Raw genomic sequence first — 113,823 nt, 5'->3', positions numbered from 1 at the left:
CCCTGGTTGCGGCGACCGCCAAGACCGTATCCCAACTGACCAACCTCGGCTACGACGTGATCGTCGAGTCGGGCGCCGGCGACCTCGCCGACCAGCCCGACACCGCGTTCACCGAGGCCGGGGTGCGGGTCGGTACGACGCAGGAGGTGTGGGCCGCCGACGTCATCGTCAAGGTCAACGCCCCCACGGACGAGGAGATCGGCCGCCTCAAGCAGGGTGCGACGATCATCTCGATGATGGCACCCGGCCGCAGCCCCGAGCTCCTCGACAAGCTGCAGGCGCAGGGCGTCACCGGCCTCGCGATGGACGCCGTCCCGCGGATCAGCCGCGCGCAGTCGATGGACGTGCTGTCCTCGATGGCCAACGTCGCGGGCTACCGCGCCGTCGTCGAGTCGGCCCACGAGTTCGGCCGGATGTTCACCGGCCAGGTCACCGCCGCGGGCAAGATCCCGCCGGCCCGCGTCTTCGTCGTCGGCGCCGGTGTCGCCGGCCTCGCCGCGATCGGTGCCGCGTCCGCGATGGGCGCCATCGTCCGCGCGTTCGACGTGCGTCCCGAGGTCGCCGAGCAGGTCGAGTCGATGGGCGCGCAGTTCGTCCACGTCGACATGGAGCAGGAGGTCTCCTCCGACGGCTACGCCAAGGAGATGTCCGAGGCCCAGGTCGCCGCGACCGCCGCGATGTACGACGAGGAGGCGCGCGCCGCCGACATCGTCATCACCACCGCGCTGATCCCGGGCCGCCCCGCGCCGTCCCTGATCACGGCTGAGACCGTCGCCGGGATGAAGAACGGCTCGGTCATCGTCGACATGGCGGCCGCCAACGGCGGCAACGCCGCCGGCACCGTGACCGACCAGAAGGTCGTCACCGCCAACGGCGTCACGATCCTCGGCTACACCGACCTCGCCGGCCGCCTCGCCGCGCAGACGTCGCAGCTCTACGGCACCAACATCGTCAACCTCCTCAAGCTGCTGACCCCCGAGAAGGACGGCAACCTGACGCTGGACTTCGACGACGTCGTGCAGCGCGGCATCACCGTCGTCCGCGACGGGGAGTCGACGTGGCCGCCGCCGGCGGTGCAGGTCTCCGCCGCCCCTACGGCCGCGCCCGTCGCCGCCGCCCCGGCCAAGGAGCCGAAGCCGCCGATGTCGGCCGGCACCAAGACCGGGATCGCGCTCGGTGCGATCGCCCTGTTCTGGCTGGTCAACGCCGTCGCCCCGACCGACGAGCTGCGCCGGCACTTCACCGTGCTGATGCTCTCGATCGTGATCGGCTACTACGTGATCGGCAAGGTCGCGCACGCCCTGCACACGCCGCTGATGTCGGTCACCAACGCCATCTCCGGCGTCGTGGTCGTCGGCGCACTGGTCCAGGTGGCCAGTGACGACAAGCTCGTCGTCGGCCTCTCGGCCGTCGCGATCCTGCTCGCGTCGATCAACGTGTTCGGTGGCTTCGCCGTGACCCGGCGCATGCTCGCGATGTTCAGCAAGGGAGCCTGACCATGGACATGAACTCCATCACCGGCGCGGCGTACATCGTCGCCGCCCTGCTGTTCATCCTGTCGCTGGCGGGCCTGTCCAAGCACGAGTCGGCCAAGAACGGCCTGACCTTCGGCATCGTCGGCATGGCGGTCGCGCTGGTCGCGACCGTCGCCTCCACCATCGACGTCAGCGAGTACGTCGACGGCCGCGCCCTGGTCATCGTCCTGATGCTCGCCGCGATCGCCGTCGGCGCCGCGATCGGCATCTGGCGCGCCAAGATCGTCGAGATGACCGGCATGCCCGAGCTCATCGCGATGCTGCACTCGTTCGTCGGTCTCGCCGCCGTCGCGATCGGCTGGAACGGTCACATCCTGGGCTCGCACGACTCGATGCCCAGCCTGATCAACATCCACGAGGCCGAGGTCGCGATCGGCATCTTCATCGGTGCCGTCACGTTCACCGGCTCGATCGTCGCCAACCTCAAGCTGTCGGCGAAGATGAAGTCCGCCCCGCTCATGCTGCCGGGCAAGAACTTCATCAACATCGGCTCGCTCGTGCTGTTCGCGGTCCTCACCGCCGTCTACGTCGCGATGGACACCCACGACAGCACCGGCGCGACCCTCCTGCTCGCCGTCATCACGCTGCTGGCGCTGGCCCTCGGCTGGCACCTCGTCGCGTCCATCGGCGGCGGCGACATGCCGGTCGTGGTCTCGATGCTCAACTCGTACTCCGGTTGGGCCGCGGCCGCGTCGGGCTTCCTGCTCGGCAACGACCTGCTCATCGTCACCGGTGCGCTCGTCGGCTCCTCGGGTGCGTACCTGTCGTACATCATGTGCAAGGCGATGAACCGCTCGTTCATCTCCGTCATCGCCGGCGGCTTCGGCATCGAGGCCGGCCCCGCCGACGACAAGGACTACGGCGAGCACCGCGAGATCCAGGCCGAGGCCGCCGCCGAGCTGCTCGCCGGCGCGTCGTCCGTGGTCATCACGCCGGGCTACGGCATGGCCGTCGCCCAGGCGCAGTACCCCGTCGCGGACCTCACCGCCAAGCTCCGCGCCAAGGGCGTCGACGTCCGCTTCGGCATCCACCCCGTCGCAGGTCGCCTCCCCGGCCACATGAACGTGCTGCTGGCCGAGGCCAAGGTGCCCTACGACATCGTGCTCGAGATGGACGAGATCAACGACGACTTCCCCGAGACGGACGTCGTCCTGGTCATCGGCGCCAACGACACGGTCAACCCGGCCGCCTCCGAGGACCCGACGTCCCCCATCGCGGGCATGCCGGTGCTGGAGGTCTGGAACGCCAAGGACGTCATCGTCTTCAAGCGCTCCATGGCCGCCGGGTACGCCGGCGTCCAGAACCCGCTGTTCTTCCGCGACAACAGCCAGATGCTGTTCGGCGACGCGAAGGACCGGGTCGAGGACATCGTCCGCGCACTCGACTGAGCACCGCACCACCCGCACGACGTCAGGGGCCCGGATCCACCAGGATCCGGGCCCCTGCTCGTTCCACCCACCGAAGTGCGCCGGTTGCGGGCACGAAGTGCGCCGGTTGCGGGCACGAAGTGGGTGGGTTGCGGGTTCGAGATCCACAGCGACGGTGTAGATCTCGAACCCGCAACCGGCCTACTTCGCACCCGCAACCCACCTACTTCGGGCTAGAGCAGGATCTCCGCGAGCGTCTCGTAGCGAGGACTGCGCCGCGGCCCCTCCCCCAGGTGCGACGCCATGACGGCGACGGAGCCGACCGCCCACTCCGGCCCCTCGTACGTCTCGAGCAGCCGGACCCAGCTGGTCAGCTCGGTCGGGCGGCCGCCGGTGCGGGCGACCGTGACGTGCGGCCGGAAGCGCTGGCCGTCGACCTCGATGCCGCTGGCCACTGCGGCGTTGCGCGCGCGTACGGCGAGCGACGCGAGCGGCGCGGCACCGGTGACGCCGACCGCCAGCACTCGTCCCTCGGCGACGTTGGGGAACACCACGGCGCCCGCCAGCCGGGCCGGCGCGGGGGTGAGGTCGTCGAGGGACTCGGCGAGGCGCTCGACGTAGTCGTCGATCCGGGCCTCGCTCGCGGAGGCCATGAAGGCGAGGGTGAGGTGGAGCTGCTCGGGTCGGGTCCAGCGGAAGCCGGCGGCGGCGCGGCGGGGCTCGAGGAAGGCGTCGAGGTGGTCGATCGCCTCCGGGGAGGGCACCAGCGCGGTGAAGACCCGCATCACACCTGGGTCCCGACCAGCTGGCCGATGCCGTGGGTGACGAGCATGGCGAGAAGGCCGCCGAGCACGTTGCGGAGCACGGCCCGGCCGGGCGAGCCGTAGCCGAAGCGGGCGCTGGCCCAGCCGGTGAGGGCGAGGGCGACGACGACCGCGGCGACCGTCACCGGAACCCGGAGGTCGGCGCCGACGAAGAGGATCGTCAGCAGCGGCAGGAGGGCGCCGATGGTGAACGAGACCATCGACGCGAAGGCGGCCATCCAGGGGTTGGTGAGGTCGTCGGGGTCGATGCCGAGCTCGACCTCGGCGTGCGCGGCGAGGGCGTCCTTGGCGGTGAGCTGGGTGGCGACCTCGAGGGCGAGGTCGGGCTCGAGGCCCTTGTCGACGTAGAGGCCGGCGAGCTCGGCGAGCTCGTCCTCGGGGTCCTCGCGCAGCTCGCGCTTCTCCTTGGCGAGCAGCGCCTCCTCGGAGTCGCGCTGGGTGCTGACCGAGACGTACTCGCCCGCCGCCATGCTCATCGCGCCGGCGGCCAGTCCGGCGACGCCGGCGATCAGGATCGCCGATCGGTCGGCGGTCGCGCCGGCGACGCCGAGCACGATGCCGGCGGTCGAGACGATGCCGTCGTTCGCACCGAGCACACCGGCGCGCAGCCAGTTGAGCCGGTTGTTGAAGCCCTGCTCGTGGGGTTCGCCCTCATGGGGGCCGAGCTCCTCCCCCGTAGGCCCGGTCTCGGTCTTCGCGCCGCTCACCGGCCCATGATCTCCTGCCGGACCGGTTCTCCGCGACCGCCTTACGACGACGCGGCGCCGAGGTGGTCGCGCAGCGCGGCCATCGAGCGGTCGAGGAGGTCCTCGAGCTCGGCGTCCGCGTCGCTCAACCACGCCTCGTACGCCGTCATCGCGAGCGCCAGCGACACGTGCGCGACGAGCTGGGGACGCAGGTCGCCCGGCGCCGTGCCGGTGCGCTCGGCGACGTACTCGGCGATGACGGCGCGCCAGTCGGCGTAGCGCAGCACCGAGTGCGCCTCGAGCTCGGGCGTGGTGAGGATCAGCCGCATCCGGTCGCGGTGGCTGGGCCGCGCGTCGCCCGGGAACCTGTTGAACGCGACGACGGCGCGGTGCACCGCCTCATGCAGGGGGAGGTCGCGCGGCTGGCCGGCGAGCAGCTCGCGGAAGCCGGCCAGGGTGAGGTCGAAGCGCCCCCACGGGATGTCGTTCTTGGACTCGAAGTAGCGGAACAGGGTCCGCCGTCCGACACCGGTGGCGCGGGCGATGTCGTCGAGCGTGGTCGAGGCGAAGCCGCGCTCGGTGAAGAGCGTGAAGGCGGCCTGCTCGATGGCGGCATGGCTGGTCGCGACGGGACGGCCCCGCGCTGAGGTCCGCACTGGTTCGACCATGGCGCCGCAAGTTAGCACGGCGCACTCCTTCCTTTTTGACCACGAGTGCCATTAGTGTGGCCCGGACCACAGAACAGCAGCCAAGGAGGTGTGCATGAACCCCGAGAACGAGCACCAGGACGAGCTCGTCGCCGAGGACCTCATCGAGGAGGTCTCGATCGACGGCATGTGCGGCGTCTACTGATGGACGCCCTGCTGGGAGAGCCGTGGACGCTCTCGCCGTCGGTGGCGCTGCGCCCCGAGCCCTTCGGTGCGCTCGCCTACCACTTCGGCAACCGCAAGCTGACGTTCCTCAAGCGACCCGAGCTGGTCGCCGTGGTCCGCGGTCTCGCCGCCGCGCCCGACGTACGGACCGCCCTCGAGAACGCGGGCGTCCCGGCCTCCCAGCACCCCGCCTACGCGGCGGCCCTGCGCGGCCTGGCCGCCACCGACATGATCCGCCCGCGCCCCGACGGCGCGACCGCCGAGGAGAAGAGCGCATGACCCTCGCCCCCGAGCGCCCCCAGACCGGCAGCCTGGTCCAGCAGTTCGAGTACGGCCTCGACGCCCCCATCTGCCTGACCTGGGAGCTCACCTACGCCTGCAACCTCGAGTGCGCGCACTGCCTGTCGAGCAGCGGCCGCCGCGACCCGCGCGAGCTCAGCACCGAGCAGTGCAAGGCGGTCATCGACGAGCTGCAGCGGATGCAGGTCTTCTACGTCAACATCGGCGGCGGCGAGCCGACGATCCGCCCGGACTTCTGGGAGCTCCTCGAGTACGCCGTCCACCACCAGGTCGGCGTGAAGTTCTCGACCAACGGCGTGCGGATCACCCCCGAGCGTGCGGCCTTCCTGGCCTCGCCGGCCTGCAACGGCTACGTCGACGTCCAGATCTCGCTCGACGGCGCGACCGCCGAGGTCAACGACTACGTCCGCGGCCCCGGCTCCTACGACACCGCCCTGCGCGCGCTGCAGAACCTCCAGGACGCCGGCTTCGCCGACGCCAAGATCTCGGTGGTCTGCACGCGGGAGAACATCGGCCAGCTCGACGAGTTCAAGGCTCTCGCCGACCGGTTCGGCGCCACGCTGCGGCTGACCCGGCTGCGCCCGAGCGGCCGCGGAGCGGACGTCTGGGACGAGCTGCACCCCCTGCCGGAGCAGCAGCGCGAGCTCTACGACTGGCTGATGGCGCACACCGCCGACGGCGAGCAGGTGCTGACCGGCGACTCGTTCTTCCACCTCGCGGCGTTCGGCGAGTCCCTGCCGGGCCTCAACCTGTGCGGCGCCGGGCGCGTGGTCTGCCTGATCGACCCGATCGGCGACGTCTACGCCTGCCCGTTCGCCATCCACGACAACTTCCTGGCCGGCAACCTCCTCGACGGCGGCTTCCAGAAGGTGTGGCAGACCTCCCCGCTGTTCCAGGAGCTGCGCGCCCCCCAGACCGGCGGCGCGTGCGCGAAGTGCCAGTTCTACGACTCGTGCCGCGGCGGCTGCATGGCCGCGAAGTTCTTCACCGGGCTCCCGCTCGACGGCCCCGACCCCGAGTGCGTCCAGGGGTACGGCGAGCACGCGCTCGCCGGCGACCGGACCATCCCGGCCGCCAGCCAGGACCACTCCAAGACCAACCCCACCCGCAACCAGCCCGTGATGCTCCAGCTGCTCACCCGTCCGCCGGTCTCCGACTGCGCGGAGAGCCCGCTCGCCGGCTTCGTCCCCGACCAGACCTGAGGAATCCCGCACCATGAAGCTCGAGAACCCCTGGAAGCAGAACCCCTGGTTCGAGTCGGTCGCCGTCGCCCAGGAGCGCGCCCGCAAGCGCCTCCCCCAGCCCGTGTACGGCGCCCTGGTCGCCGGCTCCGAGCGCGGCCAGAGCGTGACCGACAACCAGGCCGCGTTCGCCGAGCTCGGCCTCGCCCCCCACGTCGTGGGCCAGCTCCCCGAGCGCAGCCAGGCCACCACGGTCTTCGGGCACACGATCGGCAGCCCGGTGATCATCAGCCCCACCGGCGTCCAGGCGGTGCACCCCGACGGCGAGGTCGCCGTCGCCCGCGCGGCCGCCGCCCGCGGCACGATCATGGGCCTGTCGAACTTCGCGTCCAAGAGCGTCGAGGAGGTCACCGCGACAGGCGCCACGACGTTCTTCCAGATGTACTGGACCGGCGAGCGCGACACGATGATCCAGCGGATGACCCGGGCCCACGAGGCCGGCGCGAAGGGCCTCATCGCCACGCTGGACTGGTCGTTCTCGATGGGACGCGACTGGGGCAGTCCCGAGATCCCCGAGAAGGTCGACCTCAAGGCGATGATCCGGCTGGCGCCCAAGGTCGCCACCAAGGGCCGGTGGATGTGGCAGTTCGGCCAGCAGTTCCGCCAGACCGGCAAGCTGCCCGACCTCACCGCGCCCAACCTGGCCCCTCCGGGTGGCGAGGCACCGACGTTCTTCGGCGCCTACTACGAGTGGATGACCACGCCGCCCCCCTCGTGGGACGACGTCGTGTGGATGCGCGAGACCTGGGCCCAGATCAGCGGGACGCCGTTCGTGCTCAAGGGCGTGTGCCGGGTCGACGACGCCCTGCGCGCGGTCGACGCCGGCGTCGCGGGCATCTCGGTCTCGAACCACGGCGGCAACAACCTCGACGGGACGCCGGCCGCGATCCGCATGGTCCGCCCGATCGCCGAGGCCGTCGGCGACCAGATCGACGTCGTCATGGACGGCGGCGTGCGGCGCGGCTCCGACGTCGTCAAGGCGCTCGCACTCGGCGCCAAGGCCGTGCTGATCGGCCGCGCGTACCTCTGGGGCCTCGCGGCCAACGGGCAGGCCGGCGTCGAGAACGTCCTCGACGTGCTGTCCGGTGGCGTCGACTCGGCGCTGCGCGGGCTCGCGCTGTCGTCCACGGCCGACCTGCGCCCCGAGCACCTGCTGATCCCCGACGGCTTCGACCGCGCGCTCGGCGTGCCGGCCGCGCGGTCGGTGGGCTTCGGGAGCTGACCGCGCCATGCCCACCGACCTCGCCTCGGCGACCTCGCCCGGCCTCCCCGCCGGGGCGACGGTGCTGGTCCCGGTCGGCTCGATCGAGCAGCACGGGCCGCACCTGCCGCTCGACACCGACACGGTCATCGCGACCGCGGTGGCGACCGAGGCGGCCCGGCTGCTGGCGCTGCGCGACCACGACGTCGTCGTCGCGCCGGCGCTGGCCTACGGCTCGAGCGGCGAGCACCAGGACTTCGCCGGCACCAGCTCGATCGGCACCGACGTGCTGCACCAGGTCGTCGTCGAGCTGACCCGCTCGATGCGGACCTGGGCCGCGCGCGTGGTGCTGGTCAACGCGCACGGCGGCAACCTGACCGCGCTGCGCGGCGCCGTCCGGCAGCTGACCGACGAGGGGCACGACGTCGCCTGGGTCGCCTGCGCGACCGAGGACGTCGACCTGCACGCCGGGCGGACCGAGACCTCGCTGATGCTGCACCTCGCGCCGTGGCACGTCCGTCTCGACCGGGCCGAGCCCGGCAACACCGGGACGCTCGCCGAGCTCCTGCCGGCGATGATCGCCGGCGGCGTCAAGGCGGTCTCCCCCAACGGCGTGCTCGGCGACCCCACCGGCGCGAGCGCCGAGGAGGGGGCCGTCGTCCTGGCCTCGATGGTGGGCGACGTCGTCGCCGCCGTGGACCGGTCGGCGTGAGCGAGCGGGTCGTCCTCGTCACCGGGGCCGCGCGCGGGATCGGCGCGGCGACCGTGCGGACGCTCGTCGCGCGCGGCGACCGGGTGATCGCGGTCGACGAGCTGCCGCTCGGCTCCGAGCACCGGGACCACGAGCAGGTCGCCGGCTGCGTGGCCGACGTCCGTGACCGGGCCGCGCTGGCCGGCGCGGTCGACCTCGCGCTCGACCGGTGGGGGCGGCTCGACGCCGCCGTCGCGGCGGCCGCGGTGATCGCCGGCGGCCGGCCCCTGTGGGAGACCCCCGAGGCCGACCTCGACCTGCTGTGGGACGTCGACGTGAAGGGCGTGTGGAACACCGCCGCCGTCGCGGTCCCGGCCCTCCTCGCCGGACCGGACCCGTCCGGCGCCCGCTTCGTCGCAGTCGCCTCCGCGGCCGCGCACCACGGACTGCACCACCTGGCGGCGTACAACGCGGCGAAGCATGCCGTCGTCGGCCTGGTGAAGGGGCTCGCCGCCGACCTCGTCGGGACCGGGGTCACCGCGTGCGCGGTCTCGCCCGGCTCGACCCGGACCCCGATGCTCGACGCCACCGCCGCCCTCTACGGCCTGCCGGACGTCGAGACGTTCGCCGAGAACCAGCTGCTGCGGCGCCTGCTCGACCCCGACGAGGTCGCCGCCACCATCGCGTTCTGCTGCAGCCGCGAGGCCGCGGCCGTCAACGGCTCGGTGGTCCACGCCGACGGCGGGTTCGCGCCGTGAGCACCACGCTGCCCACCGGCTTCGAGGTCCGGCTGCGGGCCGACGTCGAGCGCGCCGACGGCGGCGACCTGCTCGTCGGCGGCTCCCCCCTCCGCGCGCTGCGGCTGACGCCCCGGGCGCAGGCGCTGCTCGACGGCGACCTGCTGCGCGTGCGCGACCGCGCGGGCGGGCTCGTGGCGCGGCGCCTGCTCGACGGCAACCTGGCCGACCCGGTCCTGCACGGTCCCGGTCTCGACGCCGGGCTGCTCACGGTCGTCGTCCCGGTGCGGGACCGGCCCGAGCAGCTCGGGCGCGCGCTGGCGGCCCTCGCTCCCCTGACCACGATCGTCGTCGACGACGCCTCGCACGACCCCGCCGCCGTCGCCCGGGTGGCGGCGGCGCACGGCGCCACGCTGGTGGCGCTGCCCGCCAACGTCGGCCCGGCCGGGGCCCGGAACGCCGGACTGGCGCGGGTCCGCACCCCCTATGTCGCGTTCGTCGACTCCGACGTCACCGTCGACGCCGCGACCCTGCGCCGGCTGGCCCGGCACTTCGAGGACCCCGCCGTGGTGCTCGCCGGCCCCCGGATCACCGGCCGCGCCCGGAGCGCGCGGCCCCGCTGGTTCGAGCGGTACGACGAGCAGGCGTCGTCGCTGAGCCTCGGCACCCGGGCCTGCGCGGTGCGCCCCGGTGCGGCGGTCGGCTGGCTGCCGAGCGCCTGCCTGGTCGCGCGGACCGACGCGATCCGCCCCGGCTTCGACGCCGCGATGCGCGTCGGCGAGGACGTCGACCTGGTCTGGCGGACCGTCGCCGCGGGCGGGGTGGTGCGCTACGACCCGGACGAGGTCGCCGCGCACGACGTCCGGCCGGGGATGGGCGGGTGGCTGGGCCGCAAGTTCGTCTACGGCACCGGCGGCGCGCCCCTGGCCGCGCGCCACGGCGACCGGATCGCGCCCGCCGTCCTGTCGCTGCCGATGGCCGCCGCGGCGGCCGCCCTGCTCGCGCGCCGGCGTTGGTCGGCACCCGTCGTCGCGGCCGGGCTCGCGGCCGGCCTGGTGTCGGTCGAGCGCAGCCTCCCCGTGACGGGCGGGCGGCACCGGCTCGCCGCCGTCCTCGTGGCGCGCGGGTTCGGCTGGGCGGTGCGCCAGGAGTCCGCCCTCCTGCTGCGCCACTGGTGGCCGCTCACCGCCCTGACTCTGCCCGCCAGCCGCACGGCTCGGCGGATGGTCGCGACCGCGCTCGTTGTCGACGCCGTCGTCGCCCGCGTGGAGCACCCCGGGGCGCCGTACGCCCTGGTGGCGCGGCGCCTCGACGACCTCGCCTACGGCGCAGGCCTGTGGGCCGGCGCCGTCCGCGCCCGCTCCCCCCGAGCACTGCTGCCCCGGCGCCCGCGAAGTGCGCGGGTTGCGGGTCCGAAGTAGCGCAGTTTGCTAGCACTCCGTGCCCGCAAGAATGGCGCCATGACCGATCACCTCGCACGCCCCGCGGGACTGCCGCCCAGCAACGGCTACAGCCACGTCACCGTGGCCGGACCCGGCCGCCTCGTCCACGTCTCCGGCCAGGTGCCGGCCCGGGCCGACGGCACGGTCGTCGACCCCACCGACGTCGCGGCGCAGGCGGAGCAGGTGTTCGAGCACCTGCAGACCGCGCTGGCCGCGGCGGGCGCGGGCTGGGGGGACGTGGTGAAGATGGGCTACTTCCTCACCGACCTCGCCGACCTGCCCGTCGTACGGGGGGTGCGGGACCGGTACCTCGCCCCGGACCGCCTGCCCGCCAGCTCGCTCGTGCAGGTGGCGGGTCTGGTCCACCCGGACTTCCGGGTGGAGATCGACGCCGTCGCCGTCGTCGAGTCGTAACCCCCACGAAGTGCCCGCAACCGGCGCACTTCGTGCCCGCAACCCGCGCACTTCGCGGGGCTGGCGGACCGACCTCAGGTGAGGTCGAGCTCGAGCTGGGCGAGGAGGTCCGCGCGCGGGGGCACGAAGTAGTCGATGTTCACGCAGGGGCCCTCGGTGGGCTCGACGTAGTGCTCGGCACCGCGGGGCACCAGCAGGAACGAGCCGGGGCGCATGTCGTGGGCGACGCCGGCGACGTGGTAGTTGCAGCGACCCGAGGCGATGAAGACCAGCTGGTCGAAGTCCTCGTGCGAGTGGGGGTTGAGGGTCATCCCCACCTCGAGCTCGTGGCGCGCGATGAGCACCTCGTCGGTGGCGAAGATCCGGCGGCGGACGCCGGGGCGGATCTCGCGCTGGGGCAGGTCGTCCCAGTTGACGACCTTGCCGAACAGTGAGGGGTTGAGCGCGGTCACGCGTCCTCCTTGGAGATGACGGCCCGCAGGCCGTGGGCGAGCAGCTGCAGGTCCGAGCCGACGACGACGTACGACGCCGCGCCGAGCCCGAGCCGGTCGACCTCGGCCAGCCCGGGCACCCAGCCGCCGAACGCGACCCCGGCCTGCTCCGCGGCGACGCGCACCGAGGAGACCGCGGCCGCGAGGTCGTCGGGGGCAGGCAGCCCGAGGCTGACGGCGAGGTCGGTGGTGCCGACGAAGGCGACGTCGAGCCCGCGGACGACGTCCGCGAGGGGCTCGGCGACGGGAGTCTCGATCTGGCCGACGAGCAGCGGCGGGTCGGCGTCCTCGGTACGGAGGAAGTCGGCGAGCGGGATCGCGCCGAAGGACGCCGCCCGGTTGGCGAGGCTGACCGAGCGGGTGCCCACGGGCGCGAACCGGCAGGCCGCCTGCAGGTGCTCGCGCTCGGCGACCGACTGCAGGGTGGAGAGCTGGAAGCCGGCGGCGCCGTTCTCCAGCAGGCGGGCGACGAGCGGGGCGTCGACCACCGGGAGCCGCACCAGTGCGGGGATCCCGCAGAGCGCGGCGTGCCGGACCAGGCCGAGCGCGTCCTGCTCGGTGAGCGTGGAGTGCTCCAGGTCGACCACGACGAGGTCGAGGCCGGACCCGGCCGCCAGCTCGACGACGTCCGGGCAGGCGAGCTTGACGAAGGTGCCGGTCAGCCGGCCCTCCCCCGCCAGTCGCTCCCGGACCCGTCGCCGCAGCTGGTGCACGGTGCTCACGCCGACGCGCCACCCCGCCACGGCGTGGTCTCGACGAGCGCGCCCTTGTGCACGACGGTGGTCGGCTCGAGGCGCGGCGCGACGATCGAGTTGCCCGATGCGTCGGGCAGGGTGACCTCGGCGGTCTCGGTGAGCACGGTGACATTGGCCGTGCCGCCGACGTCGAGGCGGCCGTAGCCCTCGCCGTCGAGGCCCAGGACCTGGGCCGGGACGATCGTCGCTCGGCGGATGCACTCGTCGAGCGGGGCGCCGAGCGCGCGCAGCTTGGAGATGCTGGTGACCAGGTCGAAGACCGGGCCGCGCCAGTTGCGGGCGCTCGTGTCGGAGCTGAGGATGTCGGGCAGGAAGCCGTCGGCGATGGCGCGCTTGGCGACCTCGAACGACAGGTTGCTCTTGCCGTGCGCCGAGTCGAACAGGACGCCGCGCTCGCGCGCCGCCATCACGCCGGGCAGCACGGTGCCGTCGTCGGCGAGGATGCCGTGCGGCTTGCCGGTGTAGCAGTGGGCGACGATGTCGCCGGCCCGCAGGTAGTCGAGGACGGCGGGCACCGGCTCCTCGGTCTCGCCGATGTGGACCATCAGCGGGAGGCCGGCCTGCTCGGCCAGGCTGACCGACTTCTTGAGCAGCGCCTGCCAGTGGTGGCCGACGACGTCCTCGGAGAGCCGGATCTTGAAGCCGCGGACGATGCCCGGGTGGTTCGCGGCGGCCTCGAGCGCGTCCTCGACGACGAGGGTGTCGGGGTTGAGCAGCTCGCCGAAGCGGAAGTCGATCAGGCCGAGCACCGAGACGTTGAGGAAGTTGACGACCCGGATCTCGTTGGCGTCGACGACGACCTTGCGGAAGGCGTCGAACGTCGAGGCACCCGCCGTACCGGCGTCGGCGACCGCGACGACGCCGCGGCGCAGGTGGGCCTCGTCGGCGGGGGCACCGACCTTCGAGACGTCCTGGAAGATGTGGCTGTGCCCCTCGACGAGACCGGGCACCACGGTGGAGCCGGCGCAGTCGACGACCTGCGCACCGTCGGTGGCCAGGTCCGGCCCGATCGCGGCGATGGTGCCGCCGCTGATCGCGACGTCGGCGCGCTCGTTGCGGCCGTTGGCGGGGTCGAGGACGGTGCCGCCCTTGAGGACGAGGTCGTACCCCTGGATGTCGGACATCTGCTGGCTCCTATGAACGGTGGTGGCTGGGTCGAGAAGGGGGAGGGACGGCGGCTCAGCCGGACGCCGCGCCCACGGTGGTGACGAGAGGAAGCACCGGGCCGACCTCGATGCGGATCCGGTCGCCGGGGGCGAGGAACCGGTCGAGGTCCTGGCCGGTGCCGGCCGGGGTTCCGGTGAGGACGACGTCGCCGGGCTCGAGCGCGGCGTACCAGGAGATCCGCGAGACCAGGTCCGGGATCGCGAAGATCATCCCGGCGCTGGTGTCGTCCTGGCGCAGCTCGTCGTTGACCCAGGTGCGGACCCGGATCGCGTCGGCGTCGGCGAGCTCGTCGACCGTGCAGACCGACGGGCCGAGCGGGTTGCAGCCCGGGAAGCTCTTGGCGAGCGTGGGCGTCGCGGTCCGCTTCATCACGTCGCGGGCCGTCATGTCGTTGGCGGCGGTGATCCCGGCGACGGCGGGCCACACGTCCTCGGGGGCCGCGCGGTGCAGCCGGCGGCCGATGACGACGGCGATCTCGCCCTCGTAGTCGAGCTGCTCGGTCGCGTCGCCGGGAACGGCGACCTCCTCGTCGGGCGAGAGCAGCGCGGACGAAGCCGCCAGGTAGAGGATCGGCTCGGTCGGCAGGTCGCGACCCGCCTTGGCCGCCTTGGACCGGTAGTTGAGGCCCACGCCCCAGATCGCCCGCGGTCGGCCCAGGGGGGCGAGCAGGCGGACGTCGTCGGCCGGCACCCGGCGGGTGACGGCGCAGTCGTCGAGGCAGGCGAGCGAGCCCGTGGCCTCGACGACCGCACCGAGATCGGCATAGGGGCTGTCGAGGAGGGCGATCTGGTCGCCCTCGACTCGTCCGAGCCCGTGCTCAGTGGTCACCGCGTGCATGGCGGCTATCTTTTATTGCGAGACGGCATCATGTCAAGTGAAACGCATGCGAGATGGGTCGCCCTCCGCCGCGGCACCTCGCAAGGCCCGGAAACCCGCCTGGGGACAGGGTTTTCGGGCAGCACGAACACCCGACACCGCTTCGCGGCACCGGGTGTTCGGGGGGTGTGTTGGTGACCTAGAGGTCGAGGACCAGCTTGGGGGTGCAGGACCGGCTGACGCAGATCATGATCGAGCGACCGGTGGCCTGCTCGGCCTCGCTGAGCACCTCGTCACGGTGGTCCGGCGTGCCCTCGAGGACGCGCGTCTCGCACGAGCCGCAGAAGCCCTTCTCGCAGTCGTAGGCGATGCCGGGCACGACCTCGCGCACCGCCTCGATGAGCCGCTTGTCGACCGGGACGTCGACGGTGACGCCGGTGCGCGCCAGCTCGACCTGGAAGGGCGTGTTGCCCTCGGTCGAGGTGAGCCGCGCCTCCATCTCGTCGCTCGCCGCGAACCTCTCGACGTGCAGGTCGGCGCGGCGGTCGAGCTCCTCGCACAGTCGCTGCATCTCGGCGATCATCCCGCCGGGACCGCAGCAGTAGATCGCGGTGCCGGGGGCGCTCGCCTCGATCGCACCCTTCAGGTCGGGGAACCCGTGCTCGTCCTGGGGGACCAGGTCGACCCGGATGCCCGGCAGCGCGGAGAGCTCGTCGGCGAAGGCCATCGTGGCGCGCGAGCGGCCGCCGTACACGACCCGGGCGGTGCCACCGCGGGCCGCGATCGACCGCGCCATCGCGAGGATCGGCGTGACGCCGATGCCGCCGGCCACGAGGAGGTAGTCGTCGGCCGCGACGAGGGGGAAGTGGTTGCGCGGACCGCGGACGGTCAGCTCGCGGCCGGCCACCGCGATCTCGTGGAGCTCGGCAGACCCGCCGCGTCCCTCAGCCTCGCGCAGCACCCCGATCCGGTACGACGCACCGTCGTCCGGGATGCCGCACAGCGAGTACTGGCGCAGCCGGCCCGAGGGCAGCCGCACCTCGAGGTGGGCACCGGGCTCCCAGGCGGGCAGCACGCCGCCGTCGGCCGCGCGGACGGTGACCGCGACGACGTCCTCGGCGACGAGGTCGACGGCGTCGAGAACGACGTCGTAGGTCTCGTTGCTGCCCCCGCTGGCGGAGGTGAACTGGTCGACCTGGTCGCCGACCCGCGGTCCGGGGGTGAAGGTCGCCGGGATGACGTCCCAGCCCATGTGGTTGCCGCGCGAGGCGTAGCCGACGACGTTCTCGGTGTCGACCTTGTAGTCGGGCATCCGGGTGAGGACCTGGTGGATCATCTCCTGGAACATCGCCCGGGCCAGGTGCGCGCCCGGGCAGCGGTGCGTGCCGACGCCGAAGGTGAGGTGCCGGCTGGCGTCCCGGTCGAGGCGGACCTCGTGCGGCTCGCTGAACACCTCGGGGTCGTGGTTGGCCGCGAACCAGGGGACGAGCACGCGCTCGCCGGCGCTGACCGGGCAGCCGCCGATCTCGGTGTCGGTGGTCGTCGTCCGCGACATGGCGGTGACCGAGCCGTAGCGGCGCAGGAACTCGTCGGTGCCGTCGATGAGCAGGTCGGGCGCGTCGATGAGCTGCTGGCGCATCTCGGGGTGCTCGTCGAGGTGGACGAGCACCGAGCCGGTGAGCGACGTCGTCGTGTCGACGCCGCCGGTGATGGCGATGCCGATCACCGAGAACAGCTCGGCGTCGGTGAACTCCGACCCGTCGGCCTTGCGCTCCTCGAGGAGGCGGCTGATCACGTCGTCCTGCGGGTGCGCGCGGCGCTCGGTGATGAGCTCGGCGAGGCGCTTCTCCATGTAGGCCATGCCCTCGTACGCGCGCTGGGCGCGCTCGCTGCCGGGCTCCGAGGTGAAGACGTCGTGGATCGGGCGACCGATCCGCTTCCAGTCCTCCTCGGGGAACCCGATCCAGTCGAGGGTGACCGCGCTGGGCAGCGGGTTGGTGAGCACCTCGACCAGGTCGGCGCTGCCGGACTCGATGAACTCGTCGACGATGCGCGAGGCGTGCCGCGCGATCATCGGGCGCAGCTCGTCGACGGCGGCCGGGGACAGGATCAGGTCGAGCAGCCGGCGGTACTCCACGTTGTCCGGCGGGTCCATCTCGAGCGGGTACTGCATGTTGCCGCCGAACGGGCCGCTCGGGATCACGATGGCGGTGCCCTCGAGCCCGCCGGCGGCCCGCGTGGACGAGAACAGCGCGTCGTTGCGGGCGACGTGGAAGACGTCGGCGTAGCGCGTGAGGTAGACGTAGCCGTTCTCGTGGGCGGTCGACCTGCCCACCGGGCACTTCTCGCGGAAGGCCTCGTAGTAGCCGACGATGTCGTCGCGGCATTCCGGCGAATGATGGTCGAAGTTCTCGTAGGTTGACATACCCGTCCTCATGACCGTGCGTGTGAGCGAACTCTCAATCGAGACTAACAGCGTCTCGCAGGGTGAGTCAACGTCTTGCATTGCGCAATGGCCGCGCCTGCTTTACCGTCGGGGTGAACCCGCACGTGCCCGGACCAGAAGGACTGCAAATGCGAACCAGAGGCGCCATCGTCCGCACCGCCCCCGGCCCCTACGAGGTCGTCGACCTCGAGGTGGCGGACCCGGCCCCCGGCGAGGTCCAGGTCCGCCTGGCCGCCGCCGGCCTGTGCCACTCCGACGACCACATCGCCGTCGGGGACTCCCCCGTCGCGATCTACCCGTTCGCGCTCGGCCACGAGGGCGCCGGCGTCGTCACCAAGGTCGGCGCGGGCGTCGACGACCTCGCCGAGGGCGACCACGTCGTCTTCTCGTTCCTGCCCGCCTGCGGCCGCTGCCGCTGGTGCGCCACCGGCATGCAGAACCTCTGCGACGACGGCGGCAAGGTCTGGATGCCGCCCGAGGTCCCCCGCGTCCACCTCGCCGACGGCGGCGCGCCGGTCGGCCAGATGTGCGGCGTCTCCGCCTTCATGGAGACCACCACCGTCTCGGCCCGCTCGGTCGTCAAGGTCGGCAAGGACATCCCCCTCGACAAGGCCTGCCTCGTCGGCTGCGGCGTCGCCACCGGCTGGGGCGCGGCGGTCAACTCCGGCGCCGTCCGGCCCGGGCACGTCGTCATCGTCATGGGCATCGGCGGCATCGGCATCAACGCCGTCCAGGGCGCCGTCCACGCGGGTGCCACCACGGTCATCGCCGTCGACCCCGTGGAGTTCAAGCGCGAGGAGGCCAAGCGCTTCGGCGCCACCCACGCGTTCGCCACCATGGACGAGGCCGCCGAGATCGCCCGCCAGCACACCAACGGCCAGGGCGCCGACTCCGCCATCGTCACGGTCGGCGTGGTCAAGGGCGAGCACGTCGGCGCCGCCTTCGGCGCCATCCGCAAGGGCGGCACGGCCGTCGTCACCGGTCTCGGCAACAACGCCGACGTCGGCGCCCCCATCAGCCTCACCGAGCTCACGCTCTACCAGAAGCGCATCCAGGGCTCCCTGTTCGGCGAGTGCAACCCCACCGCCGACATCCCCGCCCTGCTCGACCTCTACCGCGCGGGCATGCTCAAGCTGGACGAGATCGTCACGCGCACCTACACGCTCGACGAGATCGGGCAGGGCTACGAGGACATGCACGCGGGGCGCAACCTGCGCGGGGTCGTGCTCTTCGACTGACGCCCGCTCGCCGGCACCACGCCGCGCCCGGACCGCAGCCGCGGTCCGGGCGCGTTGCCTTCTTCATCAGCAGCGGTCGAGCCGCCGCGGAGGGCACAGCGCGAAGCCGGAGCCGCCGACGGCGGTGTAGCGGGTGCCGTCGACGCGGTAGTCGATCGCGGACCCCGTCCAGCGCCACACGCCCGTGCGGTGGGCGCGCACGCGGAAGACCAGCGCCGCCTCGTGCCCCGGCGCGAGCCGGGCCCGGTCGATCGGGCGGGCGCGTCGCCACATCGGTCGCCACTCCCTGCTCCAGCGCCCCGCGCCCAGGACGTCGCCGTGGCCCGGTGCCGGACCGAGGTCGAGCACCCGCAACGCGACCAGCTCGGCCTGGTCGGCCCGGACCGGGCCGTGCAGGCGGCCGGCGTCGAGCTCGGCCGTCCGGTCGCCGGCGTTCGTGATGGTCACCGCTCCGAAGAGCGCGTCCCGACCCTTGCGCAGGGTGATCCCGTAGTACGCGCCCTCGCCGCCGATCGACACCGGACCGTGCAGCCGGGCGCCCGACACCGGGTCGAGGTCCGGACCGCGGTCGGCGGCGATCCCGCCGGACACGACGACGGCGAGCACGAGCGCGATCACGCGAAGCATGCGCCTTCCCTTCATCCGGGAAGACGCATGCTAGCGGTGCGGGGCTACCGCACGGGCGCGAACGGCTGGCCCAGGGCCAGCGGTCTCTTCGACCGCGCCCCCAGCACGGCGAGCGACGCCAGTGCCAGCAGGTACGGCGTCGCCGCGAGCAGCTGCGGAGAGGCGGTGTAGCCGATGGCCGGCAGCGCGAGCTGGAGACCCTGGGCGACACCGAAGACGAAGCAGGCGCCGATCACGCCGCGCAGCATCCAGCCACCGAAGATCACGGCCGCGATCACGATGTAGCCGCGACCGGCCGTCATCCCCGAGGTGAACGAGCCAGCCTGGAAGACCGACAGGTAGGCGCCGCCGATGCCGGCGCAGAAGCCGCAGAAGAGCAGGGCCTGGCGGCGGCGGGCGTTGACGTCGATGCCGGTCAGGTCGCCGGCGACCGGGTCGTCGCCGGCCGCGCGGAGCTCGAGACCCATCCGGCGTCGGCGCACCCACCAGATCAGGAGGAGCAGCGGCACCAGCAGGTAGACCACCCACGGCTGCACGAAGAACGCCTTGCCGACGATCGGCAGGTCGGAGAGCAGCGGGATCCGCCAGGCCGAGCCGCCGGGGATGTCGAGCGCGGTGGTCGACAGCAGGTAGTTCGTCACCCCGAGCACCAGGACGTTGAGCGAGAGCCCGACGACGTAGGTGTTGAGCTGCAGCCGGTGGCTGAGGTTGCCGTGCACGAACGCGATGAGCAGTGCGGCGCCGATGCCGCACAGCAGGCCGACGATCGGCGAGCCGGACTCCGTGGCGCCGTACGCCGCGGCGAACGCCGAGCCGAGCATCATGCCCTCGACCGAGAGGTTGAAGGTGCCGGCCCGCTGGGCGACGTACTCCCCCAGGCCGGCGAACAGCAGCGGCACGGTCAGGGGGACCGACGCGGTGAGGATCGTCTCCAGATCCGTCGTCAGGTTCATGTCAGGCCACCTTCACGGTACGACGCAGCCGTCGGCGACGGACCGCGGCGAGCAGGACGGGGGGACACAGGAGGGCGACCACGATCGCGGCGGTGATGACGTTGACGATGTCGACCGGGATGCCGTCGCCGCCGAGCAGTCCGCCACCGGCGACCATCGCGCCGAAGACGAGGGCGAGCAGGACGCTGACGCCCGCATTCGTCCGGGCCGCGAGGGCGATGAGCAGGCCGTTCCAGCCGATCGAGCTGGCGACACCGGGGTTGAGCTGGAAGCTCTGGCCCATCAGGATCGCCGCGCCCGCGGCCCCGGCGAACGCACCGGACGCCGCGACGGCGAGCGAGCCCAGGCGCGAGGCGCTGATGCCGATCGTGCCCGCCACGGTGGGGTTCTGGCCGAGGATGCGCAGCCGATAGCCGGCGTGCGCCGACGACAGGAACCACGCGACGAGGATCGCCGCGACGAGCGCGAGCACGAACGCGAAGGGCACCGCGACACCGAGGACGTCGATCGTCGGCAGCATCGCCTTCTCGGGCACGCGCGGCGACTGGGACGCCGTACCGGCGCCGAGGGTGCCGCCGCCCTTGTCGTGCAGCGGGCCGTCGCCGCTGATCAGCCCGGTGAGGAGCTGCTCGGCGAGGAACACCAGCAGCAGCGAGCTGACCACGATGTCGACGCCGCGGCCGAACTTGAGCAGCGCGGCCAGGAAGGCCCACGCGCCACCGGCGGCCGCCGCGGCGAGGAAGGCCAGCGGGATCACGACGATGCCGGGGCCGTCGACGAAGAAGACCACGAAGCCGGCACCGATCGCGCCGAGGGTGACCTGCCCCTCCTGGCCGATGTTGAACTGGCCGGCCCGCATGCAGATGACCGCGCCGACGGCGACGAGGAGCAGCGGTGCGGCGGCGGTGAGCAGGTAGCCGATGGAGATGCTGTCGCCGATGCTGCCCTCGAACAGGTCGCCGAGGATGACGCCCGGGTCGTGCCCGGTCGCCCACCCCAGCAGCAGGCCGACGCTGATGCCGAGCGACAGGAAGCAGAGGAACGCCAGCACCTGCTCGATCGCGGGCCGGGTGCTGCCGCGCAGGGACGCGAGCAGTCCGGCCATCGCGGCGTCCGGACCCCGGCGCGAGCCGCCCCCCGGCGGTGCCGGCGTCGGCTCCTCCTGCACGGGCGTCTCCGAGACCTCGGTGCTCATGCGCTCACCCCTCCCATCAACAGGCCGAGCCGTTCGGGGTCGGCCTCGGCGCGGGCCAGCTCCCCCTGGATCCGGCCCCGGTAGATCACGGCGATGCGGTCGGAGAGCTGCATGATCTCGTTCAGGTCCGACGAGATCAGCAGGACGGCGACGCCCGAGGCCGCCGCCTGGCGCATCCGCTCGTGCAGGTCGGCGACCGCGCCGACGTCCAGGCCCCGGGTGGGCTGGGCGAGCACGAGGACCGCCGGCTGGGCGGACATCTCGCGCGCCAGCACCACCTTCTGCTGGTTGCCGCCCGAGAGCGAGCGCATCGGCTGGTCGACGGACGCGACGGCGATGTCGAAGTCGTCCACCAGGCGCTCGGCCAGGCTGTGCAGCTTGCGGCGCGAGACGACCCCCGCGCGCGAGAGGGACTTCAGCCCCGCCAGCGCCAGGTTGTCGGCGACCGACATGTCGAGGATGCAGCCGGAGGTCTTCCGGTCCTCCGGGACGACGCCCACGCCGGCCTTGCGGGTCGAGCCCGGCCGGCCGACGGCGACACGCTTCCCGTGCACGCGGACCTCGCCTTCCTGCAGGGAGAGCGAGCCCGCGAGCAGCGCGGACAGCCACTGCTGGCCGTTGCCCTCGACGCCGGCCACGCCGACGATCTCGCCGGCCCGGATCTCCAGGTCGAGGGAGTCGAGTGCGCGGGTGCCGTCGGAGGTCGCGGTCGCGCCCACGATGCTCAGCACCGGGGCCTCGTCCGCCGCCGCTGGTCGAGCCTGTCGAGACCCTTCCCCCTCCGCCGCCGTGCCGGCGCCGATCGCCGCGGCGACGTCCGCCTGCGCCGGACCGGGCAGGTCCCGGCCGATCATGTGCCGGGCGAGCTCGGCGACGGGCGTCTCCTTCGGGCTGACCCGGGAGACGACCCGGCCGCCGCGCATCACCGTCGCGCGGTTCGAGACCGCGGTGATCTCGGCCAGGTTGTGGCTGATCAGGATGACCGAGCAGTCCTCCTGCTCCACCAGTCCGCGCAGCATGGTGAAGAGCGAGCGCGACTCCTGGCGGGTCAGCACCGCGGTCGGCTCGTCGAGGACGAGCAGGCGGGGCCGGTCGATCAGGCAGGTGACCAGCTCGACGCGCTGCTGCTCGCCGACGCTGAGGTCACCGACCATCGCGCGCGGGGAGACCTCGAGGCCGAAGCGCTCGCTGACCTCCTCGATCTGCCCGATGGTGCGGTCCCGGTCGACCCGACCCTCGCTGCTCAGGACGACGTTCTCCCAGACCGACAGCGTCGGGATGAGGCTGTAGTGCTGGTGCACCATCCGGACGCCGAGGGCACGGGCCGCGTTCGGGTCGCGGATGACCGCCGGCTCACCGGCCAGCGCCACCTCACCGCGATCCGGGCGGACCAGCCCGAGGAGGATGTTCATCAGGGTCGACTTGCCGGCGCCGTTCTGGCCCAGCAGGCCGTGGATCTCCCCCGGCGCGACCTCGAGGTCGACGTCGAGGCAGGCCGGGACCCCGTTGAAGTGCTTGGTGATGCCGGCCATGCGGAGCGCCGGCACCACCGTCTCCACCTCCGGTCGGGAAGCCGTCGTCATCGGATCAGGACGCTCCCGCCATGGCGAACACGTCGATCTTGCCGGCGTTCAGGTCGGCCTGCGCCTGCTCGATCGCCTGGCTCATGGGGTCCTTGCCGTCGCCGGCGTCCGCGCACGGGTGCACGGCCGGGACGGGGTCGACACCGAGGCGCCAGTTGCGGGTGACGCCGAGCTCGAGCTTGCCGTCGGCGTACAGGTCGAGCATCGGGGCCAGGTAGTAGCCCGGCGCGAAGACGACCTCACCGATGAAGGAGGCGTCCTTGGAGTCGCAGAACGACTTCGGCGAGCCGAGCACCGGGATGCCGGCCTCCTTGGCCTTCTTGGCGACGGCGACCGTGGGGGCGCCGAAGTAGGGGTAGATCGCGCCGATCCCCTGCGAGACCTGGGCGTTGAAGCCCTCGACGGCCTTGCCGACGTCCAGCTGGTCGCCGGTGTAGGTCTCGACGACGTCGGCGTTGGGGACCTGGGACTTCACGCCCTCCTTGAACACCTTGCCGATCGTGGTGTTGAAGGGAGCGGCGATGCCGGACAGGAAGCCGGTCTTCTTGATGTCGTTGGCCTTCATGTAGGCGCCCATCGCGACCCCGGCGACGTACGCGTAGCCGAGGCCGACGTCGTACGACTGGGTGAAGGTGGCGTCCTGCTCGGGCGAGCCGTAGCCGCCCTGCAGGTAGAAGAAGGTGTCCTTGCAGATCGGGTTCTTGGCCGCGGTGACGGCCTGGGCGAGCTGGGCGTCGCCGATCACGATCAGGTCGACCCGCTGGCGGCAGAGGTTCTCCGCCGCGGTGACGGCCTGGGTCAGCGCGACCAGGCCCTGGACCGTGTACTCCCAGTCGTGCTTCGACGCGGCGTACGCCACCGCGTCGGCCGTGCTCTGGTAGTAGGTGCCGTCGTTCGTGTCGCCCGAGGTGATGACGCCGATCTTGACCTTGCCGTCACCGTTCTGGTCCGGCTGCTTGGCGGGGACCTGGCCCTCGCCCGCCCACTCCGGCGAGGTCGCCGTGCCGGGCTCGCCGATGGCGGCGCCGCGCGCGACGGCGAAGGGGTCGGGGCCGTCGAAGCCCTTCTGCTTCGGCTCGTCGTCGTTCGAACCACAGCCCGCGACAGCGAGCATCGCGACCGCCATGCAGGCCGCGTAGAACTTCTGGATTCGCATCTTTTCCGCCCTCGATCCATCCGAGTAGTGCGTGACTGCGGGTCGTTCCGACCTAGGTCCGAGTGCCTTGCCGGCCGAGCCCCGGGACTGCGCCAGCATGCACCAGCCCGTCTCGCAATGCAACACATCATCTTGACTAATGTGATCAGCCGGTCGGACGATCAGAGCGTGACCACGGCTGAGAAGACCCCCCTGACGCCCGTCCCGAGCGGCGACCACCCCGGTACCTTCATCGGCGGCGCCTGGCTCGACCGGACCACTTCGTTCCCCTCCGTCGATCCCGCCACCGGCGAGACCTTCGGCCACATCTCGGCCAGCGAGGTCGCCGACGTCGACCGTGCGGTCGCGGCCGCGCGCGCGGCCGCCCGCGCGTGGGCCAGGACGTCGCCGTCCGAGCGCGGCGCGATCCTCGGCCGCTGGGCCGGGCTGGTCTTCCAGAACATGCACCGGCTCGCGGCGCTCGAGGCCCGCAACGTCGGGAAGCCCCTGTCCGGCGGCCTCCTCAACGTCCAGATCGCCGGCTCCATCCTGCAGTTCACCGCCGGCGGCGCCGACAAGCTGACCGGCGCCACCCTGCCGACCCGCTCCCCCGACTTCTTCGGCTTCACCCGCCGTGAGCCGCACGGCGTCTGCGCGATCGTGCTGCCGTGGAACGTCCCCGCGGTCCTCTTCGCCGCGAACATCGGGCCCGCGCTCGCCGCCGGCAACGCCGTCGTCCTCAAGCCGTCGGAGGTCGCCCCCCTGGTGATCCACGCGCTCGTCGAGCTCGCGGAGGAGGCCGGCCTGCCCGCCGGCGTCCTCAACGTCCTGACCGGTGTCGGCGTCGAGCTCGGCGCCACCCTGGTCAGCCACCCCGGCATCGACCACATCAGCTTCGTCGGCTCCGTCGCCACCGGCCGCCTCGTCATGCAGGCCGCCGCCCAGAACCTGACCCCCATCAAGGTCGAGCTCGGCGGCAAGTCGCCCAACGTCGTCTTCGCGGACGCCGACCTCGACGTCGCCGTCCCCGCCATCGTCCGGTCGATCACCGAGAACGCCGGCCAGAACTGCAACGCCGGCTCCCGCCTCCTCGTCCAGGCCGACGTCGCCGACGAGGTCCGCTCGCGCGTCGTCGCCGCCATGTCGGAGATCCGGATCGGCGCCTGGCACGAGGACCTCGACATGGGCCCCCTCGTCAACCCCGTCCAGCACGAGCGGGTCAGCGGCCTCGTCACCGGCGCCCTTGGCGACGGCGTCGAGCTCATCCTCGGCGGCGAGCGGCCCACCGGCCGCGACGGCGGCAACTTCCTCGCCCCCACCGTCCTCTCGGTCACCGACCGCAGCGCGCCCATCGTCGGCCAGGAGATCTTCGGCCCGGTCCTCACCGTCGAGACCTTCACCGACGACGCCGACGCCCTCGCCCTCGCCAACGGCACCGACTTCGGCCTGCTCGCCTGCATCTGGACGAACGACGTCTCGCGCGCACTGCGCATGTCGTCCGAGATCGGCGCCGGCCAGATCTCGGTCAACCAGTTCTCGGACGCCGGCGTGATCGGCATGCCGTTCAACATGGCCAAGCAGAGCGGCTTCTCGTCGGGCAACGGCTACCGCGCGCTGTACGAGTTCACCCGCGAGAAGGCCGTCGCGGTCAAGCTCCTCGGCTGAGGCCGCGCGCCCGCCCCGCACAGAACCGCCCACCGCTCGCCCAGATCCGGCCCTGACAGGGCCGATCCGGTGCGAACGGTGGGCGTTTGCGTACGCGAAGGGAGAGGCGGCCGCGTAGCGGCGGCGCGAGCGCAGCGAGTGCCGGCAACCGCGCCGCCAGCCGGCCGTCAGGGCCCCGCAGTCAAGGACGCCGAAGGCGCCGCGAAGCGGACCGAGCGAAGCGAGGGTCCTTGACGGCGGGGGACGGCCGGCTAAGCGCGGCCGCCACCGCAACCACGCTCACCCAGCAACGACAGGACCGACTAGTGGCAGGAAGCCCCGCCCCCACCGACAGCAGCCTCGATCTGCTCGAGCACCGGCCGCACCTCCTCAAACCGCGCGAGCCGGTCCGGCAGCGTCGTCCAGATCCGGGTGGCGATGGAGCGGGCCTCGGCGCGCAGCGCGTCCTCGTCGATGCCGGGAAAGGCCCGGTCGACGAGCACCGGCTGGCCCGCGACGTAGACGCTGCGCACCGCGGAGCCGAGCTCGGCGTAGGCGAGCTGGTGGCGCAGCTGCTCGGCCGGGGCCGGCCAGACGTAGTCGGTGTCGATGACCGTGAGGTCCGCCTGGGCGCCGACGGCGAGGCGGCCGACGTCCGCGCCGAGCGCGGCGGCACCGTTGGTCCAGCACATGCCGAGGCCGTCGTTGGCGGTCGGCCAGGTCTCCGGCGGGCCCTGCACGCGGTGCAGGATCGTGGAGAGCTTGAGGGTCTCGAACATGTTCTGCGTGTCGTTGCTCGACGCGCCGTCGGAGCCGATCGCGACCTTCGCGCCGGCCTTGAGCAGCGCCGGGACGGGCGCGACGCCGGCGCCCAGCTTGAGGTTGCTCGCCGGGTTGTGGACGGCGACGGCGTCGGTCTGCGCGAAGAGCTCGATCTCCTCGGGGCTCAGCCAGATCGCGTGCGCGAACGACGCCCAGTCCTGCAGGGCGTCGAGCTTGGCGAGGAACTCCACGGTCGAGAGGCCGTAGCGCTGCTGCGCCATCCGGATCTGCGACTGCGCGGAGAGCAGGTGGGTCTGCATCCGTACGCCGCGCGTGCGCGCCGTCTCGACGCTCGCCTCGAACAGCTCGGTCGAGCAGCGCGGCAGGGACGACGGCCCGAGCAGCGGCTGCAGCAGCGGCGACTTGCCCTGCCAGCGGTCGACGAAGCGGTTCGCGGCCGCGAGCACGACGTCGGGCGAGGCGACGGGCGGCTTGAGCAGGTCGGCGCCGCCGGGCACCAGGTCGACCGGGATCGACGAGAAGAAGTCGAGGTCGGAGTACTGGATCGCCACGTTGGCGCGGAGGCCGAGGTCGGCGTACGCCTGCATGATCGCGTCCATGCCGTCGTCGACCCACTCGTTGTCCGAGCGGGCGCAGTCGAGGACGGAGGTCGCGCCGCTGCGGACCATCTCGATCGCACCGATCATGGCCGAGACGTAGAGGTCGCGCGGCGAGAGCCGCGCCCCCGCCCCGCCGTACGACGCGACGACCATCCACGCGTCGAGGGGCAGTGCGTCGCACAGGCCCTTCTCGATGGTCTGGTTGGAGTGCGTGTGCGCGTTGACCAGACCCGGGATGAGCAGGTCGCCGCCGAGGTCGGTCGACTCGGCCGCGCTCGCGGCGGCGCCCGCCTGGGCGAGCCAGCGGTCGGCGGCACCGGGGCCGAGGTCGGCGATGACGCCGTCCACGACGACCACGTCGCCGATCTCACCGCCGTGCTCGAGGTCCAGCAGCCGGGCGTTGCGCAGCAGCCGTGTCGTCATCGTTCGTCACCCTTCGATCGTTCCCAGTTCGCCAGTGCCGTCCGGAACTCCCGCTGCGCCTCCGCGCCCGAGAGCTCGCCCGGCCCGCCGTACGGCGAGGGCTCCGGGTCGACCTCGACGACGAGCATCGCCGGTCCGGGTGCTGCCCCGAGCAGCTCGCCGAGCAGCTCCGGGAGCTGGTCGGCGGATGTGTCGCGTACGACGGTCCGCGCGAACGGCCAGCCGGCCCCCCGCGCGATCGCGGCCAGGTCGGCGAGCGCGCCGGCCGCCAGCGGCTGGCCTCCGCCCGTCTCGTACCGGCCGTTGTTGAAGACGACGACGCGCAGGTTGGCCGGCGCCGCGTCGGCGATGGCGAGCAGCGAGCCGAGGTTCATCACCAGGTCGCCGTCGCCCTCGATGAGCAGGAAGTCCAGGTCCGGCCGGGCCAGCGCGGCACCGAGCGCGAGCCCGGGCGCGGCGCCCATCGGGTCGGACGCGTAGAACGTGGGGTTCGCTCCGCCGTGCTCGCGCCACGCGCGGCCCGCGGTGCCGAGGCTCGCGACGACGACGTGCCCGGGCGCGGCGACGGCGAGCGCGGCGGCGACGTCCCCGCGCCTCACACCGGCTCCCCGAGCAGCGCCCGTCGCGAGCACAGCAGCACGACCGGGCGGCGCAGCAGCCACGCCTGCTCGCTGGCCTTCTCGAACAGCCAGTCGTCGGCCGGACCGTCGACGTGGTGCACCGTGAGCCCGGCCGCGGCGGCCACGCCGGCAGTCACCTGACCCTTGTACATCTGGTAGTAGAAGCCGTCCTCGGCGCCACCGCGCGCAGCGGCCACGACGACCAGCGGCAGCTCGTGGTGGTGCGCGAACGCCGCGAGCACGTTGGCCGACAGCAGCACCCCGGCGTTCTGGCACAGCACCGCCGAGCGCAGGCCCATCAGGGCCGAGCCGCCGGCGATCGCGACGGCGTCGTCCTCGCGCGTGACGCGCACGTCGAGGATGCTCGGGTCGGCGACCACCTCGCCGATCAGCGGGCTGAGCCAGCTGTCGGGCAGGTACGCCGCGAGGCCGACGCCGCCGGCCCTCAGCCGGTCGACGATGGCCGCGCTCCGCGTGGTCGCGGTGTCGACGTCAGTCATCGGACTCCTCATCTCGGGTTCTGCCGAGCAGCAGCTGCTCGGTCGCTTGTCGGGCCAGGCCGATGGCGGCATCGAGCTTCCACCGGTTGCCGGGCAGGGGGTGGGCCTCCCAGGAGAGGTCCTGGTCGAGGACGCCGGCCACCGCATCGGCCGTGGGGACGGCGCCGGCCAGTGCCCGGGTGAGCCGGGGCGGCTGCCAGGGCTTGGGCGCGAGCCCGCCGAAGACGTAGCGCGCGCCGGTCCAGCGGCCGTCGTCCCCGACGGTCACGGACGCGGCGAGCGAGACGAGCGCGAAGTCGCCGTCCCACTGCTGGAGCTTGACGAAGACGCCCCGCGCGGCCAGGGCGGACGCCGGCAGCACGATCGCCTCGACCAGCTCACCGGTGCGCAGGTCGAGCTCGCCGGGACCGGCGTACAGGCTGGTGATCGAGACGCTTCGGCTGCCGGACGGGCCGGTCAGCACGACCTCGGCGCCCAGCGCGTCGAAGACGGTGGCGAGGTCGGACGGGGTGACCGCCTGGCAGCGGTGGCCACCGATCGCCGCGTGGTGCAGGCGGTGGTCGCCGTCGACCGCGTAGCAGGGGCAGGTCACGCCGCCCCGCTTGTAGCAGTCGAAGCCGTTGCGGAAGAACCAGCAGCGCTTCTCCTGGCCGAGGTTCCCGGCGACCGTCGCGACCTCGCGGATCTGCGCGGACGCGATCGTCGCGATCGCGGACGCCACCATCGGAACTCGCTCGGAAGCCCAGGTGGCGAGCTCGGCGAGCGTCACCGCGGCGCCGATCCGCCAGTCCCCACCGGGCTTCTCCTCGATGCCCCGCATCGACGCGATGGCCCCGGTGCCGACCAGCACGGTCGGGAAGAGCAGCTCCTGGTCGCGCTGCACCAGGACGTCGGTGCCGCCGCCGATCACCGTCGCGTCGGGCGTGGCCAGCTCGGCCACGGCCTCCGCGACCGTCGCGGGGAGAGCGACCCGCTCCACCGGCCGCGGCGCGGGACGGCGCGCGAAGCGCGTGCCCCAGCGGTCGAGCAGCAGGTGGATGCCATAGGGGTAGAGCGCACGGAAGAGCCCGATCTGCCAACGTCCCGGGCGCCGCGCCAGGTGGTGCCGGCGCGGGGTGACGCCGTCGCGCTCCCGCAGCGCCGCGAGGACGACGTCCGGGGTCAGCGGCAGCTCGCGGAAGCGGATGCCGGTCGCGTCGTAGACCGCGTTGAGCAGCGCCGGGGCGGCCGGGATGAGCGCGATCTCGCCGACGCTCTTGGCGTTGAAGGGGCCCGCCGGCTCCGGGCCCTCGACCAGCCCGACGTCGATCGACGGCACCGTCGTGGCACGCGGCAGCGGGTAGTGGACGTAGCCGGCGTTGACCAGTCGACCGCCCTCGTAGTGGAGCTTCTCCCCCAGCGCCGCACCGAGGCCCTGCACGGCGCCGCCGATGATCTGGCCCTCGACCAGTGCCGGGTTGATCGCCTTGCCGATGTCGTGGACGGCCGCATAGCCGAGCACGCTGATGACGCCGGTGCCGGGATCGACCTCGACCTCGACCGCGTGCGCCGCGTAGGCGTAGGTGGCCGAGATGTTGGGCCGCTCGATGCCGGTCCAGTAGGGCTGCATCTTCGGCTCGACGTACTCGGTGTCGATGCGCAGCGCGCCGTCGACGAGGTTCTCGATCGGGATGCGGTCGGCGCCGGAGACGACGCACCCGTCGCGGAGCGTCACGTCGTCGGTGCCGAGCTTCTCGGCACCGAGCTCGCACAGCCGCGCGGCCATCGCCTCGGCGCTCTGCCGGACGGCGTGCCCGCCCATGTGCGTGCCGCGCGAGGACCAGGCGCCCATGTCGGGCGGGGTCTCGTCCCAGTCGGCCATGATCACGCCGACCCGGTCCATCGGTACGCCGAGCACGTCGGCCGCGATCTGCCCGAGGATCGTGCGCTGGCCGGTGCCGGCGTCGGCGCCGCCGAAGCGGACGACGACCTCGCCCGTCGTGCGGACCTCGATGCCGGCGGCGCTCGTGTTGCCGCCGGGATAGGCGTAGGAGCCGCTCGCGTGCATGCCCGACGAGACGCCGACACCCCGGTAGGGACGGCGTTCCGGGCCGCGCTTGGCGTCCCAGCCGATCCGGTCGCGGACCTCGGCGAGGCACTCGCGCAGCCGGTTGGAGCCGACCTGCGAGCCGGAGAGCTGCGTGGTGTCGGGCAGGCCGGAGTTGCTGATCCGGAAGTCGATGGGGTCCTGGCCGCACTGCTCGGCGAGCTCGTCCATGAGGGTCTCGAGGCCGATGGCCGTCTGCGGCTGGCCGTAGCCGCGGAACTGGCCGCCGGGCACGAGGTTCGTGTCGACGAGCCGCGCGTCCCAGCGGACCGCGTCGGGCCGGTACATCGAGCCGAGCTGCTTGATGCCCGCGCGCATGACCGACGGGCCGTAGTGGTTGTAGGCGCCGTTGTCGACGTCGATCACCGCATCGAGGAAGCAGAGCCGGCCCTCGGTGTCGGCGTGCGCCGCGAGCTGGGTCGTGAACGCGTGCCGCGGCTTGGTGAACGCGAACTCCTCGGCCCGGCTGAGCTCGAGCAGCACCGGCCGCCCGCACTTCATCGACAGCGCGGCGGCGAGCGCCTCGTGCTCGGAGATTTTCGACTTCGATCCGAAGCCCCCGCCCACGGCGACGTCGCGGCAGACCACCTGGTCGAGCTCGAGCCCGAACAGGTTCGCCAGCTCGTGGACGACGAAGTGCGGCGCCTGGCTCGACGTCCACATCTCCAGGCGCTCGTCGTGCCACCACGCGATCGTGGTGTTCGGCTCCATGCACGCGTGGTTGACCCGGGGGTATCGGAACGTGCCGCCCGCCTGGAACGCGGCGTTGGCCTGGGCGAGGTCGACGTCGCCCCAGTGCTCGGCGGTCGCGACGGCGACGTTGGCGCCGTCGGCGCGCTGGTGCAGCTGGGGGGCGCCGGGCGCGAGCGCATCGGGGACGGTGAGCACGGCCTTGCGCCGGCGGTAGCGGACCCGGATGGCCCGGATCGCCTCGTCCGCCGCCTCGGCGGTCTCGGCAGCGACGGCGGCCACCTCGTGGCCGACGTACAGGACCCGGTCGACGGCCATCGGCGGGCGATCGGAGTAGGGGCCGCCGCTGTGCTCGTAGACCCGGCCCTCGGGGAAGTCGGCGGCGGTGACGACGGCGTGGACGCCGGGCACGCGCAGCGCCGCGGAGACGTCGAGACGCTTGATGTCCGCGTGCGGCAGCGGGGAGCGGAGGACGCGGGCGACCAGCGTCCCCGCGGGCGGCTCGTCGGCGGCGTACCGCGCGGTGCCCGCGGTCTTCTCGGCCCAGTCGAGCGGCCGGATCGACTCCCCGATCATCGCGCTGCCTGCCGGCTCTCGGCGACGGCGCACACGGCGTCGACGATCTGCCGGTAGCCCGTGCAGCGACAGATGTTGCCCGACATCTCGCGCGCGATCTCGTCGCGGCTGCGGTCGACGGACTCGCGGAGCACCGCCGCGGCGCGCACGACCTGGCCGGGCGTGCAGAAGCCGCACTGGAAGGCGGCGTGGTCGGCGAAGGCGGCACGCAGGTCGGCCGCGTCGTCGCCGAGGCCGGCGGCGGTGGTGACCTCGTCGGTCACCACCGCGGCCGGCATCGTGCAGGACATCACCGCGCGGTCGCCGACCAGCACGGTGCAGGCACCGCACTCGCCGCGGCCACAGGCCTGCTTCGCGGCGAAGATCCCGGCGCCCCGGAGGACCTCCAGCAGGGAGGCTCCGGGCGCGCCGGCCGGGACGACGTCACCGTCGACCCGGAGGTGCTCAGCCTGGACCCGTGGACGGCCGCCTACTGCGCGGCCCTCCAGCGGCGCGCCCGCGGCGTTGCGGCCGCTCGAAGGGCGATCCGGCACGACGTCGCGCCCGCGCCTTGCGGGCACACCCCTGGGGGGCCGCTCGCTACGGCGCCCCTCCACGGGTCCAGGCTCAGCCATCGAGGGCGGCGGTCAACCCAGGAAGGTCGGTGACGACGCCGTGGAAGCGCTCGATGCTCGCCAGGGTCGCGGCGTGCGCTGCGTCGTCGGAGTCGGCCACGCACTCGGCGGGGACGACGACGTCGAAGTCCCGCGCGTAGGCGTCGCGGATGGTGGAGTCGACGCAGAAGCTGGTCGTCGTACCGAGCACGACCAGGACCTGCACGTCCTTCATCCGGAGCTCGACCTCGAGCGTGGTCTGGAAGAACGCGCTCGACCGGTGCTTGACGACGACCTCGTCGCGGTCCTCCTTGATCGCCTTCATCTCGTCGAGGAGCTCGGCGTCCCAGGTGCCGCGGCGGCACAGCTCGAGCTTGACGCCCCGGCGCTCCAGGTGCGACGGGATCCGGCGTCGGCTGCGCAGCACGTCGTCGTCGTAGTGCACCTGCTGGGTGAACCACACCGGGATGTCGAGGCGGTGCGCCAGGTCGATCGTCTTCGTGACGTTCGGGATGATGTCCTGCGGGTTCTTCACCGCGTCGGCACCGAACGCCTGGCCTCGCGACCCCTCGGGGTGGCAGAAGCCGTTCTGCATGTCGACGACGAGCAGACCCACGTCCCGCGGGTCGAGCTTCACGCTAAGCGGCATGCCAGTTCCTCTCCTTGTCCTTGTCGGGTTCCGGCTTCACGACCACCTGGCCGCTGCCCGGCTGGGCCAGCACCTCGCCGTCCCGGTAGATCACGTCGCCGCGGCGCATCGTCAGCGTCGGCCAGCCGCGCAGCGGCACGCCCTCGAAGGCGCTGACGAACTCGCTCTGGGTGACGTCGGGACCGACGACCTTCTCGGTCTCCATGTCGACGATCACGAGGTCGGCGTCGGCGCCGACCTGGATCGCGCCCTTGGTCGGCGCGAGGCCGAACAGGCGGGCGGGGTTGTAGGCCATCGTCTCGGCGACCTTCTCGATCGCGATCCGGCCCTTGAGCACGCCCTCGGTGAGGACGACGGGCAGCATGGTGGCGAGCCCGGCGAAGCCGGGCGCCTCCTCCCAGATGCCCTTGCCGGACTTGGGGATCGGCACGTGGTCGGAGCCGATCGTCGAGATCCAGCCCTCGCGCAGGCCACGCCACAGCTCGGCCTGGTGGGCCTCGTTGCGCAGCGCCGGGGCGACCTTGCCGACACCCGAGCCGGCCAGCCGCGCGTCGTCCGCGGTGAGGGCGAGGTAGTGCGGGCACGTCTCCAGGACGACGGTGCGCCCCTTGCGGCGCGACTCGGCGGCCGCGTCGACGGCCATGCCGACGGTCGTGTGGGGCACGTAGAGCGGGCACTCCTGCAGGTCGGCGAGCCAGATCGCGCGGAGCAGGTCCTGCTCCTCGACGAAGTCGGGCCGCGACGCGCTGTACGCCGCGAGGTCGTCGCCGCCGCTCTCCTTCACCTTGGCGGTGAGGTGGCAGACGAGCGAGTCGTCCTCGCAGTGGACCATGCACCAGCCGTAGGGGCCGAGCTCGCGGATCTTCTCCATCGCGGCGTAGAGCACGGCGTCGTTGACCGACACCAGCCCGATCGGGTTACCCGGCTCGTAGCCGCCCATGTAGAACTTGAAGCTCGTGACGCCGAACTCCTCGGCGTAGCGGGGGATCTCCTCCACCTGCTCCATCGACGAGATGATGAAGTGGAACTGGGTGTCGACCAGCATCCGGGTCTTCGCCGTCTCGAGCTCGGCCGGGAAGGTGTCGATGAAGGTCGACGGCGAGCGGCGGTACTGCAGCACGGTCGTGATGCCCCCGACCGCGGCACAGGCGGTCTCGGAGGCGAAGATCTCCGACAGCGGGCGCCCACCGCCCAGGTGCACGTGCGGGTCGACCAGACCCGGCAGCACGTACCTGCCCTGCGCGTCGATCCGCTCGGCGGCCTCGGGCAGCACGCTCTCGTCGGCCACCGCCACGATCCGGCCGTCCTTGACCGCGACGGCAGCCTCGACCACGCCGCTGGGGCTGACGATCCGTCCGTTGGCAACGATGGTGTCGACGGTGGTGTCCGCGCGCATCTGACCTCCGGTCCCGCTCTCGCTGAGAGCGCAACTCGCCTCGCAGACGCACTGGCAGGAGATCTCGGGTGGCTGTCGGCCGCACACCCGGCGCACAGTGCGTCAGGGCTGTAATCGACTCCCTGGCCGGGAGGCGATGCCGTCGTCGCCGACTCTAGTGAGGCGGGCCACATGCGTCAAGCATGCGGGATGACGTCTTGTAATGCGATACGCGTCAGAGCGGCTCTGCAGCGGCGAGCAGGCACGAGCACAGCGGCTCGAGGACCACGTCGACCGGGACCTCGAGCAGGTCGGTCAGCGCCCGCATGTCCACGGCGCGATCGTAGCCGGACATGTCGCGGACGATCAGGGCTCGAGGCTCAGTGGTGGTGCTCGTGGTCGTGCCGGGTCCGGGGCGCGCGCTGGTGCGGGTGGTGGTCGCCCGCGAGCAGGGCCGTGTAGAGCTCCCGGTAGCGCTCCAGCTCGGCCAGGTCCACGACGTCGCGCCGGGGATCGGACGACGATCGCACGCTCTGCGGCCCGACCCGGACGGTGTCGATCCCGTGCTCGCGCAGGACGACGCCGTCGGTGGACCCGGTCCAGCCGGTGACGGGCGCCGGCGGCTCGCCGAAGACGTGCTCCCACGCGTCCTGCGCCGCCCGGACGACGGGTGCCCGCGCGCCGGTCGCCTGGGCACCGTGCAGCCACTCCACCTCGACCTCGCAGCCGCAGCCGGCCAGCGGGGTCGCGGCCAGCAGGGCGTGCAGGCAGGCGGTGAGCTCGGTCGCGAGCCGGGACGGGCGCTCGCCGGGCACCGTGACGACGTACAGGTCGACGAGGAGCTCGGCGGGCAGCAGGTCCGGCTTGTCCGGCCAGCCGGCGCGCAGGGCCCCCACACCGACCTGGGCGCCGACCTGGCCGACCGGGGCGCGGCTGGCGAGGTAGCGCTCGCGCCACCGCTCGATGGCGTCGAGGACGACGCCCGCGTGGCGCAGCACGCCGCCGGACGGCGTCGCGGAGTCCGGCGCCAGTGCGGCGCCGGAGGTGCCGGTCACCCGGACCTGGAGGTACGCCGCGCCGGGCTCCTCCCAGAGCAGCCCGCGCGGTCCGCCCTTGGCCACGATCGCGGAGGGGAGCTCGGGGGCATCGGCGAGGAAGGCGCGGACGCCCTCGCCCCGGCCGCCGCGGCGGTGGGTGCCGCTGCCGGCGAGCAGGAGCGTGCCCCTGCCGGCGGCGGCGAAGGCTGCCACCGCGGCCGCCGCCGGCGCTCGGGCCACGCCGAGCCCGAACCCCTCGGCCGTGCCGTCGACGATCCGGAGTGGACCGACCGGGTCGTCGCGACCGGTGACGAGGGGATCGGAGATCCCGTCCCCGTCAAGGGAGGTGTCGAGGTGCGAGTAGAGCAGCGGCCCCGGTCCGGCGTGCGCGACCAGGTTGGCGCCCTCGGCGCCGTAGGGCTGCACGGTCCAGGTGATCGCGGGCCACCGCGCACCGCACCACTGCGCCAGCGCCGCGGCCGCGAGTCGCTCGCGGCCGCGGGGCGCCGGCGTCCGGTCGAGCACGCCCAGGAGCTCGACCAGGGTGTCGCTCAGAAGCGTCCCCAGTCGTCGGACGCCGGCCGCCACACGTCGATGTTGCGCGGGTCGGCGGGCATCTTGCGGGCCCGGTGCGTCTCGTGCTCCTCGGGGGTGAAGACCCGGTGGCTGTCGCAGAGCTCGAAGCGGGGACCGAACTTCGTGTCGTGCAGGTAGAACGCGATGGACGTCGACGCCGAGTGGTTGACGATGTCCGAGGCGATCGGGGCGCCCTTGTAGAGCGCCCGGGCCCGCATCCGCATGACGTGGTCGAGGCTCTTCATCGCGAAGCAGAGGTGCGCGACGTAGTGCTCGTCGTTCTTCTGGATCGCGAGGCTGTGGTGGTAGCGGTCCTCGCAGCGCAGGAACGTCGCCGACCCGACGATGTGGTCGGACGGGATGAAGCCCAGCACGTTGATGTAGAAGTCGAGCATCTCCTCGTAGCGCGGGGTCGCGAGGAAGGGGTGCACGAGGTCGAGCGGGCGGATCTCGAGGCTCGGCGGCTCGGCGTACTCCTGGAACTCGGTGAAGAGCTCGACGAGGAGGCCGTCGGGGTCGGCGAGCGCGAAGCCGTTGTCGCAGAGGGCCTGCTGGCGCTCCTGGAGCGGCAGGATCTCGCGGCCGGCGGCGATCGCGCGCTGCTTGATCTGCTCGAGCACCTCCTCGCTCTCGACGCTGAAGCCGACGGCCGTCGTCCAGCCGTCGGTGCGCTCGGGGGCGCTGATCAGCTCGATCGAGTGGTGCTCGATGTCGGCCCGCAGGTAGGCGTACTCGTCGTTGTGCTGCTCCAGCTGGAGACCGACGTGGTAGACCAGGAAGTCGATCGTGGCCTGCATGTCCGGAACTTCGATCCGGGCGTACTCCATGCCGTACGGCCCGCGCGGACGCTGCGTCACGCGTCCCTCCCTTCCCGCGTCGCCCTCAGGGCCCGCGAACTCGTAGGCGACGATCGCCTGGTCGGCGATCACCGGCCGCCACTTCTCGCGCACGAAGGTCTCGTGCGACTCACTGTTGAGGTAGGCGAGCAGCTCCTGCTCGTCGGGGAACTCGACCGACATCCCGTGGGTGTAGGTCTGGTCCCGGCTGCTGAGGTTCTCCCCCATCGACCAGTGCCGCATCGCGGGATAGCGCTCGGGGAACGTCTCGAGCTCGGCCAGGATCGCCTGCCGGGTCCCCGCGGGGACCTCGTCGGCGAACCGGAAGAGCAGCGTGTGTCGGATCATCGGCCGTCCTTGTCAGAGGATGAAGCTGAGGCGGGCGCCGACCGGCAGTGCCTCGTGACCGAGGATCGTCCGGCGCAGGCGGTACTTGAGGCCCTCGTCGGTCGGGACGACGACGTGCTCGTACCAGCCGACGTACGTGTCGAACTGGCCGTCGCGGGCACGGTGGACGACGAACGAGGCGCGGATGCGCAGCGTGCCGTCCTCCTCGCCCGGGAAGAGCCGGACGTTCGAGACCAGGCGGTGGGTGCGCGAGTGCGGGTTCTCCGCGTGCGCCTTGCGCGACTTGAGCCGCTTCACCCGAGCCTTGATCAGGTCGTAGTCGTCGTCGACGAAGGAGCCGCCGGCGTGCAGCGACCAGCCGCGGTAGTCGGTGGTCGGCACCTCGTAGCGCGCGCCCTCCTCGAAGAGCGCGAACCAGCCGTCGTAGTTCCAGGCGTCGAGGATGTCGGCCTCCTCGTAGAGGAAGTCCTCGACCTCGCCGCGGGTGATGGTGCGGCCGGCGACCTCGATCGAGCCGCGCACGTCTGCCTGCGTCATCGGACGTTCCTCCCCTCGAGGAAGGACTCCGGCCGGGTGCCGGTCACCTCGAGACCACCGTCGACGACCTGCTCCCACTCGCGCCAGAAGCCGCGCATCGCGCCCTCGTCGATCGAGCGGCCCTGCTCGCCCTTGACCTCGTCGCGCATGCCCCGGGACATGTCGCTGTAGTCGAGGTCGCCGGCGCCCTTGGTCGCCTCGATGCCGCGCTGGACGGCTTCGTACGCCTCGATGTCGTCGGGCGTGGCCAGGCCGCCGGGACCGACGAAGCTGACCACGGTCTTCATCCGCAGCGCCCGGGACTCGGGGTCCTCCTCGCGCGGCACGAGCTGCCAGGCGCGGACGTCGGTGTGCCCCGGCGCGACCGGCTCGAGCTGGCGGATCGAGAGGCCCTCGATGTCGAAGAGCAGCAGGTTCGGGAAGACGAACAGGATGTGGCTCTCGTCGGCGACGTAGTGCGCGCGCTCCTCACCGAGCCGCTCGACCATCTCGGCGCGGTGCTCCTCGGTGCGGACCTTCTCGGCCTCGCCGAAGCGGGGCTCCCAGATCATGCTGATCCGGCCGCCGTGGCCGGTGAGCACCAGCAGCGAGTGGCCGTTGCCGAGGTTGTAGGCGAACTGGTTGTCGTCGGTGACCGCGAAGCCGGACTCGCGCAGGTAGCCCACGAACGTGTTGTGGGTCGGCGAGAAGTGGTAGCCGTCCATCGCGTTCTCGACGGCGAGCTTCCAGTTGCCGCGCACGCTGTAGAGCTGGACGCCGGGCAGCGTGGTGACGCCGGAGGCGTGCTGCTGCTCGATCATCGTCATGTAGTCGGCGGCGTCGCCGAGGTGCTCCAGCAGGGGCGGCACGTCCGGGTTGAACGAGATGAAGACGTAGCCCTCGTGGATCTCGAGGCGCGGCACCGAGCGCAGCATCATGTTCTGCTGCAGGGACGCGACGTCCTCGTACGCGCCATCGTCCGGGATGGCCGCGACGGTGCCGTCGTTGTTGAACGTCCAGGCGTGGTAGAAGCACTGGAAGCGCTTCTGCGAGCCCTCGTTCTCGCGGCACAGCACGGTGCCGCGGTGGGGGCAGGAGTTGAGCCAGGCCCGCACCTCCCCGTCCGCGTCGCGGCAGAAGATCAGCGGCCGGCCGGCGATCGTCCGCACCTTGAAGTCGTTGGCGTTCGGGATCTCCGTCTCGTGCCCGAGGTAGAGCCACGTCCTCAGCCAGATGTTGACCCGCTCCCGCGCGAAGATCTCGGGCGACCGGTAGGCCTCCCGGTTCACGCGGAAGGTCAGCTGCTCCCAGTCCTCGACGAGCATGGGACCTGCCACTCGCTCGGACGCTTCGCTCGGCATGTCCATCGCTCCTTCACCCTCATCACTTTGAGTCACTATCGCGAGATGCCATCTCGCGATGCGACATAGCCTTGCCCACCCCGTGAGGGCTGTCAAGAGGTCGGATGAATCCGTCCACCGGGTTGACGACGGCGCCCTTCTGGGTTCATTGTCGTGTCTTGTAATAAGAGACGCTATCTCGGCCTGCATAACGAACGGAGTCGCCGTGCCCTACGTGATCACTGGTTCCTGTATCGACGTGATGGACCGGTCGTGCGTGGAGGAATGTCCCGTCGACTGCATCTACGAGGGCGACCGGATGCTCTACATCCAGCCCGACGAGTGCGTCGAGTGCGCCCGCTGCGAGCCGGTCTGCCCGCAGATCTCGATCTACCACCACGACGACCTCCCCGAGGAGTCGAAGGCCTACGAGCGGATCAACGCCGAGTTCTTCACCGACCTCGGCTCCCCCGGCGGTGCCCGCAAGGTCGGCCGCACCGGCGCGGACCACCCGGACGTCGCATGAGCGCCGGCGCGACCCACGAGGTCGACCTGCTGATCATCGGCGCCGGCCCCACCGGCCTCTACGCCACCTACTACGCCGGCTTCCGCGACCTGCGGGTCGCGCTGCTCGACGCGCTGCCCGAGGTGGGCGGCCAGATCGCCGCGCTCTACCCCGAGAAGGCGCTGTACGACGTCGCCGGCTTCCCGGCCGTGCGCGGCCAGGAGCTGGTCGACGCGCTGCACGCTCAGGCCCGCTCGGCCGACCCGCTGATGCTGCTCGGCCGCACCGCGACCGGCCTGGTCGAGGACGAGGACGGCGTCGAGGTCACCACCGACACCGGCGAGACGATCCGGGCCGGCGCGGTGCTCATCACCGCCGGCATCGGCAGCTTCACCCCGCGCGAGCTGCCGGTCGGCTCGGAGTACCTCGACCGCGGTCTGCGCTACTTCGTGCCCCGCCTGGCCGAGCTGGCCGACCAGGACGTGCTCGTCGTCGGCGGCGGCGACTCCGCCCTCGACTGGGCGCTCGGGCTCGAGGACGTCGCGCGCAGCGTCACGCTCGTCCACCGCCGGCCGCAGTTCCGTGCCCACGAGCGCAGCGTCGCACAGCTGCAGGAGTCGAGCGTCGAGGTCCTCACGCCGTACGAGGTGGCGAAGGTGGCGGGCGAGGACGTCATCGAGGAGGTCGTCATCGAGACCCGCGACGGGGAGCGCCGCACGCTCGCCGTGCAGGCCATCGTCGCGGCGCTCGGCTTCATCGCCGACCTCGGGCCCATCGACGCCTGGGGTCTCGAGCAGCACCGCCGCCACCTCCTGGTCGACCGCACCATGCGGACGAACCGGCAGCGCGTCTTCGCCGCCGGCGACCTCGCCCACTACGAGGGCAAGGTCAAGCTGATCTCGATCGGCTTCGGGGAGGCGGCGCTCGCCGTGAACCACATCACCGCGCTGGTCCGGCCCGGATCAGCGCTCACGCCGGGACATTCGTCGGACCTCTGACGACACGGGTGCCCGGGTCGCCGCGACGAGGCGGCCGGGCGCCCCACCCGTGCGATACTCCGTCGAGCCCAAGCGCCCCGATTCGAGGTCACATGAGCACCAGCAAGCCCAAGAGCGAGACCGGCGAGACCGCTCCCACCATCCAGACGGTGGAGCGCGCTGCCGTCGTGCTCGGCTCGTTCACGGTCGCCAAGCCGTACCTGAGCCTCAACGAGCTCACGGCGTCCCTCGGCACGAGCAAGGCGACGGCCCACCGCTACACCAAGGCGCTGCGCGCCGCGCACCTCCTCCGGTACGACGAGCGCACCGCGCTCTACTCGCTCGGCCCGCAGGTGCTGACGCTCGCCGCGTCCGCCCGCGCCGGACTGCCGATCGTCGCCGCCGCGGAGCCCTACATGGAGTCGCTGCTGCACGAGGTCGACGAGACCGTCGTCCTCTCGGTGTGGGACGGCGAGACCGCGACCGTCGTCCGCTCGGTCGACAACACCGACCACATCATCCGGATCGGCGTCCGCTCCGGCGCCCGGCTCGACCTGACGGACTCCGCCCAGGGCCGGGTCTTCTGCTCGTTCCTGCCGCCCGACCAGGTGCCCGGCCTCAAGTCGATCCTGCGCCGCGCACCTGAGCTGGCCGCCGAGTTCGAGAACATCCGCGAGCTCGGCCTCTCGCTCAACTCCCCCGACATCAACGGCGTGCGCACCATCGCCGCGCCGATCTTCGAGGGCGGCACCATCGTCGCGTCGATGGCGATCGTCGGCACCGCCGTCACCGTCTCGGCCGACGTCGACAGCCCGATGGCGCGGGCGCTGCTCCGCACCACGCGCGAGCTCTCCGAGGGCCTCGGCGGCAGCTGACGCCGCTGCCCCCGCTGCGGTGCAGCGGGGGCAGCGGGGCAGCGCGGGAGCTACAGGCCGAGGTCGCGGCCGATGAGCTCCTTCATGATCTCGTTCGACCCGGCCCAGATCTTCGTCACGCGGGCGTCGCGCCAGGCGCGGGCCACGCGGTACTCGTTCATGAAGCCGTAGCCGCCGTGCAGCTGGACGCAGTGGTCGAGCACCTCGCCCTGGACCTGCGAGGAGTACCACTTCGCCTTGGCGGCGTCGATCGCGGAGAGCCGCTTCTCGGAGTGGGCGAGCACGCACTTGTCGATGTAGGCCTCAGCGACCTCGATCCGGGTGACCAGGTCGGCCAGCAGGAACTTGTTGTGCTGGAAGGTGCCGATCGGGGCGCCGAACGCGTTGCGCTCCTTGGCGTACTGGATCGTCTCCTCGAGGATCTGCTTGGCGTGCGCGACGTTGGCGACCGCGCAGCCGAGGCGCTCCTGGGGGAGCTTCTGCATCATGTGGATGAAGCCCATGTTGAGCTCGCCGATGATCTCGGCGTCGGTGACCCGCACGTTCTCGAAGAACAGCTCGGCGGTGTCGGACTCCTCCATGCCGACCTTGTCGAGCTTGCGGCCCCGCGAGAAGCCCTCCTTGGTCGCCTCGATGCCGAAGAGCGTGATGCCCTTCGGCCCCTTCTCGGGGTCGGTCCGCACCGCGGTGACGAAGAGGTCGCCCGAGTAGCCGTTGGTGATGAACGTCTTGGACCCGTTGATGACCCACTCGTCGCCGTCGCGCACGGCCGTGGTCTTGAGCGCCGCCAGGTCGGAGCCGCCGGAGGGCTCGGTCATGCCGATGCCCAGCAGGATCTCGCCGGAGACGACGCCCGGCAGCCAGCGCTGCTTCTGCTCCTCGGTGCCCAGCTCGACGATGTACGGCGCCGTGATGTCGGCGTGGATGCCGTGGCAGGTCGGGTACGCCGCACCGACCTTGGCGAGCTCCTCCTGGAGGATCGCGTTGAACCGGAAGTCACCGGCCTCCGCGCCGCCGTACTGCTCGGGGACCTCGAGGCCCAGCAGCCCCTGCTTGCCCGCCTCGATCCAGAACTCGCGGGGCAGCGCCTTGGCGGCGATGTGCTCCTCGGTGTGCGGCAGGACCGACCGGTCCACGAACTCCTTGACCGACGCGCGGAACGCCTCGTGGTCCTCGTCGTAGATGTCACGCTTCATGGCGGCGACTCTACTCGCGGGTCACTTGGCGGGTCGTTGTCGCCGGGCACAACGTTCGGAGGACGGTCGTTGGTCCCGGAGCACGGTGCGGCCAAGGATTGGGGGCCGACCCTGACGCGCCCCGCGCCGGGCGTTCGTAGCGTGCCGGACATGTCTCGATCTCGCTGGTTCCGCCGTGCCCTGGTGCTCCTGACCGCCGCCGCGCTCGTCCCGGCCGCCCCGGCCCTCGCCACCGCGGCCGCGCCCAAGCCCACCGCGTCGGCGGCACCGGTGACCGCCCGGGAGGGCTCCGGCACCGCGGTCGTCGTGGTGCGCCTGACCAGGAAGGCGCGCACCGACGTGGCGATCTCGTGGTCCACCGTCGCGGGCAGCGCCCGGGCGGGCAGCGACTTCCGGGCCGCCCGCGGCAAGGTCGTGGTCAAGAAGGGCAGGAAGCTCGCCCGGATCACCGTCCGCCTCGTCGACGACCGGGTCGCGGAGCCGGTGGAGACCTTCGCGGTGACGCTGCGCAGCCGGGGCGCGAAGGTCCGCACCCCGCGGGTCGCCGTGCGGGTCAACGACGACGACCAGGGCACCAGCAGCCCGGTCCGGTTCCCGCAGACCATCACCGGGACGGTCGCGGGCCACACCAAGACCGCCGTCTACCCCGGCGGCACCGTGCCCGACTCGCTGCACGTGCAGTGGAGCGGGACGATCACCTACGTCTTCCAGAAGAACGACCCGGTCCTCGGGACGCCGTGGCGGGACCAGCAGGTGCACTACGTCGTGCAGTCGGCGTCGATCGGCTGGACCGCGAGCGGGACCTGCTCCGGCTCCGGCACCCTGACCGGCAGCCAGCTCACCGGCGACTTCACCGTGGACGCCGCCGCCGTCGGCCCCGGGTACGACGTCGACCCGCGCTACTGGGACTACGCGATCTACCTCGCCCCGGTCACCGGCGCGGGCAACATGCCGGTCACCTGCGGCGCCAACCCGGGCAACGCCGCGGGCCGCGTGGGCCAGGGCGGCAACGGGGGCGCGCTCGTCTACAACGGCCACGCCACGCCCGAGCAGCCGGACAGCCTGCGCTACACGACCGACCGGTTCACCTACGCCGGGACGGCGAACCCGCCGACGCTGACCTACGACAACACCTGGGACCTGCGCGGGAGCGGGGTGGCGGCGTACTGACCGGTGGCGGTCAGCCGGCCGAGACCAGCTCGCCGCAGCCGCACGCCGCCTGGACCTCGGCGTACAGGTCGGTGCCCTGCTGGCCCCACAGGCCGTTGACGATGAGCGTGGTCGGGCCGGCGACCAGGGCCTGCTTGTCGTCGTACAGGTTGTCCTGGGCGTAGGCCCGGGCCGCCTCGGGCGTGGGCAGCTCGGCCCAGATGATCGTCTGCGAGAGCGCGGGGAGCCCGATGCCGACCGCGTCCTCGTCGCCGTAGCAGTCGAGCTGGCGGAAGTCGACCTGCCCGGGAGCGCCGGTCTCGTTGGTGCCCCACTTGATGATCGCGCACGACGGGTTGTCGCTGCTGAGGTCGGCGGTCGCCGTCTCGACGACGGCGAAGTCGAGGCGGGCCGCCGGGTCCACCGCGACGCTCGCCGACGTGGTCTCCGGTGCGCTCGACGCGGGACCGGGCGGGGTGGCGTCGCCGTCCTCGGACGAGGAGCAGGCGGTCGTCGCCAGAAGGAGGAGGCTGGTCATGAGCAAGGGTGCGGCCGTACGGCGCAGGACAGTCACGCCCTCATCCAGCCAGGGGCGGCCGGAGGGCCGCATCAGGGAACGACCCCAATCCTCGACCGGCCCGCACTACGCTGCCTCCGTGGCCAGCGGTCGGAGCGGTCGACTCGTCGAGAGGGAGGCCAGCCTGGCTCAGGCCGGCGCCGCCCTCGCCCGCCTGCGCGCCGGCACCGGCGGGGCGCTCTGCGTGCTCGGTCCGGCTGGCGTCGGGAAGACCTCGCTGCTCACCTCCGTCCTGGCCGAGGCCGAGACCGAGGCCGGCGACAGTGACGGCGGCGTGCGGGTGCTGCGGGCGACCGCCGGTGAGCTCGAGGCGCACGCGCCGTACGGCGTCGTCCGGCACCTCTTCGGCCGCGCGCTCGCCGCGCTGGACCCGGTCGCGCTCGACGGTCTCGGCGGGATCGCCCACGGCGCGGCCCGCGCGGCCGTGGACCTCGTGCTGCACCGCGGGGAGCCGGTCGACGACCCGTCGGTCCTGCTCAACAGCCTGTACTGGCTGCTCGACGGGCTGACCGCCGACGGTCCGCTGGTGCTGGCGGTCGACGACGCGCACTGGGCGGACGAGGCGTCCCTACTGTTCTGCCAGCACGTCCTCAACCGGGCGAGCGAGCTGCCGGTGCTGCTCGTCGTCGCGGCCCGCGACATCCTGCCCGAGCGCCGCAGCCCCGCACTGGCGGCGCTCGTGGCCGGGGCCTCCCGCCTCGACCTCGCGCCGCTCAGCGTCGCCGGCGTCCGGTCCTGCCTCGCCCAGCTGGGTCACGACGAGATCAGCGACGAGCTCGCGGCGGCGTGCGCCGACGTCAGCGGCGGCAACCCGTTCCTGGTCACCGCGCTCGCCGAGCTGCTGGGGACGACGGACGTGCGCTCGCTCGTGCCCCGCACGGTCGTCGACACGGTCGTGCAGCGGCTCACCGCCCTCGGGACGGCGGAGCAGGCGCTCGCCCGCGCGGTCGCCGTCCTCGAGTCGGCACCCCTGCGCATCGCCGCCGGGCTGGCGGAGCTGACCCCGGAGCGCGCCGGTGCGGCCGCCGACCAGCTGCGCGACGCCGGGCTGCTCGCCACCGAGCGGCGCCTCACCTACCGGCATGCCCTGCTGCGCAGCGCCGTCACCGCGGCGACCGGTGCCGCGACCCGCGACGACCTGCACCGCCGCGCGGCCCGGGCGCTGGCCGACGAGCCGGACGGCCTGCACCCGGCGGCCGGTCACCTGCTGGAGGCCGAGGGCGTGGCCGACCCGTGGGCGATGCGGCTGCTGCGGACGGCGGCCCGCGCGGCACTGGCCGACGGGGCACCCCAGGCGGCGGTCGACCTGCTACGGCGCGCGGTCGCCGAGCCGCCGCCGGCCGCCGACCTCCCCGGACTGCTGGTCGAGCTGGGCACGGCCGAGCTGCGGGCCGGCGACCCGGCGTCGGTGAGCACCCTCGAGCGCGCGGGCCGCGGCGTGACCGACCCGGTGCTGCGCGCGCAGTGCGCCATCGGCCTCGCGGCGGCGTACCACGTCGGCGGGTTCTACGAGCGCTCCGTGCCCCTCCTCGGCGACGCACTCGCCGGACTCGGACCCGAGCACGGCGACCTGACCCTCGTCGTCGAGGCCGAGCTCGTCGCGGCCGCACTCTCCGCCCCGGGCCGGGTCGACGAGGCGCGCGACCGGCTCGCCCGGCACGGCCACCTCGCCGGCGCGACTCCCGGGGAGCGGCTGCTCCTCATCCACCAGGCGTCGGTCGCCAACGCCACCCGGGCGCCGATCGCCGAAGCCGGCGACCTGGCCCGGCGCGCGATCGGCGACGGCGCGACACCCGAGCAGGTGACGAACCCGTTCGCCTGGACGCTCGCCCGGCTCCACCTCGCCTGCGCCGGCGAGTACGACGCCGTCGCCGCCCTCTGCGCCCAGGGACTCGACCTCGCCGCCCGGACGGGCTCCGTCCCGCTCCACGCCGCCGCCTCGGTCACCCGCGGCTGGGCGCACCTGTGGTCCGGGCGCATCGACGACGGCGGCACCGACTTCGCCGCGGCGCTGCGCCACGCCGAGGTGGTCCCCGGCGGCCAGCTGCTCCGCCTGATGGCCTCGGCCGGCCTGGCCGAGGCACTGCTCGCCCAGGGCCGTCTGGCCGACGCCGTCGCCGCGCTCGACGCGGTGCCCGACGAGGTGGCGGCCGACCGCAACCAGGCGACCGGCATCCACCTGCTCCGCGCCCGCGGCCTGGTCCGCGCCGCCGCCGGCGACCACGCGGGCGCCCTCGACTCCCTGCAGAGCTGCGGCGAGCGGCTCGCCGCCCTCGACATGGACTCCCCCACCTGGTGCGCCTGGCGCCCCGCCGCCGTCGAGAGCCTCTGGGCGCTCGGCCGGGTCGACGAGGCCCGCGACCTCGCCGTCGTCGAGCTGGACCGGGCCGAGGCCAAGGCGGCAGCCGGCATCCTCGGCCAGGCACTGCGGATCGCCGGCGAGGTCGCCGCCGACAGCGACGACGGCATCGCGCTGCTCGAACGCTCCGTCGCCGTCCTCGACGGCAGCGAGGCCCGGCTCCAGGAGGCCCGCTCCCGGGTCGCGCTCGGCGCCGCGCTGCGTCGTGCGGGACGCCGGGTCGAGGGCCGCGAGCAGCTGCGCCGCGGCCGCGAGCTCGCCCACCGCCTCGGCGCCGTCGCCCTCACCGACCGCGCCGCCACCGAGCTCGCCCTCGCCGGCGGCCGGGCCGGCCGGATCGAGCTGACCGGCGTCGCCGCCCTCACCTCCGCCGAGCGCCGGGTCTGCGCGCTGGCCGCCACCGGCCTGCGCAACCGCGACATCGCGCAGCGGCTCTTCGTCAGCACCAAGACCGTCGAGGTGCACCTGTCGCGGGCCTACCGCAAGCTCGGCGTCGGCCGGGACGGGCTGGCGACGCTGCTCGACAGCGCCTGAGGCCGGCCGGCACCACGACGACGGCGAGCGCGAAGACCGAGCGGAGGCCGCGAATCCCTAGAATCGCGCCATGGCCGCCCACGACACCCGCCTGCTGCTCCTGGGTGCCGTCGCGCTCTTCGAGCCGGTCAACGGCTACCAGATCCGGCGCGAGCTGATGTCGTGGCAGGTCGACCAGTGGGCGCACGTCAACCCCGGCTCGATCTACAGCGGGCTCAGCACGCTGACCAAGCAGGGTCACCTGGTCCGCCACGACCTCGTCGACGGCGGGCGCGAGGTCGCCGTCTACGAGCTCACCGCCTCCGGCCGCGCCGAGCTCGACCGGCTCGTCGAGGTCGCCCTCACCACCGTCGACCTGTACGACGCCGTCGGCCTCCACGTCGCGCTCGGCCTGCTGCCGCTCATCGACCGGCCCACCGCCGTCCGGCACCTGTCGGCGCGGCTGCGCGCCCTCGACGACCTGCTGCTCCACCTCGAGGGGGTCACCGGCAGCACGACCGCGCCGCCCCACGCCACCCGCTCGATGGCGCTGCCCCTGCTTCGGGGCCGGGCCGAGCGGGCCTGGCTCGTCGAGATGCTGGACGACGTCCGCAGCGGCCAGCTCTTCTTCCGCGACGAGCCCTTCGCCTGGGCGCCGACCCAGGACGACCCCGGCTGGCAGATGAACGCCGACCGCGAGCGCTACCGGGCGCTGCTCGGGCGCTGAGCCGGGTCGACCAGGATCTTCGCGTGCCGCTCGGGGTCGCCGAGGTCCGCGAACGCACCGGCCACGCCGTCGAGCCCGACGACGCCGGTGACCAGCGGCGCGACGTCGACCTTGCCGGAGCCGATCCACTGCAGGGTCTGGTGGAACTCGCTCGGGTCGTAGGCGAACGCGAAGCGCAGGTCGATCTCCTTGTTGATCGCCATCGACGGCCGGAACGAGTCCTCGCCCATGCACACGCCGACGACGACCACGCGGGACAGCAGCGGCGCGGACGAGATGATGTGCTCGATCATGCCGGGCAGGCCGACGCACTCGAAGACGACCGGGCCGCGCGGGGTCGCCCCCACCTTCTCGGCGGCGCGCATGACGTGCGCCCACGGCAGGAGGGGGACGGCGCGCAGCTTGTCCATCGCGTCGAGGCCGAGCTCGGCGAGGGCGATCGCCTCGGTGAGGTAGCGCGAGTCCGCGAAGGACGCCCACGGCGACACCGTCGCCGGGTCGACGACGACGTCGGCGCCCATCCGCTCGGCCAGCGCGCGGCGGCCGGGCGAGAAGTCGCTGGCGATGACGTGCCGGACGCCGGTCGCCTTGAGCATCGCGATCACGGCGAGCCCGATCGGGCCGCAGCCGATGACGACGGCGGTGTCCTTGGCGCCCACCTCACCCCGGCGCACGGCGTGCAGCGCGACCGCCATCGGCTCGGTGAGCGCCGCGGCGTCGGCGTCGAGGGAGTCCGGCACCCGCATCGTCATCGACGCGTTGACCAGCACCTGCTCGGCGTACCCGCCCGGCGCCTGCTCGGAGAGCCCGGTCAGGTGGACGTCGGCACCCGTGCGCAGCACGGGCAGCGCGACCACGCGCGTGCCGACCGGGAAGGGCTTGCGGGTGCGCGGGCCGTAGTCGGCGACGGTGCCGACGAACTCGTGGCCCAGCACCACCCGGTCGGTCGAGCGCATGAAGGCGTCGTACCCCAGGGCGGCCGCATCGGCGGCCGTCTCGTCGCAGTGGGTGCGGGCGTGGAGGTCGGAGCCGCAGATGCCGCAGCGCTCGACGTCGAGCAGGATCTGCCCCTCGGCGGGGGTGAGGTCGGGGAGCTCCTCGACGGTCAGCTGGGCCTGGTGGCAGACGACGGCGCGCACGGCCCCAATCATGCCGCCCGGCGGCGCTCGGGGTAGTGGTCCAGCGGTTCCTGTCCGGTCAGCGAACCGATGGCGGCCATCAGCAGGTCGGTCCCGGCCCGCACGTCGCCGGCGGTGACGTCGACCGGGGCGCCGATGTCGACGCGCACCCGGCCCCGCCGCCATCCCCTCCGGGACGACGGGTCGACGGCCGCCGTGCCGACCAGGCCCACCGGCAGCACCACCGCGCCGGGCACCGCCCGCGCGACCCGGACGACGCCCGTGTGCCCCCGGTAGAGGCGTCCGTCAGGCGAGCGGGTGCCCTCGGGGTAGATCGCCCAGACGCCCCCGTCGCGCAGCAGCCGCTCGGCCGCCGCGAGCGACGTCGAGGCCGCGGAGCCGCCGTCCCGGTCGACCGGGATCTGCCCGGTCACCGCGCACAGCCAGCGGTAGAGCCGCCCGCGCGGTCCGGGGCGGTAGTACTCCGCCTTGGCCAGGAAGCGCGGCTGCCGCGGAAGCACCAGGGAGAGCACGAGCGAGTCGATCTCGGCCGCGTGGTTGGCGGCGACGACCACCGGCCCGGACGCCGGCACGTGCTGCCGGCCGCGCACCCGGGGCCGCGTGTACCAGCGCACGACCGGCCCCAGCAGGACCCACTTGAGCATCCAGAACCACATGCGCACCCTCCGGAGGTAGACACTGTCTACTTCCAGTCTGCCCCGCGACCGGGGAGACTGTCGAGGTGACCGCCCGCGACCGCCTCGTCAGCGTCGGCACCGAGCTCCTCGAGGCACACGGGCGCGAGGGCGTCTCGCTCCGCTCGATCGCCGCCGCGGCTGGCGTCTCGCACGGGGCGCCGCGCCGCTACTTCCCCACCTACCAGGCCCTCCTCGCGGCGATCGCCCGCGGCGGCCTCGAGGACCTCGACGCCGAGCTCGCGCCCGCGCTCGCCGCCGACGACCTGCCCCGGGCCGCGCGCGCCTACCTCGCGTTCGCCCGGTCCCGGCCGGAGATGTTCGATCTGATCACCCGCCACGACCTGCTCGAAGGGGCCGGCGGCCACCTGCGCGAGATCACCGGGCGCTGGCTCGCCGAGCTCGGCGCCACCCTGGCCCGCACCACCGGCCGGGAGCCGGCGCCGGCGGAGTGCCTCGCCCTGTGGTCCGCCGTGCACGGCCTCGCCGCGCTGACCGGCCGGCGCGCCACCGAGCCCTCCGGGATCGACCCGGACGCGGCGCTCGCCGTCCTGCTCGACCGGCTGGGCTGAGAACGCACAGCGCCCCGGCTCCGAGGAGCCGGGGCGCTGCAGTGAGCGTGCGGGATCAGGCCTCGAGCGCCTTGGCGACCCGGCGGTGCGCCTCCCAGATCTCCTCGGGGAGACCGTCGAACTGCGCGAGGTGCTTCTCGCGGAAGCCCATCTCCTGCTGCCAGCGCGGGACGTCGATCGACAGGAGCGTGTCGAGGTCGGCCAGCGCCTGCTCGTCGAGGCCCTCGAGGTTGAGCTCCTCGCGCTTCGGCAGGACGCCGACGGGCGTCTGCACGCCCTCGACCTCGCCGGCCAGGAACTCCATGAGCCAGTTGAGCGGCCGCAGGTTCTCGCGGTAGCCCGGCCACAGGAAGCGACCGTCGTCGCCGCGCTGGAACCAGTTGACGTGCGCGAAGATCGGCTTGGTCGTCGCCCGGCCGATGACCTCGAGCCAGTGCGCGGCGTAGTCGGCCTCGGAGTACGACATGAACGGGCGCATCGACATCGGGTCGTAGCGGAGCACGCCCTCGAGGCCGTCGGCCGCCGCGGTCGCCTCGGCACCCAGCGTGAGGCCGTCGTAGACGCCCTCGGCGATGTCGGTGATCGCGCGGATCAGCGGCTCGCGGTCACGGGTGCGGCCACCGAAGATGATGCCGTGGATCTCGACGCCCTTCGGGTCCTCGAAGTCCTTGGCGACGTTCGGGACGTTGGCCAGGGTCGTGGTGAAGCGGCTGTTCGGGTGCGCCCACGGAGCGTCGGCCTCCTCGGGGGACCGGTCGGCGATGACGTCGCCCTTCCAGTCCTCCCAGCCGTCGAGGTCGGTCGGCTTGTCACCCTTGCCCTCCCACCAGACCTCCTGGGTCTTGGGGTTGTAGGCGACGTTGGTGAAGATCGCGCCGGTGCCCGGGACGATCGAGTCGATCGCGGTCGGGTTGGTCTTCTCGTTGGTGTCCTTCGCGACACCGAAGACGCCGTTCTCCGGGTTCATCCCGTAGAGCTTGCCGTCGTCGCCGACCCAGATCCACGCGATGTCGTCGCCGTAGAACTCGACGTAGTAGCGGTCGCCGAGAGCGTCGGGCGCCAGCGTCATCGCGAGGTTCGTCTTGCCCGAGGCCGACGGGAAGCCACCGCAGATGTTGTACTTGCGGCCGGTCTCCTTGTCGGTGATGCCGAGCAGCATGAACTGCTCGACCAGGAAGCCGTTCTTCCAGCCGTCGTACGAGCCCTGGCGCAGACCGTGGGCGATCTTGCCGAGCAGCGCGTTGCCGCCGTACGACGAGCCGAAGTGCAGGATCGTGCGCTCGTCGGCGACGGTCACGAAGTACCGCTTGTCGTCGGGCGTGCCCTGGCCGAGGTTCTCGAGGTCGCCGGTCACGTGGACGGCCTTGACGAAGGAGTCGCCCAGGTCGTTGATGTACTCCACGCCGACCCGCGCCATGCGGATCATCTGGAGGACGACGTTGCGGTTGTCGGTCAGCTCCACACCGGCGGCGAACTTCTCGACCGGCGAGCCCTTCGGCGACATGAGGTAGGGGATGACGTACATCGTCTTGCCCGCCGAGGCGCCGGTCATCAGCTCGACCAGCTTCGGCTTCATCTCGGCGGCGGGCTTCCAGTTGTTGTAGATGCCCTTGTCGGCCTCGTTGGAGGTCGCGACGATGGTGCGCTCCTCAGCGCGCGCGGTGTCCTTGTAGTAGGAGCGCGAGTAGTAGAGACCCTCTCCGGCCGGGAGGAGCTCACCGGCTTCCAGGGACTCCTGGACCAGCCGCGCGTCGTCGGCCGCGGACACGACCTCGATGCGCTCTGCCCCGGTGATGTTGGCCCAGTGTGCGACGTACTCACGGACGTGGGGGTTGGTGAGACCCGCCTCGTCGAGCGTCCGCTCCACATCAACCATTTGCTTCGCCAGCCTTTCGGTCCTTGACAAGGTGTGGGCACGCTACCCCACAGCCCACCCGGGTTTTTCCGGGGTTCGAATCGTGCGATCCGTGGACACCGTCGTCCGCGTGACAGTCACCATGACACCCGTTTTGCGCTGACGCACATCGGCGGGAACCCCGGTTTCTGCCCGCTCCGAGGGCGGCGCGGCCTTGGATCGTGCCAATCCCCGGCCTGGCTGGGGATTGGCGCGCGGACCGTCGTACGCCGTAAAGTCACGCCCGAAGGGGAGTAGTCCTCAACAGACGTGTCGACACACTGGCCCCCGGGCCCGGCACGTCAGGCCACCTCGGTGGCGGACGAGACCTTCGACCAGCTGCACGACCGACGAGACCCGTCAGACGTGCCGGTCGAAGGCACGTCCATCGCGGCAGCGCGGACAGCTCCGGCCGGCACCGGAGAGGAACCCACCATGTACGCCTTCCTGCTCAGCACCGCCGTCATCTTCGTCGCCGAGCTCGGCGACAAGAGCCAGCTGATGGCGATGACCTTCGCGACCCGCTACCGGGCCCGCGACGTGATCATCGGCCTGACCGCCGCCACCGCCGTCGTCCACCTGGCCTCGGTCGGCATCGGCTACCTGATCGGCGACGCCTTCGCCGACTACCAGGGCGCGATCGAGATCGGCGCCGGCGTCGCCTTCCTCGGCTTCGCCGCCTGGACCCTGCGCGGCGACGAGCTCACCGAGGAGGACACCGCCAAGGCCAAGGCCGCCACCGGCCGCGCGATCCTCGTCGTCGCCGTCTTCTTCTTCCTCGCCGAGCTCGGCGACAAGACCATGCTCGCCACCATCACCCTGGCCACCCAGGAGGGCTGGTTCGGCACCTGGCTCGGCTCCACCGTCGGCATGGTCGCCGCGGACGCCCTCGCCATCGCCCTCGGCGCGATCGTCGGCCGCCAGCTGCCCGAGAAGGTCGTCAAGTACGGCGCCGCCGCCCTCTTCGCGATCTTCGGCCTCGCCCTCATCGCCGGCGGCGCCGGGCTCTTCTGAGCCCCGCCGCGGTTGAACCCGGCCGCACCCGGGCATGGACGAAGCGATGAGCCAGCCGCCGCACCCGCCCCCGCCCTTCGGACCACCACCTCCCCCCGCACCACGCCCCCGCACGGGCCTGGTGGTGGGGCTGGTGGTCCTGGCGGTGGCCGCACTGGCCGGGATCGGCGTCGGCGCCTTCGTCGTCGCCGACCGGATGCTCGACGACGACTCCCCCCGGGTCGGGACCCGGACCACCGCGGCGACCGACGGCACCTCGCCGACCGACGACTCCTCGCCGACCGACGAGGCGACCGACCCGACGGCGCCCACCACCGGCCTCACCGCGCCCTACTCCCCCACCGACGACACCGGCGACGACGTCCACGGCGACGTCGAGGTCGCCGACTTCCCCGGCGACTGGGACTTCAAGCTCGGCGACGTCGAGCACCACGCCACCCTCGACCGCTCCGTCGACCACGCCACCTGCGCCCCGGTCGAGAAGGACGCCGTCCTCACCAGCCAGCGCTGCGAGCACGCCGCCCAGTGGGTCTTCACCGCCCTCGGCGGCAAGGTCCGGCTCACCCAGCTCTTCCTGGTCTTCGACACCGAGCGCCACGCCAAGGCCGCCCAGACCGCCCTCGACGACAAGGACCTCGACCTCCCGGCGGGGAGCACCTTCCCGTCGTACGCGCAGGGACGGTGGAACTCGAGCGTCTACGGCAACATCATCAGCGTCACCGTCGGCACCTCGCGCACCGAGGTCGACGAGAAGCGGCTCACCTCGATGGTCAACTACATGAACACCGACTTCCGGACCGCGCTGCTGTTCAGCTTCTGAGCGCGGGCGGCGGGCGGCAGGCGCGCGCGATACCCCGCGGGAAAGTCGTTGAAACTTTTACGCCGGATCTGATGACAACCCGTCAGCCACGTGGCACACTTCTCAGTGCCGCCGCAGGTGACCCGAGACGCCTGCGGCGGCTTCCAACTTTTTGGGCCGAGCGCGGCTCCGCCGCGGGGGGAGGCAGCAAGCTGCCCCCGGACGCGGCTCTCACCGCGCTGCCGGCCGACTTTCTGGGCCGAGCGCGGCTTCGCCGCGGGGGGAGGCAGCAAGCTGCCCCCGGACGCGGCTCTCGCCGCGCTGCCGGCCTGGCACGCTGCCGGCCGGGCGCCGCTAGCCTGGATCCATGGGGAGCGAGACGCAGCCGGGCTCGGCCGACACGCTTCCGGACTTCTACCGAGCCGTCCCCGCCGCCGACGCCTACGACGCGCCGCCGACCCCGGGCCAGGCACAGGGTCTGGTCGAGCACGTCCTCGAGGCCGAGGTCATCGACGAGCCCGACGCCGAGCCCGACGCCGAGCCCGACGCCGACCCCGACGCCGAGGCCTGAGCGCCCCTCACCCCTTCCGGTACGCCGGCGCCCGCCGGCTCGGCACCGTCTCGCCCGAGCCGAGCAGCGGCAGCACCCGCGGCGGCACCAGCACCGACAGCACCATCACGCTGGTCGAGCGGACCACGGACGACGACTGGTCGATCCGCACGAGCGTGGCCTGCAGCTCGGGGTGGGAGCGGGTGGCGACGCGGCACAGGACGTCGTACGAGCCGGTGGTGACATAGGCCTCGAGCACCTGGGGGATCGCCTCGAGGTCGCGGGAGACCTCGTCGAGCGCGCCCTGGGAGATCTCCAGGGTGACGTAGGCCTGGACCTCGAAGCCGGCCGCGGCGACGTCGAGGGTGGGGTCCCAGTCCGCGATGACGCCGGCCTCGGTCATCCGGCGCAGCCGGCTCTGGACGGTGGCCCGGGCGACCTTGGTCAGGCGGGAGAGCTCGAGGTCGCCGGCCCGGGGGTGCTCGGTGAGGGCGGTGAGCAGGGCGAGGTCGATCTGGTCGAGCGCGAGCATGGCTCCAAACTAGACAGATCGCCTACCAATAGCCACCCGAAGGCGGCAGAACTGACCGTCTTGCCTACCTCGACATAGTCAGGTTGTGGGGCTCGGGACGGACCTGTTGTGCTCCTCACATGTCCCTCCACGACACCCTGACCAGTGAGGAGCAGCTCGCCGAGCTGGACCTCGACACGTTGAAGCAGCTCGTCGGCCTCGTCGAGTACGACGACCGCGAGGACCCGTTCCCCGTCACCGGCTGGGACGCCGCCGTGTGGGTGGTCGGCAATGCGACCCAGACCGCGCACTTCTTCATCTCGGCGTTCGGCATGGAGCTCGTCGCCTACGCGGGTCCCGAGACGGGCAACCGCGACCACGTGGCGTTCGTCCTCAAGAGCGGCGCGGTCCGCTTCGTCATCAAGGGCGGCGTCGACCCGCGCAGCACGCTGCTCGACCACCACCGCAAGCACGGCGACGGCATCGTCGACATCGCGCTCGAGGTCCCCGACGTCGACAAGTGCATCGAGCACGCGCGCTCGGTGGGGGCGACGGTGCTCGAGGAGCCGCACGACCTCACCGACGAGCACGGCACGGTCCGGGTCGGCGCGATCGCGACGTACGGCGACACCCGGCACACGCTCGTCGACCGCAGCCGGTACGACGGCCCGTACCTGCCCGGCTACGTCGCGCGGACGTCGTCCTTCCAGCGGCGCGAGGGTGCGCCGAAGCGCCTGTTCCAGGCGCTCGACCACATCGTCGGCAACGTCGAGCTCGGCAAGATGGACGACTGGGTCGAGTTCTACCGCAAGGTCATGGGCTTCACGAACATGGCCGAGTTCATCGGCGACGACATCGCGACCGACTACTCGGCGCTGATGTCGAAGGTCGTCGCCAACGGCAACCACCGGGTGAAGTTCCCCCTCAACGAGCCGGCGGTCGCCAAGAAGAAGTCGCAGATCGACGAGTACCTCGAGTTCTACGACGGCCCGGGCGCCCAGCACCTCGCGCTGGCCACCAACGACATCCTCGCCACGGTCGACGCGCTGCGGGCCGAGGGCGTCGCCTTCCTCGACACCCCGGACTCCTACTACGAGGACCCCGAGCTGCGCGCCCGGATCGGCGAGGTGCGGGTCCCCGTCGAGGAGCTGCAGAAGCGCGGCATCCTCGTCGACCGCGACGAGGACGGCTACCTGCTGCAGATCTTCACCAAGCCGCTGGGCGACCGGCCCACCGTGTTCTTCGAGCTCATCGAGCGGCACGGCTCGCTGGGCTTCGGCAAGGGCAACTTCAAGGCGCTGTTCGAGGCGATCGAGCGCGAGCAGGAACGACGGGGGAACTTCTGATGGCGACCGACCCGACCACGATGCACGAGCTGCTCGGCCGGTTCGAGGCCAAGGCGCCCGAGATCGTCTTCGAGTGGCACGACGCCGAGACCGAGGCCAAGGGCTGGGTGGTGATCAACTCCCTGCGCGGCGGCGCGGCCGGCGGCGGCACCCGGATGCGGGCGGGCCTCGACCGCAGCGAGGTCGAGGCGCTGGCCAAGACGATGGAGGTCAAGTTCACCGTCTCCGGGCCGGCCATCGGCGGCGCCAAGTCGGGCATCGACTTCGACCCCGCCGACCCGCGCCGCGAGGGCGTCCTCGCCCGCTGGTTCAAGGCGGTCTCCCCGCTGCTCAAGACCTACTACGGCACCGGCGGCGACCTCAACGTCGACGAGCTCCACGACGTCATCCCGCTGACGGAGCGCTACGGCCTGTGGCACCCGCAGCAGGGCATCGTCAGCGGGCACTTCGCGGCCGACGAGCGTGAGCTGGTGCAGCGCGTCGGCATGCTGCGCCTCGGCGTCTCCAAGGTCGTCGAGGACCCGCGCTACACGCCCGAGCGCGAGCGCAAGTACACGATCGCCGACCTGGTCACGGGCTGGGGCGTGGCCGAGTCGGTCGTGCACTACTACGGGACCTACGGCGGCGCGCTCGCCGGCAAGCGCGTGATCGTGCAGGGCTGGGGCAACGTCGGGTCCGCGGCCGCCTACTACCTGGCCCAGGCCGGTGCCTCGGTCGTCGGCATCATCGACCGCGAAGGCGGCCTGATGAACCCCGACGGGTTCACCCCCGAGGAGGTCCACGCGCTCTTCGTCGGCAAGGAGGGCAACGCCCTGCGGGCCGACGGCCTGATCCCCCACGACCAGCTCGACGACGCGATCTGGGACATGGGCGCCGAGATCTTCCTGCCGTGCGCGGCCTCGCGCCTCGTCACCGTCGAGCACGTGAAGCGGCTCGTCTCGGGCGGCCTCGAGGTGATCTCGGCCGGCGCCAACGTGCCGTTCGCCGACCCCGAGATCTTCTACGGGCCGACGTACGAGTTCGCCGACCAGCACGTCGCGGTGATCCCCGACTTCATCGCCAACTGCGGCATGGCGCGGACGTTCACGCTGCTCATGGAGGGCATCGACGAGGTGTCCGACGAGGTCATCCTCGGCGACGTCTCGCGGACCATCCGCACCGCGCTCGAGAAGTGCCACGAGCGGTCGCCGTACCCCACGTCGGTGGCGGCGACGGCGTTCGAGATCGCGCTCGACCAGCTGGTCTGAGGCAGCGGCCGGGCTGCAGGTCCCGCGGCAGGCGGACGGCGAGCAGCGCCCCGCCCGCCGCGGCGACCGCGCCCCAGCCGTAGGCGAGCCCGTAGCCCAGTGCCGACGCCGCGTGCGCGGCGAGCAGGGCGCCGATCACGGCGCTGGAGACGGACGCGCCGATCATCCGCATGAGCGTGTTGAGGCCGTTGGCGGCGCCGACCGCGTCGGGCGCGGTGAGCCGGACGACGAGGAACGGCAGCGTCGCGAACGACATCCCGATGCCGAGGCCGATGAGCAGCGAGACGGCGACGACCGCGACCGGCCACCGCACGGTGAGCGCCGACGCCGTGTAGCCGATCGCGCTGCAGGCCAGGCCGAGCGCCAGGGCCCAGCGGGCGCCGCGACGGCCGACGATCCAGGAGCCGAGCGGCGCGGCGAGCATCATCGCGAGCCCGCCGGGGACCAGGCAGAGACCGGCGACGAGCACCGAGTGGCCCGCTCCCTCGACCGGGCGCTGGAGCAGCACGGGCATGACGAGCACGTTGGTGAACATCGCGACGCCGGCGAGCACCGACGCGAGCTGGACCAGCGCCATCCGCGGCTCCAGGGCGGAGGCCAGGTCGACGAGCGGGTCGCTCGTCCGGCGCTCCCAGCGCCACCACACCGCGAGGACGACGAGACCACCCGCGGCGCTGCCGAGCGTGGCCGGGTGCGCCCAGCCCCAGCGTCCACCGTTGGTGACCGCGAGGAGCACCGCCACCAGCCCGGCGGAGAGCAGCACGCAGCCGATCCCGTCGAACGACGCCCGCGGCCCGGCCGGCCCGGCGTCGGCGACCGGCCTCGGGACGACGAGCACGACCGCCACCGTGACGAGGACCGCGAGCACGGACGCGACCCAGAAGACGACCTGCCAGTCGGCGACCGAGGCGATCAGCCCGGAGAAGGCGACGCCGGCCGCCGTCCCGATGCCCATGGTGGCGCTGATCAGCGCGGCGCCGCGCTGCAGGCCGATGCCGACGGCGACCTCGGCGAGCACGCTGATCCCCAGCGGGATCACCGCGCTGGAGGTGCCCTGGAGCGCGCGGCCGGCGAGCAGTAGCGGGTAGGTGCCGGCCGCGCAGAGCACGCTGCCGATCGCGGTCGCGGCCAGGCACCACAGCAGCACCCGCCGGCGTCCGACCAGGTCGGCGAGCCGGCCGCAGACCGGTGTCGCGACGGCGGCCGCGACCAGGCAGACCGTCATCGCCCAGGACGCCGCCTCGCGGGTGATCCCGAGCCGCTCGGGAAGCTCGCCGAGCAGCGGGATGAGCAGCGCCTGCGACAGGATGCCGACCAGGCCGGCCGCCGCGAGGACCGCGACGACCGGGCGCAGCCGGACGGCGGGCGCTGCCGTGGTGGTCACGCGAACACGGCTCGGGCGCCGTCGATCGCCGTACCGCGCTCGGTGTCGACGCGGAAGGAGCCGTCGGCCCAGACCGGCACGCACACCGACTCCCCCGGGAACACGGGCGCGCTGAACCGGCCCTCGAGCAGGGTCAGGTCGGCCGGCGAGGCGCCCTGCGCGAACGCGGCCGCGAGCACCGCGCCCGACAGCGTCGCGAGCCCGTGCAGGATCGGCCGCGGCTGGCCGATCCGCTCCGCGGCGACGGGGTCGATGTGGATGTGGTGGTGGTCGCCGGTGAGCCGGTAGAGCGCGGCCGCGTTGGCCGCGATGTCCCAGTCGACGGTGGTCGCGGGGTCGCCCTCGGGTCCGGGGGCCCGGCCCGGGCCGCGCTCGCCGCCGAAGCCGCCGCGGCCGGGCGCGAAGATCGACCAGGTCGCCCGGACGTAGTCGCACTCGACGACGATCTCGAAGACGGCGGCGCCGCCCTTGTCCCACACCTCGCCGACGCGCGCGGTCATCAGCGTCGAGCCCGCGGCCGGCATGGGCGCCAGCACCTCGAGCCGCTGCGAGCCGTGCAGCGCCGTACCGACGTCCCAGCCGCCGGCCGAGCCGACGACGTCGGGCGCCCACTGCGCGAGCGTCAGCGCGAACGTCGGCAGCACCCGCAGGTCGCGCTCGAAGACCAGGTCGAGCCGATCGGCCGGAGCACCGACGGCGAGCGCGAACAGGATGGCGTCGCGCGCCTCCCAGCTCACCTCCCGCTCGCCCAGGGGCCGGCCGGCCCAGTCCGCGGTGTCGGTCACATCCAGCTCGGGTCGGGTCGTCATCCTGCTAGACTACCAAGCAAACGCTAGGTTTGTACGCCGACCCCGGGAGCACCGATGAGCAACGACACCCTGCCGACCGAGCCGGTGGTGACCTACGAGGTCCGCGACGCCGTCGCGTACGTGACGCTCAACCGCCCGGAGTACGCGAACGCCCAGAACTCCAAGGTCACCTACGCCCTCGACCGCGCCTTCACCGACGCGGTGAACGACGACGCGGTCAAGGTGATCGTGCTCGGCGGCAACGGCAAGCACTTCTGCGGCGGTCACGACATCGGCACGCCCGGGCGCGACATCCACGAGTCGTTCGAGCGCAAGGCCGTCATCTGGTGGGACCACGTCGGCTCCGAGGGCGTCGACGCCCGCTTCGCCCGCGAGTCCGAGGTCTACCTCGGGATGTGCCGCCGCTGGCGCGAGATCCCCAAGCCGGTCATCGCCAAGGTGCAGGGCGCCTGCGTCGCCGGCGGCCTCATGCTCGCCTGGGTCTGCGACTTCATCGTGGCCTCCGAGGACGCGTTCTTCCAGGACCCGGTGGTCAAGATGGGCATCCCCGGCGTCGAGTACTTCGCGCACCCGTGGGTGATGAACCCCCGCGCCGCCAAGGAGTTCCTCTACACCGGCGGCCGCTTCGACGCCCGCCGCGCACTCGATCTCGGCATGGTCAACCACGTCGTCCCCCGCGACCAGCTCGACGCGTCGGTCGACGAGATGGCCCACCGGATCGCCGCCATGCCCCGCCTCGGCCTGGCCCTCACCAAGAAGGCGATCAACCAGGCCGAGGACCTCATGGGTCAGCGCACCGGCATGGACTCCGTCTTCGGCCTCCACCACGCCGCGCACTCCCACAACGCCGAGGTCACCGTCGACTCGCTCGCCGGCCTCGACGCCGCCGCGATGGCGGAGTCGAACAAGCGCGACGCCGGCGAGCTCTAGCCCCCCACCCGCCGAAGTGCCACGAACCGGCGGGCGAAGTGCCACGAACCGGCGGCCGAGGGTGCACTCTCGACCGCCGGTTCGCGCTCCTTCGCCCGCCGGTTTGCGCTCCTTCGGCGGGGCTTGCAGGTCAGCGGAACTGGCCGTGCTCGAGCGGCCCCGGGGCGATGAAGGCGAACTCGTCGGCGTCGGGCTGCGCGTCGTGCCGCTCCTCGGTGAAGTTGTACGACGTGATGATGGCCGTCGGAGCCGCGTCCACGACGCTCGGGTCGACGAGGGCGTCGGCGAGGGCGTGCGGGTCCGTGGAGCCGGCGGCCTCGGCGGCGGCCCGGACGAGCAGCAGGGCGTCGTAGTTGTAGGCGAGGATCAGCGTGGCGCGGATGTCGCCGCGCTCGCGCATCCGGGCGACGGCGTCGACGACGCGCTGGTCCGCCGGGTCGAAGGCCGCGCTCCGGTAGACCTGCATGACGAGGTTCGCCACGGCCGGGGTGCCGAGCACCCCTGACGGGGGCTCCGTCGAGATCAGGCCCGTCGCCGAGACCGAGGTGTCGCCGATGATCGGGACGTCCCAGCCGAGCTTCTCCACGCCCTTGAGGACGTAGCCGAGGGCGGCGCCGTAGGCGTCGAGGACGAGCGCGTCCGGGTTCTTCGAGCGGATCGCCTCGAGCTGGGCGGTCATGTCGAGCGCCGCGACGTCGTACTCGACCGTGGCGAGGACGTCGATGCCGGCGTCCTCGAAGATGCGCTCGGCCGAGGCGCCGTACACCTCGCCGTAGGAGCTCGAGCCGTGCAGGATCCCGACCTTGGCGTAGCCCTTCTCCTCGAAGTAGGGCAGGTAGGCGCGGATCTGGTCGCCGGCGCTCGCCGCCAGGTCGAAGTTGAGCGGGAACTGCTCCGGGTCGGCCGACCGCTCGGTGGGCACCGTGCTGAGCGACAGGATCTCGTTCTGGCCGAGGATCGGGAGGATCGCGTCGGCGACCGTGGACGGGCCCGAGTTGAGCACCAGGTCGGGCTTGTCCTTCGCGATCGCCTCGCGCAGCTTGGTCACCGCGACGGTCGGGTCCGCCTGGTCGTCGACGACGCTGATGACGACCTTGCGGCCGTCGATCCCGCCCGCCTCGTTGACGGCGTCCACACCGGCCTGCGCGGCGAGGACCGAGGTGGCCGCGTTGTCCGCGAGCACCCCCTCGGCGGACACCCCGCCGAGCACGAGCACGCGGTACTCGTCGCCGCTGCCGGACTCCTCCCCCGCGCATCCCGCGGCGGCCAGCGCGAGGGCCGCGAGACCCCCGACCACCTTGAACAGACGTGTCCTCATTGCAGCTCCTTCGATGTCGGCCAGCGAACAGAGCGGTTTCTAGGTCACCGGCGACGGCGCCCGCGGCACCCATGCCACTGGCTGAAATCGGCGGTGCGTCGCTTCGGCGGCGGGTCGTTGGGTGAGCACGTCCTGGCCGCCACGTCAGCAGAACGGAAGCGCCGATGCACGTCTCGTCCCATGTTCCCGACGACCTCGTCGTCGACTTCGACTACCGCTACGCCGACGAGATCGCCGGCGACCCGTGGGCCTTCCTGGCTCGGCAGACCGAGGGACCGGGCGTGTTCTGGTCCCCGCGCCACGGCGGCCACTGGGTCATCGCCCGGACGGCGCTCGTCGACGAGGTCTTCCGCGACCACGAGCGGTTCTCCAACGGCAAGGTCGCGATCCCCGCACCACCGCGGCCGCAGTCGATCCCGGCGAGCATGGACCCGCCCGAGCACGGCCGCTACCGGCGGATCCTGTCCCGGCACGTGTTCAGCCCCAAGGCGCTCGGCACCCTCGTGGACGACGTCCACGCGGTCGGCGCCACCCTCATGGCCGACCTCGCGCCACAAGGACGCTGTGAGTTCGTCGCCGACTTCGCGCGGCCGCTGCCGGTCAGCCTGCTGCTGCGGATGCTCGGGCTGCCCGAGGACGTGCGCGACACGCTCGCGCTGTGGGTCCGCCAGATGTTCCACGGCGGCTCGGTCGACGAGGCGCTCGCGGGCTACCAGGAGGCGTTCGCCTTCCTCGGCGCCTGGCTGGACGACGCGCTCGCCCGCGAGGACGACCCCGGCATCGTGCTGCCCGCGCTGCGCGCCGCGCGGGTCCAGGACCGGCCGCTCACCCGTGACGAGATGCACTCGATGGCGATGATGCTGCTCGGCGCCGGCGTCGACACGGTGACCTCGCAGATGACCCACTGCATGCGGTACGTCGCCGAGAACCCCGCCGTGCGGCAGCGGCTCCTCGACGACCCGGGGCTCGTCCCGAACGCGGTCGAGGAGCTGCTGCGCCGCTACGGGATCGCCAACATCGCGCGCGTCGTCCGCGACGACATGGTCTACGAGGGGGTCGCCATGCGGGCCGGCGACCTGGTGCTGTGCAGCACCGCGCTGGCCGGGCTCGACGCGCGCTCGTTCCCCGACCCGATGACGGTCGACCTCGACCGGCCCAACGCCAAGGAGCACATGCCCTTCGGCGCCGGGCCGCACATCTGCCCGGGCGCCTACCTGGCGCGCGTCGTCCTCAAGTCGCTGCTCACCGAGGTGCTCGCCCAGCTGCCCGGCCTCGCGATCGCGCCCGAGGCGCGGCTGACCCACGTGTCCGGGATGACCGTGTCGCTGACGGCGCTGCCGCTCGTCTGGGGAGCCGGGCAGTGAGCGGCAACAGGTGGTCCGGATCCGGCGCGCGCCGGACGGGCTGCCCGCGCCCGACGACTTCGAGCTCGTCACGGAGCCGATCCCCGAGCCCGGCGACGGCGAGGTGCTCTTTCGCGCCCGCTACATGTCGGTCGACCCGGCGATGCGCCGCTACCTGCCGGCGCCCGCGGGCGGCCCGCACCCCCTCGGCGGTACGGCGGCCGTGGGCGACGTCGTCATTGCCGGCCCTCCCCCGCCGACGAGCGGCTACACCGGCGGCTTCGTCGGAGAGGTACTCGCCTCGCGGCACCCGGCCTGGCGGGCCGGCGACCTCGTCCAGGGCGGGAGCCGCTGGCAGACGCACCACGTCGTGCCGGGCGACTCGTTGGTCGCCGTACCGGAGGGCGGGGAGCTGCTCCACGAGCTCGGCGTCCTCGGCCAGCCCGGCTTCGTCGCCTGGTGGGGCGTACGACACGTCGCCGCGGTGAAGTCCGGCGAGACGTTCGTCGTCTCGGCCGCGGGCGGCGCGATCGGCATGGTCGCCGGCCAGCTCGCCCGCGCCGCCGGCGCCCGGGTGGTCGGGATCGCGAGCGGCGAAAAGGCCCGCTACGTCACCGAGGTGCTCGGCTTCGACGCGTGCGTCGACCGGCACGTGGAACCGGTCGCGGACGCGCTCGACCGGCTCTGCCCGGACGGGATCGACATCTACTTCGACAACGTCGGCGCCGACACGGCCCGCGCGTGCTTCGACCGGCTGCGGGACTTCGGGCGCTACGTCGTGTGCGGCATGGCCGGCGAGTACAACGCCCGCGAGGCCGAGACCGGCCCGCCGCTGCGGCCGGTTCTGCGCAAGCGGCTGCGGGTCGAGGGCTACGTCATCTACGACCACTACGACGAGTTCCCCGCCTTCCGCTCGGAGGTCGGCGCGCTGCTGGCGGCGGGCGACCTCCGCTACCGGTACGACGTCCGGCCGGACCTCGCCAGCGCCCCCGACGCGCTCGCCCGGCTGCTCCAGGGCCGCAACGAGGGCAAGGTCGTCGTGGACCTGGGGGCGGACGCATGACCGGGCGGCTGGCCATCGTCACCGGCGCCAGCCGCGGGATCGGCCGGGCGATCACCCGCCGGCTCGCGGCCGACGGGATCGCGGTCGCGGCCGTCGCACGCACGCTGCGGCCCGGCGACGGCCCGCTCGACATGAGCGGCTCGCTGGAGGAGACGGTCCGCCTGGTCGGCGAGGACGGCGGGCTGGCGCGGGCGTTCGCGGCCGACCTCGGCGACCCGGATCTCGACCGGGCGGCGCTGGTCGCGGAGGTAGAGGCGGCGTTCGGGAGGCGGGTCGGCATCCTGGTCAACAACGCCGCGGTGGCGCCGCAGCCGGCCGCATCGTTCCTGGACATCTCGCGCGAGGTGTTCCAGACCTCGATCGAGACGAACGTCTGGAACGCCTGGGACCTCGTCCGCGCCATCGTCCCGAGCATGCGGGCGGCGGGCTCCGGCTCGATCGTGACCATCTCGTCGCGGCTGGCCGGGCCGCGGGTCGGGCCGCCGTACGCCGCGCACCCGCTGGGCGGCTCGGTGCTCTACGGCTCGGTCAAGGCCGCGCTCGACCGGCTCAGCACCGGCATGGCGATGGAGCTGGCGCCCGACCGGATCGCCGTCAACGCCCTCTCCCCCGACCGCGGGGTCGCGACCGAGAACGCCGCACGCACCGTCCCCGGCTGGCCGTCGGAGCCCGAGGAGACCATGGCCGAGGCGGTGCTCGCGCTGTGCGACGGTGACCCGGCGGTGCTCACCGGCCGCGTCGCCTACAGCCTGAGCCTGCTCCGCGAGCTCGACCGCCCGGTCCGCACGCTCGACGGCCGGTCGCTGGTGCCCGGCTGGCAGCCGGCCGACATCGACCCGGCGGCGCTCCTGCCGGAGCACCTGGTGTTCAACCCAGCTCCGCCAGCCGGGCGCTGACCGCGTCGGCCGTGGCGACGAGCCGCTCGCGCCACGCGTCGACCTGGGCGCCCGAGACGCCGGCAGGCATGCCGTAGAGCACGAGCACCAGCACGGTCCGGCCGTCGCGGCGGACGGGCGCGGCGAGCATCCGGACGTCGTACGACGCCGCGGGGTCGAGGTCGGCGGGCTCGTAGTAGGGCGTCAGCCCGTCGAGCAGCGCACCGATCCGGCGCTCGGCGTCCGGCGTCGCCCGGGTCTCGGAGAAGCGGGCGACCTCCTCCCAGACGTCGTCGTGCTGGGGCGCGCGGAGGCCGAGCGACCAGCCGCGCTCGCGCACCCGGTCGAGCATCTCGCGGTGCCCGGCGCGGACCTCGGGCGCGACCGCCGAGCGGAGGTGGTGCGCCCACTGGGTGGCGGCGACGTCGGTGTCGGCGAGGTCGAGGAAGAGCGATCCGTAGGGCGGGACCAGCGGCATCCGGCGGCCGATGTGGGTCCGCATCCCGTGGTCGCCGCCGGCACCCGCCACGACGACGACCTCGTCGTCCACGAGGGCCTGGGCGTAGCAGGGGAAGCCGACCTCGCGGGCCAGCTCGTCCATCGGGCCGCGGGCGACGTCGGCGACCTGCAGAGGCAGCCGCAGGTCCGCCGACCAGGGGGCGACGAGCGAGCGCGGCCGGAAGCCGCCGTACCCGCCCTGGAAGAAGAGCAGCGGGTCGCCCGCGCCGGCGCCGGGCACGTCGAGGTGCTCGACCCGGCCGAGCACGATGTCGTGGTCGCCGCCGTCGAGGACGCTCTCGACCGAGCAGTCCAGCCAGGCGACCGCACCGTCGAGCACCGGGGAGCCGCCCGGCGAGAGGTCCCAGGAAACGCCGGCGAACTTGTCGGCGCCGCGCGACGCGAACTGCCGGCACAGCTGCTCCTGGTCGCTCGCCAGCACGTTGACGCAGAACCGCGGCCGCTCGCGCAGCGCGGCATAGCTGCTCGACGACTTCGCCGGCAGGTAGGCGACGAGCGGCGGGTCCAGCGAGACGGAGGTGAACGAGCCCACCACCATCCCCAGCGGTATGTCATCCGCGCCGAGCGCCGTCACCACGACGACCCCGGTCGGGAAGTGCGCGAGGACCTCGCGGAAGCGGCGGCCGTCGCCGGCGAGCTCGGTGTCGGACATGGAGGCTCCTCAGTCGGTCAGGTGCTCGCGCAGGGTCGCGCCGGCGTAGCGCTCGCGGAACAGGCCGCGCCGCTGCAGCCGCGGGACGACCTCCTCGACGAAGTCGGTCAGGCCGCCGGGCATGTCCGCCGGGATCACGATGAAGCCGTCGGCGGCGCCCGCCTCGAACCAGCGCTGCAGGTCGTCGGCGACGTCGTCCGGCGTACCGACCAGGCTGCGGTGGCCGATGCTCAGGCCGATCCGCTGCAGCAGCTGGCGCAGGGTCAGCCCCTCCTCGAGCGCGGTCCGGATGAACAGCGCCGGTCGCGAGACGCCCGCGTGGGCGGGGAGCTGGTCGCGCAGGTCCGGGAACGGCGCGTCGAGGTCGATCCCGGACAGATCGAGCCCGCCGAAGGAGGCGGTCATGAACTGCAGCGTCGACTGCTCGCTGACGTAGGAGCCGAGCTCGGCCGCGAGCTCGCGCGCCTCGGCGCGGGTCCGGCCGAGGATCGGCGTGACGCCGGGCAGCACCTTGACGTCCTCGGCCCGGCGGCCCGCGGCGACGGCCAGCGCCCGCATCTCGTCGGCGAACGCGAGCGAGGCGTCCGGGTCGACCTGGGTGGTGAAGACGAGGTCGGCGACCCGGGCGCCGAGCTGCATCCCGGGCCCGGACGAGCCGGCCTGGGCGAGCGGCAGCCGGCCCTGCGGCGAGCGCGGGATCGTCAGCGGACCGCGCACCTGGAAGTGCTTGCCGCGGTGGTCGAGGGGCCGGATCCGGTCCGGGTCGGCGTAGACGCCCGTCGTCCGGTCGGCGACGACCGCGTCCGGCTCCCAGCAGTCCCAGAGCCCGAGGACGACGTCGACGAATTCCTCGCCGCGCTCGTAGCGGTCCGCGTGGTCGGGCAGCGTGTCGGTGCCGTAGTTCTCCGCGGCCGCGGCGATCGCGGTGGTCACGACGTTCCAGCCCGCCCGGCCGCCGCTGAGGTGGTCGAGCGTCGCGAACTGGCGGGCCACCGTGAACGGGTCGTTGTACGTCGTGGAGCTCGTCCCGATCAGCCCGATCCGGCTGGTCGTCGCCGCGAGCGCCGACAGCAGCGCGACCGGGTCCGGCCGGAGCGTCGCGTCGGACGCGATGCCGGACGAGAGGGTGAGCGCGTCCGCGACGAAGAAGGCGTCGAAGCAGCCGGCCTCGGCGGTCTGCGCCAGGTGGGTCCAGTGCGCGAGGCTCTGCTCGGCGCCGGGCACCGTGCGCGGCGAGCGCCACACGCCCTGCGAGACGCCCATCGCCTGGGCGAAGACGGCGAGGTGCATCGAGCGGCTCATCACGACGCCCGGACGATCCGGCGCTGCTGCAGCAGCGGGCCGCCGGCGGACCAGGTCCACCTGTCGACGTACTCGCCGACCATGAGGACCTTCGGCTGGTCGCCGACCTTGACCAGCGCCCACGTCGAGCGGCTCTCGGCCGAGCGGTCGGCGCCGGCCCGGACGACGACCGTCGTCAGCAGGTGCCGGGTGCCCGAGCCGGGCCCGGTCAGGCCGCGCTCGCGCGGGCCCTGCAACCCCTCGGCGACGGCCGCGCGGCCGGTCAGCGGGCCCGCACTCGACTCCCACACGACGTCCTCGGCCATCAGGGCGGTCAGCTCGTCGAGCGTCCCCTCGTCCGCGGTGTAGCAGGTCTGCGCGACCTGGTTGCGCACCGCGTTCTCGACCTCGGTGTCGTTCTCGTTCCCGGTCATCGCCGGCCACCCTCCTGCTCCGAAAGCTGCTTCACGTGCTCGCGCACCGCCTCGGCGAGGGGTACGAACGGGTGCACCTCGGGCGCGAACGGCCCCGCGTGCATCCGGTTGTGGCAGATCGCGACGGCGAGCCCGGTGTCGAGCTCGGCCCACGCGATCGAGCCGCCGGCACCGGGGTGCTGGAGCACCCGGGGCCGGTCGCCGACGCACGGGTGGGCACCCGGGCCGCCGGTCCAGTAGCCGTAGCCGCCCACCCGCGCGGGGGCGCCGAGGTAGCGGTCCACCTCGGTGACGCCGTCGCGGGGCGTCGGGAAGAGGTCGACGAGCTCGGCGGGGAGCAGCCGGACGCCGTCCAGCTCGCCGCGGCCGGCGAGCACCGCCAGCAGGCGTGCCACCGAGCGGGCGTTGCCGATCAGCCCGGCGGACGGGTTGACCGTCCGCAGCCCGAGGTCGGCGTTGAACACCGCCGGGCCGGGGTAGACCGCGCCCGGCATGCCGCGCAGGTGGTCCTCCGCCGCGCCCTCGGGCGACGCTCCGCCGCTGAGCACCGCACGGCGTACGTCGTGCTCGGGCGGCAGCCCCAGGTAGGCGTCGTCGACACCGATCGGGTCGAGCACCTCCTCGCGCACGCACCGCTCGAAGGGCCGGTGCGCGGGGTCGACCCGTCGTACCAACTCGCCGACGACCCAGCCCCAGACCAGCGCGTGGTAGCAGTTCTCGGTGCCCGGCGGCGTCTCCGGCACCAGGTCCTCGATCGCGGCGACCATCCAGGCCCAGTCCGCCTGGCGCTCGGGTGTGACGCCCTCCGGCATCCACGGGATGCCGGCCCGGTGGCTGAGCACGTCGCGGACGGTGATCCGGTCCTTGCCGTGCCGGCCGAACTCGGGCCAGTGCCGGGCGACCGGGTCGTCGTACGAGAGGAGGCCGCGGGCGACCTGGACGTGCAGCGCGGTCGCGGTGACGATCTTGGTCACCGAGAAGACGTTGTAGAGCGTGTCGCCGTCGGCCGGCCCGGCCCAGGCGTCGACGACGAGCCGACCGTCGAGGTAGGCCGCGACGTGCACCGCGTCCTCGCCGCGCTCGCGGGCGATCTCCAGCGCGGCCTGCACGGCCGCGGGGGCCAGGGCGCTCACGTGAGCGCCGCCGGGGCCGCCGGGGCCGCCGCGACGGCGGGCGTGCGCAGCTCGAGCAGCTTGTCCGCACGGTCGCGGAACAGCTGGGCCGTGCGCTCCGGGTCGGTGAACACCCAGAAGTCGCCGGCCGCGAGCCCGTCGAGCAGCAGCCGCGCGGCCGTGGCCGGGTCGAGCCCGCGGGCCTTGTTGTCCTCGGCCATCTGCGCGAAGAAGGCGCGGGCCGCCGGGTCGGTCGGCTCGTGCCCCGCCCGGACGTCGTCGAAGATCCGCGAGCGCACCCAGTTCGGCATCAGCGCGGAGACCTGGACCGGCGCCCCGGTCGCCTGCAGCTCGACGTGGAGGCACTCGGCGAGCGCGAGCGCCGCGTGCTTGCTGGCGATGTAGGCCGCCTGGTACGGCAGCGTCGACACGCCACCCGTCGACGACACGATGCCGAGGGCGCCCGGCCGCCCCTGCTCGCTCATCAACGGGATCGCCGCATGTGCACAGTGGAACGCGCCGTTGAGGTTGATCTCCAGCACCTGGGCCCAGCGCTCGGGCGCGAGGTCCTGGACCCGGTCGCCGGCCTCGATGCCGGCGTTGCTGACCACGAGGTCGACGGCGCCGTGCCGCGCCCAGACGTCGGCGAAGAGCCCGGCCACCGCGCCGGCGTCCCGGACGTCGAGCGCGTGCGCCTCGGCGCTGCCTCCCGCCGTACAGCAGGCCTCGGCGACGTCCGCGGCGCGGGCCTCGTCGACATCGGTCACCACGACGTGGGCACCACCCGCGGCGAGGTGGCGGACCATGCCCTCGCCGAGGCCGGCACCGGCGCCGGTGACCAGGGCGGTGCTGCCCGGACCGAACCGTTCGTGTGCCGTGGGGCGCGCTGTGCTCAAGGGTTCCTCCTGGGGATCTCGACTCGCCACCAGCCTGCAGAAGCGGCGCGCGAACGGCACCCCCCGTGCCACTGGGTGAAGTGGCGCCGCCCGGCCCGAGCGCGCGCCCTGGTGAGGGGCGGAGGAGCGCGTTAAACTACCAAGCGTTTGCTCAGGAAGGAGCGCCCGTGACCTCAACCGCCACGCGTGAGATCGCCCGCCCGGCAGCCCGCGAGGGCGTCCTCGAGCGCGTCACCCTGATCATGGACAGCCTCGCCGAGGAGGCCGGTCCGCTGGGCCTCGACGAGGTCACCCAGCTCACCGGCCTGCCCAAGTCGACGGTCTTCCGGATGCTGCGCAAGCTGCACCAGCTCGGCTGGATCCACCAGGACGAGAACGGCTACGCACCGGGGCCGCGGATCACCCGCCAGGACGTCACCGCCGAGCACGACCGGATCCGGGTCGCCGCCGCGGTCACCCTCAACGAGCTGCAGCTGGCCACCGACTCCGTCGTCCACCTGTCGGTGGTCGACGGGCCGGTCATCCACTACCTCGACAAGATCGGCGGGCCACGCTCGACGAGCGTCCCGTCCCGCGTCGGCGGCCGGATCATGATGACCGACTCGGTGAGCGGACTGGCGATCCTCGCCGCGATGACGCCCGAGGACGTCGACGACGCGGTCGACCGCCAGCGGCGCTGGCACCCCGAGCACCTCGCGGCCCTGCACCGCGACCTCAACGTCATCCGGCGCAACCGGGGCATCGCGGTCGCCGACGGACGCCGGCTCTACGAGGGGATCAGCTCGCTCGCCGCGCCCGTCCTCGGACCCCGCGGTCCGGTCGCGGCCATCTCCCTCGCGCGCCGCGGCAACCTCTCGACCGCCGCTGCCGGCCCACTGCTGCTCAACGCGGTCCGGGCGACAGCCCGCGCCCTCCACCCGCCCCGCTGACCCCCGCCCGCCGAAGTAGCACGTTCCGGCGGGCGAAGTGCCACGAACCGGCGGCCGAGGGCGCACCTCTCGCCCGCCGGTTCGTGCTACTTGGCCCGCCGGAACGTGTCACTTCGCGAGGGAGACGAACAGGCCGCGCGCCTCGACGGTCATCACCCCGTCGCACCACAGCGCGCCGACGGTCTCGACCTTGCGGCCGCTGCGCGTGACCACCTCGCCGGTGATCCGCAGCGGGACGTCGAGCGGGGTCGGGGCGCGGTAGTCGAGGTTCAGCGAGGCGGTCACGGCCGGTACGCCGTGGTGCTGGACGAGGCTCGAGAGCACGACGTCGAGCAGCAGCGCCCCGACGCCTCCGTGGAGCTTGCCGGGCGGGCCGGCGTAGGCCGCGCCGAGGCCGTCGGGGACCTCGGCGCTCGCGCGCCCGTCCTCGAAGACCATCGTCAGCCCCGGCAGCGCCGGGTTGTCGAGGTGCCAGCCGTAGTCGCGCGCCCCCACCGCCTCGTCGTACGGCGTCCGGGGGACGTCGTCCAGACGCCGCTCGCGCAGCATCGCGGTGAGTGCGCGCACGGCCGCGTCGGCCCGCTCCATCTCGGGCTCGGGGACGTCGGTGACGGCCATGACCGCGGCGAGCTCGCGGACCGCGACGGCCAGGCTGCGCCGGGCGCTCACGCGCCGCCGTCCCGCTCCCGCTCGGCGCGCAGCTCGTGCAGCGGGCGGCTCACCGAGGAGTCGGTGCTGACCCGCGCCCGGTCCGGCTGCTCGGCGGCGAGCGGCGTCACCTCGCGGATCGTGGCGAGCGAGCGCTGCGCGAGCGCCTGGTAGACGCCGGGAGCGTTGGCCTTCCACGCGAGCTGGTCGGCGTCGAGCTCGCGGACGACGCGCGCCGGGCTGCCGATGACCAGCGACCGGGCCGGCGCGACGAAGCCCGCGGGCACGACGCTGCCGGCACCGATCAGCGAGTCCGCGCCGATCACGGCGCCGTCCATGACGACCGAGTTCATCCCGACCAGCACCCGCGGCTCCAGCGTGCAGCCGTGCAGGATCGCGCCGTGGCCCACGTGGCTGCCCTCCGCGAGGACGACGTCCGCACCGGGGTAGACGTGGACCGTGCAGGAGTCCTGCACGTTGGAACCCGCCTCGATCCGGATCCGCCCGAAGTCGCCCCGGAGGCTGGCCGACGGCCCGATGTAGCAGCCGGGGCCGATGATCACGTCACCGATCACGTCGGCCGACGGGTGCACGTAGGACGTCGGGTCGCAGACCGGGACGACGCCGTCGATCTCGTAGAAGGGCACGGTCCTCAGGCCTTCATGCCGCCGTCGACGACGAAGTCCTGGCCGGTGCAGTAGCTGGCCGCGTCGCTGAGCAGGAAGGCGACCATCGCGCTGACCTCGTGCGGCTGCGCAGCGCGCGGGACCGGCAGCGACGCGACGACGCCGCCGCCCTCGCGCGAGGCGTCGGAGAGCATCGCGGTGTCGGCCGCACCGGGCAGCACGCAGTTGACCCGGATGCCGCGCTCGCCACCGAGGTCGATCGCCGCGGCCCGGCTCACGCCGCGGAGCGCGAACTTCGAGGCGCCGTACGCACTGGAGCCCGGCCAGGCCGCGAGGCCCGCCACCGACGCGATGTTGACGATGGCGCTGCCCGGCGGCATGTGGGGGACGAGTGCCTGCATGCCGTGGATCGCGCCCATCACGTTGACCTGGAACATGCCGTCGAACATCTCCGGCGGTGTGTCGAGGAAGTGCGCGTACTCGCAGCGACCAGCGTTGTTGACCAGGCCGTCGACCCGGCCGTACCGCTCGACGGCGAGGCGGGCGACCGCGGCCCAGCCCTCGACGGAGGTCACGTCGAGCGCGGCGGACGCGTGCTGCTCGCCCAGCTCGGCGGCGACCTCCGCGACGCCGTCGGCGCCCAGGTCCGTCAGGACGACGGTCGCGCCGGCGCTCGCGAGCGTCCGGGCGTGCGCGGCGCCGAGGCCGCGGCTGGCGCCGGTCACCACGATCACCTTGTCGGTCAGGTCGACGAGCGGCCGCGGGGTGGTGTCCATCGTGTTCATCTCCTCAGGGTTTCACATAAACCAAGCGCTTGCTAGGTTGGGTTCATGACGTCGATCCACCACGTGGGCATCACGGTCAGCGACATGGCGCGCTCGCTCGCCTTCTACGAGGACCTCCTCGGCGGCGAGCGGCTGGGCCCCTACGAGCGCAGCGGGCCGCGCATCGACGCGGTCACCGGCTACCCGGGCATCGTCGTGCGCCAGGCGTTCGTGCGTGCCCAGGAGGGGGCGACCGTCGTCGAGCTGCTCCAGTACGACGGCGGCTCGGACGTCGTCATCGACCCCGACAACGGCCACGTGGGCGCCGCGCACGTCGCGATCACGGTGACCGATCTCGACGCGACGCTCGCCCGGCTGCGTGCCAACGGCACGACCGCTCTCTCGGACCCGATCGTGGCGAGCGAGCCGATGGCCGGGCACCGCGTGGTCTACGTGCTCGACCCGGACCGAGTGCGGGTCGAGCTGGTGGAGCCGCCCGCTCACTGAGCCGCGGCATCCAGGCGGGCGAGCTCGTCGTCCGTGAGGGCGAGCGTCGCGGCCTGGACGGAGTCGAGCACGGACTCCGGCCGGCTGGCGCCCGGGATCGGGACGATCCACGGCGACCGGGCGAGCTGCCAGGCGAGCGCCACCTGCTGCGCACTCACCCCTCGTGCCGCCGCGACCTCGGCGAACGGCGCGAACGACGAGCCGAGGGCCTTGGCCTCGCGCATCCCGCCGAACGGCCCCCACGACAGGAACGTCAGCCCGAGCTCGGCGCACAGGTCGATCTGCGGCTCGCTGTCGCGGGCGAGTGGCGAGTACTCGTTCTGCACGGACACGAGCGCCGGGCCGATCACGTCAATCGCGATCCGGATCTGGTCGAGGCTCGCGTTCGAGATGCCCACCCGGGCGACGATCCCCTCGTCGACCAGCGAGCGCAGCGCGGCCATCGACTCGGCATAGGGACGCCGCGGGTCGGGCCGGTGGTGCTGGTAGAGCGGCAGGACGTCGAGCCCCAGCCGGTCCCGCGAGGCGAGCGCCGCGGCGCGCAGGTGCTCCCGGCTCCCGTCGATCCACCAGGTCGGCCCGCTGCGGGTGTGCCCGCCCTTGGTCGCGACCACGATGCCGTCCAGCGAGCCGCCCCACGAGTGGAGCGCCTGGGAGAGCGCGCGCTCGTTGACGCCGTACCCGCCGGGGTGGTCGAAGGACGTCGGGCCGTAGACGTCAGCGGTGTCGAACAGCGTGACCCCCGCGTCGAGCGCCGCGTGCACCGCACGCGTGCCGCGCTCGATGTCGCTGTCGGGCGTCTGGGTCAGCGTCATCGAGCCGAACCCGATCGCGGAGACCTCGAGGTCGCCGAGCCGGCGCTTCGGCAGGCTCACTTGCCGACCGCCGTCCAGCCGCCGTCGACGGGGACGCAGACGCCCGTCGTGTACGACGCGTCGAGCAGCAGGTGCACGATCTCGCGGGCCATCTCAACAGGGGTGCAGAGCCGGCCGAGCGGCGTGCGCGCCTCGACCGGCGCGACGTCGTAGCCCTTGTCGATCATGTCCTGCACCATCGGCGTGAGCGTGTGCCCCGGCGCGACCGCGTTGACCCGGATGTCCAGCCCGGCCCACTCGACCGCGAGGTTCTCGGTCAGCTGGCGGACGGCCGCCTTGGCGACGCCGTAGTCGGACTGGTTGACCCAGCCGCGGTACGCCGTCGTCGACGCCAGGTTGACGATCGAGCCACCCTCGCCGGCATCGCGCAGCCGGCGGGCGACCGCGGTGGCCGTGAGCAGCGTGCCGAGCACGTGGACGTCGAGCACCCGTCGTACGTCGTCGGGCTCGAGGTCGAGCGCCGGCACGAAGGCGCCGCGGATGCCGTGGCTCGCGACGAGGTGCCGGACCAGTCCGGCCGCCTCCTCCGCCTCGGCGAGCGCGGTCGCCACGGCGCTCGCGTCGGTCACGTCGAGCGCGGCGTGGCGCACGTCGTCGCGCGCGGGCGGCTGGAGGTCCCAGACCGTCACGGCCAGGTCGCGCTCCCGGAGCAGCTCGACGACCGCCGCCCCGATCCCGCTCGCGCCGCCCGTCACCACCACGTGTCCCATCGGTCCTCCTCGTCGACATGCACCAAGCATCTGCTTGGTTTGATGCAAGCACCGATGCCTGCGGGCCACAAGCGTCCTGCCGTCCAGTGGCACCGCCAGGACGTGCGAGGTAGAGTCCCCAGCGCGCACCAAGCAAGCGCTAGGTTACGGAGGAACGACGTGACGACCGACAAGACGATGGCACTGGCCGACCTGGCCGGCCACGTCCGCTCAGGAATGACGATCGGCATCGGCGGGTGGGGGTCGCGGCGCAAGCCGATGGCCCTGGTCCGCGAGCTGCTGCGCACCGACGTGACGGACCTGACCGTCGTCACGCTCGGCGGCCCCGACGTGGGCCTGCTGTGCGCGGCGGGCAAGGTGAAGCGACTGGTCTACGGATTCGTGTCGCTCGACAGCATCCCGCTCGACCCGCACTTCCGGGCCGCGCGCGAGGCCGGTGCGATCGAGACCACCGAGTACGACGAGGGCATGTTCGTCGCCGCGCTGCGCGCCGGCGCGAGCCGGCTGAGCTTCCTGCCGACGCGCGCGGGGCTCGCCTCCGACGTGCTGACGATGAACCCCGATCTCAAGACCGTCGCCTCGCCGTACGACGACGAGGTCTACGTCGCCGTCCCCGGCGTCCGGATGGACCTCGCGCTCATCCACCTCAACCGCGCGGACGCGGCAGGCAACGGGCAGTACCTCGGGCCGGACCCCTACTTCGACGACCTCTACGCGATGGCCGCCGACCGCTGCATCATGAGCGTCGAGAGGGTCGTCCCGACCGAGGAGCTCACCGCGACCGCCGCGCCGCAGACGCTGCTGGTCAGCCGGATGTTCGTCTCCGGTGTGGTCGAGGCGCCCGGCGGCGCCGGGTTCACCAGCTGCGAGCCCGACTACGGCCGCGACGAGGACCTGCAGCGCAGGTACGCCGAGGCTGCCCGCGACCCCGAGACGTGGGCCGCGTTCGAGAAGACCTACCTCGAGGAGGACGCCCGATGAGCACCCTGGAAGCGACCCGCGCCGAGGTCTGCGTCGTCGCCTGCGCCGACGCCTGGCGCGGCTCCGGCGAGGTGCTGGCCCACGCGGTCGGCATCGTGCCGAGCATCAGCGCCCGGCTCGCCAAGCTGACCTTCGAGCCCGACCTCGTGCTCACCGACGGCGAGTGCTTCCTGATGAGCGAGCCGCCGCCGCTGGGGCGCAGCGCCAGCGCGGGCGGCACGATCGAGTCGTGGGCGCCGTTCCGGCTGATCTTCGACATCCTCGCCACCGGCCGCCGGCACAGCATGATGGGCGCCAGCCAGGTCGACCGCTACGGCAACCAGAACATCTCCTCCATCGGCGACTGGCGCAAGCCCAGGCGGCAGCTGATCGGCGTGCGCGGGGCGCCCGGCAACACGGTCAACCACCGCACCGACTACTGGGTGAGCAACCACAGCGCGCGGGTGTTCGTCGAGTCCGTCGACGTCGTCTCGGGGGTCGGCAACGACCGGGCCCGGGCGCACGAGGGCAGCGCCCTGCGCTTCCACGACCTCGGCGTCGTCGTCACCGACCTCGCCGTCCTCGACTACGACGAGGCCGGCCTGCTCAAGGTCCGCTCGCTGCACCCCGGCGTCACCGCCGAGGAGGTCGCCGAGCAGACCGGCTTCGCCATCGACACCAGCAGCGCCGGCACCACGCGGCTGCCCACGGCCGAGGAGCTCGAGCTGATCCGCACGGTCATCGACCCGCGCGGCCTGCGGGACAAGGAGGTCCGGCGCTGAGCGCGCCGGACCGGCGTCCCGGGGGCTCAGCCGGCGAGCAGGCCGCCGTGCAGCATCTCGAGGTACTGCTCGGCCAGCGCCTTGTGCTGCAGGCGTCCGCGCGGGTTGTACCAGCGCACGGTGGACCAGATGGCGTCGCGGATGAAGCGGTACGTCGTCCCGGGGTCGAGGTCGGCGCGGAAGTCGCCGGCCTTGGCACCGGCCTTGAGCACGCCCAGCCAGACCTTCTCGACGTCGAGGCTGGCCTTCGTGACGAAGGCGAACTCGGGCGTGGTCGTGAGCAGCGCCGACTCGTTCTGGTAGAGCGCGACGGCGAACGGCACCCGGTGGATGGTCTCGAACGAGTTCATGATCAGCCCGTCGAGCGCGGCCCGCGGGCTGTCCTCGGCGTCGGCGATCTCACGGATCTGCTGGAGGAGGTTGCCCATGAACTCCTGCAGGATCTCGGTGAGCATCGCCTCCTTGGAGTCGAAGTGGTGGTAGAGGCTGCCCGACAGGATGCCGGCCTCGTCGGCGATGTCGCGCACCGTCGTCTGCGAGTAGCCGCGCGTCGCGAACATCTCCGCGGCGATCGCCAGGAGCTGCGCACGCCGTGCGGAGCTCGTGCCGTTCGCCCGCCGTCGGCCGCCGCGCGCCGTAGCCTCGTTGTTGCTGCTCACCATGACCTGATCCTTTCCCACCGGCGGCGCCCAGTCGCCACCGCCCGCCGAACGCGCGCTCGCGCCGGTACGGACAGGGCTACAGTACCTAACAAGCACTTGCTCATGAGGAGTTCCGCCTGATGGCACCCCGGACCGTTCCCGCCCTCCTGGCCCACGGGGCCCGGACCCACGGCGACCACCCTGCCATCGTCGACGGCGGCAGCACCATCACCTACACCGGCCTGCGCGACCTCGCGATCGCCACCGCCCGGTCCTACCGCGCCCTCGGCGTCGAGCCCGGCGACCGGGTGGCCGTGTGGGCGCCCAACCGCGCGGAGTACCTGGTGGCCCTGCTGGGCGCGCAGTACATCGGCGCGTCCGTCGTCCCGCTCAACACGCGGTACCGCGGGCACGAGGCCCAGGTCATCCTGAGCCGCTCGCGCGCGGTCGCCGTCGTCCTGTGCGACGGCTTCCTCGGCAACGACTACTCGACGCTGCTGGCCGAGGCCGGCGGCGACGAGGCCGGGCCCGTCGTACCGGGGCTGCCGCACCTGCGGACCATGGTCGACATGTACTCCGCCGGCCGTCCCGGCACGCTGCCGTGGGCCGAGTTCCTCGCCCTCGGCGAGCGGACGCCGCTCGACGAGGTCGAGAAGCTCGCCGCCGAGGTCACCCCCGAGACGGTCTGCGACATCCTCTTCACCTCGGGCACCACGGGCGTGCCCAAGGGCGTGATGAGCACCCACGCCCAGACCATCGGCGTCGCCGACGTCTGGGCCGCGGGCGCCGAGCTCACCCCGGCCGACCGCTACGCGATCGTCAACCCCTTCTTCCACAGCTTCGGCTACAAGGCCGGCGCCATCGCCGCCCTGGTCGCGGGGACGACGATCTACCCGGTGCCGACGTTCGACCCCGAGGCGCTCATGCAGCTCGTCCAGGACGAGCGGATCACCGTCCTCCCGGGCGCGCCGACCATCTTCATCACGCTCATCAACCACCCCCGCCGTACCGACTTCGACCTGTCGTCGCTGCGCTTCTCGATCGCCGGCGCCGCCTCGGTGCCCGAGACGCTCTTCGAGCAGATGCTCGACGTCCTCGGCTTCGAGCAGGTCGCCCAGGCCTACGGCCTCACCGAGTGCGTCGTCGCCACCGTCTCGCGCCGCAACGAGGACCCCCGCCACGTCGCCCAGACCACCGGCCCCGGCGTCCCCGGCATCGAGGTCCGCGTGGTCGGCGCCGACGGTGCCGACGTCCCGATCGGCAGCGACGGCGAGATCTGGCTGCGCGGCGACAACGTCATGCTCGGCTACTTCGAGGACCCCGAGTCCACCGCCGCCGCCATCGACCCCGAGGGCTGGTTCCACACCGGCGACGTCGGGCGCCTCGACGAGCACGGCTGCCTCAAGATCACCGACCGGATCAAGGACATGTTCATCGTCGGCGGCTTCAACGTCTACCCGGCCGAGGTCGAGAACACCCTCGCCGAGCACCCGGCCGTCATGGAGAGCGCCGTGATCGGCGTCCCGGACGAGCGGATGGGATCGGTCGGGCAGGCGCACGTCGTCCTGCGGCCCGGGGCCTCGGCGACGTCGGAGGACCTGATCGCGTGGGTGCGCGAGCGGCTGGCGAACTTCAAGGTGCCGCGGTCCGTCGTCCTGGCGGAGTCGCTGCCGCGCAACGCCAGCGGCAAGGTGCTGAAGACCGACCTGCGCCAGCCCTGAACGGGCCTGGGCAACGACGGCCCCGGGCTCCTGGATGCGACGGGGCAGCTGCTGCGGACCATCCCTGCGATGGAGAATTCTTGTTGATCTTCTTGACATGAACAGGCAGACTGCCGCGCATGAAGTCCCGACTGCGCCTCGGAGCCGGCGTCGCACTGACCATGCTCGTCTCGACGGGGCTGGTGTCGAACCTGCCTGGCGATGGCGCGGCAAGCGCACGCACGTCGGCCGCCGCCACGGCAGGAGCGGCAGACGAGCTTCTGGTCGGCACCTTCGGAGCCGCGGGCTCCTTCGACAGGGTGACGGTGATCGCGCAGCAGGTCGATGACGCCGCCGAGATCGGTGACATCCTTGCGCAGTACGAGGTTCCCGCCGCCCTGACCGTCGCCGGTGACCGCTACTCGGTCAGCGTGCGCCCGTCCGACGTTCCCCGCGGTGCCATCGACGCGGGCGGTGTCGTCGACCTGGAACTGCAGTTCAGCTCCTCCCGCGACACCTGGATGACCTACCTCTCGGTGCGGCTGGTCCGCAACGAGGCGACCGGCGCGTTGGCGTGGATCGATCCCGTCGAATCCCTCCCGCAGGAGCCGAGTTGACTCCCGCGCGCGTTGCCGGAGCACGTCGGGTCGCCGTGCGCCAGGTCCCGGGGCGCGTCGCCTCCGAGCGGGCCCGGGTCAAGGCCGGTCATCTGGTGCGGGTTCCCGCGAGGTACCGGACGGCCTATCGCACCGCGGCTCCGGGGTCTCGGCGCGCCGCAGCGGCCGGCATCTGCGAGACCAAGTACCGCGGTGATCGCAACGTCCCCACCACGATCGCCACGTCTTACCCGGTCGGGGCGTCGAAGTCCTGGCTGGAGGTGCATTCCAGCGAGGGCGGCAAGTACGGAGTCGCGCTCAACGGCGGCCAAGGAGCCTCGTTCAAGGCAAGCGGCACCCGCTTCGTCGAAGGCTCCTGGTCATTCAAATGGAACAAGAAGTCGTCGGCCCGCAGCTACCGGGTCGAGGTCAACTACCACAAGTACGAGAAGGTCGGCCTCTGCTCCGGGCCGCCGCTGCGGTGGTCGCCCCACATCGAGACCGGCGGCGCAACTGAGAACTCAGAGGGTGTCAACCGGCCGGACTGGAACACCTACTGCGCCAACGTCACCAACGGCACCTGGGCCCGCGAACGTACCGACGGCAAGGACTACTCCTACAGTGCCGCGGTCAAGTTCAAGGACGTGATCGGCATCGACCTCTCGGGCGAGAAGTCCTACTCGCGTAGCCACAAGCTCAGCTACGACATCGCCGGATCCAACCCGAAGAAGCTCTGCGGCAACAACGACTACCCGGCAAAGGCCGGCAAGATCGTCGAGCGGAAGCGGTGAGTCGACCGCCCTGGCTGATCGCGGCGTTGGCGGCTGGCAGCCTGGCGCTGCTACTGGCCGCCTGCACCTCCCATCAGGACGGCGACAACGGACTCACGCACCACGGCGACGGCAAGGGCGGCATCCTGTCGGTCGGGACCGACGACGGCGGCGGCTCCTGGGGCATGGCGCCACCGCGCCGCAACCAGCGGTGGTCGGGCAGCTTCGGGCTCTACATCCTGTGCACCACCGGAGGCCGTTCAGCTCGGCTCGAGGACGTCACTTGGACGTCCTCGGCCGAGCCGCTCGGCGTCGACGTCTATGTGCGTCGCATCCCCGCCCGCAAGGACAGGAAGTCCGGCGAGGACTACAGCCCGATCGGAATGCTCCGCGGCACGCCTGACACGCACCCCGAATGGGGCGGTGAGTTCGTCGACTACGAGGGCCAGCTCATCGATCGTCCCTGCCGCAGCGAGGGCCGGCCTGATGTCGACGGCGAACGCGAAGACCTGGTGATCGCGCTGACCGCCGGCTCAGACGGCGCCGTGCTGGACGACTTCACCATCGTGTACACCTCCGAAGGTCGCCGCTACGCCCTCGATGTCGCTTGGTCGATGGCGCTGTGCGGCCCGGCCGTCACCGAGGGCTGCTCGCAGGGCTAGGCGACGGCCTCGTCCCCGGAAGCCGTGACGCGAAACCTCAAGGCCGCCGGCAGACTCAGCTGAGGCGCTCCAGGACGAGCGACATGCCCTGGCCGCCCGCGGCGCACATGGTCTCCATGCCGATCTCGAGGTCCTGCTCCTGCAGCGCGTGGATCAGGGTGGTCGCCATCCGGGCGCCGGTCGAGCCGAAGGGGTGGCCGAGGGCGATGGCGCCGCCGTTGACGTTGACCTTGTCGAGCGGGAGGCCGAGCCGGTCGATGCTCGGGAGCACCTGGGCCGCGAAGGCCTCGTTCATCTCGACCAGGTCGACGTCGGCGACGGTCATGCCGGCGCGGGCGAGAGCCTGGCGGGAGGCCTCGACGGGGCCGAGGCCCATGATCTCGGGGCTGAGGGCCGAGACGCCGGAGGAGACGATCCGGGCGAGGGGGGTCAGGCCCAGCTCGCGGGCGCGCACGTCGCTCATCACGACGACGGCCGCGGCGCCGTCGTTGAGGGGGCAGCAGTTGGCGGCGGTGACGGTGCCGGTGGGGCGGAAGACGGGGGCCATGGCGGCGACCTTGTCGAGGGTGACGCCGCGGCGCGGGCCGTCGTCGGCCGAGACGACGGTGCCGTCGGGGAGGGTGACGGGGGTGATGTCCTTCTCCCAGAAGCCGCGGTCGGCGGCGGCCTCGGCGAGGTTCTGCGAGCGGACGGCGTACTCGTCCTGCGCCGCGCGCGAGACGCCGCACAGGTCGGCGACGTTCTCGGCGGTCTCGCCCATGGCGATGTAGATGTCGGGCAGCTCGCCGGCCTCGCGCGGGTCGATCCAGGGCTTGCCGGCCTCGGCGCGGGCGAGACCACGGGCGGCGGCATCGGCGTACGCCGGGTCCTTGGTGTCGGGCATGCCGTCGGCCTTGCCCTGGGTGAAGCGCGAGACGGTCTCGACGCCGGCCGCGACGAAGGCGTCGCCCTCACCCGCGCGGATGGCGTGCATCGCCATCCGGATCGCCTGGAGGGACGACGCGCAGTAGCGGTGCACGGTCGCGCCGGGGAGGCCGTCGTACCCAAGCTGGAGGGCGGTCATCCGCCCGATGTTGTAGCCCTGCTCGCCGGCCGGCTGGGCGCAGCCCATGACCAGGTCGTCGAGCTCCGCCGGGTCGAGCGACGGGACGGCGGCGAGGGCGGCGCGCACCATCTGCGCGGCGAGGTGGTCGGGGCGCATGTCCTTCAGCGAGCCCTTGTAGGCACGGCCGATGGGAGAGCGGGCGACGGAGACGATCACGGCTTCAGGCACGCCGTCATCCTAGGCGAGGAACCAAGCAAGTGCTAGGTTAGGTGACATGGCGAGTGACACACGCGTCGCGGACGGCGGGGACGGCCCGCCACTCCACTCGACGACCTTCCGACTGAGCTACGCCGACACCGATCCGGCCGGGATCCTCTACTACGGGGCGTGGTTCCCGTGGATGGAGCGGATGCAGAGCGAGTGGTTCTGGCTCAACGACCTGCGCCAGGACCACCTCAAGGAGCGCTACGGCTTCTGGACCGTCACCGCGCACACCGCGTGCGACTACCTCCAGGCTGTCGGGCTCTTCGACGAGATCCGGATCGAGCTGCGGCTCGGCGCGGTCGGCCGCCGCTCGTTCGAGATGCTGCACCGGATGGTCCGCACCAGCGACGGCGAGGTCGTCGCCCGGGCCCGGATCCGGATCGTCGCCGTCTCCCCCGAGCAGACCTCGGTGGGCATCCCCGACCTGCTCCGCCAGCACCTGGACGCCTGGGCGCAGGGCGCCCGACTCACCCCCACGGAGGCCCCCGCATGACCTACGGAACCACCCTCGTCACCGGCGCGACCGGCGGGCTCGGCGCGGAGATCTGCCGCCGGCTCGCCAAGGACGGCGCCCAGCTGCTCCTCCTGCACCGTCGTACGGCGCCCGACGCGCTCGTCGCCGAGCTCGGCACGAGCGTCCTCGGCGCCCGCGCGGTCGACCTCGCCGACGCGGCCGGCGTCGCGGCCGCCATCAGCGAGCTCGAGGCGGAGCACGGGCAGGTCCGCACCGCCGTCCACGCGGCCGGTCCGCACGTCCCGATGGTGCACCTCTCCCGGGTCACGCCCGAGCAGTTCGCCACCCAGGTCGACCAGGACGTCATCGCGTTCTTCAACCTGGCGCACGCCCTGCTGCCGTCGCTGCGCGCGACCCAGGGCTCGCTGACGGCGGTCACCACGGCCGCGACCGTCCGCTACCCGGTCCGCGACGGCCTCTCCTCGACACCCAAGGCGGCGGTCGAGGCCCTCGCCCGCGGGCTGGCCGCGGAGGAGGGCCGGTTCGGCGTCCGGGTCAACTGCGTCGGCCCGGGCATGCTCACCGACGGCATGTCCGAGCGGCTGATGGCCAATGGCGACCTCGACGACCGCGCACTCGCCGTGGCGCGCGGCAACATCCCGCTGCGCCGGTTCGGCTCGGCGATCGACATCGCCGAGGCCGTCGCCTTCCTGGCGAGCGACCGGGCCGGGTTCGTCACCGGCCAGAAGCTCGACGTCGACGGCGGCTACGGCATCTAGGAGGAGGTCCCCATGGACACGCTCACGCTCGGCTTCACCCCCGGCGACGGCATCGTCGTCACCGGCGCCGGCAGCGGCATCGGCCGCGCGGTCGCCCTCGGCGCGCACGCCGCCGGGCTCCAGGTCAGCGCCTGGGACCTGCGCCCCGACGGGCTCGACGAGCTGGCCGGCCAGGGCCTGCACACCGCCGTCTGCGACGTCGCCGACGCGGACGCCCGGGCCGAGGCGCTCGCGGCGACCACCGCGGCGCTCGGCGGCGTCCCGCGCTACCTCGTCAACAACGCCGGCCCGTCGTCCCAGGTCCCCCTGGACTTCGACGAGGCCGTGCGGATCAGCGTCGGCAGCGTCCGCGGGCTGACCCAGGACTGGCTCGACGCCGGCCCGCCCGACGGCGCCGCCATGGTCGTCACCGCCTCGGTGGCCGGCAACAAGGTCGGCACCGAGAGCGACTGGTACTCCGCGTCCAAGGCCGCCGTGATGGGCTACGTCCGCCACCTGGCCGCGCACCACGCCGACCGGATCCGCGCCAACGGCATCGGCCCCGGCATGACCGACACGCCCCGCCTCGCGGGCTTCGCCGAGTCCGAGATGGGCCACCGGATCCTGGCCCGCGTGCCGCTCAAGCGGATGGGCCGGCCGGACGAGATGGCCGGCCCGATCCTGTTCCTGCTCTCGCCGCTGGCGTCGTACGTCAACGGCGTCTTCCTGCCCGTCGACGGCGGCTGGACCGTCACGCAGTAGCGGCGCCACACCCGGGGTAACACGCTGTCCACCGCGCGACACGCCGTGCGACACGCCGATACGCCGTCGACAACCGCCGGGTAGTGCGGTGGACAGCGTGTTACATCGGGGTCCGCGCGGGAGGGGGTCGGCGCGGCGCGGCACGGCGCGACACGGCCGGGTGCGCGCGGCGGCGACGGCGACCCGCTACGTCGCGAGCGCGGCCGACCAGCCCGGCCGCTCGGGCCGGCGCAGGCCGACCAGCGTCCGGGCGCGCTCGTCGAACAGCTGGGCCGTGCGGTCCGGGTCGGTGAAGCACCAGAACTCCCCGCGCGCGACCGCGTCGAGCAGCAGCGCGGCGGCCTCGTCGGGCTCCATGCCCTGGGCCTGGATCGACTCCGACATCCGCAGGAAGGTCGCGCGGGCGTCCGGGTCGGACGGCACCCCGCTGCGTCGTACGTCGTCGAAGATGCGGGTGCGCACCCAGTTGGGCAGGAGCGCCGAGACCTGCACCGGTACGCCGGCGGCGCGCACCTCGAGGTCGAGGCACTCGACGAGCGCGAGGGCGGCGTGCTTGCTGGCGACGTACGCCGACTGGTACGGCAGCGACGTCACCGCGCCCGTGGACGCGACGACCGCGAGCACGCCGGGGCGCCCCTGCGACGCCATCCGCGGGACGGCGGAGCGCGCGCAGTGGAAGGCGCCGTCGGTGTTGACCGCCTGGACCTTGCGCCACTGCGTGGGCGTCATGTCCCAGGTCCGGTCGCCGGACTCGATGCCCGCATTGCTGACGACGAGGTCGACGGCGCCGTGCGCGGCCCAGGTCCGTGCGAAGAGGTCGTCGACCTGCTCGCCGTCGGCGACGTCGAGGTGGTGCGCCTCGGCCCGGCCACCGGCCGCGACGAGCGCGTCGGCGACGGCGGACGCGCGCTCGGTGTCGACGTCGGTGACGACGACGTGCGCGCCGTGCCCGGCCAGGTGGGCGGCCATCGCTGCGCCCAGGCCGGAGCCGGCGCCGGTCACCAGGGCGACGCCGTCGCCGAACCGGTCGGCGACCGCTGCGTCGGTGCTCATCTGTCGTTCTCCTCGTCGTCGGCCGGGTCCAGGTGCTCGGCGAGCAGCGCGCGCACGGACGCGCGCGAGAGCTTGCCGGTGGCGGTGTGCGGCAGGTCGTCGACCCACACCAGGGCGTCGGGGACCTCGTAGCGGGCCAGTCCTGCGCGGGCCGCGGCCAGCACGGCCTCGTCGTCGCGCGACTCCCCCGCCGGCACGACGACCGCCGCGAGCCGGTGCCCGCGCCGGGCGTCCGGCAGGCCGACCACCGCGGCCCGCGCGACCAGCGGCGAGCGCTCCAGCGCGGACTCGACGCGGGCCGGGTCGACGTTGAAGCCGGAGACGACGAGCTGGTCGTCGAGCCGTCCGGTCACGCAGAGCCGGCCGTCGTCGTGCAGGTGTCCCTCGTCGCCGGTCGTGAACCAGCCGTCGGGCGTGGCCACGGCGACCTGGTAGCCGCGGGTCACCACGCGGCCGGGCACGCCGGTCGGCACCGGGTCGCCGGCGGCGTCGAGGACCCGCACCTCGACGCCCGGCAGCGGGGTCATCGGCGCGTGCCCGCCGATGCCGGCCTGCGCGATGTCGGGGCAGACCGCGACCGTGCCGCAGGTCTGGGTGAGGCCGTAGCCCGCCGAGACCCGCGGGATCCCGGTCGCGGCGGCCATCGGCAGCAGCACCTCGGGCCGGATCTCGGTCGCGCCGGTCATGAAGAGGCGCACCCGCGGCCCGAGGTCCGCACCCGCCCGGACCGCCGCCGCGAGGTCGTGGAGCAGCGTCGGCGGCCCGCAGACCACCGTCACGCCGGACTCCCGCACGATCCCCGGCAGCGCGGCGCGGCTGCGGTCCGGCACCAGCCGCACCGAGGCGCCGGTCAGCAGCGCGATGACGAGCAGGCCGTTGAACCCGAAGGAGTGTGCCAGCGGCACCACGCCCAGCAGCCGGTCGCGGTGGTCGATGTCGAGCAGGCCGGCCACGTCGTCGTACAGGCGGAGGAGGACGTCGTGGTCCATCGGCACCGCCGTCCGGTGCCCCGCCGTCCCCGAGGTCCCCAGCACCACCGCGGGCCCCCCAGCCCCGCGAGGTGCGAGGGTTGCGGGCGCGAGGTGCGCGGGTTGCGGGGTCGAGAGCGGGATCTCGCCCGCCACCGGCCTCTCCGCGACGACGACGCGCGCCCCCACCCGCCCCGCGTACGACGCCCGGTCGGCCGCCGGCTCCTCCTCGCCGAGCGGCGCGAGGGTCGCGCCCAGCAGGTGCGTCGCCGCCGCGACGACGACCCAGGCCACGGTGTTGCGCCCCTGCAGGACGACGACGTCCCCCGGCCCCACGCCGCGCGCGGCGAGCAGCCCGGCCGCGCCACGAGCCCGGTCGAGAGCCTCGCTCCAGGTCAGCCGGGTGGTGCCGTCGTCCACGGCGATCGCGCCGGGCTCCCGGAGTGCGCGTTCGTGCCAGAGGTCGGCGAGCGAGGCGGCCACGGGCACCAGCCTGCCGAACCGGCAGCGCGATGGCACCCGGGCGACCACACTGTGACCGGGGACGGCAGCAGCCGCGGGAGCGGTGGTCGGCGCCACGGGTCCTCCTCGGGTCGAGGCCGGAGTTATGACTAACAGGCATAGTCCTAATTGCCAACCAACCGGTAGGATGCGGAGGTGCCGTCCAATGGAACCGACGCGGCGTCCGACGCCGCGCCCTCGCTCCCTCCCACCGGGTGGGCCGTGCTCGGCCTCCTCTCGTTCGGCGAGGAGCTCTCCGGCTACGACCTCAAGCGCTGGGCCGACTGGAGCCTGCGGTTCTTCTACTGGTCGCCGTCGTTCTCGCAGATCTACAGCGAGCTGCGCCGGCTCGAGAAGCTCGGGCTCGCCACCTCGCGGATCGAGACCCGGGACGACGTCCGCGGCAAGCGGATGTACCGGATCACCGACGCCGGCCGGGACGCCCTGAGCGGCTGGGCCGCCGATGACCACGTCGACCCCGTCGTCCTCAAGCACGGCGTGATGCTGCGGCTGTGGCTCGGCCACCTCTCCGAGCCCGACAAGCTGCGCACCGTCCTGGCCGAGCACCGCGACCAGTCCGAGCGGATGCGGGTGCGCGCCGAGGTCGACCGCGAGGGTGCCACCGCCGAGCCCGGCTGGGCCTACCCGGAGCTCGTGCTCCGCTGGGCCGAGCGCTACTACGCCGACGAGCGCGACCGCGCCGAGCTGATGCTCGCCGAGCTCGACGAGGCCAGCCGCACCTGGAGCACGTCGCGCGGGGCCACCGAGGCCGCCCGGCGTACCTCCGAGGAGCTGCGGCAGCACCGGGCATGAGCCACTCGCCGACCCGGCTGGGCGTGCTCGAGCGGGCGACGATGATCCTCGACGCCTTCGAGGACGCGCCGGGCCCGCTCGGCCTCGACGACATCGCCGAGATCACCGAGCTGCCGCGCACCACCGTGTTCCGGCTGCTGACCACGCTCAAGGAGCTCGGCTGGATCCACCACGACCGCCGCGGCTACTCCCCCGGCCGCCGGCTCAGCGCTCCGGGCGGCGACGCCGAGCACCTCGACGTCCGCGCGGCCGCCTCGGTCGCGCTCAACGAGCTGCAGCTCGCGACCGACGCCGTCGTCCACCTCTCGGTGCTCGACGGGCCGGTCGTGCAGTACCTCGACAAGGTCGGCGGCGCCCGCGCCACCACGATCCCCTCGCGGGTCGGCGGCCGGATCATCGCCACCGACTCGGTGAGCGGCCTCGCCATGCTCGCGACGCTCAGCCCGGAGGAGGTCGACGCCCTCGTCGGTCACCTCGACCGGACGCCGGGCGGGCTCGAGTCGGTGCACCACGAGCTGGCCGCCGTACGACGGCGCCGCGGGATCGCCGTCCTCGACGGCCTGCCCGGCACGGGGATCAGCTCGATGGCGGTCGCCGTCCCGGGGACCCGGGGGCCGCTGGCCGCCATCTCCGTCGTACGACGGGGGCACCTGCCGCTGCCGGTGGTCGGGCCGCTGCTGCTCGCCGCCGCGCGCACCACCAGCCGCACGCTGCACCCGGGCCCCCGTCGTACCGGACAGAATTGTCGTGATCTGGGCCGAAAGACGACCGAATTGTCCGGTACGACGAGGGTTCAGGAGCCGGTCTTGCCGAAGTAGGCGTCCTGCAGGAGCGACATGTCGCTGACCTCGCTGGCCGGCGACGACAGCATCGTCCGGCCCATGTCGAGCACGGTGACGTGGTCGGCGATGGCGAACGACGCCTCGACGGCCTGCTCCACCAGGAGGATGCCGATGCCGGTCTCCTTGAGCTGGTGGACCCGCTCCATGACCTCGTTGACGATCACGGGCGCCAGACCGCCCGACGGCTCGTCGAGCATGAGCAGGCGGGGCTGCGACATCAGCGCCTGGCCGATGGCGAGCATCTGCTGCTGGCCGCCCGACATGCTGGACGCCGGCAGCGCGCGCTTCTCGGCGAGGATCGGGAAGAGCTCGTAGATCCGCTCCGCCTCGGAGCGCAGCTCGGCCCGCTTCAGCTTGCGGGTGTAGCCGCCCAGCAGCAGGTTCTGCTCGATCGTCTGCGAGTGGAAGACGCGCTTGCCCTCCTGCACGTAGGCGATCCCCTGCCGCACCCGCTGGTGCGCGGGCACCTTGGCGAGCGACTCCCCGCGGTAGCGCACGTCGCCGGCGACGACCTTGTTGAGCCCGCTGATCGCGCGGATGGTGGTCGTCTTGCCCGCGCCGTTGCGGCCGAGCAGAACGGTGATCTCACCGGCCCGGACGTCGAACGAGACGTCCCAGACGACCCGCAGGTCGCCGTACCCGGTGCCGAGGCCGCGGACCTCGAGCAGCAGCTCGTTCTCGGTGGTGCTCGAGGTGCTCATCGCTCCACTCCCTCCTGGGCTCCGTCGATCACGTCGGCCAGCACCACGTGCGGCGCGGCGGGCGCGTCGGGGTCGATGCCGAGGTACTCGCTCATCACCCGCTCGTTGTTCTGGATCTCCTCGGGGGTGCCCTTGGCCATCAGCTCGCCGTGGGCCAGCGCGACGATCTCGTCGGCGAGCGAGAGCACCAGCTGGAAGTTGTGCTCCACCAGGACGACGGTCCCGCCGGCGTCGCGCACCCGGCGGATCACCTCGGCCAGGCGCTCCACCTCGTCCTCGTCGAGACCGGAGGCGGTCTCGTCGAGCAGCAGGACGCCCGGGTTGCTGATCAGGCAGCGCGCCACCTCGAGCAGCCGGCGCTGGCCCAGCGGGAGCGCGGTCGCCTCGGCGTCCTCGAGGTGCCGGATGCCGACGAGGTCGAGAACCCGGTCCGCCTCGGCGAGGTCGGCCCTGCGCACCTTGCGGTAGCGCGGCAGGCGCAGCACGGCCTCGAGCACGGTGGCCCGGTGACCGGCGTACCGGCCGGCCATGACGGCCTCGCGCACGGTGATCCCCTCGGGGATGTTCGGCGTCTGGAAGGTCCGCGCGACACCGGTGCGGGCGACCCGGTCCGGGCCCATCCGCTGCAGCTGCCGGTCATCGAGGGCGATGACGCCCGCGTCGGTGCGGTAGAAGCCGCAGATCATGTTGAGCAGGGTCGTCTTGCCCGAGCCGTTGGGCCCGATCAGGGCGGTGACCTTGCCTGGCGAGGCGACCAGGTCGACGCCCTTGAGCGCCTGGTTGCCACCGAAGGACTTGGCCACTCCCTCGACCTTGAGCACCTTGCCGGGGACGGCGGGCACCTCGTCGGGCCGGGCGGCGTCCTTGTCGGCCGCGGCCGCGGGCTCCTCGCCGACGGCCCGCTTCCACAGCGAGCGCGCCAGCCCGGACAGACCGCCGGTCAGCAGCACGCCGCCGATGATCAGGAAGGCACCGGTGACGACGAGCGAGTACCGCTGGAACTCGGTGGACTGGTTGAGCCCGAACTGCAGGATGAACGCGCCGAACACCGCGCCGTAGACGCTGGCCGAGCCGCCGAGCACCGAGGCCGCGAGGATCGTGGTGGCGACGGTGAAGGAGAAGGCCTCGGGCGAGATGTAGAGGTCGAGGCTGGCGAACAGCGCACCAGCGAGACCGGCCGGGACGGCGCCGAGGGCGTAGGCCATCAGCTTCATCCGGAACACGTTGATGCCCATGGACGCCGCCAGGACGGGGCTCTGCTTGAGCACCCGCAGCGCCGTGCCGTGCCGGGAGACGGCGATATTGCGCATCACCGCGAACCAGGCCACCGTCACGATCGCGATGACCATGAAGTAGTCCTCGGGCGTCAGCATCCGGCCGAAGAGCGTCGGCGACAGGATGCCGGTCAGGCCGTTGCGGCCGCCGGTGTCCTCGCGGAAGATCGCGAGCACGTCCGGCAGCAGCAGCACCAGGAAGAACGACGTCATCGCCAGCGACCAGCTGCCCAGGCGCAGGCCCGGGATGCCGGTGAGGATGCCGACGAGCAGTGCCGCGACACCGGCCGCGACGAGCTGGAGCACGATGTCGGTGTGCCCGCGCTGGGACAGCATGCCGGCGGTGTAGGCACCGGCGGCGTACATCGCGACCTGGCCGAGGGCGAGCTCGCCGGCGAAGCCGAGGCTGAGGTTGAGGCCGCTGACCAGCAGCGACAGGATCATCGCCAGCTGGAGCTGGCGGACGATGGAGTACTCCAGGTTGAAGTACGGCACGAGGATCAGCAGGATCCCCGCGGCGAGCGGGACGAGCCAGAGCGGCCCCGCGGCGATGCGACGGGCGAGCGGCAGACCAGCCATGCGTCAGACCACCCTTTCCTTGGTGCGGACGAACAATCCCGCAGGGCGCAGCATCAGGATCGTGACGAGGATGAGGAAGACCGCGAGGTTGGCGTACTCACCGCCCAGGTAGCGCGAGGCGAACGCCTCGGCGAGACCGACGAGCGTGCCGCCCACGAGCGTGCCCGGCATCGAGCCGAAGCCGCCGATGGCGAGCACCACGAAGCCCTTGAGCGCGAGCGCGGCACCGAGCGTCGAGACGGCGAACGTCTTCGAGCCGACGAACAGGCCGACGAAGCCGGCCAGTGCGCCGGCGGCGACGAACGCCATGAACGCGAGACGTCGTACGTTGACGCCGCGCAGCAGCGCCGCCTCGCGGTCCTCGGCCATGCCGAGCAGGGCGAGACCGGTGAGCGAGCGGCGGCTGTAGAAGCCGAGCCCGACGACCAGCAGCACCGCGATCGCGATGAGGAAGATCTCGACCGGGTAGACCCGGCCGCCGAACAGCGAGATCGCCTTGTCGCCGGCGAAGAACGGCACGCTCAGCGGCTGGCTGCCCCAGGTCAGCTGGGCGATGCCGTCGAGCAGGATCGACGCGCCGAGCGTGGTCACCAGGATGTTGTGCATGTCGCCGACGGGACGGATCGCGATCCGCTCCTCGATCGCGGCGACGAGCGCGACCGCGGCGGCCGCGATCACCAGCACCAGCACGGTCGGCAGGTGCCACTTGACCAGGCCGGTGTAGGCCACGAAGGCGCCGACCATGGTCAGCTGCGCGTGGGCGAAGTTGAAGGTCTTCGAGGAGATGAAGACGATGTTGTAGCCGATGGCCACGATCGCGTAGATCGCGCCCAGGGACAGGCCACCCCAGATCAGAGTCACGGTGCTTCCTCGGGTCGTCGAACGGGTGAAAGGCCGGCGGGGTGGGTGCTCCCACCCCGCCGGCGTCTCATCGGGTTACTGGAACTGGCCGTCCTTGAGGGGGCCCGGGGCGATGAACGCGAACTCCTCGGGAGCGGGGTTCGCGGCGTGCGAGTCGGCGCTGAAGTGGTACGTGCCGATGACCGCGGTGGTCGCCTTCTCCGGGACCGACGGGTCGATCAGGGCCTCGGCGAGCTTCTTCGGGTCGGTCGAGCCGGCCTTCTCCGCGGCGGCCTGGACGAGCGCGAGCGCGTCGTTGTTGTAAGCCACGATGAGCGTCGACTTGATCGGGTCGATCGCCTTCATCCGGGCGACCATGTCGTTGGTGTCGGTCGCGGCGGCGTCGTACGCGGTGCTCTTGTAGACCTGCATGACCAGGTTCTTCACGGCCGGGGTGCCGAGGACGCCCGACGGCGGCTCGGTGGAGATCAGGCCGGTCGCGGCGACTGAGGTGTTGCCGATGATCGGGATGTCCCAGCCGAGCTTCTCGACGCCCTTGAGGACGTAGCCGAGCGGGGCGCCGTAGGCGTCGAGGACGAGCGCGTCGGGGTTCTTCGAGCGGATCGCCTCGAGCTGGGCGGTCATGTCGAGCGCCGCGACGTCGTACTCCTCGTTGGCGACGACGTCGAGACCCGCGGCGTCGAAGGTCTTCTCGGACGCGGCGCCGTAGACCTCGCCGTAGGAGCTCGAGCCGTGCAGGATGCCGATCTTCGCGTAGCCCTTCTCCTCGAAGTAGGGCGGGAAGGCGTCGAGCTGGTTCTGCGCGCTCGCCGACAGGTCGAAGTTCAGCGGGAAGGCCTTCGGGTCGGCCGAGGTCTCCGTCGGGCCGATGTTGAAGGACAGGATGTTGTTCTGCTTGAGGATCGGCAGCGTCGCGTCGGCGACGGTCGACGGACCCGAGTTGAGGACCAGGTCGGGCTTGTCCTTCGCGATCGCCTCGCGCAGCTTGGTGACGGCGACGGTCGGGTCGGCCTGGTCGTCGACGACCTTGATGGTGACCTTCTTGCCGTCGATGCCGCCGTTCTTGTTGACGAGCTCGACCCCGGCCTTGGCCGAGAGGACCGAGGTGGACGCGTTGTCCGCGAGCACACCCTCGGCAGAGACGCCACCGAGCACCAGTACGTGGTACTCGTCGTCGCTGCCGCCCGAGTCCTCGCCGGCACAGCCGGCAGCGACGAGCGAGAGGGCCGCGAGGCCACCGACCACCTTGAACAGACGTGTCTTCATCCCAGTTCCTTCTGATGACTGTCAGCAAACCAAGCGCTTGCTAGTTCGACGCTAGATGACGCCCGTCACATGGTCAAGCAAGCGCTTGATTGTTTGAGGTGACGGATGCCCACGATCCGCGAGCCCGAGGCGGCACGGTCCGATCGAGGTACCCCGGGGCCCGAGCGCCGGCGAGGGCCCGAGCGCCTCGCTGTTTCCTTCCGGGGTATTTCGAGTAGTCATAGTACGAGGGAAACCGAGCGAATGCTAGGTCAAGAGAAGTGGGCGCCGGAGGTCCGCGCGCGGTGCCCACCCGGCGGCACGGGACGCACCGGCAAGAGGTGCTCCGATCCCCTGTCCTGGTGGGCGATTCCTGACGATCCTGGCTTCTCGGTGGAGCCGAGGTCTTGACACATGTCTGACAGGTGAGGAACGTCCTGTCTGACAGATTCTCGCCCCGCTTCGTCCTCAAGGAGGTCCCCGTGACCGCTGACAGCACCGTGGCCTCGGCCAACCGCGACGTCGTCGTCCACAGCCTGACCAACTACGCCTCGCTCGCCGTCGTCGGCGGCGAGCACACCGTCGTCATCGACGAGCCGCGCGAGTTCGACGGCGAGGGGACGGCACCCAACCCGTTCGGGCTCGTGCTCTCCGCGCTCGGCGGCTGCATGGCCGGCACGCTGCGCGGCATCGCCCGCCAGGGTGGCTTCGACTACGACGGCGCCACGATCCGGCTCTCGCTGCGCGTCAACCGGCCCACCTCCGGACCTCTCGATCCCGGCGAGCGCGAGCTGCGGATCTCCCGGATCATCGCCCAGGTCACCGTCCGCGGCGACCTCACCGCCGAGCAGCAGGACGCGCTGCGCCACGGCATCGAGACCTGCCCGGTCGGCAACACGCTGCGGCGCGCGCTCACCCTGCAGGAGAGCGTCGCGTTCGAGGCCGCGGCATGAGCGCCCCCACGCCGCACGTCGACCTCCTCGTCACCGGCGCCCGCCTGGCCGACGGCTCCGTCGTCGCGCTCGGCGTGCGCGAGGGCCGCTACGTCTTCGTCGCCCCCGAGCCCCCGGCGGGCACCACGGCGACGACCACCCTCGACGCCGAGGGGCGCCTGGTCACCCCGACCTTCGTCAACGGCCACCTGCACCTCGAGAAGGTGCACTCGCTCGACCGGGCGGGCGACGGCGCCCTGGCGGCGTACACGTCGGGGAACATGGGCGCCGCGCTGCGCTCCATCGTCCGTGAGGCGAGCCAGGTCAAGCGGCAGTACGACCGCTCGTGGCTGGTCCCGAACATCCGCCGCGCGCTGGACGCCGCGGTCGAGAACGGCACCCTGCACATGCAGACGTTCGTCGACGTCGACACGACCGCGCGCCTGGTCGGCATGGAGGCGGTGCTGGAGGTGCGCGAGGAGTACCGCGACCTGCTCGACCTCCAGGTCGTCGCTTTCCCCCAGGACGGCCTGCTCCGCGACCCCGGCGCGGCCGAGCTGTGCGAGGAGGCGCTGCGGATGGGCGCCGACGTCGTCGGCGGCATCCCCTGGATCGAGATGACGGACGCCGACGCCCAGGCGCACGTGGAGTGGGCCTGCCGGCTCGCGAACGAGCAGGGCAAGCGCGTCGCGATGCTGGTCGACGACGCCGGCGACCCCAGCCTGCGCACCACCCAGATGCTCGCCCAGGCGATGCTCGAGCACGGCCTGCAGGGACGCGGCGTCGCGTGCCACGCCCGCGCCCTCGCGGAGTACCCCCAGCCCACGCTGCAGCGGCTGATGGACCTCGCCCACGCGGCCGGTCTCGGCTTCGTCTCCGACCCGCACACCGGGCCGCTGCACCTGCCCGTGCGCGACTTCGCCGACGACGGGATCGCCGTCGCCCTGGGGCAGGACGACGTCGAAGACGCGTACTACCCCTTCGGCCGCAACAACATGCTGGAGGTGGCCTTCCTCGCCGCGCACACCCTCCGCTTCCTCACCCACGACGACCAGCAGCTGCTGCTCGAGCTGATCACCACGCGGGCGGCCGACGTGCTCGGCGTACCCGACCACGGGATCGCGGTCGGAAGCACGGCCGACCTCTGCGTGCACCCGTACGCCTCGGTGCGCGACGTGCTCACCGAGCACGCCCGGCCGCGGTGGGTCGTGCGGCGCGGGAAGGTGATCGCGGAGTCGGAGACCCGGACCCGGATCCTGCGCTGACCGCGGGACTGCGCCGCGCGGGCTGCTGCCCTACCAGTCCGCGCGGCGCACCATCGCGTAGCGGAACGCCCCGCGCAGGTGCACCTCACGGGTCCAGTAGCAGACCGTGCCGGTCCGGCTGATCCCCGTGGCGTCCAACGTCATCGCGGGCTCGCCGGCGGGCCGGCCGGTCAGCGCGGCGTCGTCGTCGCTCAGCCCGTCGGCCCCGGGGAACACGAGCTCCCAGCCGACCCGCTCACCGGTCAGCGCGGTCGCGAGATCGACCATCGGCGTGGCCGGGTCGAGCGTCGTGGGGTCGGTCCGGGTCAGCACCGGGACGGCGTCCCGCGCGACCAGGACGGGCTCGCCGTCCGCCGACCAGACCTTGGTGGTGCGCAGGACGCTCTGGCGCGGCGAGACGTCGTGCTCGTGGGCCTCGTCGAGGGTGACCTCCTCGACCCGGACGTCGGTCACCTCGACGGACGGCGTGCGCCCCATCGCGGCGATGAGCTCCGAGCTGTCGAGGCGCTGCTCGAACCGCGCCGGGATGCCGAGCAGCGAGCTGTTGACGGTGGTGTCGGCGCCCTTGCGCCGGTGGATGAAGCCGCGCTCCTCGAGCCGCACCAGCGCCTCCCGGACCGCCGGCCGGCTGACCTCGAGCGACGACGCCAGCGCGATCTCGCTCGGCATCGCCGCGCCCCGCTCGGCGGCCTCGGCCCAGAGCCGCTGCAGCCGGCGCTCGACCGGCTCCGGCAGCTCGGAACCTGTCATGGCGCCACCCTAGAGGAGGCGCGCGGTGCGCCGGCGTACGACCGCACCACCGCTCCGCTGGAGAGCACGGGCCGTGCAACGTCGACCTGCGAATCCTGCGACCTCGACGGAGCAACCTTGCGACTTCGAGGGTCGAACCTTGCTACTTCGGGGGGCCAACTCTGCTACTTCGGCGGGGCGGGAAGGTCAGCCGAAGCGCGTCCACTCCTCCAGGACGACGAGGGTCTTGGTGCTCGCGATGGGCCCGCTGGAGCGGAGCTGGCTGACGACGCGGCGCAGGTCCTCGACGCCGTCGACCCGGATCCGGACCAGGGCGTCGGGGTCGCCGGCGAGGGTGAGGACCTCCTCGACCTCGGGGATCTGGGCGACGTACTCCATGATCTGGGCGAGGTCGAGGTCGTCGGCGAACTGCAGCTCGGTGACCGCTTCGATGCCGGTGGCGATCCGGCCGTGGTTGACCTGGACCGTGTAGCGCTCGATGACGCCGAGCTTCTCCAGACGGGCGATGCGGCGCTGGACGGGCGCGACGGTGAGGCCGACGGCGGTCGCGATCTCGCGGAGGGGGCGGCGGGCGTTCTCGCGCAGGAGGTCGAGGATGGCGCGGTCGGTCTGGTCGAGAAGGGCGGGCTCGCTCACGCAAAGAAGCGTAACCCCGACGGAGCATCTGTTGCGCGGTGGCTCCGGTGGCCACGGCGAAGGTTGCGGATCGTCGCCAAAGTGCGGGATGGAGGTTGTGACCCGGCGCACCTGACCAGCAGGCTCGTCCTTGCGTCCCTCTCCCTCCCCTCCCAGGAGAACCGATGACCCTCACCGCCCCGTCCGCCGAGCTCGTCTTCGAGCGCTCCGACGAGCTGAGCACCGCCGGCCACGAGCAGGTCGTCTTCTGCCGCGACGAGGCCTCGGGCCTGCGCGCGATCATCGCGCTGCACGACACCCGGCTCGGCCCGGCGCTGGGCGGCACCCGGTTCTTCCCGTACGCCTCGGAGAGCGCGGCGCTGACCGACGTCCTGCGCCTCTCGCAGGGGATGACGCACAAGGCGGCCGCCGCGGGCATCGCGCTCGGGGGCGGCAAGGCCGTCATCATCGGCGACCCGGCGAGCGCCAAGACGCCGGAGCTGCTGCGGGCCTACGGACGCTTCGTCGACTCGCTGTCGGGCCGCTACTACACCGCCGCCGACGTGGGGACGACGGCGGAGGACCTCGACGTCGTCGCCACCACGACGTCGTACGTCGTGGGCACCAACAGCGGCTCGGGCGACAGCGGCTTCTCGACGGCGTACGGCGTCTTCTCGGCCCTGCGCGCCGCCGCCGAGCACCGGTGGGGTGCCGAGGGCCTGCGCGGGCGCACCGTGGGCGTCGAGGGCGTCGGCAAGGTGGGTGCGCACCTGGTGGCGCTGCTGCTGGGCGAGGGTGCCGCGGTCACGGTGACCGACCCTTCGGCCGCGTCGGTGGCGCGGCTCGTCGCGAAGCACTCCGAGGTGACCGTCCGCTCGAGCGTCGTCGACGCACCGGTCGACGTCTACGCCCCCTGCGCCCTCGGCGCGACGCTCACCCCCGCCTCGGTCGCCGGCCTGCGGGCCGAGGTCGTGTGCGGCGCGGCGAACAACCAGCTGCTCGACTCGTCGGTCGCCACGCTGCTCCAGGCCCGCGACATCACCTGGGTCCCCGACTACGTCGCCAACGCCGGCGGCCTGATCCAGGTCGGGGGCGAGATCTGGAGCCGCCCCGCCGACCAGGTCCGGGCCGAGATCGGCGCCATCGCCGGCACCGTCCGCACCATCCTCGACCGGTCCACCGCCGGTGGCCGGACCCCGCTCGACGTCGCGGCCGAGGTGGTCGCCGAGCGGCTCGCCTCCGCTCCTGCCAAGGAGGTCCTCCGATGACCGAGCTGATCGAGCGCCCCGCCGCGCCGGCCGCGGCCGAGCCCGCGTCGTACGACCTGGCCGACCGGTACCGCCCCGGCGCTCCCCCGATGCTGCTCACCGGCGTCCAGGCGATCGCCCGGCTGCTGGTGGAGCACCGCGCGCTCGACCGGCGCCGCGGCCTGCACACGGCGTCGTTCGTGTCGGGCTACCAGGGCAGCCCGCTCGGCGGCCTCGACAAGATGCTCGGCGAGATGCGTGACGTGCTCGACGAGAACGACATCCGCTTCGTGCCGGGCCTCAACGAGGAGCTGGCGGCGACGTCGGTGTGGGGCAGCCAGATCGAGCTCCCGCTCGGCCAGAGCACCCACGACGGCGTGACCGGCTTCTGGTACGGCAAGGGGCCCGGCGTCGACCGCGCCACCGACGCCCTGCGCCACGCCAACATGTACGGCGTCCACCGCCGCGGCGGCGCGGTGCTGCTGGTCGGCGACGACCCGGCGTCGAAGTCCTCCACCGTGCCGGCGGTCAGCGAGCGGTCGCTGGCCGCGCTCGGCATCCCGGTCCTCTTCCCCCGCAACTCCACCGAGATCGTCACCCTCGGCCTGCACGCCATCGACATGTCGCGCTCCTCCGGCTGCGTCGTCGCGCTCAAGATCGTCGCCGACGTCGCCGACGGCGCCTGGGTGGTCGACAGCGCCGACCTCGACCTCGACCCGGTGACGCCGACGATCGACTGGAACGGCCACCCCTACGCCTACACGCAGAGCCCCATCGTGCTGCGCCCGCCGATGATCGTGGGTGCCGAGGCCGAGCTCGTCGGGCCGCGGACCGCGCTGGTCCACGAGTACTCCGCCCGCAACGGGCTCAGCGTGACCGAGGTCGACGCCCCGGACGCCCGGCTCGGGCTGGTCGCCTCGGGCAGCTGCTTCGACTCGCTGCGCCAGGCGCTGACCGACCTCGGTGTCACCGACGACGCCCTGGCCGCGGCCGGCGTCCGGCTGCTGCGCCTGGGCATGATGAGCCCGGTCGAGCCCGAGGCCGTGCGCCGGTTCGCGGCGGGCCTCGACGAGATCGTCGTCGTCGAGGACAAGACCTCCTTCATGGAGATGCAGATCCGCGACCTCCTCTACGGCACCGAGAACGCCCCGCGCATCATCGGCAAGAAGGACGCCACCGGCCAGCGGCTGATCCCCGCTGACGGCGAGCTCACCGCCGGCCGCCTGCTCGCGCCGCTGCGCCACGCCCTCGAGGGCTGGCTGACGGTCACGCCGCCGCAGCGCCCGCGGACCTCGCTGCCGCTGCTGCCGGTCAACCGGTCGGCGTACTTCTGCTCGGGCTGCCCGCACAACCGCTCGACCGCGCTCCCCGACGGCTCGATGGGCGGCGGCGGCATCGGCTGCCACGCCATGGTCACGATCTCCGACCGCCCCGAGAGCGCCGTCACCGGCGTCACCCAGATGGGCGGCGAGGGCGCGCAGTGGATCGGCCAGGCCTGGTTCACCGACGCCGGCCACGTCTTCCAGAACGTCGGCGACGGGACCTTCTTCCACTCCGCGCAGCTGGCCGTCCAGGCGTGCATCGCGGCGGGCGTCAACATCACCTACAAGGTGCTCTACAACGACGTCGTCGCGATGACCGGCGCCCAGGACGCCGAGGGCGCGCTCAGCGTCCCCCAGCTCACGCACAAGCTGCACACCGAGGGCGTGCGCAAGATCGTGGTCTGCGCCGACGAGCCGAGCCGGCACAAGCGCCGCGACCTGGCCCCCGGCACGCTGCTGTGGGACCGCGACCGGCTCGACGAGGCGCAGCGGATGCTGCGCGAGATCCCCGGTGTCACCGTGCTGATCTACGACCAGCACTGCGCGGCCGACGCGCGGCGCCAGCGCAAGCGCGGCTCGCTGCCGACCCGCACCAAGCGCGTCGTCATCAACGAGGCCGTCTGCGAGGGCTGCGGCGACTGCGGCGTGAAGAGCAACTGCCTCTCGGTGCAGCCCGTCGACACCGAGTACGGCCGCAAGACCCGCATCGAGCAGACGTCGTGCAACACCGACTACAGCTGCCTCGACGGCGACTGCCCCTCGTTCGTCACGGTCGAGACCGCGCCGCGCCGCAAGCGCCGGAGCAAGGCGGCCAAGGCCGCCAAGTCCCCGAAGAAGCGGGGCTACCCGACCCCGCCCGGTGCCGCCCCGAGCGTCGCCGAGGAGCGGGTGACCAGCACCCAGAACGTCTTCATGGTCGGTATCGGCGGCACCGGCATCGTCACCGTCAACCAGGTGCTCGCCACGGCCGCCCTGCGCGCCGGGTACGGCGTCGAGTCGCTCGACCAGACCGGGCTGAGCCAGAAGGCGGGACCGGTGACCGGTCACCTGCGCTTCGCCGACGGCGAGCTCGAGCCGGCCAACCGGCTCACCCCGGGCTCGGCCGACTGCTTCCTCGGCTTCGACCTGCTGACCCTCGCCGAGGACCGCAACCTCTCCTACGGCGCGGCGTCCCTGACCCGCACGGTCGTCTCGACCAGCCGCACCCCCACGGGCTCGATGGTCTACGACCCGGCTGTGCAGCACCCCGACGAGGCCGACCTCGTCGCCCGGGTCCGGACGGAGAGCAAGGAGCTCTTCGACTTCGACGCCCTCGAGGCAGCCGACCGGATCTTCGGCAACACGGTGGCCGCGAACTTCCTCCTCGTCGGCGCCGCCTACCAGACGGGCGCGCTGCGCCTGCCCGCCGCGGCGATCGAGGAGGCCATCGAGATCAACGGCACCGCGGTCGCGGCCAACGTCGCCGCCTTCCGCTGGGGCCGCGTCGCGGTCGCCGACCCGGCCGCGTTCCACGCCGCCAACGCCCGGACCGACGCTCCCGTCGAGCGGCCCGTGCCCGCCTCGGTGGCGGCGTCCGGTCTGCAGGGCGAGGTGCTGCGCCTGGTCGGACGCCGGGCCGCCGACCTCGTCGGCTACCAGGACGAGCGCCTCGCCGACGCGTACGTCGACGCGGTCGCCGCGATCGCCAAGGCCGAGCAGGCGGTGACGACCGAGACCCGCTTCAGCGAGGCGGTCGCCCGCAACCTGTTCAAGCTGACCGCCTACAAGGACGAGTACGAGGTCGCGCGACTGCTCACCGACCCCGCCTTCCTCGCGGCGACCGGCAGCGACTTCCCCGACGGCACCGTGTCGTTCCAGCTGCACCCGCCGGCGCTGCGCGCCCTGGGCCGCAAGAAGAAGCTCGGCTTCGGACCGCGCTCGCACGTCACGCTGCGGACGCTGGCCCGGATGAAGTTCCTGCGCGGCACCGCGGCCGACCCCTTCGGCTACGCCCACGTGCGCCGGGTGGAGCGCGACCTGCGCGACCACTACCGGACGATGGTCGACGACCTGGCCCGCGAGCTCACGCCCGACGGGTACGACCGGGCCGTGCGGCTGGCCGAGCTGCCGGACCTGGTCCGCGGCTACGAGGGCGTCAAGCTGCGCAACGTCGAGCGCTACCTGGCCGAGCTGGCCGAGCTCGGGGTGACCCCGCCGGCCGTGAAGCTCACCAGCTGAGCTCGATCTCCAGCTCGTTCTCGTCGCCGACCTCGACCTCGACCTTGAGCTCGACCTCGTCGGGCACGCTGACGGTGATCCGGCGTCCGGCCTTCTCGATCTCGAGGGAGTTGTGGCGGGAGAGGGAGTCGGCGATGGCGCGCAGGCGGTCGGCGGCGGCCTCGCGGCTGAGGCGCTCGGTGCGGTCGGTCTCGAAGAGGTCCATGGGCTCAGCCTTCCACGGCGCCGGTCACCGGGACCGGGCGACCGCGCAGGGCGCCGGCCGCCGTCGGGGCGAGGATGACGGCTCCGGCGACCAGCAGCGCGACACCGAGACCCACCTTCAGCAGCGCCGCGCCGACGAGGGCGCCCAGCAGGATCAGCACCACCGCCAGCACCCGCCGGTGTGAGCCCCGGCCCTCGCCGCTGCCGAGCGCCGAGTCCGCCGCCAGGCCGGTGATGGTCGAGGTGACGACGACCGTCGTGACGTCCTTGACCGCGAGGAAGCGGGCGGTCGCTGCCTGGATGCCCATCGCCGTGCCGAGGACGGTCGTCAGCACCACCTGGACCGAGCGGTCCGGCTCGTCGCCCACGACGAGCAGCACGACCGCGAGCGCGAGGACGACGGCGCCGACGGCCGCGAAGAGCACGCTCGTGCGCGTCGTCCACCCGGCGGCGGAGCGGCGCAGCACCCGGCCGGCCAGCGCCGCGCCAGCCATGAAGCCGGCCAGGGCGAGCAGCGGGCCGAGCACCGGCAGGTCGTCCGCGCCGGCGAGGCCCATGCCGAGGATGACCACGTTGCCGGTCATGTTGCCGGTGAAGACGCGGTCGAGGCCGAGGTAGCCGACGGCGTCGATGATCCCGGTCGAGAAGGTCAGCACGAGCAGGGCACCGAGGTGGAAGCGTTCGTGGGGGACGGCGGCGAGGCGGGCGAGCACCGATCGAGGCTAGCGCCGGGGCACCGGGGGACGCCGCGGCCCCCACCGGAGGGTTCCGGTGGGGGCCGCGGCCCGGCTGTGAGGGGTCAGCCGATCGGGGTGGCGATCACCACCTGGTTCTTCGTGTAGTGGAACCGGCCGTTGCTGTAGCTGACCTTCCCGGTACAGGTCACCAGCGTCAGCTGGTGCGCACCCGTGGTCGACACCGGCGCACCGGTGAAGCCCTTGGTCCGCTTCTGCGTGTAGACCTTCGTGATCCGGTACCTCTGGACCTTGCCGTCGGCGCCACGCACGGTCACGACCTGGCCCACCTTGGCCTTGCGCAGCTTGCCGAAGGCACCCGGCCGGTCGTGCCGGTCCGAGACGTGCCCGGCGATCACGGTCGAGCCGATCGCCTCGCCGGGAGCGGCCGAACCCATCAGCCAGCCACCGCGGCGCACGTTCTCCGGGATCACCATCGAACCCTTGCGCACGCCGACCGCGTCCAGCGGCGCCTTCATCCCGATCGCGGGGATGGCGACCTGGCTCGGGCGGACCTTGCGGCCGTGGACGGTGCTGCCGGTGAAGCCGGTCTCGATCCGCACCTTGTCGACCTCGGCCCGGTGCACCAGCGTCGTCTCCGCGGCCAGCCCGCACACGTGCGTCGCGGCATCGTTGCGCCGGTCCTCCGACGTCGACACCACCCACGTGTAGTAGCCCGGCTTGCTCACCGGCACCGCCGGCGTGCGGAACGTGCCGTTGCGCGGCACGAAGGACACCGAGCCCACCTTGCGACCCGGCGTGCACATGCCCGCCGACCGCTTCGCCACCGGACCGTAGAGGGTCGCCGTACCGGTGGCTTCGCCACCGGTCACGAACCCGCCGATGGTCACCACGTCGTGCAGGCGCACGGCGTTCGGGACGCCGCCCCGGCCGACGCTCATCGCGACCTTGGCCGACGACGCCTTCGTGGTGATCGCAGGACCGCCCAGACCGCCCAGCGGGGTGGTCACGGTGTTGGAGCCGGCGGACACCGGCGCGGGCTGCTGCCCACCCCGGACCGGACCCCGGTAGGTCACCGTCGCGGTGTTCTCGATGTCCCCGCCGCGCTTCACGTCGGCCCGCTTCACCAGGTACGTCGCGGTGAAGTCCACCGAGGCACCCGGCGCGATCGTCGCCACCGAGGCCGGCGACACGGCCGACAGACCGGGCAGGTCGTCGCCCACCGTGACGTCGAACGCCGTAGCCAGACCGTCGTTCCGCACCGTGAAGGTGTAGGTGATGACATCGTCCACGTCGGCCTTGCCGGCCGTCGCCTCGTCGACCGTCAGCTCGGCCGCCTTGACCACCGACAGGTCGGGGTGGGCCTCGACGGTGTCGACGTCGTCGACGTCCTCGCTGGTCACGGTCGCTCCGCCCGGCACCTTCGCCGAGGCTGCCGCGACGTTGTGCACGACACCGTCGTCGACGTCGCCCTGCGTGACCACGTACGGGTCGGCGGTGAAGGTCGCGGTGTCGCCTGGCGCCACGGTGGCGCTGGCCGGCGTGATGTTCTCGACCTCCGGGTCGGTGACCGTCACCTCGGTGGCGGTCACGTTGCCCGTGTTCTCGACCTCGAACGTGTAGGCGATCTCCTCACCGACGTCGGCCTTGCCGTTGCCGTTGGTGTCGTCGAGCACCGACTTCTTGTCCAGCACGATCCCCGGAGCACCGGGCACCAGGTTGGTGCTGGTCGTGTCGGGGGCCGAGCTGACGTCCGCGTCGCCCGGCGTCTTCGCCGAGGCCGTCGCGGAGTTGTCGATCGAGCCGCCGCCGTCGACGTCGTCCTGGGTCACCTCGTACGACGCGGTGAAGACCGCCTGCGCACCCGGCGCCAGCGTGGCGACCGAGACCGGCGCGACCGCCGACAGACCCGGCAGCAGGTCAGCGACCTTCACGCCCGAGAGCGTCACGTTGCCGGTGTTCTGCACCGTGAACGTGTAGCCGATGGTCTCGCCCTTGTCGGCGGCACCGTTGTCGTTGTCGTCGTCGAGGACCGCGACCTTGTCGATCGACAGCCCCGGAGCGGGCGGCGCCACGTCGGTGTCCGTGGTGTCCAGTGTGGACGTCGTCGACCCACCGCCGGGTCCGGTGCCCTTCGCGACCGCCGAGTTGTGCACCGCGGTGCCCGCGTCGACGTCGCCCTGGGTCACCGTGTACGTCGCGGTGAACGTGGTGCTCGCACCCGGCGCCAGCGTGGCGACCTGCAGCGGCGAGGTCGCCGAGATGCCCGCCAGGGCGTCGTCGACCACCACGTTGGTCATCGTCACGTTGCCGGTGTTGGTCACCTGGAACGTGTAGGTGATGACGTCGCCCTCGTCCGCCTTGCCGCTGGTGCCCTGGTCGGTCGTCAGGGACGCCGACTTGTCGATCGCCAGGGCCGGAGCGCGGGTCACGGTCGGGGTGGACGTGGTGTCGTCCGGCGAGGTGACGGTGCCGCCACCCGGCGCCGTACCGCTGGCCGAGGCGCGGTTCACGATCGGACCACCGTTGTCGATGTCCGCCTGGGTCACCGTGTAGAGACCCGCGGTGAACACCTGGTTGCCACCCGGAGCGATCGTCGCCGTGGCCGGGCTGATCCCCGACACCATCGGGTCGTCGACCGCGACACCGGAGACCGTCACGTTGCCGTTGTTGCGCACCGTGAACGTGTAGGCGATCTTCTCCCCCTTGTCGGCCTTGCCGTTGCCGTTGGTGTCGTCGAGAACGGCCTCCTTGTCGGTGAGCAGGCTCGGGGCGGCGGCGGCGACCGGGGTCGACGTCGCGTCCGGGGCGGACTCCACTGCGGCGTCGTCCGGGTCCGTGCCCTTCGCGGTCGCCGTGTTGGCGACCGGGACGCCGTTGTCGACGTCGGTCTGCGTCACCGCGTACGTCGCGGTGAACTCCACGTCGGCGCCCGGCGCCAGCGTCGCCACGCTTGCCGGCGAGATCGCCGACAGGCCGGCCTTCGCGTCGCTGATCGACACGTTCGACAGCGGCACGTCGCCGGAGTTGGTGGCGGTGAAGGTGTAGGTGATGACGTCGCCCTTGTCGGCCACGCCCGGCGTACCGCCGTCGGTGGTCAGTGCCGCGGCCTTGTCGAGCACGAGGCCCGGGGCACCGGCCGCACGGGTGACGCAGACCGCGAGCGGCTCGGCCGGGAGGGTCTCGTTGGAGTCGACCGCGACCGTGTTGCACGCGATCTTGTTGGTCGGCGAGCCCGGCGCGACAGCGGCCACGAGGACCACGGTCGCCGTGTCGCCGGCGGCGAGGTCGCCGGCGACGGTCATCCGGATGGCCCGCTTGCCGCTCACCCCGGAACCCCAGTCGTCCACCGTGCCCGCAGCGCCGGGGTTGACCTGGGGGCGCGCCGGGTTGGTCGAGGCCGAGTAGGCGAGCTGCAGGTTCGCCGAGCTCGACTCGACCGAGTCGAGCAGCAGGTTGAACTGCGAGCCGCGCGCCGGCGGGTTGGCGAGCAGCCCGGTGTCACCGATGTACGGCAGCACGTCGTAGGCGACCACGTCGCGCAGCGTCGTGTTGCCCGCGTTGCGCAGCGTGATCCGGTACTTCACCTCCGACTCGCTCACCGGGATCTCGTGCACCTGCGACGGGTCGGCGACCCAGGCGCAGCCGTCCGCGGCGTTCTCGTCGGGGACGCAGAGCTCCTTGACGGCGCTCAGCCCGTCGGAGGCGCCGACCGGGAGGTTGAACGTCGTGTTCTGGTTGGCGTACTCCTCGGTGGTGTCGCCGTCGGCGTCCACGTCACTGCTGTCCGCGACCAGGCTGGTCACCCGGAACTGGTTCGGCCCGGAGACGAAGCCCTGGCCGATCGCGTCCCGCCAGGTGCCGCTCTGGTCACCGGCCCACACCGCGCCGATCGGCTGCACGCCCGGCACCGCGGCCAGGGTGGGCTTCGCCTTGACCGAGAGCGTCGGCCAGTAGTCGTTCGTCGCCGCGCTCAGCGCGACCGCGCTGGGGTACGTCGCGACCGCGACCGAGCGCTGCTCACCGCCGATGGTCACCGTGCGGTAGGCATAGGTCACCCCCGCCGGGGCGGTCGCGGTCGCGCCGGTGCCGGCACCGGTGAACGACGCGCTCCCCGGGACGACCTCCCAGCCGACCGGCGCGACGAAGACCAGCTGCGGCTGGACCGTCGTGCCCGGCCAGACGTTGGACGTGATCGCGCGCATCGAGAAGGTCACCTCGGTGCCCGGCATCGGGTTGCCGCCGCCGTCGACGACGGGGAGCCCGACGAAGCCGGGGGTCAGCGTGGCGAGCGGCTGGGTGTAGCGGACCGTGCGCGAGCGCGACTGGTCGGCCTGACGCGTCGGCAGCGGCTGGCCCTGCAGGTTGGTGTAGTCGTCATGCGTGCCGTCACCGTCGGCGTCGGCCGGGTAGATCATCGAGATGTCCGCGGTGTTGGTCCGCTCCTGGCCGGTCAGCGGGATCGCGCCGTCGTCGACCCGGAAGCGGTAGCCCAGCTGCATCACGGTCGCGGTGTTGTCGGTGGGCAGGATCCGGCCCGCCGGGAGCGGCGCCGTCGTCCGGGCGCTGACGAACCAGCGCCCCGGCTGCGCGTCGACGAACCCTGTGTTCCCGATCTGGGCGGTCCCGGTGGCACCGGTGTTGTCGACCCACTCGACGGTGGCCTGCCAGCCGGCGGGGGCGCCGGCGTACTGGTAGGCGATGATCCGGTGGACCTTGATGTGGTCCTGGTCGAGGTTCGGCTCGTCGATCACGGCCGTGGCGTCCACGTTGCCGAGGTTGCCGGCCGCCACCCGCCACTCGCGGCTGCCGGTGTCGGCCTCGCCCGGCGCCGGGGTGTTGACGGCGAGCACGCCGCCGCCCGCGTCGCCGTCACCGTCGAGGCTGGTGACACCGTTGGCCACGGTCTTGCTGGTCGACACCCCACCGAACGGGTTGGTGCAGGCGACCTTGGTGGTCAGGCTCCGGTTGAGGGTCTTCTGCGTCCGGGGCGCGTCGAGGTAGGTGACGCTCACGTCCAGGTTGGCGGTGACGTCCTTGGTGAAGTTGCAGCCGCTGGCGTCCGCCTCGGGGAAGTTCTCCCCGGGGAAGCGCACCGTGATCGTGCGCGGGCCCCAGGTGGCGGCGTCGGCGGGGCCGACCAGGGAGTTGTTGCTCGCCGCACCGCCGCTGTTGAAGCCGCTCAGCGCGGCCAGGCCCCAGCCGCCCCGGGCGCCGTACGACGGGCTGGCGGCAGTGCCCTTGGTCCAGGTGACGGTGTGGTTGACGTTGTCGATGACACCGTCGTCGGTGGCCGCGTCGATCTCCGCCTCGGGCGGCACGGTGTACACGATCTTGTAGCTGCCGGTCGCGACGAGCGACGCGTCACCGGCGACGTTGGACCCCGGGTTGGTGCGCATGTTGCCGGGGTTCACCGCGATCCGGTACGTCTCCTGCACGTCCGTGTCGAAGGTCGGGTTCGACGTCCCGATGCCCTGCGTCGGCCCGGTCGGCGTCCCGATGTGCCAGGTGACGGCGCTGTTCGCGGTCTTCGGCGCGGTCGCCGTGCCGGAGCTGATCGTCGCGGACATCGGCACCGACGTGCCCTCGGGGTAGAAGGAGCCGTTGGGGATCTCGCGGTTGCGCGAGGCCTGGTAGGCGTAGGTCACCGAGAACGTCCCCGACGTGCCGGCGGCCAGGTTGCCGAGGTCGACGACCTTGCCGGTCGCGTCGGTGCCGCCGATGGTGCCGCCGGCCCCGGGCTGCACCCACGAGCCGTACATCAGGATGAACTGGCCGGCGGGCAGCAGGCCGTTCGGGTCGGTCGGCGGCGTCGAGAACTGCACCTGGGTGCCGTCGCACGCCGCCGTGGTGCAGGAGTACTGCACCCGGTAGGTGACCTTGTTGTCGTGGGTCCCGTCCTCGATGTCGGTGATCGTGGACCCGTTGCTGAGGTCGACGGGCGTGATCACGATGTCGAGCACACCGGCCCCGGCGGCCGACGCGGTGGCGGGCCACAGCAGCCCCACGCCTGCGGTGACGACGGCGAGCACCATCGTCACGACGAGCGGGACGCGCGAGCGCGCCGCGGCGCGCCTCGCGGACCCGCGTTCGGGCACGGAGATTTTCATGGCTGGAGACCTTCCACCGGGGGGCATGAGAGCGCGCCGGGACGGCCGCTTCCCCCGGACGGCCGTGCTCGTCGCAAGGTAAAGAATCGATCGGGAAGGTCTCAGGACACGGGCGAGGCGGGAACCTCATCCCGCATCTCACCCCCCTTTCGGGGGTCACGGTGGTCGGGGACGGTCAGCCGGGCGAGGAGCACCAGCGCGATCACCGACAGGGCGCTGCCGAAGACGAAGAAGGCGAAGTAGTTGCGCGACCGGTCCGCGCCGACCAGGTCGCCGGTCCCGAGGGCCAGGAAGAGCGGCCCCAGCGCCGGGACCACCGACTGCGGGAGCGTGCGGGCGATGTTGAAGTAGCCGAGGAAGCGTCCGCTCGCGGCCGGCGGGAGCACGGTGAGCGCGACGGCGAGGTCGAGGGCGACGTACGTGCCGAGGCCGGTGCCCGCGCAGAGGATCGCGAGCACGAAGGCGATCGTGCTGGTGGACAGGGCCAGCAGCACGTTGGCCCCCAGCAGGAGCAGGATGCCGCCCGCCATCACCGGCCGGTAGCCGACCCGGCGGGCGAGGAACCGGGAGCCGCCGACGGCCATCGCCATCCCGAGCGCGGCGCCGATGGCGGTCACCAGGGCGACCACGGAGGCGGCGTCGTGGGCCTCCTCCCCCGCACGGCGGACGAGGAAGAAGACGCCGTACACGGTCAGGCAGCTGTAGGAGGCCTGCGCGAACAGGCGCTGCAGCCACAGCCACCAGTACGCCGAGCCCGCGCCGGCCAGGCCGCGGGCGGTCACGGGCTCGTCGGGCGCGGCGGGGTCGGCAGCGCGGGGCCGCGGCGTGAGCGTGCGCAGGTGCAGGCTCGCGACGAACGCGACCGGGACGGCGACCAGGGCGAGCAGCACGAACGCGATGCGCGGCTCGCTGAGCGCGACGCCGAGGTGCCCGGTGAGCAGTGCGTAGCCGACCAGACCGCCGAAGCTGATCGCGCCGGTCGCGGCGGCCGCGAACCAGCCGGACACCCGCGCCCGGTCGGCCGGGTGCACGACGTCGGAGAGCGTGCCGTAGAGCGCCGCGAAGGTCGCGCTGTAGGACATCTGCGCGCACGCCCAGACCAGGACCAGCGACGGCAGCGTGGTCGTGTAGGTCGCCGTCACCACCGCGGCGCAGCCGGCGACGGTGCCACCGACGATCCACGGGGTCCGGTGGCCGCGGCGCCGGACGGTGCGGTCGCTCAGCCAGCCCCAGACCGGGTTGAGCGACATCGCGGTCAGGGCGCCGGCGGTCTCGACCCAGCTCAGCCGGGTCTCGAGGGCGAGTCCCGAGTCGACCCCGCGCACCAGCAGGCTCAGCCCGACCACGAGCGGGATGACGAGGGCGCCGAGGGCGCAGAACTCGGTGACGCAGAGGGCCGCGACGGTCTTGGTGCTCAGGCGCTGCTCGGTGTCCACGGTTCTCCTGACCGGCGGGGGGACGACGTCCGCAACCGCGCGCTGACGGAGCGGTCCGGAGCAGGGTCCAGACTGCGGGATCGCCACGGGCGAGCGGGAGCGAGGACTACTCTGGCAGGGCCCCTGTTCCGGTGGTGGGGAACCGCGAACGAAGGAGGGTGCTGTGCTCGAGGCCGACCTCGAGGAGCTGGCGGACCAGCGGTTCCGGACCGGCCTCGACGACGGCGGTCTGACCGCTGCCCACGCCCTGGGCGACGAGACCCGGATGGCTCGCATCATCGACCGGTGGGGCGTCGACCTGGCGCACAGCCCCCACGGCGCCCTGATGTTCGAGGTCGCCGCGCAGCTCCCGCTGGACCTGGCGAAGGACCTGCCCGGCCTGGCGTTCCGGTTCGAGGACATCGGCCGGTTGCCGATCGGGACCACGCCGCTCGGCCTGCCGGCGACGGCGGAGGAGGCGCAGGCCGAGTTCGCCCGCCAGGGCGACCTCCGGCTGCGCCAGGCCCTGCTCCCGCTCGTCACCCGGCGCCGGCTCGGCCGGTTCGACGAGGCCCTCGCGATCGTGCAGGCGGCCGTGCCGCTGGCCGACGCGATCGTCTACCCCTGGTACGGCGACCGCGGCCGGATCCTGCCGTACTGGCACCTGCAGTGCGGCATCACCGCCCAGGTGGCCGGCGACCTCGACGCCGCCCGCCGCTGGTTCATGAGCGCGTGGACCCACCACGCACGCGACCCCTACGGGTTCGTGGCCCGCGCCACCGCCGGCAAGCTCGCGCTGGTCGACGCGGCCCGCGGCCACCACGTCTCCAGCACGACCTGGCTCGAGCGGGCCCGGGAGCAGAGCCGGCGCCCCGACCTCTGGATCGACGGCTTCGTCGAGTCGAACCTCACCGCCACCGAGGCGATCCACGCCAGCGACGGCCTCGACCCGCAGACCGAGCACCGGCTCGGCGCGATGCCCCACCCCACGCAGCGCGGCGAGCAGTGGTCCGTGCTGCTCTGGATCCACGTCCGCCACGCGCTGACCCAGGGTGATGCCTCCCGGGCCAGCCGCACCGTGGACGACGCCCTGGCCGCGCAGCGTGCCGAGCTCACCGGCGGCGGACTCGCCCAGGGACTGGTCCGGTTGCTGCGGGCCGAGATCCACCTGGCGCTCGGCCAGGCGAACCAGGCGCTGACCGTGCTGGCCGACGCTCCGGACATCGCCGGCGCGGCCGCCGTCCTGCGGGGCCGGACGCTGCTGCTCAGCGGACGGCCGACCGAGGCGCTGCACGTCGCCGAGGCCGTCGTCCAGGACCACGGCACGAGCCTGCGCGCCGGGACCGAGGCGCTCCTCGTCGTCGCCGCCGCGCGGCACGCCTCCGGCGACCGGGCCGGCGCCGTCGCGGCCGCCCGCCGCGCCGTCGGGCGGGTGCAGGAGCAGCGCGTCCCGCGCGCGCTCGCGACGGTGCCGCGGGTCGTCCTCGACGACCTGGCCGCCGACGTCCCGGGGCTCGCCGAGCTGCTCGCACTCCTGGACGAGCGCGGGATCGTCGACATCTACCCGGCGTCGGTCCCGCTGATCACGGTGACCAAGCGCGAGCGCGACCTGCTGAGCGACCTGAGCTCGGGCATCTCCCTCACCCAGATCGCCAAGGCCAACTTCGTCTCGATCAACACCACGCGCACCCATCTCGCCAACCTGCGGCGCAAGCTCGACGCACGCTCGCGCGACGAGGTCGTCGCCCGGGCCCGCCAGCTCGGGTTGCTGCGGCAGCCTCCGCACGACTGAGGCCCCCACCGGAGGGTTCCGGTGGGGGCCTCGGTCAGGACCAGCTACTTGACCTTGACCTTCGCCGTGGTCAGCACCACCGGCGCGTAGCCCTTGAGCGTGTAGGTCACCCGCGCCTGGACCTTCTTGCCCCGGTAGAGCGGGCTGTTCAGCTTGAGCGCCTTGCGGTTGGCCTTCGGGATCGGCTTGCCGCCCAGCAGCCACTGGATGGTGACGGTCGCGCCCGCCGGCGTCGTCGCCCGGGGGACGACGACCTTGAGCTTGCTGCCGACCTTGGCGGTCCCGGTCAGCGTCGGCCGGCCGGTGACCGTCAGGGTGCCCAGGGCGACGGGCTTGGTGGTGTTCGACCACTCGAAGCCCGCGGCACCCGGGACGGCCGCGCCCACCAGCACCTGGATCACCTTGGTGGCGAGGGCCGGCGTGAGCGTGAGCCGGTTGCCGGTCGCGTTCGGGATCCGGACGCCGTTGGCGAACCACTGGTAGGCGAGGGTGCTCGGGGCCGGCGACCAGGTGCCCGTGCTGACCGTGAGGGTCTGGCCGACCTTGGCCTTGCCGGTGATGGCCGGCTTGACCGTGTTGACGGGCGCCTGGGCGGCGGGGACGGCGACCGAGAGCGGGTCCGAGGACGCCGACGCGTCGGCGTACCCGGCCTTGGTGGCCGTCACCTCGACGCGCAGGGTCTTGCCCGCCGCGCCGCTGGGGATGACCAGCTGCCGGTCGGTGCTGATCGGCGCGCTCGCCCCGGACAGGAACCACTTGTAGGTGTAGCTGTCGGGGGTCTGCGACCAGGTGCCGTCGTTGGGCTGGACCGTGCCGCCCACCGCCACCGTGCCGGTGATGGTCGGCTTCACGGTGTTGGTCAGCACGCCCTTGGTGACCGCGGCCGTCGGCTCGGAGACGGCCGCGCTGTCGGCGTACCCGGCCTTGGTCGCGGTGACCTCGACGGTGAGCGTCTCGCCCGCGGCCGCGCCCGGGACGACGAGGTCCTGGCCCGTGCCGACGGGGTCGGTGGAGCCGGAGCGGAACCAGCGGTAGGTGTAGCCGTCGGCGGCCGGCGTCCAGGCGCCGGGCACCGCCGTGACGGTCTTGCCGACCTGGGCGGTGCCGGTGACGGTCGGCTCGGTCTCGTTGGCCAGGTCACCGAGGGCGACCGGGGCCGACGCGGGCGACGTGGCGACGCCGTCGGCGTACCCGGGGGCGCTCGCGGTGACCTCGACGGTCAGCGTCTTGCCGGCCGCGCCGGCGGGGACCACGAGGTCCTTGCCGGTGCCGATCGGGTCGGTGCTGCCGGACTGGAACCAGCGGTAGGCGTGGCCGGTCGCGGCCGGCGTCCAGGTGCCGGGCTCCGCCGTGACGGTCTTGCCGACCTGGACGGTGCCGGTGACCGCCGGGGCGGTGCCGGACGCCAGGTCGCCGGCGCCGACGGCGGCCGACGGGTCGGACGTGACGACGTCGGACGCGTAGCCGAGCTTGCGCGCCGTCACCTCGACGGTGAGCTTCTTGCCGAGCGCACCGACCGGGACGACGAGGTTCTTCGTCGTGCCGATGGGCTCGGTCGAGCCCTCCTGGAACCACTTGTAGAGGTACGAGCCCGCCGCCGGCGACCAGGTGCCGTCGGCCGCGGTGACCGTGCCACCGACCTTGACCGCGCCGGTGATCGTCGGCTTGGCGGTGTTGCTCATGGTGCCGAGCGCGACGAGCGCCGACGGGTCGGAGACGGCGGTGCTGTTGCCGTAGCCGGCCTTGGCCGCCGTCACCTCGACGGTGAGCGCCTTGCCGAGGGCGCTGACCGGGATCACGAGCTCCTTGGCGGTGCCGATCG

The 113,823-nt window shown here is 72.8% G+C and carries 103 protein-coding genes and 1 pseudogene (2 of these 104 only partly in view); 46 read left to right on the top strand and 58 right to left on the bottom strand.

Features of this window, described 5'->3' with window-relative positions; genetic code table 11:
• Together BM223_RS01590 and pntB are read left to right on the top strand one after the other, a co-directional pair.
• Positions 1 to 1,496: the 3' portion of a Re/Si-specific NAD(P)(+) transhydrogenase subunit alpha gene (locus BM223_RS01590; RefSeq protein WP_038682136.1), read on the top strand. It extends 40 nt beyond the left edge of the window; the window shows 1,496 of its 1,536 coding nt (coding positions 41–1,536); its start codon lies off the left edge, out of view; it ends in the stop codon at positions 1,494 to 1,496.
• Positions 1,497 to 1,498: 2 nt separating this feature from the next.
• Positions 1,499 to 2,923, top strand: coding sequence for a Re/Si-specific NAD(P)(+) transhydrogenase subunit beta (pntB, locus tag BM223_RS01585; RefSeq protein ID WP_038682137.1), 1,425 nt, complete (start codon positions 1,499 to 1,501; stop codon positions 2,921 to 2,923).
• Positions 2,924 to 3,135: 212 nt separating this feature from the next.
• Here the strand turns inward: pntB and thpR are convergent, their stop codons facing one another.
• The 3 genes from thpR to mftR are packed head-to-tail and all read right to left on the bottom strand — an operon-like array spanning position 3,136 to position 5,068.
• Positions 3,136 to 3,687 carry an RNA 2',3'-cyclic phosphodiesterase gene (thpR, locus tag BM223_RS01580; RefSeq protein WP_038682138.1) on the bottom strand — a complete coding sequence of 184 codons (552 nt, stop codon included), beginning with the start codon at positions 3,685 to 3,687 and terminating at the stop codon, positions 3,136 to 3,138.
• Positions 3,687 to 4,433, bottom strand: coding sequence for a VIT1/CCC1 transporter family protein (locus tag BM223_RS01575; protein ID WP_038682139.1), 747 nt, complete (start codon positions 4,431 to 4,433; stop codon positions 3,687 to 3,689). The genes thpR and BM223_RS01575 overlap by 1 nt, the downstream gene beginning before the upstream one ends.
• Positions 4,434 to 4,474: 41 nt before the next feature.
• Entirely contained in the window at positions 4,475 to 5,068 is a 594-nt protein-coding gene (gene mftR, locus BM223_RS01570; RefSeq protein WP_235319066.1) for a mycofactocin system transcriptional regulator, read from the bottom strand.
• Positions 5,069 to 5,174: 106 nt separating this feature from the next.
• Here mftR and mftA point away from each other — a divergent pair, with 106 nt between their 5' ends.
• Genes mftA through BM223_RS01530 form a run of 8 tightly spaced genes read left to right on the top strand, consistent with a single transcriptional unit; the run spans position 5,175 to position 11,310 of the window.
• On the top strand, positions 5,175 to 5,264 hold the full coding sequence (gene mftA / locus BM223_RS01565; protein ID WP_075018440.1) for a mycofactocin precursor MftA: 90 nt from the start codon (positions 5,175 to 5,177) through the stop codon (positions 5,262 to 5,264).
• Positions 5,264 to 5,563 carry a mycofactocin biosynthesis chaperone MftB gene (gene mftB / locus BM223_RS01560; RefSeq protein ID WP_038682141.1) on the top strand — a complete coding sequence of 100 codons (300 nt, stop codon included), beginning with the start codon at positions 5,264 to 5,266 and terminating at the stop codon, positions 5,561 to 5,563. Before mftA ends, mftB begins: the two co-directional genes overlap by 1 nt.
• Positions 5,560 to 6,786 (top strand): mycofactocin radical SAM maturase, encoded by a 1,227-nt coding sequence (mftC, locus tag BM223_RS01555; protein ID WP_038682143.1) that lies wholly within the window; start codon positions 5,560 to 5,562, stop codon positions 6,784 to 6,786. The genes mftB and mftC overlap by 4 nt, the downstream gene beginning before the upstream one ends.
• Positions 6,787 to 6,799: 13 nt before the next feature.
• Positions 6,800 to 8,047 carry a pre-mycofactocin synthase MftD gene (mftD, locus tag BM223_RS01550; protein ID WP_038682145.1) on the top strand — a complete coding sequence of 416 codons (1,248 nt, stop codon included), beginning with the start codon at positions 6,800 to 6,802 and terminating at the stop codon, positions 8,045 to 8,047.
• Between the two features lie 7 nt (positions 8,048 to 8,054).
• Positions 8,055 to 8,738 carry a mycofactocin biosynthesis peptidyl-dipeptidase MftE gene (mftE, locus tag BM223_RS01545; protein WP_038682147.1) on the top strand — a complete coding sequence of 228 codons (684 nt, stop codon included), beginning with the start codon at positions 8,055 to 8,057 and terminating at the stop codon, positions 8,736 to 8,738.
• A complete protein-coding gene (locus tag BM223_RS01540; RefSeq protein WP_038682149.1) occupies positions 8,735 to 9,475 on the top strand; it encodes a mycofactocin-coupled SDR family oxidoreductase in 741 nt (246 codons plus the stop codon). Before mftE ends, BM223_RS01540 begins: the two co-directional genes overlap by 4 nt.
• Complete coding sequence (gene mftF, locus BM223_RS01535) at positions 9,472 to 10,875, top strand: mycofactocin biosynthesis glycosyltransferase MftF (protein WP_038682152.1); 1,404 nt, start codon at positions 9,472 to 9,474, stop codon at positions 10,873 to 10,875. The genes BM223_RS01540 and mftF overlap by 4 nt, the downstream gene beginning before the upstream one ends.
• A gap of 39 nt (positions 10,876 to 10,914) precedes the next feature.
• Positions 10,915 to 11,310, top strand: coding sequence for a RidA family protein (locus BM223_RS01530; protein ID WP_038682154.1), 396 nt, complete (start codon positions 10,915 to 10,917; stop codon positions 11,308 to 11,310).
• Positions 11,311 to 11,384: 74 nt separating this feature from the next.
• Here the strand turns inward: BM223_RS01530 and BM223_RS01525 are convergent, their stop codons facing one another.
• The 5 genes from BM223_RS01525 to BM223_RS01505 all read right to left on the bottom strand — a co-directional run bounded on the left by BM223_RS01525 (position 11,385) and on the right by BM223_RS01505 (position 16,964).
• Complete coding sequence (locus BM223_RS01525; RefSeq protein ID WP_052139081.1) at positions 11,385 to 11,762, bottom strand: cupin domain-containing protein; 378 nt, start codon at positions 11,760 to 11,762, stop codon at positions 11,385 to 11,387.
• On the bottom strand, positions 11,759 to 12,523 hold the full coding sequence (locus tag BM223_RS01520; RefSeq protein WP_158510235.1) for an HpcH/HpaI aldolase family protein: 765 nt from the start codon (positions 12,521 to 12,523) through the stop codon (positions 11,759 to 11,761). The genes BM223_RS01525 and BM223_RS01520 overlap by 4 nt, the downstream gene beginning before the upstream one ends.
• Positions 12,520 to 13,680, bottom strand: a complete 1,161-nt coding sequence (locus BM223_RS01515) for an amidohydrolase family protein (RefSeq protein WP_052139082.1) — start codon at positions 13,678 to 13,680, stop codon at positions 12,520 to 12,522. The genes BM223_RS01520 and BM223_RS01515 overlap by 4 nt, the downstream gene beginning before the upstream one ends.
• 55 nt (positions 13,681 to 13,735) lie before the next feature.
• A complete protein-coding gene (locus BM223_RS01510; protein WP_158510236.1) occupies positions 13,736 to 14,551 on the bottom strand; it encodes a fumarylacetoacetate hydrolase family protein in 816 nt (271 codons plus the stop codon).
• Positions 14,552 to 14,738: 187 nt separating this feature from the next.
• Positions 14,739 to 16,964, bottom strand: coding sequence for a cytochrome P450/oxidoreductase (locus BM223_RS01505; RefSeq protein ID WP_038682158.1), 2,226 nt, complete (start codon positions 16,962 to 16,964; stop codon positions 14,739 to 14,741).
• A gap of 149 nt (positions 16,965 to 17,113) precedes the next feature.
• Here BM223_RS01505 and BM223_RS01500 point away from each other — a divergent pair, with 149 nt between their 5' ends.
• Positions 17,114 to 18,223 (top strand): NDMA-dependent alcohol dehydrogenase, encoded by a 1,110-nt coding sequence (locus BM223_RS01500; RefSeq protein WP_038682160.1) that lies wholly within the window; start codon positions 17,114 to 17,116, stop codon positions 18,221 to 18,223.
• A gap of 66 nt (positions 18,224 to 18,289) precedes the next feature.
• Here BM223_RS01500 and BM223_RS01495 read toward each other — a convergent pair whose 3' ends face one another.
• The 5 genes from BM223_RS01495 to BM223_RS01475 are packed head-to-tail and all read right to left on the bottom strand — an operon-like array spanning position 18,290 to position 23,737.
• The gene (locus BM223_RS01495) at positions 18,290 to 18,850 is read right to left on the bottom strand and encodes a hypothetical protein (RefSeq protein ID WP_038682162.1); all 561 of its coding nucleotides are present in this window, start codon (positions 18,848 to 18,850) and stop codon (positions 18,290 to 18,292) included.
• A gap of 44 nt (positions 18,851 to 18,894) precedes the next feature.
• Positions 18,895 to 19,803: an ABC transporter permease gene (locus BM223_RS01490; RefSeq protein WP_038682164.1), complete on the bottom strand. Its 909-nt coding sequence runs from the start codon at positions 19,801 to 19,803 to the stop codon at positions 18,895 to 18,897.
• Position 19,804: 1 nt separating this feature from the next.
• Positions 19,805 to 20,998 carry an ABC transporter permease gene (locus BM223_RS01485; protein ID WP_052139084.1) on the bottom strand — a complete coding sequence of 398 codons (1,194 nt, stop codon included), beginning with the start codon at positions 20,996 to 20,998 and terminating at the stop codon, positions 19,805 to 19,807.
• Entirely contained in the window at positions 20,995 to 22,548 is a 1,554-nt protein-coding gene (locus tag BM223_RS01480; protein ID WP_200887025.1) for an ABC transporter ATP-binding protein, read from the bottom strand. Before BM223_RS01480 ends, BM223_RS01485 begins: the two co-directional genes overlap by 4 nt.
• A gap of 37 nt (positions 22,549 to 22,585) precedes the next feature.
• Positions 22,586 to 23,737, bottom strand: a complete 1,152-nt coding sequence (locus BM223_RS01475; RefSeq protein ID WP_052139085.1) for a BMP family ABC transporter substrate-binding protein — start codon at positions 23,735 to 23,737, stop codon at positions 22,586 to 22,588.
• Between the two features lie 168 nt (positions 23,738 to 23,905).
• Here BM223_RS01475 and BM223_RS01470 point away from each other — a divergent pair, with 168 nt between their 5' ends.
• Entirely contained in the window at positions 23,906 to 25,381 is a 1,476-nt protein-coding gene (locus BM223_RS01470; RefSeq protein WP_052139086.1) for an aldehyde dehydrogenase family protein, read from the top strand.
• 302 nt (positions 25,382 to 25,683) lie between these two features.
• Here BM223_RS01470 and BM223_RS01465 read toward each other — a convergent pair whose 3' ends face one another.
• From BM223_RS01465 to BM223_RS01415, 11 genes are all read right to left on the bottom strand, one after another.
• A complete protein-coding gene (locus tag BM223_RS01465; protein ID WP_038682169.1) occupies positions 25,684 to 27,165 on the bottom strand; it encodes an amidohydrolase family protein in 1,482 nt (493 codons plus the stop codon).
• A complete protein-coding gene (locus BM223_RS01460) occupies positions 27,162 to 27,764 on the bottom strand; it encodes a thiamine pyrophosphate-dependent enzyme (protein WP_052139087.1) in 603 nt (200 codons plus the stop codon). Before BM223_RS01460 ends, BM223_RS01465 begins: the two co-directional genes overlap by 4 nt.
• Complete coding sequence (locus BM223_RS01455; RefSeq protein WP_052139088.1) at positions 27,761 to 28,285, bottom strand: thiamine pyrophosphate-binding protein; 525 nt, start codon at positions 28,283 to 28,285, stop codon at positions 27,761 to 27,763. Before BM223_RS01455 ends, BM223_RS01460 begins: the two co-directional genes overlap by 4 nt.
• The gene (locus BM223_RS01450) at positions 28,278 to 31,637 is read right to left on the bottom strand and encodes a molybdopterin cofactor-binding domain-containing protein (protein WP_038682171.1); all 3,360 of its coding nucleotides are present in this window, start codon (positions 31,635 to 31,637) and stop codon (positions 28,278 to 28,280) included. Before BM223_RS01450 ends, BM223_RS01455 begins: the two co-directional genes overlap by 8 nt.
• Positions 31,634 to 32,170 (bottom strand): (2Fe-2S)-binding protein, encoded by a 537-nt coding sequence (locus tag BM223_RS01445; RefSeq protein ID WP_200887026.1) that lies wholly within the window; start codon positions 32,168 to 32,170, stop codon positions 31,634 to 31,636. The genes BM223_RS01450 and BM223_RS01445 overlap by 4 nt, the downstream gene beginning before the upstream one ends.
• 73 nt (positions 32,171 to 32,243) lie before the next feature.
• Positions 32,244 to 32,879, bottom strand: a complete 636-nt coding sequence (locus tag BM223_RS01440; protein WP_082003825.1) for a cysteine hydrolase family protein — start codon at positions 32,877 to 32,879, stop codon at positions 32,244 to 32,246.
• Positions 32,869 to 34,275: a dihydroorotase gene (locus tag BM223_RS01435; RefSeq protein WP_052139089.1), complete on the bottom strand. Its 1,407-nt coding sequence runs from the start codon at positions 34,273 to 34,275 to the stop codon at positions 32,869 to 32,871. Before BM223_RS01435 ends, BM223_RS01440 begins: the two co-directional genes overlap by 11 nt.
• A gap of 359 nt (positions 34,276 to 34,634) precedes the next feature.
• Positions 34,635 to 35,879: a zinc-binding metallopeptidase family protein gene (locus BM223_RS01430; protein WP_038682175.1), complete on the bottom strand. Its 1,245-nt coding sequence runs from the start codon at positions 35,877 to 35,879 to the stop codon at positions 34,635 to 34,637.
• Positions 35,843 to 37,051, bottom strand: coding sequence for a Dabb family protein (locus BM223_RS01425; RefSeq protein ID WP_038682177.1), 1,209 nt, complete (start codon positions 37,049 to 37,051; stop codon positions 35,843 to 35,845). Before BM223_RS01425 ends, BM223_RS01430 begins: the two co-directional genes overlap by 37 nt.
• 12 nt (positions 37,052 to 37,063) lie before the next feature.
• Positions 37,064 to 37,588 (bottom strand): aromatic-ring-hydroxylating dioxygenase subunit beta, encoded by a 525-nt coding sequence (locus tag BM223_RS01420; RefSeq protein WP_052139090.1) that lies wholly within the window; start codon positions 37,586 to 37,588, stop codon positions 37,064 to 37,066.
• Entirely contained in the window at positions 37,585 to 38,928 is a 1,344-nt protein-coding gene (locus tag BM223_RS01415) for an aromatic ring-hydroxylating oxygenase subunit alpha (protein ID WP_075018502.1), read from the bottom strand. The genes BM223_RS01420 and BM223_RS01415 overlap by 4 nt, the downstream gene beginning before the upstream one ends.
• Before the next feature lie 205 nt (positions 38,929 to 39,133).
• On the opposite strand from BM223_RS01415, the gene fdxA reads away from it, so the two are divergent.
• The 3 genes from fdxA (at position 39,134) to BM223_RS01400 (ending at position 41,264) form a co-directional block, all read left to right on the top strand.
• On the top strand, positions 39,134 to 39,433 hold the full coding sequence (fdxA, locus tag BM223_RS01410; protein WP_038682178.1) for a ferredoxin: 300 nt from the start codon (positions 39,134 to 39,136) through the stop codon (positions 39,431 to 39,433).
• A complete protein-coding gene (locus tag BM223_RS01405; RefSeq protein ID WP_038682181.1) occupies positions 39,430 to 40,410 on the top strand; it encodes an NAD(P)/FAD-dependent oxidoreductase in 981 nt (326 codons plus the stop codon). The genes fdxA and BM223_RS01405 overlap by 4 nt, the downstream gene beginning before the upstream one ends.
• A 92-nt stretch (positions 40,411 to 40,502) precedes the next feature.
• On the top strand, positions 40,503 to 41,264 hold the full coding sequence (locus tag BM223_RS01400; RefSeq protein WP_038682182.1) for an IclR family transcriptional regulator: 762 nt from the start codon (positions 40,503 to 40,505) through the stop codon (positions 41,262 to 41,264).
• Between the two features lie 50 nt (positions 41,265 to 41,314).
• On the opposite strand, the gene BM223_RS01395 is transcribed toward BM223_RS01400, so the two are convergent.
• Positions 41,315 to 42,460 carry an acyl-CoA dehydrogenase family protein gene (locus tag BM223_RS01395; RefSeq protein WP_038682184.1) on the bottom strand — a complete coding sequence of 382 codons (1,146 nt, stop codon included), beginning with the start codon at positions 42,458 to 42,460 and terminating at the stop codon, positions 41,315 to 41,317.
• A 150-nt stretch (positions 42,461 to 42,610) separates the two neighbouring features.
• Between BM223_RS01395 and BM223_RS01390 the strand changes: the two genes are divergently transcribed.
• Positions 42,611 to 43,630, top strand: coding sequence for a Calx-beta domain-containing protein (locus tag BM223_RS01390; protein ID WP_082003827.1), 1,020 nt, complete (start codon positions 42,611 to 42,613; stop codon positions 43,628 to 43,630).
• 10 nt (positions 43,631 to 43,640) lie between these two features.
• On the opposite strand, the gene BM223_RS01385 is transcribed toward BM223_RS01390, so the two are convergent.
• Positions 43,641 to 44,147: a hypothetical protein gene (locus BM223_RS01385; protein WP_158510237.1), complete on the bottom strand. Its 507-nt coding sequence runs from the start codon at positions 44,145 to 44,147 to the stop codon at positions 43,641 to 43,643.
• Between the two features lie 118 nt (positions 44,148 to 44,265).
• On the opposite strand from BM223_RS01385, the gene BM223_RS01380 reads away from it, so the two are divergent.
• Both BM223_RS01380 and BM223_RS01375 read left to right on the top strand, forming a co-directional pair.
• Positions 44,266 to 47,079, top strand: coding sequence for an ATP-binding protein (locus BM223_RS01380; protein ID WP_038682191.1), 2,814 nt, complete (start codon positions 44,266 to 44,268; stop codon positions 47,077 to 47,079).
• Between the two features lie 70 nt (positions 47,080 to 47,149).
• Complete coding sequence (locus tag BM223_RS01375; RefSeq protein ID WP_038682193.1) at positions 47,150 to 47,785, top strand: PadR family transcriptional regulator; 636 nt, start codon at positions 47,150 to 47,152, stop codon at positions 47,783 to 47,785.
• Here the strand turns inward: BM223_RS01375 and BM223_RS01370 are convergent.
• Positions 47,761 to 48,924: a zinc-binding dehydrogenase gene (locus BM223_RS01370; RefSeq protein WP_038682195.1), complete on the bottom strand. Its 1,164-nt coding sequence runs from the start codon at positions 48,922 to 48,924 to the stop codon at positions 47,761 to 47,763. The two genes, BM223_RS01375 and BM223_RS01370, sit on opposite strands and share 25 nt — an antisense overlap.
• Positions 48,925 to 48,932: 8 nt before the next feature.
• Complete coding sequence (locus tag BM223_RS01365; protein WP_038682197.1) at positions 48,933 to 49,580, bottom strand: lysophospholipid acyltransferase family protein; 648 nt, start codon at positions 49,578 to 49,580, stop codon at positions 48,933 to 48,935.
• Positions 49,581 to 49,645: 65 nt separating this feature from the next.
• On the opposite strand from BM223_RS01365, the gene BM223_RS01360 reads away from it, so the two are divergent.
• Positions 49,646 to 50,170, top strand: a complete 525-nt coding sequence (locus tag BM223_RS01360) for a TetR/AcrR family transcriptional regulator (RefSeq protein ID WP_038682199.1) — start codon at positions 49,646 to 49,648, stop codon at positions 50,168 to 50,170.
• A 55-nt stretch (positions 50,171 to 50,225) separates the two neighbouring features.
• Here the strand turns inward: BM223_RS01360 and BM223_RS01355 are convergent, their stop codons facing one another.
• Positions 50,226 to 52,046, bottom strand: a complete 1,821-nt coding sequence (locus BM223_RS01355; protein WP_038682200.1) for a phosphoenolpyruvate carboxykinase (GTP) — start codon at positions 52,044 to 52,046, stop codon at positions 50,226 to 50,228.
• A 453-nt stretch (positions 52,047 to 52,499) separates the two neighbouring features.
• Here BM223_RS01355 and BM223_RS01350 point away from each other — a divergent pair, with 453 nt between their 5' ends.
• The 3 genes from BM223_RS01350 to BM223_RS01340 all read left to right on the top strand — a co-directional run bounded on the left by BM223_RS01350 (position 52,500) and on the right by BM223_RS01340 (position 54,448).
• A complete protein-coding gene (locus BM223_RS01350) occupies positions 52,500 to 53,078 on the top strand; it encodes a TMEM165/GDT1 family protein (protein ID WP_038682202.1) in 579 nt (192 codons plus the stop codon).
• 124 nt (positions 53,079 to 53,202) lie between these two features.
• Positions 53,203 to 53,898: a hypothetical protein gene (locus tag BM223_RS01345; protein WP_141267621.1), complete on the top strand. Its 696-nt coding sequence runs from the start codon at positions 53,203 to 53,205 to the stop codon at positions 53,896 to 53,898.
• A gap of 346 nt (positions 53,899 to 54,244) precedes the next feature.
• Complete coding sequence (locus BM223_RS01340; RefSeq protein ID WP_038682207.1) at positions 54,245 to 54,448, top strand: hypothetical protein; 204 nt, start codon at positions 54,245 to 54,247, stop codon at positions 54,446 to 54,448.
• A 7-nt stretch (positions 54,449 to 54,455) separates the two neighbouring features.
• On the opposite strand, the gene BM223_RS01335 is transcribed toward BM223_RS01340, so the two are convergent.
• Positions 54,456 to 54,959: an Lrp/AsnC family transcriptional regulator gene (locus tag BM223_RS01335; RefSeq protein WP_038682209.1), complete on the bottom strand. Its 504-nt coding sequence runs from the start codon at positions 54,957 to 54,959 to the stop codon at positions 54,456 to 54,458.
• Positions 54,960 to 55,078: 119 nt separating this feature from the next.
• Here BM223_RS01335 and hppD point away from each other — a divergent pair, with 119 nt between their 5' ends.
• Entirely contained in the window at positions 55,079 to 56,284 is a 1,206-nt protein-coding gene (hppD, locus tag BM223_RS01330) for a 4-hydroxyphenylpyruvate dioxygenase (protein WP_038682210.1), read from the top strand.
• Positions 56,284 to 57,342, top strand: a pseudogene (locus BM223_RS01325) (Glu/Leu/Phe/Val dehydrogenase dimerization domain-containing protein); the annotation flags it as partial. The gene hppD and the pseudogene BM223_RS01325, both read left to right, overlap by 1 nt.
• Before the next feature lie 67 nt (positions 57,343 to 57,409).
• On the opposite strand, the gene BM223_RS29620 reads toward BM223_RS01325, so the two are convergent.
• Positions 57,410 to 58,915, bottom strand: a complete 1,506-nt coding sequence (locus tag BM223_RS29620) for an MFS transporter (protein ID WP_075018439.1) — start codon at positions 58,913 to 58,915, stop codon at positions 57,410 to 57,412.
• Positions 58,912 to 59,724, bottom strand: coding sequence for a MaoC/PaaZ C-terminal domain-containing protein (locus BM223_RS01315; protein ID WP_038682213.1), 813 nt, complete (start codon positions 59,722 to 59,724; stop codon positions 58,912 to 58,914). The genes BM223_RS29620 and BM223_RS01315 overlap by 4 nt, the downstream gene beginning before the upstream one ends.
• Positions 59,725 to 59,778: 54 nt before the next feature.
• On the opposite strand from BM223_RS01315, the gene BM223_RS01310 reads away from it, so the two are divergent.
• A complete protein-coding gene (locus BM223_RS01310) occupies positions 59,779 to 60,654 on the top strand; it encodes an enoyl-CoA hydratase (RefSeq protein ID WP_038682215.1) in 876 nt (291 codons plus the stop codon).
• A gap of 130 nt (positions 60,655 to 60,784) precedes the next feature.
• Here the strand turns inward: BM223_RS01310 and BM223_RS01305 are convergent, their stop codons facing one another.
• Positions 60,785 to 61,972 carry an ABC transporter substrate-binding protein gene (locus BM223_RS01305; RefSeq protein WP_038682216.1) on the bottom strand — a complete coding sequence of 396 codons (1,188 nt, stop codon included), beginning with the start codon at positions 61,970 to 61,972 and terminating at the stop codon, positions 60,785 to 60,787.
• Positions 61,973 to 62,136: 164 nt separating this feature from the next.
• On the opposite strand from BM223_RS01305, the gene BM223_RS01300 reads away from it, so the two are divergent.
• Genes BM223_RS01300 through BM223_RS01290 form a run of 3 tightly spaced genes read left to right on the top strand, consistent with a single transcriptional unit; the run spans position 62,137 to position 65,274 of the window.
• A complete protein-coding gene (locus BM223_RS01300; protein WP_038682218.1) occupies positions 62,137 to 63,336 on the top strand; it encodes a cytochrome P450 in 1,200 nt (399 codons plus the stop codon).
• Between the two features lie 10 nt (positions 63,337 to 63,346).
• Positions 63,347 to 64,378, top strand: coding sequence for an NADP-dependent oxidoreductase (locus tag BM223_RS01295; protein ID WP_038682220.1), 1,032 nt, complete (start codon positions 63,347 to 63,349; stop codon positions 64,376 to 64,378).
• Positions 64,375 to 65,274 carry an SDR family NAD(P)-dependent oxidoreductase gene (locus tag BM223_RS01290; RefSeq protein ID WP_038682221.1) on the top strand — a complete coding sequence of 300 codons (900 nt, stop codon included), beginning with the start codon at positions 64,375 to 64,377 and terminating at the stop codon, positions 65,272 to 65,274. Before BM223_RS01295 ends, BM223_RS01290 begins: the two co-directional genes overlap by 4 nt.
• Here the strand turns inward: BM223_RS01290 and BM223_RS01285 are convergent.
• From BM223_RS01285 to BM223_RS01265, 5 genes are read right to left on the bottom strand one after another with little or no spacing between them, the layout of a single operon-like run.
• Positions 65,246 to 66,424, bottom strand: a complete 1,179-nt coding sequence (locus tag BM223_RS01285; protein WP_038682223.1) for a flavin reductase — start codon at positions 66,422 to 66,424, stop codon at positions 65,246 to 65,248. The genes BM223_RS01290 and BM223_RS01285 overlap by 29 nt on opposite strands.
• Before the next feature lie 9 nt (positions 66,425 to 66,433).
• Positions 66,434 to 67,714, bottom strand: a complete 1,281-nt coding sequence (locus BM223_RS01280; protein WP_200887028.1) for an LLM class flavin-dependent oxidoreductase — start codon at positions 67,712 to 67,714, stop codon at positions 66,434 to 66,436.
• An 11-nt stretch (positions 67,715 to 67,725) separates the two neighbouring features.
• Complete coding sequence (locus tag BM223_RS01275) at positions 67,726 to 68,139, bottom strand: nuclear transport factor 2 family protein (protein WP_052139093.1); 414 nt, start codon at positions 68,137 to 68,139, stop codon at positions 67,726 to 67,728.
• Positions 68,136 to 69,272 (bottom strand): serine hydrolase domain-containing protein, encoded by a 1,137-nt coding sequence (locus BM223_RS01270; protein ID WP_052139094.1) that lies wholly within the window; start codon positions 69,270 to 69,272, stop codon positions 68,136 to 68,138. The genes BM223_RS01275 and BM223_RS01270 overlap by 4 nt, the downstream gene beginning before the upstream one ends.
• On the bottom strand, positions 69,269 to 70,147 hold the full coding sequence (locus BM223_RS01265; protein ID WP_052139095.1) for an SDR family NAD(P)-dependent oxidoreductase: 879 nt from the start codon (positions 70,145 to 70,147) through the stop codon (positions 69,269 to 69,271). The genes BM223_RS01270 and BM223_RS01265 overlap by 4 nt, the downstream gene beginning before the upstream one ends.
• A gap of 167 nt (positions 70,148 to 70,314) precedes the next feature.
• Here BM223_RS01265 and BM223_RS01260 point away from each other — a divergent pair, with 167 nt between their 5' ends.
• On the top strand, positions 70,315 to 71,076 hold the full coding sequence (locus BM223_RS01260; RefSeq protein WP_082003830.1) for an IclR family transcriptional regulator: 762 nt from the start codon (positions 70,315 to 70,317) through the stop codon (positions 71,074 to 71,076).
• A gap of 108 nt (positions 71,077 to 71,184) precedes the next feature.
• Here the strand turns inward: BM223_RS01260 and BM223_RS01255 are convergent, their stop codons facing one another.
• The 3 genes from BM223_RS01255 to BM223_RS01245 are packed head-to-tail and all read right to left on the bottom strand — an operon-like array spanning position 71,185 to position 73,135.
• Positions 71,185 to 71,745, bottom strand: coding sequence for a PaaI family thioesterase (locus BM223_RS01255; protein WP_052139096.1), 561 nt, complete (start codon positions 71,743 to 71,745; stop codon positions 71,185 to 71,187).
• The gene (locus BM223_RS01250) at positions 71,742 to 72,371 is read right to left on the bottom strand and encodes a gamma carbonic anhydrase family protein (protein WP_038682227.1); all 630 of its coding nucleotides are present in this window, start codon (positions 72,369 to 72,371) and stop codon (positions 71,742 to 71,744) included. Before BM223_RS01250 ends, BM223_RS01255 begins: the two co-directional genes overlap by 4 nt.
• Before the next feature lie 5 nt (positions 72,372 to 72,376).
• Complete coding sequence (locus BM223_RS01245; RefSeq protein WP_218030688.1) at positions 72,377 to 73,135, bottom strand: SDR family NAD(P)-dependent oxidoreductase; 759 nt, start codon at positions 73,133 to 73,135, stop codon at positions 72,377 to 72,379.
• A gap of 45 nt (positions 73,136 to 73,180) precedes the next feature.
• Between BM223_RS01245 and BM223_RS01240 the strand changes: the two genes are divergently transcribed.
• Positions 73,181 to 73,621: a VOC family protein gene (locus BM223_RS01240; protein ID WP_038682231.1), complete on the top strand. Its 441-nt coding sequence runs from the start codon at positions 73,181 to 73,183 to the stop codon at positions 73,619 to 73,621.
• Here BM223_RS01240 and BM223_RS01235 read toward each other — a convergent pair.
• A complete protein-coding gene (locus BM223_RS01235; protein WP_235319067.1) occupies positions 73,615 to 74,496 on the bottom strand; it encodes an aldo/keto reductase in 882 nt (293 codons plus the stop codon). The two genes, BM223_RS01240 and BM223_RS01235, sit on opposite strands and share 7 nt — an antisense overlap.
• Entirely contained in the window at positions 74,493 to 75,206 is a 714-nt protein-coding gene (locus BM223_RS01230) for an SDR family NAD(P)-dependent oxidoreductase (protein ID WP_038682233.1), read from the bottom strand. Before BM223_RS01230 ends, BM223_RS01235 begins: the two co-directional genes overlap by 4 nt.
• A 159-nt stretch (positions 75,207 to 75,365) precedes the next feature.
• Here BM223_RS01230 and BM223_RS01225 point away from each other — a divergent pair, with 159 nt between their 5' ends.
• Positions 75,366 to 76,187, top strand: coding sequence for a CoA transferase subunit A (locus BM223_RS01225; protein WP_235319068.1), 822 nt, complete (start codon positions 75,366 to 75,368; stop codon positions 76,185 to 76,187).
• Positions 76,184 to 76,948 carry a CoA-transferase subunit beta gene (locus BM223_RS01220; protein ID WP_038682235.1) on the top strand — a complete coding sequence of 255 codons (765 nt, stop codon included), beginning with the start codon at positions 76,184 to 76,186 and terminating at the stop codon, positions 76,946 to 76,948. Before BM223_RS01225 ends, BM223_RS01220 begins: the two co-directional genes overlap by 4 nt.
• Before the next feature lie 26 nt (positions 76,949 to 76,974).
• Here the strand turns inward: BM223_RS01220 and BM223_RS01215 are convergent, their stop codons facing one another.
• Positions 76,975 to 77,610, bottom strand: coding sequence for a TetR/AcrR family transcriptional regulator (locus BM223_RS01215; protein WP_038682237.1), 636 nt, complete (start codon positions 77,608 to 77,610; stop codon positions 76,975 to 76,977).
• Between the two features lie 119 nt (positions 77,611 to 77,729).
• Here BM223_RS01215 and BM223_RS01210 point away from each other — a divergent pair, with 119 nt between their 5' ends.
• The 4 genes from BM223_RS01210 (at position 77,730) to BM223_RS01195 (ending at position 81,317) form a co-directional block, all read left to right on the top strand.
• Positions 77,730 to 79,310, top strand: a complete 1,581-nt coding sequence (locus BM223_RS01210; protein WP_038682239.1) for a FadD3 family acyl-CoA ligase — start codon at positions 77,730 to 77,732, stop codon at positions 79,308 to 79,310.
• A 119-nt stretch (positions 79,311 to 79,429) separates the two neighbouring features.
• Entirely contained in the window at positions 79,430 to 79,906 is a 477-nt protein-coding gene (locus BM223_RS01205) for a hypothetical protein (protein WP_038682241.1), read from the top strand.
• A gap of 35 nt (positions 79,907 to 79,941) precedes the next feature.
• Positions 79,942 to 80,676 carry a hypothetical protein gene (locus BM223_RS01200; RefSeq protein ID WP_038682243.1) on the top strand — a complete coding sequence of 245 codons (735 nt, stop codon included), beginning with the start codon at positions 79,942 to 79,944 and terminating at the stop codon, positions 80,674 to 80,676.
• Positions 80,673 to 81,317 (top strand): hypothetical protein, encoded by a 645-nt coding sequence (locus BM223_RS01195; protein ID WP_038682245.1) that lies wholly within the window; start codon positions 80,673 to 80,675, stop codon positions 81,315 to 81,317. The genes BM223_RS01200 and BM223_RS01195 overlap by 4 nt, the downstream gene beginning before the upstream one ends.
• Before the next feature lie 55 nt (positions 81,318 to 81,372).
• Here BM223_RS01195 and BM223_RS01190 read toward each other — a convergent pair whose 3' ends face one another.
• On the bottom strand, positions 81,373 to 82,590 hold the full coding sequence (locus BM223_RS01190; RefSeq protein WP_038682247.1) for an acetyl-CoA C-acetyltransferase: 1,218 nt from the start codon (positions 82,588 to 82,590) through the stop codon (positions 81,373 to 81,375).
• A 46-nt stretch (positions 82,591 to 82,636) separates the two neighbouring features.
• Between BM223_RS01190 and BM223_RS01185 the strand changes: the two genes are divergently transcribed.
• The 3 genes from BM223_RS01185 to BM223_RS01175 are packed head-to-tail and all read left to right on the top strand — an operon-like array spanning position 82,637 to position 84,600.
• On the top strand, positions 82,637 to 83,119 hold the full coding sequence (locus BM223_RS01185; protein WP_052139097.1) for an acyl-CoA thioesterase: 483 nt from the start codon (positions 82,637 to 82,639) through the stop codon (positions 83,117 to 83,119).
• Positions 83,116 to 83,859, top strand: a complete 744-nt coding sequence (locus BM223_RS01180) for an SDR family NAD(P)-dependent oxidoreductase (protein WP_038682249.1) — start codon at positions 83,116 to 83,118, stop codon at positions 83,857 to 83,859. Before BM223_RS01185 ends, BM223_RS01180 begins: the two co-directional genes overlap by 4 nt.
• A 12-nt stretch (positions 83,860 to 83,871) precedes the next feature.
• The gene (locus BM223_RS01175; RefSeq protein WP_052139098.1) at positions 83,872 to 84,600 is read left to right on the top strand and encodes an SDR family NAD(P)-dependent oxidoreductase; all 729 of its coding nucleotides are present in this window, start codon (positions 83,872 to 83,874) and stop codon (positions 84,598 to 84,600) included.
• A 186-nt stretch (positions 84,601 to 84,786) separates the two neighbouring features.
• Here the strand turns inward: BM223_RS01175 and BM223_RS01170 are convergent, their stop codons facing one another.
• Positions 84,787 to 85,653, bottom strand: coding sequence for an SDR family NAD(P)-dependent oxidoreductase (locus BM223_RS01170; RefSeq protein ID WP_038682251.1), 867 nt, complete (start codon positions 85,651 to 85,653; stop codon positions 84,787 to 84,789).
• Positions 85,650 to 87,104: a class I adenylate-forming enzyme family protein gene (locus tag BM223_RS01165; RefSeq protein WP_038682253.1), complete on the bottom strand. Its 1,455-nt coding sequence runs from the start codon at positions 87,102 to 87,104 to the stop codon at positions 85,650 to 85,652. Before BM223_RS01165 ends, BM223_RS01170 begins: the two co-directional genes overlap by 4 nt.
• Before the next feature lie 174 nt (positions 87,105 to 87,278).
• On the opposite strand from BM223_RS01165, the gene BM223_RS01160 reads away from it, so the two are divergent.
• Both BM223_RS01160 and BM223_RS01155 read left to right on the top strand, forming a co-directional pair.
• Positions 87,279 to 87,935 carry a helix-turn-helix transcriptional regulator gene (locus tag BM223_RS01160; RefSeq protein ID WP_038682255.1) on the top strand — a complete coding sequence of 219 codons (657 nt, stop codon included), beginning with the start codon at positions 87,279 to 87,281 and terminating at the stop codon, positions 87,933 to 87,935.
• Positions 87,932 to 88,753, top strand: coding sequence for an IclR family transcriptional regulator (locus tag BM223_RS01155; protein WP_038682258.1), 822 nt, complete (start codon positions 87,932 to 87,934; stop codon positions 88,751 to 88,753). Before BM223_RS01160 ends, BM223_RS01155 begins: the two co-directional genes overlap by 4 nt.
• Here BM223_RS01155 and BM223_RS01150 read toward each other — a convergent pair.
• The 4 genes from BM223_RS01150 to BM223_RS01135 all read right to left on the bottom strand — a co-directional run bounded on the left by BM223_RS01150 (position 88,729) and on the right by BM223_RS01135 (position 93,458).
• Positions 88,729 to 89,478 carry an ABC transporter ATP-binding protein gene (locus BM223_RS01150; protein ID WP_038682260.1) on the bottom strand — a complete coding sequence of 250 codons (750 nt, stop codon included), beginning with the start codon at positions 89,476 to 89,478 and terminating at the stop codon, positions 88,729 to 88,731. The genes BM223_RS01155 and BM223_RS01150 overlap by 25 nt on opposite strands.
• Positions 89,475 to 91,331, bottom strand: a complete 1,857-nt coding sequence (locus BM223_RS01145) for a branched-chain amino acid ABC transporter ATP-binding protein/permease (RefSeq protein ID WP_075018438.1) — start codon at positions 91,329 to 91,331, stop codon at positions 89,475 to 89,477. The genes BM223_RS01150 and BM223_RS01145 overlap by 4 nt, the downstream gene beginning before the upstream one ends.
• A gap of 3 nt (positions 91,332 to 91,334) precedes the next feature.
• The gene (locus BM223_RS01140) at positions 91,335 to 92,192 is read right to left on the bottom strand and encodes a branched-chain amino acid ABC transporter permease (RefSeq protein WP_038682261.1); all 858 of its coding nucleotides are present in this window, start codon (positions 92,190 to 92,192) and stop codon (positions 91,335 to 91,337) included.
• Positions 92,193 to 92,267: 75 nt separating this feature from the next.
• Entirely contained in the window at positions 92,268 to 93,458 is a 1,191-nt protein-coding gene (locus BM223_RS01135; protein ID WP_038682263.1) for an ABC transporter substrate-binding protein, read from the bottom strand.
• A 461-nt stretch (positions 93,459 to 93,919) separates the two neighbouring features.
• Here BM223_RS01135 and BM223_RS01130 point away from each other — a divergent pair, with 461 nt between their 5' ends.
• On the top strand, positions 93,920 to 94,390 hold the full coding sequence (locus tag BM223_RS01130) for an OsmC family protein (RefSeq protein WP_038682265.1): 471 nt from the start codon (positions 93,920 to 93,922) through the stop codon (positions 94,388 to 94,390).
• Positions 94,387 to 95,634 carry an amidohydrolase family protein gene (locus BM223_RS01125; protein WP_038682266.1) on the top strand — a complete coding sequence of 416 codons (1,248 nt, stop codon included), beginning with the start codon at positions 94,387 to 94,389 and terminating at the stop codon, positions 95,632 to 95,634. The genes BM223_RS01130 and BM223_RS01125 overlap by 4 nt, the downstream gene beginning before the upstream one ends.
• A gap of 30 nt (positions 95,635 to 95,664) precedes the next feature.
• On the opposite strand, the gene BM223_RS01120 is transcribed toward BM223_RS01125, so the two are convergent.
• Entirely contained in the window at positions 95,665 to 96,384 is a 720-nt protein-coding gene (locus tag BM223_RS01120) for a GntR family transcriptional regulator (RefSeq protein WP_038682268.1), read from the bottom strand.
• 186 nt (positions 96,385 to 96,570) lie between these two features.
• Positions 96,571 to 97,020 (bottom strand): Lrp/AsnC family transcriptional regulator, encoded by a 450-nt coding sequence (locus tag BM223_RS01115; RefSeq protein WP_038682270.1) that lies wholly within the window; start codon positions 97,018 to 97,020, stop codon positions 96,571 to 96,573.
• Between the two features lie 164 nt (positions 97,021 to 97,184).
• Here BM223_RS01115 and BM223_RS01110 point away from each other — a divergent pair, with 164 nt between their 5' ends.
• Both BM223_RS01110 and BM223_RS01105 read left to right on the top strand, forming a co-directional pair.
• Complete coding sequence (locus BM223_RS01110; protein WP_038682272.1) at positions 97,185 to 98,267, top strand: Glu/Leu/Phe/Val dehydrogenase dimerization domain-containing protein; 1,083 nt, start codon at positions 97,185 to 97,187, stop codon at positions 98,265 to 98,267.
• Positions 98,264 to 101,785, top strand: coding sequence for an indolepyruvate ferredoxin oxidoreductase family protein (locus tag BM223_RS01105; protein ID WP_038682274.1), 3,522 nt, complete (start codon positions 98,264 to 98,266; stop codon positions 101,783 to 101,785). Before BM223_RS01110 ends, BM223_RS01105 begins: the two co-directional genes overlap by 4 nt.
• Here BM223_RS01105 and BM223_RS01100 read toward each other — a convergent pair.
• The 4 genes from BM223_RS01100 to BM223_RS01085 all read right to left on the bottom strand — a co-directional run bounded on the left by BM223_RS01100 (position 101,775) and on the right by BM223_RS01085 (position 110,230).
• Positions 101,775 to 101,990 (bottom strand): amphi-Trp domain-containing protein, encoded by a 216-nt coding sequence (locus BM223_RS01100; RefSeq protein ID WP_038682276.1) that lies wholly within the window; start codon positions 101,988 to 101,990, stop codon positions 101,775 to 101,777. The genes BM223_RS01105 and BM223_RS01100 overlap by 11 nt on opposite strands.
• Before the next feature lie 4 nt (positions 101,991 to 101,994).
• Entirely contained in the window at positions 101,995 to 102,702 is a 708-nt protein-coding gene (locus BM223_RS01095; RefSeq protein ID WP_038682278.1) for a YoaK family protein, read from the bottom strand.
• Positions 102,703 to 102,788: 86 nt separating this feature from the next.
• Positions 102,789 to 108,794: a DUF7507 domain-containing protein gene (locus BM223_RS30005; protein WP_143128539.1), complete on the bottom strand. Its 6,006-nt coding sequence runs from the start codon at positions 108,792 to 108,794 to the stop codon at positions 102,789 to 102,791.
• A 101-nt stretch (positions 108,795 to 108,895) separates the two neighbouring features.
• Positions 108,896 to 110,230: an MFS transporter gene (locus tag BM223_RS01085; protein ID WP_038682282.1), complete on the bottom strand. Its 1,335-nt coding sequence runs from the start codon at positions 110,228 to 110,230 to the stop codon at positions 108,896 to 108,898.
• Positions 110,231 to 110,393: 163 nt separating this feature from the next.
• On the opposite strand from BM223_RS01085, the gene BM223_RS01080 reads away from it, so the two are divergent.
• The gene (locus BM223_RS01080; protein WP_075018437.1) at positions 110,394 to 112,001 is read left to right on the top strand and encodes a helix-turn-helix transcriptional regulator; all 1,608 of its coding nucleotides are present in this window, start codon (positions 110,394 to 110,396) and stop codon (positions 111,999 to 112,001) included.
• A gap of 44 nt (positions 112,002 to 112,045) precedes the next feature.
• Here BM223_RS01080 and BM223_RS30000 read toward each other — a convergent pair whose 3' ends face one another.
• Positions 112,046 to 113,823 carry the 3' portion of a hypothetical protein gene (locus BM223_RS30000; protein WP_038682286.1) on the bottom strand. It continues 2,689 nt past the right edge of the window, so only the last 1,778 of its 4,467 coding nucleotides appear in the window; its start codon lies beyond the right edge, outside the window — the gene reads right to left on this strand; its stop codon occupies positions 112,046 to 112,048.

This window comes from Pimelobacter simplex, assembly GCF_900114845.1.
GTDB lineage: Bacteria > Actinomycetota > Actinomycetes > Propionibacteriales > Nocardioidaceae > Nocardioides > Nocardioides simplex.
Note: the sequence above shows the minus strand (reverse complement) of the source record. Positions and strands in the feature narration are given on the sequence as shown.

Coding starts and splice junctions, on each gene's coding strand:
- pntB (WP_038682137.1), top strand. CDS start 1,499: ATGGACATGAACTCCATCACCGGCGCGGCGTACATCGTCGCCGCCCTG.
- thpR (WP_038682138.1), bottom strand. CDS start 3,687: ATGCGGGTCTTCACCGCGCTGGTGCCCTCCCCGGAGGCGATCGACCAC.
- mftA (WP_075018440.1), top strand. CDS start 5,175: ATGAACCCCGAGAACGAGCACCAGGACGAGCTCGTCGCCGAGGACCTC.
- mftB (WP_038682141.1), top strand. CDS start 5,264: ATGGACGCCCTGCTGGGAGAGCCGTGGACGCTCTCGCCGTCGGTGGCG.
- mftC (WP_038682143.1), top strand. CDS start 5,560: ATGACCCTCGCCCCCGAGCGCCCCCAGACCGGCAGCCTGGTCCAGCAG.
- mftD (WP_038682145.1), top strand. CDS start 6,800: ATGAAGCTCGAGAACCCCTGGAAGCAGAACCCCTGGTTCGAGTCGGTC.
- mftE (WP_038682147.1), top strand. CDS start 8,055: ATGCCCACCGACCTCGCCTCGGCGACCTCGCCCGGCCTCCCCGCCGGG.
- BM223_RS01530 (WP_038682154.1), top strand. CDS start 10,915: ATGACCGATCACCTCGCACGCCCCGCGGGACTGCCGCCCAGCAACGGC.
- BM223_RS01515 (WP_052139082.1), bottom strand. CDS start 13,680: ATGTCCGACATCCAGGGGTACGACCTCGTCCTCAAGGGCGGCACCGTC.
- BM223_RS01505 (WP_038682158.1), bottom strand. CDS start 16,964: ATGTCAACCTACGAGAACTTCGACCATCATTCGCCGGAATGCCGCGAC.
- BM223_RS01500 (WP_038682160.1), top strand. CDS start 17,114: ATGCGAACCAGAGGCGCCATCGTCCGCACCGCCCCCGGCCCCTACGAG.
- BM223_RS01495 (WP_038682162.1), bottom strand. CDS start 18,850: ATGCTTCGCGTGATCGCGCTCGTGCTCGCCGTCGTCGTGTCCGGCGGG.
- BM223_RS01490 (WP_038682164.1), bottom strand. CDS start 19,803: ATGAACCTGACGACGGATCTGGAGACGATCCTCACCGCGTCGGTCCCC.
- BM223_RS01485 (WP_052139084.1), bottom strand. CDS start 20,998: ATGAGCACCGAGGTCTCGGAGACGCCCGTGCAGGAGGAGCCGACGCCG.
- BM223_RS01475 (WP_052139085.1), bottom strand. CDS start 23,737: ATGCGAATCCAGAAGTTCTACGCGGCCTGCATGGCGGTCGCGATGCTC.
- BM223_RS01465 (WP_038682169.1), bottom strand. CDS start 27,165: ATGACGACACGGCTGCTGCGCAACGCCCGGCTGCTGGACCTCGAGCAC.
- BM223_RS01455 (WP_052139088.1), bottom strand. CDS start 28,285: ATGACTGACGTCGACACCGCGACCACGCGGAGCGCGGCCATCGTCGAC.
- BM223_RS01450 (WP_038682171.1), bottom strand. CDS start 31,637: ATGATCGGGGAGTCGATCCGGCCGCTCGACTGGGCCGAGAAGACCGCG.
- BM223_RS01440 (WP_082003825.1), bottom strand. CDS start 32,879: ATGCCGCTTAGCGTGAAGCTCGACCCGCGGGACGTGGGTCTGCTCGTC.
- BM223_RS01435 (WP_052139089.1), bottom strand. CDS start 34,275: ATGCGCGCGGACACCACCGTCGACACCATCGTTGCCAACGGACGGATC.
- BM223_RS01425 (WP_038682177.1), bottom strand. CDS start 37,051: ATGATCCGACACACGCTGCTCTTCCGGTTCGCCGACGAGGTCCCCGCG.
- BM223_RS01420 (WP_052139090.1), bottom strand. CDS start 37,588: ATGACGCAGGCAGACGTGCGCGGCTCGATCGAGGTCGCCGGCCGCACC.
- BM223_RS01415 (WP_075018502.1), bottom strand. CDS start 38,928: ATGCCGAGCGAAGCGTCCGAGCGAGTGGCAGGTCCCATGCTCGTCGAG.
- BM223_RS01405 (WP_038682181.1), top strand. CDS start 39,430: ATGAGCGCCGGCGCGACCCACGAGGTCGACCTGCTGATCATCGGCGCC.
- BM223_RS01400 (WP_038682182.1), top strand. CDS start 40,503: ATGAGCACCAGCAAGCCCAAGAGCGAGACCGGCGAGACCGCTCCCACC.
- BM223_RS01395 (WP_038682184.1), bottom strand. CDS start 42,460: ATGAAGCGTGACATCTACGACGAGGACCACGAGGCGTTCCGCGCGTCG.
- BM223_RS01390 (WP_082003827.1), top strand. CDS start 42,611: ATGTCTCGATCTCGCTGGTTCCGCCGTGCCCTGGTGCTCCTGACCGCC.
- BM223_RS01385 (WP_158510237.1), bottom strand. CDS start 44,147: ATGACCAGCCTCCTCCTTCTGGCGACGACCGCCTGCTCCTCGTCCGAG.
- BM223_RS01375 (WP_038682193.1), top strand. CDS start 47,150: ATGGCCGCCCACGACACCCGCCTGCTGCTCCTGGGTGCCGTCGCGCTC.
- BM223_RS01365 (WP_038682197.1), bottom strand. CDS start 49,580: ATGTGGTTCTGGATGCTCAAGTGGGTCCTGCTGGGGCCGGTCGTGCGC.
- BM223_RS01355 (WP_038682200.1), bottom strand. CDS start 52,046: ATGGTTGATGTGGAGCGGACGCTCGACGAGGCGGGTCTCACCAACCCC.
- BM223_RS01350 (WP_038682202.1), top strand. CDS start 52,500: ATGTACGCCTTCCTGCTCAGCACCGCCGTCATCTTCGTCGCCGAGCTC.
- BM223_RS01340 (WP_038682207.1), top strand. CDS start 54,245: ATGGGGAGCGAGACGCAGCCGGGCTCGGCCGACACGCTTCCGGACTTC.
- BM223_RS01335 (WP_038682209.1), bottom strand. CDS start 54,959: ATGCTCGCGCTCGACCAGATCGACCTCGCCCTGCTCACCGCCCTCACC.
- hppD (WP_038682210.1), top strand. CDS start 55,079: ATGTCCCTCCACGACACCCTGACCAGTGAGGAGCAGCTCGCCGAGCTG.
- BM223_RS01315 (WP_038682213.1), bottom strand. CDS start 59,724: ATGACGACCCGACCCGAGCTGGATGTGACCGACACCGCGGACTGGGCC.
- BM223_RS01310 (WP_038682215.1), top strand. CDS start 59,779: ATGAGCAACGACACCCTGCCGACCGAGCCGGTGGTGACCTACGAGGTC.
- BM223_RS01305 (WP_038682216.1), bottom strand. CDS start 61,972: ATGAGGACACGTCTGTTCAAGGTGGTCGGGGGTCTCGCGGCCCTCGCG.
- BM223_RS01300 (WP_038682218.1), top strand. CDS start 62,137: ATGCACGTCTCGTCCCATGTTCCCGACGACCTCGTCGTCGACTTCGAC.
- BM223_RS01290 (WP_038682221.1), top strand. CDS start 64,375: ATGACCGGGCGGCTGGCCATCGTCACCGGCGCCAGCCGCGGGATCGGC.
- BM223_RS01285 (WP_038682223.1), bottom strand. CDS start 66,424: ATGTCCGACACCGAGCTCGCCGGCGACGGCCGCCGCTTCCGCGAGGTC.
- BM223_RS01280 (WP_200887028.1), bottom strand. CDS start 67,714: ATGCACCTCGCCGTCTTCGCCCAGGCGATGGGCGTCTCGCAGGGCGTG.
- BM223_RS01275 (WP_052139093.1), bottom strand. CDS start 68,139: ATGACCGGGAACGAGAACGACACCGAGGTCGAGAACGCGGTGCGCAAC.
- BM223_RS01245 (WP_218030688.1), bottom strand. CDS start 73,135: ATGAACACGATGGACACCACCCCGCGGCCGCTCGTCGACCTGACCGAC.
- BM223_RS01240 (WP_038682231.1), top strand. CDS start 73,181: ATGACGTCGATCCACCACGTGGGCATCACGGTCAGCGACATGGCGCGC.
- BM223_RS01230 (WP_038682233.1), bottom strand. CDS start 75,206: ATGGGACACGTGGTGGTGACGGGCGGCGCGAGCGGGATCGGGGCGGCG.
- BM223_RS01220 (WP_038682235.1), top strand. CDS start 76,184: ATGAGCACCCTGGAAGCGACCCGCGCCGAGGTCTGCGTCGTCGCCTGC.
- BM223_RS01215 (WP_038682237.1), bottom strand. CDS start 77,610: ATGGTGAGCAGCAACAACGAGGCTACGGCGCGCGGCGGCCGACGGCGG.
- BM223_RS01210 (WP_038682239.1), top strand. CDS start 77,730: ATGGCACCCCGGACCGTTCCCGCCCTCCTGGCCCACGGGGCCCGGACC.
- BM223_RS01205 (WP_038682241.1), top strand. CDS start 79,430: ATGAAGTCCCGACTGCGCCTCGGAGCCGGCGTCGCACTGACCATGCTC.
- BM223_RS01185 (WP_052139097.1), top strand. CDS start 82,637: ATGGCGAGTGACACACGCGTCGCGGACGGCGGGGACGGCCCGCCACTC.
- BM223_RS01180 (WP_038682249.1), top strand. CDS start 83,116: ATGACCTACGGAACCACCCTCGTCACCGGCGCGACCGGCGGGCTCGGC.
- BM223_RS01175 (WP_052139098.1), top strand. CDS start 83,872: ATGGACACGCTCACGCTCGGCTTCACCCCCGGCGACGGCATCGTCGTC.
- BM223_RS01170 (WP_038682251.1), bottom strand. CDS start 85,653: ATGAGCACCGACGCAGCGGTCGCCGACCGGTTCGGCGACGGCGTCGCC.
- BM223_RS01155 (WP_038682258.1), top strand. CDS start 87,932: ATGAGCCACTCGCCGACCCGGCTGGGCGTGCTCGAGCGGGCGACGATG.
- BM223_RS01150 (WP_038682260.1), bottom strand. CDS start 89,478: ATGAGCACCTCGAGCACCACCGAGAACGAGCTGCTGCTCGAGGTCCGC.
- BM223_RS01145 (WP_075018438.1), bottom strand. CDS start 91,331: ATGGCTGGTCTGCCGCTCGCCCGTCGCATCGCCGCGGGGCCGCTCTGG.
- BM223_RS01135 (WP_038682263.1), bottom strand. CDS start 93,458: ATGAAGACACGTCTGTTCAAGGTGGTCGGTGGCCTCGCGGCCCTCTCG.
- BM223_RS01125 (WP_038682266.1), top strand. CDS start 94,387: ATGAGCGCCCCCACGCCGCACGTCGACCTCCTCGTCACCGGCGCCCGC.
- BM223_RS01120 (WP_038682268.1), bottom strand. CDS start 96,384: ATGACAGGTTCCGAGCTGCCGGAGCCGGTCGAGCGCCGGCTGCAGCGG.
- BM223_RS01110 (WP_038682272.1), top strand. CDS start 97,185: ATGACCCTCACCGCCCCGTCCGCCGAGCTCGTCTTCGAGCGCTCCGAC.
- BM223_RS01105 (WP_038682274.1), top strand. CDS start 98,264: ATGACCGAGCTGATCGAGCGCCCCGCCGCGCCGGCCGCGGCCGAGCCC.
- BM223_RS01100 (WP_038682276.1), bottom strand. CDS start 101,990: ATGGACCTCTTCGAGACCGACCGCACCGAGCGCCTCAGCCGCGAGGCC.
- BM223_RS30005 (WP_143128539.1), bottom strand. CDS start 108,794: ATGAAAATCTCCGTGCCCGAACGCGGGTCCGCGAGGCGCGCCGCGGCG.